Origin of the sequence: Paenibacillus sp. 2KB_22 (assembly GCF_052115745.1) — a bacterium.
Classification (GTDB): domain Bacteria; phylum Bacillota; class Bacilli; order Paenibacillales; family Paenibacillaceae; genus Paenibacillus.
This window is the reverse complement of sequence record NZ_JBFRHG010000002.1, coordinates 980258-1095600: the sequence shown is the minus strand read 5'-3', so window position 1 is coordinate 1095600 and position 115343 is coordinate 980258. Positions and strand designations below refer to the sequence as shown.

110 protein-coding genes and 1 tRNA gene (2 of these 111 running past the window's edge) are annotated in these 115343 nt (G+C 46.7%); 88 read left to right on the top strand and 23 right to left on the bottom strand.

What is annotated here, in order from left to right:
* From ung to AB4111_RS15865, 4 genes are all read left to right on the top strand, one after another.
* Positions 1-147: the final stretch of a uracil-DNA glycosylase gene (gene ung / locus AB4111_RS15880; RefSeq protein ID WP_433745353.1), read on the top strand. It extends 522 nt beyond the left edge of the window; 147 of the gene's 669 nt are visible here — the last part of the coding sequence; its start codon lies beyond the left edge, outside the window; its stop codon occupies positions 145-147.
* Positions 148-166: 19 nt separating this feature from the next.
* A complete protein-coding gene (locus AB4111_RS15875) occupies positions 167-586 on the top strand; it encodes a hypothetical protein (protein ID WP_315937091.1) in 420 nt (139 codons plus the stop codon).
* 424 nt (positions 587-1010) lie between these two features.
* The gene (locus tag AB4111_RS15870; protein WP_091014155.1) at positions 1011-1595 is read left to right on the top strand and encodes a TIGR00730 family Rossman fold protein; all 585 of its coding nucleotides are present in this window, start codon (positions 1011-1013) and stop codon (positions 1593-1595) included.
* A gap of 119 nt (positions 1596-1714) precedes the next feature.
* A complete protein-coding gene (locus AB4111_RS15865; protein WP_255319930.1) occupies positions 1715-1843 on the top strand; it encodes a hypothetical protein in 129 nt (42 codons plus the stop codon).
* Positions 1844-2060: 217 nt separating this feature from the next.
* Here the strand turns inward: AB4111_RS15865 and AB4111_RS15860 are convergent, their stop codons facing one another.
* A complete protein-coding gene (locus AB4111_RS15860; RefSeq protein ID WP_442032312.1) occupies positions 2061-2327 on the bottom strand; it encodes a hypothetical protein in 267 nt (88 codons plus the stop codon).
* 231 nt (positions 2328-2558) lie between these two features.
* Between AB4111_RS15860 and AB4111_RS15855 the strand changes: the two genes are divergently transcribed.
* The 10 genes from AB4111_RS15855 (at position 2559) to AB4111_RS15810 (ending at position 11477) form a co-directional block, all read left to right on the top strand.
* Complete coding sequence (locus AB4111_RS15855; protein WP_442032311.1) at positions 2559-3296, top strand: glycerophosphodiester phosphodiesterase; 738 nt, start codon at positions 2559-2561, stop codon at positions 3294-3296.
* 272 nt (positions 3297-3568) lie between these two features.
* Positions 3569-4624 carry a FecCD family ABC transporter permease gene (locus AB4111_RS15850; protein WP_442032310.1) on the top strand — a complete coding sequence of 352 codons (1056 nt, stop codon included), beginning with the start codon at positions 3569-3571 and terminating at the stop codon, positions 4622-4624.
* A 2-nt stretch (positions 4625-4626) separates the two neighbouring features.
* The gene (locus AB4111_RS15845; RefSeq protein WP_315937086.1) at positions 4627-5658 is read left to right on the top strand and encodes a FecCD family ABC transporter permease; all 1032 of its coding nucleotides are present in this window, start codon (positions 4627-4629) and stop codon (positions 5656-5658) included.
* A gap of 44 nt (positions 5659-5702) precedes the next feature.
* A complete protein-coding gene (locus AB4111_RS15840; protein ID WP_442032309.1) occupies positions 5703-7418 on the top strand; it encodes an ABC transporter ATP-binding protein in 1716 nt (571 codons plus the stop codon).
* A 236-nt stretch (positions 7419-7654) separates the two neighbouring features.
* On the top strand, positions 7655-7984 hold the full coding sequence (locus AB4111_RS15835; RefSeq protein WP_442032308.1) for a hypothetical protein: 330 nt from the start codon (positions 7655-7657) through the stop codon (positions 7982-7984).
* Between the two features lie 66 nt (positions 7985-8050).
* Entirely contained in the window at positions 8051-8620 is a 570-nt protein-coding gene (locus AB4111_RS15830; protein ID WP_442032307.1) for a DUF3221 domain-containing protein, read from the top strand.
* A gap of 43 nt (positions 8621-8663) precedes the next feature.
* Positions 8664-9056, top strand: coding sequence for a DUF5071 domain-containing protein (locus tag AB4111_RS15825; protein WP_442032306.1), 393 nt, complete (start codon positions 8664-8666; stop codon positions 9054-9056).
* Positions 9057-9480: 424 nt separating this feature from the next.
* Positions 9481-10566, top strand: coding sequence for a DUF3626 domain-containing protein (locus tag AB4111_RS15820; protein WP_442032305.1), 1086 nt, complete (start codon positions 9481-9483; stop codon positions 10564-10566).
* Between the two features lie 298 nt (positions 10567-10864).
* Positions 10865-11044: a ribbon-helix-helix domain-containing protein gene (locus AB4111_RS15815; RefSeq protein ID WP_017687382.1), complete on the top strand. Its 180-nt coding sequence runs from the start codon at positions 10865-10867 to the stop codon at positions 11042-11044.
* 139 nt (positions 11045-11183) lie between these two features.
* Complete coding sequence (locus AB4111_RS15810) at positions 11184-11477, top strand: DUF6809 family protein (RefSeq protein WP_442032304.1); 294 nt, start codon at positions 11184-11186, stop codon at positions 11475-11477.
* Positions 11478-11698: 221 nt separating this feature from the next.
* On the opposite strand, the gene AB4111_RS15805 is transcribed toward AB4111_RS15810, so the two are convergent.
* The gene (locus AB4111_RS15805) at positions 11699-12601 is read right to left on the bottom strand and encodes a manganese catalase family protein (protein WP_442032303.1); all 903 of its coding nucleotides are present in this window, start codon (positions 12599-12601) and stop codon (positions 11699-11701) included.
* Between the two features lie 254 nt (positions 12602-12855).
* Between AB4111_RS15805 and AB4111_RS15800 the strand changes: the two genes are divergently transcribed.
* The 4 genes from AB4111_RS15800 (at position 12856) to AB4111_RS15785 (ending at position 14222) form a co-directional block, all read left to right on the top strand.
* Positions 12856-13164, top strand: coding sequence for a hypothetical protein (locus tag AB4111_RS15800; RefSeq protein ID WP_442032302.1), 309 nt, complete (start codon positions 12856-12858; stop codon positions 13162-13164).
* 56 nt (positions 13165-13220) lie between these two features.
* Positions 13221-13541: a DUF3889 domain-containing protein gene (locus tag AB4111_RS15795; protein ID WP_253439185.1), complete on the top strand. Its 321-nt coding sequence runs from the start codon at positions 13221-13223 to the stop codon at positions 13539-13541.
* A 194-nt stretch (positions 13542-13735) separates the two neighbouring features.
* Positions 13736-13957: a hypothetical protein gene (locus tag AB4111_RS15790; protein ID WP_017687387.1), complete on the top strand. Its 222-nt coding sequence runs from the start codon at positions 13736-13738 to the stop codon at positions 13955-13957.
* Entirely contained in the window at positions 13941-14222 is a 282-nt protein-coding gene (locus AB4111_RS15785) for a hypothetical protein (protein WP_047843713.1), read from the top strand. Before AB4111_RS15790 ends, AB4111_RS15785 begins: the two co-directional genes overlap by 17 nt.
* Positions 14223-14644: 422 nt before the next feature.
* On the opposite strand, the gene AB4111_RS15780 is transcribed toward AB4111_RS15785, so the two are convergent.
* The 3 genes from AB4111_RS15780 to AB4111_RS15770 all read right to left on the bottom strand — a co-directional run bounded on the left by AB4111_RS15780 (position 14645) and on the right by AB4111_RS15770 (position 15933).
* A complete protein-coding gene (locus AB4111_RS15780) occupies positions 14645-14881 on the bottom strand; it encodes a DUF3892 domain-containing protein (RefSeq protein ID WP_253439183.1) in 237 nt (78 codons plus the stop codon).
* Between the two features lie 112 nt (positions 14882-14993).
* The gene (locus AB4111_RS15775) at positions 14994-15437 is read right to left on the bottom strand and encodes a GNAT family N-acetyltransferase (protein WP_442032776.1); all 444 of its coding nucleotides are present in this window, start codon (positions 15435-15437) and stop codon (positions 14994-14996) included.
* A gap of 238 nt (positions 15438-15675) precedes the next feature.
* Positions 15676-15933 (bottom strand): hypothetical protein, encoded by a 258-nt coding sequence (locus AB4111_RS15770; RefSeq protein WP_442032301.1) that lies wholly within the window; start codon positions 15931-15933, stop codon positions 15676-15678.
* A gap of 144 nt (positions 15934-16077) precedes the next feature.
* On the opposite strand from AB4111_RS15770, the gene AB4111_RS15765 reads away from it, so the two are divergent.
* The 5 genes from AB4111_RS15765 (at position 16078) to AB4111_RS15745 (ending at position 20749) form a co-directional block, all read left to right on the top strand.
* Positions 16078-16150, top strand: a tRNA-Val gene (locus AB4111_RS15765).
* Positions 16151-16336: 186 nt separating this feature from the next.
* Positions 16337-18550, top strand: a complete 2214-nt coding sequence (locus AB4111_RS15760; RefSeq protein WP_442032300.1) for a M1 family metallopeptidase — start codon at positions 16337-16339, stop codon at positions 18548-18550.
* Positions 18551-18799: 249 nt separating this feature from the next.
* Positions 18800-19075, top strand: coding sequence for a hypothetical protein (locus AB4111_RS15755; RefSeq protein ID WP_442032299.1), 276 nt, complete (start codon positions 18800-18802; stop codon positions 19073-19075).
* The gene (locus tag AB4111_RS15750) at positions 19062-20060 is read left to right on the top strand and encodes a hypothetical protein (RefSeq protein WP_442032298.1); all 999 of its coding nucleotides are present in this window, start codon (positions 19062-19064) and stop codon (positions 20058-20060) included. The genes AB4111_RS15755 and AB4111_RS15750 overlap by 14 nt, the downstream gene beginning before the upstream one ends.
* Positions 20061-20062: 2 nt before the next feature.
* Positions 20063-20749, top strand: coding sequence for a hypothetical protein (locus AB4111_RS15745; protein ID WP_442032297.1), 687 nt, complete (start codon positions 20063-20065; stop codon positions 20747-20749).
* Between the two features lie 216 nt (positions 20750-20965).
* Here AB4111_RS15745 and AB4111_RS15740 read toward each other — a convergent pair whose 3' ends face one another.
* Positions 20966-22129, bottom strand: a complete 1164-nt coding sequence (locus AB4111_RS15740) for a chromate transporter (RefSeq protein ID WP_442032775.1) — start codon at positions 22127-22129, stop codon at positions 20966-20968.
* A gap of 304 nt (positions 22130-22433) precedes the next feature.
* Between AB4111_RS15740 and AB4111_RS15735 the strand changes: the two genes are divergently transcribed.
* From AB4111_RS15735 to AB4111_RS15710, 6 genes are all read left to right on the top strand, one after another.
* Positions 22434-22853, top strand: a complete 420-nt coding sequence (locus tag AB4111_RS15735) for an organic hydroperoxide resistance protein (RefSeq protein ID WP_124116066.1) — start codon at positions 22434-22436, stop codon at positions 22851-22853.
* Between the two features lie 175 nt (positions 22854-23028).
* The gene (locus AB4111_RS15730; RefSeq protein ID WP_442032296.1) at positions 23029-23595 is read left to right on the top strand and encodes a YdhK family protein; all 567 of its coding nucleotides are present in this window, start codon (positions 23029-23031) and stop codon (positions 23593-23595) included.
* Positions 23596-23706: 111 nt separating this feature from the next.
* Positions 23707-23886: a hypothetical protein gene (locus tag AB4111_RS15725; protein WP_036614724.1), complete on the top strand. Its 180-nt coding sequence runs from the start codon at positions 23707-23709 to the stop codon at positions 23884-23886.
* Positions 23887-23960: 74 nt separating this feature from the next.
* Positions 23961-24161 carry a hypothetical protein gene (locus tag AB4111_RS15720; RefSeq protein WP_253439158.1) on the top strand — a complete coding sequence of 67 codons (201 nt, stop codon included), beginning with the start codon at positions 23961-23963 and terminating at the stop codon, positions 24159-24161.
* A 199-nt stretch (positions 24162-24360) separates the two neighbouring features.
* Positions 24361-24915: a copper amine oxidase N-terminal domain-containing protein gene (locus AB4111_RS15715; protein ID WP_253439155.1), complete on the top strand. Its 555-nt coding sequence runs from the start codon at positions 24361-24363 to the stop codon at positions 24913-24915.
* 97 nt (positions 24916-25012) lie between these two features.
* Complete coding sequence (locus AB4111_RS15710) at positions 25013-25330, top strand: DUF1292 domain-containing protein (RefSeq protein ID WP_036614722.1); 318 nt, start codon at positions 25013-25015, stop codon at positions 25328-25330.
* 219 nt (positions 25331-25549) lie between these two features.
* On the opposite strand, the gene AB4111_RS15705 is transcribed toward AB4111_RS15710, so the two are convergent.
* Positions 25550-27025 (bottom strand): aminotransferase class I/II-fold pyridoxal phosphate-dependent enzyme, encoded by a 1476-nt coding sequence (locus tag AB4111_RS15705; RefSeq protein WP_253442690.1) that lies wholly within the window; start codon positions 27023-27025, stop codon positions 25550-25552.
* 176 nt (positions 27026-27201) lie between these two features.
* On the opposite strand from AB4111_RS15705, the gene AB4111_RS15700 reads away from it, so the two are divergent.
* Together AB4111_RS15700 and AB4111_RS15695 are read left to right on the top strand one after the other, a co-directional pair.
* Positions 27202-28497 carry an MFS transporter gene (locus AB4111_RS15700; RefSeq protein WP_442032295.1) on the top strand — a complete coding sequence of 432 codons (1296 nt, stop codon included), beginning with the start codon at positions 27202-27204 and terminating at the stop codon, positions 28495-28497.
* A gap of 295 nt (positions 28498-28792) precedes the next feature.
* Positions 28793-29392, top strand: a complete 600-nt coding sequence (locus AB4111_RS15695; RefSeq protein WP_442032294.1) for a hypothetical protein — start codon at positions 28793-28795, stop codon at positions 29390-29392.
* 106 nt (positions 29393-29498) lie between these two features.
* Here the strand turns inward: AB4111_RS15695 and AB4111_RS15690 are convergent, their stop codons facing one another.
* Positions 29499-30104 carry a suppressor of fused domain protein gene (locus AB4111_RS15690; RefSeq protein WP_442032293.1) on the bottom strand — a complete coding sequence of 202 codons (606 nt, stop codon included), beginning with the start codon at positions 30102-30104 and terminating at the stop codon, positions 29499-29501.
* Positions 30105-30366: 262 nt separating this feature from the next.
* Between AB4111_RS15690 and gndA the strand changes: the two genes are divergently transcribed.
* Positions 30367-31776: an NADP-dependent phosphogluconate dehydrogenase gene (gene gndA / locus AB4111_RS15685; protein WP_124116071.1), complete on the top strand. Its 1410-nt coding sequence runs from the start codon at positions 30367-30369 to the stop codon at positions 31774-31776.
* A 376-nt stretch (positions 31777-32152) separates the two neighbouring features.
* Complete coding sequence (locus AB4111_RS15680) at positions 32153-32662, top strand: shikimate kinase (protein ID WP_442032292.1); 510 nt, start codon at positions 32153-32155, stop codon at positions 32660-32662.
* 130 nt (positions 32663-32792) lie between these two features.
* On the opposite strand, the gene AB4111_RS15675 is transcribed toward AB4111_RS15680, so the two are convergent.
* The gene (locus tag AB4111_RS15675) at positions 32793-33098 is read right to left on the bottom strand and encodes a rhodanese-like domain-containing protein (protein WP_017687407.1); all 306 of its coding nucleotides are present in this window, start codon (positions 33096-33098) and stop codon (positions 32793-32795) included.
* A gap of 106 nt (positions 33099-33204) precedes the next feature.
* On the opposite strand from AB4111_RS15675, the gene aroA reads away from it, so the two are divergent.
* The 4 genes from aroA to ptsP all read left to right on the top strand — a co-directional run bounded on the left by aroA (position 33205) and on the right by ptsP (position 38829).
* Positions 33205-34500, top strand: a complete 1296-nt coding sequence (aroA, locus tag AB4111_RS15670) for a 3-phosphoshikimate 1-carboxyvinyltransferase (protein ID WP_442032291.1) — start codon at positions 33205-33207, stop codon at positions 34498-34500.
* A 59-nt stretch (positions 34501-34559) separates the two neighbouring features.
* Entirely contained in the window at positions 34560-34994 is a 435-nt protein-coding gene (locus AB4111_RS15665; protein ID WP_124116073.1) for a CoA-binding protein, read from the top strand.
* 197 nt (positions 34995-35191) lie between these two features.
* Positions 35192-37072 (top strand): glucose PTS transporter subunit IIA, encoded by a 1881-nt coding sequence (locus AB4111_RS15660; protein WP_442032290.1) that lies wholly within the window; start codon positions 35192-35194, stop codon positions 37070-37072.
* A complete protein-coding gene (ptsP, locus tag AB4111_RS15655) occupies positions 37069-38829 on the top strand; it encodes a phosphoenolpyruvate--protein phosphotransferase (protein ID WP_253439131.1) in 1761 nt (586 codons plus the stop codon). Before AB4111_RS15660 ends, ptsP begins: the two co-directional genes overlap by 4 nt.
* Before the next feature lie 120 nt (positions 38830-38949).
* On the opposite strand, the gene AB4111_RS15650 is transcribed toward ptsP, so the two are convergent.
* On the bottom strand, positions 38950-39474 hold the full coding sequence (locus AB4111_RS15650; RefSeq protein ID WP_442032289.1) for a type 1 glutamine amidotransferase domain-containing protein: 525 nt from the start codon (positions 39472-39474) through the stop codon (positions 38950-38952).
* Positions 39475-39750: 276 nt separating this feature from the next.
* Here AB4111_RS15650 and AB4111_RS15645 point away from each other — a divergent pair, with 276 nt between their 5' ends.
* From AB4111_RS15645 to AB4111_RS15630, 4 genes are all read left to right on the top strand, one after another.
* Positions 39751-40164 (top strand): hypothetical protein, encoded by a 414-nt coding sequence (locus AB4111_RS15645; protein ID WP_442032288.1) that lies wholly within the window; start codon positions 39751-39753, stop codon positions 40162-40164.
* A gap of 122 nt (positions 40165-40286) precedes the next feature.
* Positions 40287-40634 (top strand): bacillithiol system redox-active protein YtxJ, encoded by a 348-nt coding sequence (gene ytxJ / locus AB4111_RS15640; RefSeq protein ID WP_442032287.1) that lies wholly within the window; start codon positions 40287-40289, stop codon positions 40632-40634.
* A 92-nt stretch (positions 40635-40726) separates the two neighbouring features.
* The gene (gene ccpA, locus AB4111_RS15635; protein WP_036614690.1) at positions 40727-41740 is read left to right on the top strand and encodes a catabolite control protein A; all 1014 of its coding nucleotides are present in this window, start codon (positions 40727-40729) and stop codon (positions 41738-41740) included.
* Between the two features lie 120 nt (positions 41741-41860).
* Entirely contained in the window at positions 41861-42556 is a 696-nt protein-coding gene (locus AB4111_RS15630; RefSeq protein WP_442032286.1) for a 5'-methylthioadenosine/adenosylhomocysteine nucleosidase, read from the top strand.
* A gap of 109 nt (positions 42557-42665) precedes the next feature.
* On the opposite strand, the gene AB4111_RS15625 is transcribed toward AB4111_RS15630, so the two are convergent.
* Positions 42666-43298, bottom strand: coding sequence for a GNAT family N-acetyltransferase (locus AB4111_RS15625; protein WP_442032285.1), 633 nt, complete (start codon positions 43296-43298; stop codon positions 42666-42668).
* Between the two features lie 455 nt (positions 43299-43753).
* Between AB4111_RS15625 and acsA the strand changes: the two genes are divergently transcribed.
* A complete protein-coding gene (gene acsA, locus AB4111_RS15620; protein WP_442032284.1) occupies positions 43754-45478 on the top strand; it encodes an acetate--CoA ligase in 1725 nt (574 codons plus the stop codon).
* Positions 45479-45653: 175 nt separating this feature from the next.
* Here acsA and AB4111_RS15615 read toward each other — a convergent pair whose 3' ends face one another.
* From AB4111_RS15615 to rpsD, 3 genes are all read right to left on the bottom strand, one after another.
* Positions 45654-48752 carry a transglycosylase domain-containing protein gene (locus tag AB4111_RS15615; protein ID WP_442032283.1) on the bottom strand — a complete coding sequence of 1033 codons (3099 nt, stop codon included), beginning with the start codon at positions 48750-48752 and terminating at the stop codon, positions 45654-45656.
* Between the two features lie 229 nt (positions 48753-48981).
* Positions 48982-51087, bottom strand: a complete 2106-nt coding sequence (locus tag AB4111_RS15610) for a methyl-accepting chemotaxis protein (protein ID WP_442032282.1) — start codon at positions 51085-51087, stop codon at positions 48982-48984.
* A 187-nt stretch (positions 51088-51274) separates the two neighbouring features.
* A complete protein-coding gene (rpsD, locus tag AB4111_RS15605; protein ID WP_062835377.1) occupies positions 51275-51874 on the bottom strand; it encodes a 30S ribosomal protein S4 in 600 nt (199 codons plus the stop codon).
* 465 nt (positions 51875-52339) lie between these two features.
* Between rpsD and AB4111_RS15600 the strand changes: the two genes are divergently transcribed.
* The 5 genes from AB4111_RS15600 (at position 52340) to AB4111_RS15580 (ending at position 57411) form a co-directional block, all read left to right on the top strand.
* A complete protein-coding gene (locus AB4111_RS15600) occupies positions 52340-54331 on the top strand; it encodes a sensor domain-containing diguanylate cyclase (RefSeq protein WP_442032281.1) in 1992 nt (663 codons plus the stop codon).
* Positions 54332-54432: 101 nt separating this feature from the next.
* The gene (locus tag AB4111_RS15595; protein ID WP_442032280.1) at positions 54433-55323 is read left to right on the top strand and encodes a hypothetical protein; all 891 of its coding nucleotides are present in this window, start codon (positions 54433-54435) and stop codon (positions 55321-55323) included.
* A gap of 111 nt (positions 55324-55434) precedes the next feature.
* Positions 55435-56550, top strand: a complete 1116-nt coding sequence (locus AB4111_RS15590) for an aminopeptidase (RefSeq protein WP_442032279.1) — start codon at positions 55435-55437, stop codon at positions 56548-56550.
* A 96-nt stretch (positions 56551-56646) separates the two neighbouring features.
* On the top strand, positions 56647-56892 hold the full coding sequence (locus AB4111_RS15585; RefSeq protein WP_036614658.1) for an HPr family phosphocarrier protein: 246 nt from the start codon (positions 56647-56649) through the stop codon (positions 56890-56892).
* Between the two features lie 225 nt (positions 56893-57117).
* A complete protein-coding gene (locus tag AB4111_RS15580) occupies positions 57118-57411 on the top strand; it encodes a YlaN family protein (RefSeq protein WP_017687426.1) in 294 nt (97 codons plus the stop codon).
* A 184-nt stretch (positions 57412-57595) separates the two neighbouring features.
* Here the strand turns inward: AB4111_RS15580 and cax are convergent, their stop codons facing one another.
* On the bottom strand, positions 57596-58666 hold the full coding sequence (cax, locus tag AB4111_RS15575; protein ID WP_253439098.1) for a calcium/proton exchanger: 1071 nt from the start codon (positions 58664-58666) through the stop codon (positions 57596-57598).
* Between the two features lie 183 nt (positions 58667-58849).
* Here cax and AB4111_RS15570 point away from each other — a divergent pair, with 183 nt between their 5' ends.
* Entirely contained in the window at positions 58850-59212 is a 363-nt protein-coding gene (locus AB4111_RS15570) for an Asp23/Gls24 family envelope stress response protein (RefSeq protein ID WP_017687428.1), read from the top strand.
* Positions 59213-59339: 127 nt separating this feature from the next.
* On the opposite strand, the gene ftsW is transcribed toward AB4111_RS15570, so the two are convergent.
* On the bottom strand, positions 59340-60629 hold the full coding sequence (ftsW, locus tag AB4111_RS15565; RefSeq protein WP_442032278.1) for a putative lipid II flippase FtsW: 1290 nt from the start codon (positions 60627-60629) through the stop codon (positions 59340-59342).
* 13 nt (positions 60630-60642) lie between these two features.
* Positions 60643-60990: a YugN family protein gene (locus AB4111_RS15560; protein ID WP_105410384.1), complete on the bottom strand. Its 348-nt coding sequence runs from the start codon at positions 60988-60990 to the stop codon at positions 60643-60645.
* A gap of 210 nt (positions 60991-61200) precedes the next feature.
* Here AB4111_RS15560 and AB4111_RS15555 point away from each other — a divergent pair, with 210 nt between their 5' ends.
* The 8 genes from AB4111_RS15555 to AB4111_RS15520 all read left to right on the top strand — a co-directional run bounded on the left by AB4111_RS15555 (position 61201) and on the right by AB4111_RS15520 (position 69492).
* Positions 61201-62370, top strand: coding sequence for a M20 family metallopeptidase (locus AB4111_RS15555; protein ID WP_339307023.1), 1170 nt, complete (start codon positions 61201-61203; stop codon positions 62368-62370).
* Between the two features lie 190 nt (positions 62371-62560).
* Positions 62561-64255, top strand: coding sequence for a DNA repair helicase XPB (locus tag AB4111_RS15550; protein WP_442032277.1), 1695 nt, complete (start codon positions 62561-62563; stop codon positions 64253-64255).
* A 36-nt stretch (positions 64256-64291) separates the two neighbouring features.
* Complete coding sequence (locus tag AB4111_RS15545; protein ID WP_442032276.1) at positions 64292-66013, top strand: helicase-associated domain-containing protein; 1722 nt, start codon at positions 64292-64294, stop codon at positions 66011-66013.
* 152 nt (positions 66014-66165) lie between these two features.
* Positions 66166-66603, top strand: a complete 438-nt coding sequence (locus AB4111_RS15540) for a YlbF family regulator (RefSeq protein ID WP_253439084.1) — start codon at positions 66166-66168, stop codon at positions 66601-66603.
* 30 nt (positions 66604-66633) lie between these two features.
* Positions 66634-66897 carry a YlbG family protein gene (locus AB4111_RS15535; protein WP_095290540.1) on the top strand — a complete coding sequence of 88 codons (264 nt, stop codon included), beginning with the start codon at positions 66634-66636 and terminating at the stop codon, positions 66895-66897.
* A gap of 165 nt (positions 66898-67062) precedes the next feature.
* Positions 67063-67500: a hypothetical protein gene (locus AB4111_RS15530; protein WP_017687436.1), complete on the top strand. Its 438-nt coding sequence runs from the start codon at positions 67063-67065 to the stop codon at positions 67498-67500.
* A 128-nt stretch (positions 67501-67628) separates the two neighbouring features.
* Positions 67629-68552 (top strand): selenium metabolism-associated LysR family transcriptional regulator, encoded by a 924-nt coding sequence (locus AB4111_RS15525; protein ID WP_433745231.1) that lies wholly within the window; start codon positions 67629-67631, stop codon positions 68550-68552.
* Between the two features lie 67 nt (positions 68553-68619).
* Complete coding sequence (locus AB4111_RS15520; RefSeq protein WP_442032275.1) at positions 68620-69492, top strand: PHP domain-containing protein; 873 nt, start codon at positions 68620-68622, stop codon at positions 69490-69492.
* Between the two features lie 141 nt (positions 69493-69633).
* Here AB4111_RS15520 and AB4111_RS15515 read toward each other — a convergent pair whose 3' ends face one another.
* Positions 69634-70080, bottom strand: a complete 447-nt coding sequence (locus tag AB4111_RS15515; protein WP_442032274.1) for a GNAT family N-acetyltransferase — start codon at positions 70078-70080, stop codon at positions 69634-69636.
* Positions 70081-70437: 357 nt separating this feature from the next.
* On the bottom strand, positions 70438-72210 hold the full coding sequence (locus AB4111_RS15510) for an Rqc2 family fibronectin-binding protein (protein ID WP_442032273.1): 1773 nt from the start codon (positions 72208-72210) through the stop codon (positions 70438-70440).
* 356 nt (positions 72211-72566) lie between these two features.
* Between AB4111_RS15510 and AB4111_RS15505 the strand changes: the two genes are divergently transcribed.
* The 19 genes from AB4111_RS15505 to spoVM all read left to right on the top strand — a co-directional run bounded on the left by AB4111_RS15505 (position 72567) and on the right by spoVM (position 94128).
* Positions 72567-75425 carry a cation-translocating P-type ATPase gene (locus tag AB4111_RS15505; RefSeq protein ID WP_442032272.1) on the top strand — a complete coding sequence of 953 codons (2859 nt, stop codon included), beginning with the start codon at positions 72567-72569 and terminating at the stop codon, positions 75423-75425.
* 183 nt (positions 75426-75608) lie between these two features.
* On the top strand, positions 75609-76442 hold the full coding sequence (dapF, locus tag AB4111_RS15500; protein WP_076251213.1) for a diaminopimelate epimerase: 834 nt from the start codon (positions 75609-75611) through the stop codon (positions 76440-76442).
* Positions 76443-76654: 212 nt separating this feature from the next.
* Positions 76655-78544 (top strand): bifunctional homocysteine S-methyltransferase/methylenetetrahydrofolate reductase, encoded by a 1890-nt coding sequence (locus AB4111_RS15495; protein ID WP_442032271.1) that lies wholly within the window; start codon positions 76655-76657, stop codon positions 78542-78544.
* Between the two features lie 19 nt (positions 78545-78563).
* A complete protein-coding gene (locus AB4111_RS15490) occupies positions 78564-79463 on the top strand; it encodes a YicC/YloC family endoribonuclease (RefSeq protein ID WP_442032270.1) in 900 nt (299 codons plus the stop codon).
* Positions 79464-79514: 51 nt separating this feature from the next.
* Positions 79515-79775: an extracellular matrix/biofilm regulator RemA gene (gene remA / locus AB4111_RS15485; protein WP_006209218.1), complete on the top strand. Its 261-nt coding sequence runs from the start codon at positions 79515-79517 to the stop codon at positions 79773-79775.
* A gap of 13 nt (positions 79776-79788) precedes the next feature.
* Positions 79789-80361 (top strand): guanylate kinase, encoded by a 573-nt coding sequence (gene gmk / locus AB4111_RS15480; RefSeq protein WP_017687445.1) that lies wholly within the window; start codon positions 79789-79791, stop codon positions 80359-80361.
* A gap of 156 nt (positions 80362-80517) precedes the next feature.
* Positions 80518-80730: a DNA-directed RNA polymerase subunit omega gene (gene rpoZ, locus AB4111_RS15475; RefSeq protein ID WP_036614619.1), complete on the top strand. Its 213-nt coding sequence runs from the start codon at positions 80518-80520 to the stop codon at positions 80728-80730.
* A gap of 139 nt (positions 80731-80869) precedes the next feature.
* Positions 80870-82105, top strand: coding sequence for a bifunctional phosphopantothenoylcysteine decarboxylase/phosphopantothenate--cysteine ligase CoaBC (coaBC, locus tag AB4111_RS15470; protein WP_442032269.1), 1236 nt, complete (start codon positions 80870-80872; stop codon positions 82103-82105).
* Positions 82106-82108: 3 nt separating this feature from the next.
* Positions 82109-84658, top strand: coding sequence for a primosomal protein N' (gene priA / locus AB4111_RS15465; RefSeq protein WP_442032268.1), 2550 nt, complete (start codon positions 82109-82111; stop codon positions 84656-84658).
* A 117-nt stretch (positions 84659-84775) separates the two neighbouring features.
* The gene (gene def, locus AB4111_RS15460; RefSeq protein ID WP_442032267.1) at positions 84776-85264 is read left to right on the top strand and encodes a peptide deformylase; all 489 of its coding nucleotides are present in this window, start codon (positions 84776-84778) and stop codon (positions 85262-85264) included.
* Positions 85265-85276: 12 nt separating this feature from the next.
* Positions 85277-86230 carry a methionyl-tRNA formyltransferase gene (gene fmt / locus AB4111_RS15455; protein ID WP_442032266.1) on the top strand — a complete coding sequence of 318 codons (954 nt, stop codon included), beginning with the start codon at positions 85277-85279 and terminating at the stop codon, positions 86228-86230.
* Complete coding sequence (rsmB, locus tag AB4111_RS15450; RefSeq protein ID WP_442032265.1) at positions 86227-87705, top strand: 16S rRNA (cytosine(967)-C(5))-methyltransferase RsmB; 1479 nt, start codon at positions 86227-86229, stop codon at positions 87703-87705. The genes fmt and rsmB overlap by 4 nt, the downstream gene beginning before the upstream one ends.
* A gap of 254 nt (positions 87706-87959) precedes the next feature.
* Positions 87960-89000 carry a 23S rRNA (adenine(2503)-C(2))-methyltransferase RlmN gene (gene rlmN, locus AB4111_RS15445; RefSeq protein WP_036614609.1) on the top strand — a complete coding sequence of 347 codons (1041 nt, stop codon included), beginning with the start codon at positions 87960-87962 and terminating at the stop codon, positions 88998-89000.
* Positions 89001-89007: 7 nt separating this feature from the next.
* A complete protein-coding gene (locus AB4111_RS15440; RefSeq protein WP_442032264.1) occupies positions 89008-89784 on the top strand; it encodes a Stp1/IreP family PP2C-type Ser/Thr phosphatase in 777 nt (258 codons plus the stop codon).
* On the top strand, positions 89781-91994 hold the full coding sequence (pknB, locus tag AB4111_RS15435; protein WP_442032263.1) for a Stk1 family PASTA domain-containing Ser/Thr kinase: 2214 nt from the start codon (positions 89781-89783) through the stop codon (positions 91992-91994). The genes AB4111_RS15440 and pknB overlap by 4 nt, the downstream gene beginning before the upstream one ends.
* Before the next feature lie 61 nt (positions 91995-92055).
* A complete protein-coding gene (gene rsgA / locus AB4111_RS15430) occupies positions 92056-92964 on the top strand; it encodes a ribosome small subunit-dependent GTPase A (protein ID WP_339235672.1) in 909 nt (302 codons plus the stop codon).
* A gap of 1 nt (position 92965) precedes the next feature.
* Positions 92966-93625 carry a ribulose-phosphate 3-epimerase gene (gene rpe / locus AB4111_RS15425; protein WP_253439046.1) on the top strand — a complete coding sequence of 220 codons (660 nt, stop codon included), beginning with the start codon at positions 92966-92968 and terminating at the stop codon, positions 93623-93625.
* A gap of 3 nt (positions 93626-93628) precedes the next feature.
* The gene (locus AB4111_RS15420) at positions 93629-93880 is read left to right on the top strand and encodes a hypothetical protein (protein WP_105410212.1); all 252 of its coding nucleotides are present in this window, start codon (positions 93629-93631) and stop codon (positions 93878-93880) included.
* 167 nt (positions 93881-94047) lie between these two features.
* Positions 94048-94128 (top strand): stage V sporulation protein SpoVM, encoded by an 81-nt coding sequence (gene spoVM / locus AB4111_RS15415; RefSeq protein WP_019424875.1) that lies wholly within the window; start codon positions 94048-94050, stop codon positions 94126-94128.
* 194 nt (positions 94129-94322) lie between these two features.
* Here spoVM and rpmB read toward each other — a convergent pair whose 3' ends face one another.
* Positions 94323-94511: a 50S ribosomal protein L28 gene (gene rpmB, locus AB4111_RS15410; protein ID WP_017687459.1), complete on the bottom strand. Its 189-nt coding sequence runs from the start codon at positions 94509-94511 to the stop codon at positions 94323-94325.
* Positions 94512-95147: 636 nt separating this feature from the next.
* Here rpmB and AB4111_RS15405 point away from each other — a divergent pair.
* From AB4111_RS15405 to glsA, 9 genes are all read left to right on the top strand, one after another.
* Positions 95148-96959 (top strand): DAK2 domain-containing protein, encoded by a 1812-nt coding sequence (locus AB4111_RS15405; protein WP_253439043.1) that lies wholly within the window; start codon positions 95148-95150, stop codon positions 96957-96959.
* A gap of 77 nt (positions 96960-97036) precedes the next feature.
* Positions 97037-97900: a DegV family protein gene (locus tag AB4111_RS15400; protein WP_253439040.1), complete on the top strand. Its 864-nt coding sequence runs from the start codon at positions 97037-97039 to the stop codon at positions 97898-97900.
* A 10-nt stretch (positions 97901-97910) separates the two neighbouring features.
* Positions 97911-99956 (top strand): ATP-dependent DNA helicase RecG, encoded by a 2046-nt coding sequence (recG, locus tag AB4111_RS15395; protein WP_442032262.1) that lies wholly within the window; start codon positions 97911-97913, stop codon positions 99954-99956.
* Positions 99957-100070: 114 nt separating this feature from the next.
* On the top strand, positions 100071-100358 hold the full coding sequence (locus AB4111_RS15390) for a stage VI sporulation protein F (RefSeq protein WP_278299015.1): 288 nt from the start codon (positions 100071-100073) through the stop codon (positions 100356-100358).
* Positions 100359-101292: 934 nt separating this feature from the next.
* Complete coding sequence (locus tag AB4111_RS15385; protein ID WP_253442686.1) at positions 101293-102945, top strand: sensor histidine kinase; 1653 nt, start codon at positions 101293-101295, stop codon at positions 102943-102945.
* Positions 102946-102955: 10 nt separating this feature from the next.
* Entirely contained in the window at positions 102956-103750 is a 795-nt protein-coding gene (locus AB4111_RS15380) for a LytR/AlgR family response regulator transcription factor (RefSeq protein ID WP_442032261.1), read from the top strand.
* Between the two features lie 180 nt (positions 103751-103930).
* Entirely contained in the window at positions 103931-105166 is a 1236-nt protein-coding gene (locus AB4111_RS15375; RefSeq protein WP_442032774.1) for an L-lactate MFS transporter, read from the top strand.
* 262 nt (positions 105167-105428) lie between these two features.
* Entirely contained in the window at positions 105429-105911 is a 483-nt protein-coding gene (locus AB4111_RS15370) for a GNAT family N-acetyltransferase (RefSeq protein ID WP_442032260.1), read from the top strand.
* Between the two features lie 142 nt (positions 105912-106053).
* Positions 106054-106995: a glutaminase A gene (gene glsA, locus AB4111_RS15365; RefSeq protein WP_442032259.1), complete on the top strand. Its 942-nt coding sequence runs from the start codon at positions 106054-106056 to the stop codon at positions 106993-106995.
* A 224-nt stretch (positions 106996-107219) separates the two neighbouring features.
* Here glsA and AB4111_RS15360 read toward each other — a convergent pair whose 3' ends face one another.
* The 3 genes from AB4111_RS15360 to AB4111_RS15350 all read right to left on the bottom strand — a co-directional run bounded on the left by AB4111_RS15360 (position 107220) and on the right by AB4111_RS15350 (position 109483).
* On the bottom strand, positions 107220-107561 hold the full coding sequence (locus AB4111_RS15360) for a YolD-like family protein (RefSeq protein WP_442032258.1): 342 nt from the start codon (positions 107559-107561) through the stop codon (positions 107220-107222).
* A complete protein-coding gene (locus AB4111_RS15355) occupies positions 107558-108802 on the bottom strand; it encodes a DNA polymerase IV (RefSeq protein ID WP_442032257.1) in 1245 nt (414 codons plus the stop codon). The genes AB4111_RS15360 and AB4111_RS15355 overlap by 4 nt, the downstream gene beginning before the upstream one ends.
* A 474-nt stretch (positions 108803-109276) precedes the next feature.
* Complete coding sequence (locus AB4111_RS15350) at positions 109277-109483, bottom strand: hypothetical protein (protein WP_442032256.1); 207 nt, start codon at positions 109481-109483, stop codon at positions 109277-109279.
* A gap of 171 nt (positions 109484-109654) precedes the next feature.
* Between AB4111_RS15350 and AB4111_RS15345 the strand changes: the two genes are divergently transcribed.
* The 4 genes from AB4111_RS15345 to AB4111_RS15330 form a co-directional block, all read left to right on the top strand.
* A complete protein-coding gene (locus AB4111_RS15345; RefSeq protein ID WP_442032255.1) occupies positions 109655-111880 on the top strand; it encodes a hypothetical protein in 2226 nt (741 codons plus the stop codon).
* Between the two features lie 26 nt (positions 111881-111906).
* Positions 111907-113115 carry a HEAT repeat domain-containing protein gene (locus tag AB4111_RS15340; protein WP_442032254.1) on the top strand — a complete coding sequence of 403 codons (1209 nt, stop codon included), beginning with the start codon at positions 111907-111909 and terminating at the stop codon, positions 113113-113115.
* Positions 113116-113137: 22 nt separating this feature from the next.
* A complete protein-coding gene (locus AB4111_RS15335; RefSeq protein WP_442032253.1) occupies positions 113138-114538 on the top strand; it encodes a glycosyltransferase family 2 protein in 1401 nt (466 codons plus the stop codon).
* 69 nt (positions 114539-114607) lie between these two features.
* Positions 114608-115343, top strand: partial view of a response regulator transcription factor gene (locus AB4111_RS15330; protein ID WP_442032252.1) — the 5' portion only. The gene runs 68 nt beyond the window's last position; 736 of the gene's 804 nt are visible here — the first part of the coding sequence; it begins with the start codon at positions 114608-114610; the stop codon falls past the right edge of the window.

Here is a 115343-nt window from a genome sequence, read left to right as displayed (position 1 = left end):
GACAAGCACCTGGTACTGGAGTCTACACATCCCAGTCCGCTGGCTGCACATCGTGGATTCCTCGGCAGTCGTCCCTTTTCCAAAGCCAATGATTTCTTGACCTCCAAAGGTATTGAACCGATCGATTGGAAGATACCTGAAAACTAGACAGATGGAGGTGAGAACATTGCGACATTGGATAGGACGAAAAGTAGCGGTATATCGTGCAACAGGCATACGGGAGCCATTGAAGGGAACGCTGGTCGAGTGGGATGAAGAAGCGGAATGTGTACGGATCGGACCGAAACGGATCAAGGTATCGTTTGACAATATCGCAATGATCAGACCTCTTCCCGAAGAGAGTCTTCCCTTAAAGAAAGCACGTTCTGAGGTGCACAAGGTTGGATATGTGATGAAAAAGGCAATTCAGTTCGAAAATGCGATCTATTTCAAGTCACAGGTTATGATCTGGCGCCGGGCCAAAATTGTAGCGTTATGCACGACGATTCTGCGTCATGACGAGGATCAGGTTGAACTTGCAGATGGTCGGGTTCTTCGTAAAGACAAGCATATGTTTGTCGTACGTTCACGCCGTGGGATACGTTAGATATACGAAGATTTAATACTCATTTCATGCAAAAATCATACGGATTTAATGTTTGGTCTGTATATTAGGTAGTAACAACCCCTTCTAAATTGATGTGTATTGAAATGGGAGCCCGGCCGGCTGCAAACGGTCGGGTATTTTTTTGTCCATGGGTTCTGTTAACCTGTTGTACATACCCATAACATTCATGATATATATTATTAAAATAGATAAATTGAACTAAACATTTACACGAGAAACGTAGAGGGCAGAAATAACCTGAAGAAGTGGAGCGTTCGCCTTTATCCCAAGATATTCACCTTTGTAAAATTGAATCAAAAAATCTGGGGATAACAGCGATCGGAAGGTTGTTCTGTCATCGAAGTGGCAAGTGTAAATATTCTTTAGTTCAATCTAAAAAGATCATGAGAAGGAGTGAAACCCAATGAAACGTATAGCTGTTTTTGCAGGCTCCAATCCGGGAAATCACCCCGATTATACAGAGAAGGCTGTTCAACTGGGCAAACAGATTGCCGATAGTGGTTATGCACTGGTCTATGGTGGTTCTTGTATGGGCTTGATGGGTGCAGTAGCCGATGCTGCTCTTGAGCAAGGTGGAGAAGTAATTGGCGTTATGCCTACCGGATTATTCCGGGGTGAGGTTGTTCATGGAGGGCTCACACAACTGATTGAAGTGGGAACCATGCATGAACGGAAGGCTACGATGGCTGAATTATCCGATGGATTCATTGCGCTTCCCGGAGGTATGGGTACATTTGAAGAACTATTCGAGGTACTGTGCTGGGCACAGATCGGCATTCATCGTAAGCCTGTTGGCTTATTGAATGTTAACGGATATTATGGACCGCTGATGAAGATGGTAGAACATAGTGTACAGGAGGGATTCTCGAACACATCGCATCTCAGTCTGTGGAGTCTGGAATCTGATCCCGCTGAACTGATCAAGCAAATGTCATCCTATATTCCTGCAGAGTTAACTCAGAAGTGGTCACAACTTAACGGGAAATGAGTGTATAAGAAGAGTGCCTGTACCCAATCGTTCCTCGGGAGAATTTTCGATCTGCCCAAGCAAGTTGCGCTATCGGACATAGTCTATAGTGTACTTTGATGAAGAGGGGAGTGTCACTGATGAGCGAACTCAAAGGTACAGGTTACGGGTATTGCGGAGGCTTCGGTGGTGGAGCATGGACATCGACAGGTGCAATTCTTGTATTGTTCATTCTGTTGGTTATTATCTCACGCACATTCATTCTGTAATTCGGTCAATACCCTGGGACGGGGATGACGTTGCAGAGGCAGCGCCCGAATAAAAAATGACCTTTCCAAAGAGACGCCGGTATATGCCGGCGTTTCAGGGGAACGGTTTTTTGACGTTTCCAGAATACGTTAAGTAATTGAAAAAGCAAAAACCTGCCCCTGAATAAGGTCAGAAGCAGGAGAGAGCCTCCTGAGCCATTAGCTGCGCAACAAGCAGTTACACCACAACAGCAGTTTGATCCGGAACACTTAACGATTTCCAGGCGATATATAGCCCGATGGCGGCTGCAATTAAGGAGAGTATTGCTGCAACAATAGCCAGCTGATCCAGTGTCCTGGATGAAGTGGAGTTAAAAGAACGTTGATTAGCCGTCTTGCCGGATTTATTTTTGATATGGACAGATGATCTGGAAAGCCTGGAAGCCGACTGTAACTGGGAGGTGTGAGCACGCGTAGGTATCGATTTTTTCTTTGAGGGATTCAATAGTCAACCTCCTTATAACGGAGTTCAGTGCTTCCATCGTTCATACTATGTTATGTCGATTTTCAGATTGAGTTCGCAAAAATGAGTGAATCCCCAGCCCGTTAGATGTTGGGCCTGGTCGCTAGTATTAGCGAAGCAGGCAACCCATTATACGCTCCGTTAATACAGGTCTAACAAACCGTGTTTATAGTGTTAATCATAGAGTGAAGCTTGAACACAGGAGGTGCTGGAATGAGGAACGTGGAGATTATTGCCCATCGCGGTGCATCTGCCGTATGCCCGGAGAACACGATGAGTGCTTTTGAACGGAGTCTGGAGCTTGGAGCAACAGGTATTGAAACCGATGTGCAGATGACGAGTGATGGCAGACTGGTTCTGATTCATGATGAGACGTTAATCCGAACTGGTGGCGCAGAAGGCTGGGTTAAGGATACAACTTACGATCAATTGCGCACACGGGATGCCGGGTCCTGGTTCCATGCTGATTTTACCGGGGAACGTATTCCTTCTCTGGAGGAGTTATTCAGGCTGGTACAGGGGAAAGGAACATTACTTAATCTGGAATTAAAAAATGGTATTGTGAGTTATAAGGGGATGGAAGAGAAGGTTATACAGGCGATCCGGGACTGGAATCTGGAGCAACAGGTTGTGCTGTCCAGCTTCAATCATGCTTCGCTCGTGAGATGTAAACGCCTTGCCCCGGAGATCCGTACTGCACTTCTATATATGGAAAAATTGTACCGTCCCTATGATTATGCCGCCAAACTCGAAGCTTCCGGCCTTCATCCCTATAAGATGGCAGTCACACAAGAAGATATTGCTGCTGCACTGGCACATGGCATTGTTACCTATCCATTTACGGTGAATGATCCTGCCGAGATGCAGGCCATGATTGACATGGGTGTGCAAGGAATCATTACCGATGTTCCGGATGTCCTGGCATCCATAATTGCGGTACCTGCCCGTTGAACAAGTCTGTATTATATATGTTCTACATAGGCAATGATAAGGCTGTGTTCGAGCTTTTTGGCTCCTGCACGGCCTTTTTGCGTGTGAAATTGTGTGCAAATCTTCATATATGCAATAAACATGTCCTATTTGTCCATTGCCAGAGTCTATGGATTCACTTACAATGGTCTATGGGAATGAGAATCAATATCATTAAAGTTTGGTATTTATAGAGAGGTGATTGTTATGTACATAGGCTTGAGCAACTCCACTCATAACGAGGGTGGGCGCGTATGAGTTCACAAGCTTCACCAGAAAAACATAATCCGGATTCACCCACAGCGAAGATACACACTCGTCCGTGGGCAGCCACCCTTATTCTTACAGGAGGAGTTTTGCTACTCGCTCTGGGTATGGCGTTGTCCATTTCTTTTGGCGCTGCTGATATTAAGCTTAGTGTAGTCTGGAAGGCCATCTTTGATTTCAATCCTGAGCTGACTCCACATCAGATCATATGGGAGATTCGGTTACCACGTATCCTTGGAGGAGCAATGGTAGGTGCATGTTTCGCTGTAGCTGGTGCGATCATGCAGGGCATGACTCGTAACCCGCTGGCCGATTCAGGTCTGCTTGGGCTAAATGCGGGAGCTGGATTTGCGCTTGCAGTTTGTTTTGCTTTCTTCCCTGGCTTGCCATTTATGTACATCATTATGTATTCCTTCCTTGGGGCAGGGCTTGGTGTCCTGTTGGTGTATGGTTTTGGTGCAGCTTCCAGATCGGGTCTAACACCACTACGCCTTGTACTTGCAGGTGCGGCTGTATCAGCGATGTTGTCGGCACTCAGTGAAGGGATTGCATTGTATTTCAGAATTGGACAAGATCTGGCTTTCTGGACAGCCGGTGGTGTAGCCGGAACGAAGTGGTCTCAACTTGAGGTCATGTTCCCATGGGTACTCGCGGCACTAATCGCAGGTCTTCTTATCTCCCGTTCCATTACTCTGCTTAGTCTCGGAGAAGATATTGCGGTGGGCTTGGGGCAACGTACGGGGCTGATCAAACTTATAGGCCTGATTGTCGTACTGATTCTTGCGGGTACGGCTGTGTCTGTGGTGGGTGCGGTCGGTTTTGTCGGACTCATTATTCCCCATCTTACGCGGAAGCTGGTTGGGGTCGATTATCGCTGGATTATTCCGTGTTCCGCTGTGATGGGTAGTTTGTTGCTCGTATTTGCGGATCTGGCTGCACGTATGATTAACCCGCCGTACGAGACGCCAATTGGCGCATTGGTTGCCCTCATCGGGGTACCATTCTTCCTATATCTGGCACGTAAAGAAAGGAGGACTCTGTAACGATGGAATCCTCAACAATAGTTGGAGCAGAGCGCAAGAAGAGAACCAAAAGTACGATTGTTCTCATTGTACTTGCCCTATTAATTATTACGGCTTTTGTAGTGAGTATGAATACGGGCTTTACCAAGCTTTCGCCGCTTGAAGTGATGCGTACCCTGTTTGGTGGAGGCACGCCGAAACAGGAACTGATCCTGTTTGAATTCCGCCTGCCACGTATTGTGATTTCGGTGCTGGTCGGAGCCGGACTTGCGTTATCTGGTTGTATTTTGCAGGGGGTATCTCGGAATGCGCTGGCAGATCCGGGGATCCTCGGAATTAATGCAGGTGCCGGTCTGGTCGTCATGTTATTTGTTTCCTTTTTCCCGACAACGACAGCAGCGCCGGTATTTCTTTTGCCGATTCTGGCCCTGATCGGTTCTGGTTTTGCTGCATTTCTGATCTACATTCTCTCTTACAAAAAAGGAGAGGGCATCCTGCCTACGCGTATGTTGCTTACGGGGATCGGGGTAGCGGCGGGAATCAGTTCTGCCATGATCGTGCTTACCTTACGGCTTAGTCCGGAAAAGTATCAATTTGTAGCAACCTGGATGGCAGGCAGCATCTGGGGTTCAAACTGGAAATTTGTAACGGCATTACTACCGTTTCTTATCATTCTTGTACCGCTTGTTCTGTATAAGGCACGTGTACTGAACGTGCTGAACCTGGGTGACCAGACTGCAAGCGGACTCGGGACTCCGGTTGAGCGTGAGCGACTGATATTACTTGCGGCTGCTGTAGGTCTAGCCGGCTCATGTGTATCTGTGAGTGGGGGGATCGGTTTTGTGGGTCTGATCGGGCCTCATTTGGCACGTCGTCTGGTGGGTCCAAAACATCAATTCCTGTTACCTGCATCTGCCCTGATCGGTTCATTGCTCGTACTGGTTGCAGATACCCTGGGTCGGGTTATCTTGCAGCCTTCGGAAATTCCTGCAGGTATTCTGGTTGCCATTATTGGTGCGCCATACTTCCTGTATCTCTTAAGCAAGACGAAATAGAACGTAATCATTGTTGTGTGATTGCATAAGGAGGACTTCAGTCCATGCTTCGCCGTTTCTTTGCCTATTACAGGCCTTACAAAAAGCTCTTTATTCTTGACTTTAGCTGTGCGATTCTGGTCGCGCTGCTGGAACTGGCTTTTCCACTGGCGGTCAACCGAGTAGTTGATGATCTGCTGCCAGGTGGACGCTGGGACTGGATTCTATGGGCGTGTCTGGCATTGCTCGGCATCTACTTCCTGAATTCCTTTCTGAACTTCGTAGTTACCTATTGGGGACACAAGCTGGGCATTAACATTGAGACGGATATGCGTAAAAGTCTGTTTAATCATGTGCAGAAGTTATCGTTCCGTTTCTTTGATAATACCAAGACAGGACACCTCGTATCCCGCATGACTAACGATCTGATGGATATTGGTGAGATTGCCCATCATGGTCCAGAGGATGTATTTATTGCGGTCATGACGCTGATTGGTGCATTCAGCATCATGATGAGCATTAACGGAAATCTGGCGGTGTTGACCTTTATCATCGTGCCGCTGATTATTTATCTCTCGCTCTACTTTGGCAGCAAGATGTCCAAGGCATTCAGCCGAATGTTCGGAGATATTGCGGACTTCAATGCTCGCGTAGAGAACAATATTACAGGTATCCGTGTTGTCCAGGCTTTTGCTAATGAAGAGCATGAAAAAGCACAATTTGCTGTGAACAACGGTCGTTTCCGTCAAACCAAACTGATCGCATACAAAATCATGGCCTGGAACTCCTCTGTCAGTTATATGCTGATGAAGCTGGTATCCCTCTTTGTTCTGGTATGCGGAACATGGTTTGTCATTCAAGGCAGTATGACCTACGGTCAGTTCATTGCATTTATCATGCTGTCCAATGTGTTCCTGACACCAATTCAGAAGATCAACTCGGTTATTGAGACGTATCCCAAAGGGATTGCAGGCTTCAAACGTTATACGGAGCTGCTCGATATGGAACCGGATGTGGAAGATCGCCCAGGGGCCGTTGCGGTATCCCATTTGCGTGGAGATATTCGTTATGAGCAAGTGACCTTTGGATATTCGGATCAGGAGCCTGTTCTCAAAGGTATCGATCTGAACGTGCAAGCAGGCGAAACCGTCGCTCTTGTCGGTCCATCCGGCGCGGGTAAAACAACATTGTGCAGTCTTCTGCCACGATTCTATGATGTGCTGGAAGGTCGCATCACGATCGATGGACAGGAGATTCAGAATATGACGCTGGATTCCTTGCGAAGTCATATTGGTATTGTACAACAGGATGTATTCCTCTTCGATGGAACCATTCGCGAGAATATTGCTTACGGCAAGCTGGATGCATCCGAAGAAGAAATCTGGATGGCTGCCAGACGTGCACAGATGGAATCTTTGATTCAATCGATGCCAGAAGGACTGGATACGTTAATTGGTGAACGCGGCGTGAAACTGTCCGGTGGACAGAAACAGCGTTTGTCCATTGCCCGTATGTTCCTGAAAAACCCGCCAATTCTGATCCTGGACGAAGCAACATCCGCACTGGATACAGAAACGGAAGCGGCGATTCAGCAATCCCTTGCTGAGCTGTCCGAGGGCCGGACCACTCTGGTCATCGCTCACCGATTGGCTACAATCAAAAATGCAGACCGCATTATTGTCGTTGCTGAACAAGGCATTACGGAGCAGGGAAGTCATGAAGAATTACTCGCAGCAGGTGGGGTGTACAGCCGCCTTCACTATGCGCAGTTTGGCGCGTAACTTATCCTATCCTATGTGGATGTAACAATGTAAATATGAGAAGTAACGCCATCGTTCTTGACTTGGAAGGAGTCAGGACGTTGGCGTTTTTTTCTTTTTTATGATCAAGTGTGGGTCAGGGGTACTGTGCTCTTATCTGCCTGTGATCATGGATGTGGAAACGGGTAATATAGTAAAGAGAACGCTTAACGTATAAGATATATTCATCATCTTGCTAGATGTAGGAGGTACACGATATGCAGTTAAACGATATGCTGAAGATTCTTATAACCTGTCTATTATTTATTCTGATCTGGTGGCTTCTGTCTCAAGGGATTCGCAAACTTTCCAGTACTCGTGCGGGGTCCGGTTTCCAACGCTGGGGTGGGTGGTCCATTGGACTTTTCATGGTTGGCGCCGTGCCACTCGGTTTTTCGCTATACACAGAGATCTTTGATGAACGCCTGGATGCCAACATCGGGTTAGGACTCGCCATGTTATTTGTCTGGGCCTACTGTGCTGTCTTGTTATGCGCGGCGTTGGTGGTCTGGGGAAGGTACGTGTATAAAAGGGATATGAGAAAGTGAATGCAACAATAATCTGACCGGGTACGTTAAATCTAGAAAGAGGTGTTATTAAAGGGGGATTTACATGTGACCCATCTTCGTCGAGTCCTTATATTACTCTCTATTCTGTTCGTATGTCTTACGGGATGTTCAGGACATATCGAGTGCAACTCTGTGCAGTCTCAAGCAAATGCACCTAGTGAAGATGGATTTACTGGTTATGTAGTTGATCGTAAAGACGATTCCATTCTTGTGGTTGATCCTGCCTACCGAGATAACAGTTCCAATAGAGGAGCCGATCGATATTATCCGGCAAAATGGTTCTCCAATGCGCCTGAGCCGCAGATCGGCTCCTATGTTGAAATCTGGACAGATGGAAGACCGGAAAATCAGCCTTATCCCGGGCAGGCCAGAGCAGATAAGATAGCGGTATCTTGTCCAAATACTCCAGATGGGGCTCATCTAAGTGAGGCGGACGCAATTCGGGGTGGACTATACACAACAGATGGAGAAAAGGTACGTATTCCTGTGATAGAGTATGTACAATTTGATCAGGATACAGGAACGTGGGTTATTCGCATCAAAGATGCGATGTCAACGATGAATAATCAAGATGAGATTGAAGTGAAGGTAAAAGATGTAGAGCCGGTTGAGTAATGGGGGAGCGTAAAAGTATTCATATGGGATGGAGAGAAATTAAATGGATATTAGGGAGTGTCTTCCCCGCGACAAACATGATTTTGAAGCGGTGCGCAAGTTAAGCGAATTCAGTAATGGAGAGTTAAATGGCATTATACCGGAGCTTATGGAGTGGTTGCAAGATGGGAACTGGCCCGTTTCCAAGCCGGTAGAGGATCTGCTATTGAGACTGGGGGAGGACTTAATTCCTCATATTAAGGATGTATTGCAAACCCAAGATTCCACGTGGGAATATTTCATTTTGGTCGGATTAATTGATCGATTGCCTGTATCTCATCTGAGGATGCTACGGAACGACTTAGTAAGGATATTAGAGTCCCCTACACCAAGTGAGGTACTTGAGGAGTTGGATGAGGTTATCGTGGAGCTTTTGAAAAAGATGAAGGGAGACTAACGAGAGGTAAGTGGAGATGGAAGTTTGGATACATACATAGGAACTGGTAATTAACTTTCTAAGAAAGACTGAAATATTGAATATGGAGTTATAAACATGCTGAAATACCAACTTCTTTTCCCTACCTGTTTGAGTTCGGAAATATACTGTTTGGAAATTGTACAAGAGTTAATTGACTTATTTGATATTTCAGAGAAAGAAGCTTTCTTAGAATTAATTCTTTTTGGGAAGGCAATGATTTTTTATCAGAAGAGGACCTGATTTTTCATGAGCCCCCTGAATATTGGGCAAAAAAAATTTATTATGAGAAATCAAATTGGTGGAATTTCCCTGAGAACGAACTAATCCCAAGAAAAATAGATTGATATGATAAGCAGGGAAACCGCCATTATGATTTTAGAAAATGGGAAAGGACACATCTGCCATGGAATTATCAAGGTCTCAGCAATTTGCTCAAGAGCATGTAACCAATTATGCAAGAAGCCGCAAAAATGAGGCGGAGCAAACCATTAGGGAAATTCTTCGTATGTCCAATATCGAGCTGAAGACATTTGAAGATGCTATCGCCAAACTAAAATCTCATGCAAGGATCGCGTTACACTTTCACCCAGATCGATTAGATCCGTCTATGAAAAGCGTTGCTGAAGCACTACTTGAGCAGGGCGTTTATAAAAGTCAGTTTGAGACTTTCTTATCGAATGGAAGTGTATCCGCATTTTCAGGCGGTGAACGTGACGTTTGGGAAAATAAAATGTTTGGCGGAGCGTACCAAATCAACGGTTCAACCAATAGCGAACGGCCCAAATATGGGGCACTCCATGTCATGTTACATCCTGATGGACCTGCTCCTCGTTTTGGATCATGTTATTTCCTTTTATCTACTGAGGTCTCTCAACGTTGCACGTATACCTATTTGGATTCTCACCAAGACCCCGAGGAAAAGGGAACGTATGAGGAATTTGACCTTATTTTGGCTGCTCTCATGAGGGATGTATTCTATAGTGGTTTTGCAATAGGTGAAAGATATCTAACAGTCCAAAAGTTAATCGGCCATATGCTTGTCAATTTTGAGAAACCCTTCCAAAATCCATTCAGCCAAGAGCCAAACCGAAATCTGGACCATTATATCGAAGCTCAGGTTCATGGTGATATTTCCCTTGAAAAAGATGTAAAGATGCTTGTTGCCGACCCATCATTTAAAGGCACACATACAGGAAGAATCTTAGAGCAGATATGTTTAAAGTATTCCATTGATCTCCACTGGCACATGGGCTTTACACTATTAGTTGATGACGTTCCTATGGATTTTCGTGGTCCTTCGATGCCTTCACTAGCCAAAAGAATTGCCAAAAGTGATTTTATTGATGCAAATATCATTGGTTCTGCAGCTATGGACTTGAAACGAAACCCAAGCCATTGGAGCGATAGAGGAACCTACAAAGAAGTTCTACAAGAGTTGAAATTACTCTGGCATGTCTTAGTGAGATATGGAAAACCAATGAACAAGTAAAACGGTTTTCGAGATAAAAATATTGAATATGTAGTGATAACAATGCTAAAATACCAACTTCTTTTCCCTACCTGTCTGCGTATCTCCTGAATTTTAATTTATTACTCAGTAATAGTACTCTAACAACCTTGAGCGCCTAGCCGTTCAAGGTTGTCTTTTTATCATTCAAACAGATTACTGACTATACATTTATCTATGAATCTGCTGTCACAAAAACGAACGTATGTTTTATAATTACATTGACTTTTTGTCCTGGCAATAATATATTGTTGTCAGGACAAAAAAAGAGGTGAAGCAAATGTCCGCCAAAAAGATGGGGCGGCCTAAGTCTGACAAACCCAAAAGCAGAACGATTGAGATACGTGTTGATGAGGAAATTATGAACAAGCTCGATATTTCGGCAGAAAAGCTGAATACGAATCGATCAGACATCGTTCGCAAAGGGATTGAGAAGATTTACGACGAGCTCCAAAAATAAAAAGGAAGCAGCGCTAGTCCCACGAAGAACACGCTGCTTCCTACCCCGCAATCACTTGAATGAGCGACTGCATAAATATCCTACCATGTGCAGAACGTTCATTCAAGTGAGGTGCGAATTGATATACAGGAGGATGCACATGAATTCGATATTAGAAGCATTATATAATGGACGACTTCGACCGGATGAGATGATGATGCCGACACATCCTGAATACCAAGCGTTAGGGCGGCAGATTGCAGCTCTGACAGAGCAGTGGAAGAATCGATTGAGCGAAAACGAATTCCGTGAGCTTGAACAGTTATTTGACTTGTGTGGCAGATGTGAGGGCATGCATACTGAAGCAGCGTTTGCACAAGGTTTTCGTCTGGGTGCCAACATGCTAATTGAAGTCATGAGTCAGTGTGAGGAATCGGTGTTGGAGTTTAGCTAAGTTTAACGATGTGAGCAGAGATCCGGTTTACTTTTACAGCTAAATTTTCAGGAAATGAAGTTCATACAACATACTCATTTTGCAACATAAAATTGTATCATACATTTAATATAACAAAGCCCTCCAATCCTCTCTGCATTCAGCAGTAGGGTTCGAGGGCTTCACTTAAGCATGGAGTTAACAATATATATAGGGAAAGAACCTGTCAAACAAATGGTTCCTTAATCCGTAATATTCCCCGCCATCTTCAGACGGCGAGCAATTTCCTTGAAGTCTTCTTGCGAAATGCCTGGGGCGAATTCTTCTTCCACCGCAGGAGCTTCCGGAATCGGGAAACCTTCTGGTATACCCTGGATTACTTCCAGAGGTTGTCCATCTTCGGGGTGAGTTCCTTTCCAGATCTGACCAATGGCGTTGAAGTCTTTATCACTATAGGTGTACAGCTTGGTGTGTACCCCTTTTTCTTCATATTTACGAGTCTCATTGAAAGCTTTGTTGTTCAGTGAAGGAATAGGAACGAGTTTGGTTACATTGACGCCAGTTGCGATCTCAAGTGCTTTTGCATATGCAACGACATGCACGCCGCCACGTACCAGCAGGAAACCAACCACTTCGCGGGCTGCGGGGTGATCTGTCATCTCATATACCTTCATTTTATGCGTACGCGCTCCACATTCGAGGAAAAAGTTGTGCAACAGATCTTCGACCAGATTTCCGCTGTTGAAGACGTTTGCTCCCGTCCATGGATTACCCATAGAGTCAAAAGGCATTGCGCCTTGTGCACCTGCCAGATAGTGATAAGACAGACGAGCATCTTTCACGGAACCTAGCGGCGTATCGTCGGGTTCTTTGTACTCGGTTGATCCTCTAAGACATTTGTTAATCCCGTGAGACACCAGCTCAACATGTCCCAATTCTTCGGCCGTAATACTCATGACCAGGTCATAGAAGGGCTTCAACTTTTCTTTAGAGCGAAAATTAAACGATTGATAGAGGTAGTTGTTCAACGTTGACATTTCTCCGAATTTGCCGCCGAGCAGTTCCTGTATGGCTGCCGCTGCATTCGGATCGGGCTTCTCGACATTGGGAATCTCAATCAGAATTTCATCCAAGCGTTTGAACATTCGGGTGTAACCTCCTCAAAGTGGTATTGCAGAACATGTAGAAATGTTAGCCATAAAGTCAGGCTGTCATGGCCTATTACACGGTTATTCCCTTTTTTAAACATAAAATCAACCAAATGGGGCTTAAGTATTGCATCACATGCTGCATATCTTCTCCCTTTTGTTATTTCCAATACGGTGAATTTTATGTATAATCTAACCTTTAAATGGGTCTTCTAGATACAAGAGAATTAAGGTACATAAAGGAGTTAAAGATGAACAAACGTTGGGTGAAAATAGTGTGGATTCCGATGTTTCTGATGATGCTGATGTACATAAGCAGCGAGTCTGTCACAGCATACGCCGGTACGAACGAGGTTCAGGTGGATGAAGATACGAGGCAGTTACTTGAGAAGAAATACGGGTTGGAGCCCCCTGAGGAGCCGAAGACACAACAACCCTTTTTCTCGGGTGACTGGGGAATGAGTTTCCGGACAGAGCCACCTGATTCGTTGGACCGGCTTGTTCATGTGGTTCCTTTCTCCCTACGGCCACTGGCCTGGATCTTTCGTTTATTCGTGTAAAATGAAACCCGGACGGGCAATATAACAGAAACATATTGTCCCAAGGAGTGAGTGAAATGAGAATGCTCATCGTTACCGTCATGTCGGTAGTCTTGAGTTTGGCCGGAATGACATCAGGAACAGGTGCCTCTATCCCTGATTATGCGAAGTGGGGAATTATAGCGGTCAAAGAAACACAGACCAAATATAATGTGGATATTTTGGACTATAAGCACATCGGTCGTACCTCTCTAACAGCGGATCAGTCACGGGAACAGTTCAAGTTATGGGTTCGTGCCAAAGACGGCAAGCAATTCGCGGTCTATGTGAATGTTGATTTTAATCCATCTACACAGCAATTAAAGAAAGTACAATTTTCGGAATCGGATCGACACTGATCCGTTACTGAACCAGGTATTACGAGTCATATTGTCATATCATCAGTGCTATTAGAGGAACCAGACTCCCTTGATCATTAAGGTGAAATTCTGGTTTTTTTATTTTGCAAAATCCTTTTTTTACTATTGAATAAAGAACTTATGTTCGCATATAATATGAAATACAAACAAACGTTCTTATCGGAGGGATGATTATGCTAGGGAAATATATTGGCCAGATGGTGGAGCTTGTCTACATGGATCGTGCAGGGCAGATTACGCAGCGACAGATTCGAATTAACAGTGTACGTGGCGGGATGATTAGAGCATCAGCGGGAAAAGAAGGCTCACCCCGAACATTTCTGGAGCAAGGTATTCTGGCATGGCGTCCTGTTACGGATCTGAATGGGGAGGTAAAGTATGCTGAACGACTTTGAACGCAAGATTTTGCGTATTATGGTGAACTATGCAGGACAACGGCGCAGGTTGCCGCGTATGGATGAACTGGAGAACAAGACGGGACGAAGCAGAGCTTACATTCATGAGTCATTGCTGGAGCTAGAACGCACCGGGCACATCGCGTGGGAGAATCGGTCTACTCTCGAAGGTATACAGATTTTGCAGGCATGGGAACAGGTGCAACAGCCGATTCGCAAAAGCCAGCCTTCCGGGGACTCCGTAAAATATTTTACGGACTATTAAGGTGTCTTTTCAAACTCAAGCAAGCTTTACGATGATGGCTGTCAGCATCAAAACAGTCTTGAATCCAAGTTGGCTGGTCCTGGCGAATGAATAGATGATTTTCTAAGGAACACAGTACGTCTTAATTTAGCCTTCCGCTCTTCTAGTTAAATTGTAAGGAACATCAGCCACGTTATCTCCCGAAATCCCCTGACAAAAACGCTATAAAAGACTAAACATTCTTATATAGCGTGTCTCAGATTCTTTAGATTTCTAAGGGGGCTTCAAATCCTTGAATAAAACGCCTCAGATTCGTTACCTCTCGGGGCCTGAAGTTCGGCTTTCAGTAGGTTTGAAGACACCCTTTAGTGAACATAAGAAAACGCCAACCCGGATAACCGGATCGGCGCTTCTGTGTAACACGTACGAACTGTGCATCTATTTTAGAAATGGGGAAGTTGGTCCAAGTTGTTGGTTGGGTCACCGTCGGCATCGCCGCGAATATACATTTCGCCATCTTTGCCTTTAAATACATTCACGCCGGCAATAGCGCCAGCCTTTACTTCTGCAAGTGCTTGTTGGTAATCCAGTACACGTCCTGCTGAAGTCTGAAAGGCTGTCAGGTCACCGTCGCCATTTTTCTGTACGGCTGTGAAACTCTCGCGTGTCGATTGATCCATGATGTCACACTCTCCTTATATGACGAGATAGGAATCTGTTTACCTGATTAGCCTATCCGAATTCATGGGAAGTATGCATCATATGCTGATCAGACTTGCCAATGCCGAAGTTTTACAGACTCTTTTTCATACGAACATGCAGAATATCTGCATCATAAAAAGGTTCTTCCGAAATTACTTCATAGCCCAGTTTCTCATAGAATTTCTGCGCCTGACATTGAGCATCCAGTACGGAATAGGATAAGCCGAGTTCACGTGCTAGTTCCTCCATCGCGAGCAGAAGCACGCGTCCATAACCGAATGAACGATGAGACTCAAGCACCGCGATCCGCTGCATTTTGGCCGTATCCTTGCTGTAATAGATCAGACGTCCTGTAGCTACAGCTTGCCCATCCGTACTTAACAATACATGATGCACATCCGGACTGATGACATCATATTGATCAATCTCAATCTCGGCAGGCACCTGTTGCTCGATCACAAAAACGTGATTGCGAATACCCAGGGCTTGTTCCAATTGTTCTTGCGTCGTTACATAACTAATCTCAGCTGCCAATTCCATTCCTTCTTTCTGCTCTTGCGCGACATATCAGACTGAATTATACAAAAAAATGTTTTTCCTGTATAGTGAAGTCTGGAACATATTGGGAGAGGAGGGGGTAGTGATGGGCATGACAGGCATCATGGTCATTACATTGTTAATGTCGGCGGGAATGATTACTCTGTTGTATTACGTTACGAAGAAAGCATACTCGCGCAAGTGGGATGAAGATGAATAATTCACCTGTTAAGCTTTACGGCAAAACTTCACTGCTTCCTCGCGGAGAATATACATCTTGAATTACCGATTTGGAGTACACGTCCAGCCAGACGGGCAGAGATTCAACATTTTCATTGGGTTGTTTTAACTGTTGGAATTGAACCGTATGTTCATCCCGCTCCAAGCCGCAACCAGCAACGGTTGTCATGAGAATCATAAGCCCAGCGAAGAGAAAGAAGCATTTGGTAAATGTATGTGTATTGGATTTTGACCGTTTTGTTAAGTTTCGCATAGGGAATTCACCTCGTTGTAGAAATGGTAATCTTTCCTTTATTGTGCACCATTTCGGGTGAATTATAACCAAATAAATCATTGACAATGAACACGGTTACTTGATATGATACTGTTACTTGATTGGGAAATAATTATATATCATGATCTGTTAGCTCAGCTGGGAGAGCACTATCTTGACAGGGTAGGGGTCAGTGGTTCGAGCCCACTACAGATCATACACGGGAAGCCTTGCGATGTAAGGCTTCTTTTCTTTTTTCACATACAAACATGAATACGTTTCCGAGTGCTTCATTTTCTCTCCTATTTTTAAACAAAACTTAAATAAAACATAAATTCAGCGTAAGGTTCGTCTTCTATACTTGGTTCTGAGATCAACAGACACTTCTTAGAGGAGAGAACTTATGAATTATTCAAGTCTAGTTACATCAAAGTTAGCGAGAGTAGGAATCGCGGGTACACTGGCCTTAATACTGACAACAAGCCCACTTGCCAACATGGGGGTTGTTGCCGCGGAAGCAGTCCCATCACTTGTATCTACGAATATGCATAACACACAGAAAGACTCCCTGGAGCATGCCCCAATTCAATACCAGATCCAAGCTCGGCTGAATGAGAAGGATATGACGATCCAGGGGAGCGAGAAGGTTACGTATCACAACACAAGCAAGGATACACTTCAGCAGCTGGTCCTGCATACATATGCTGATGCGAACCTGTCCAAGTCTACACAGGCGAGCATGTACCAACAGAACAATGAACAGATTAGTGAAGATCATCCGGAGAAAAAACCGGAGGACTTTCTGGGTGGCATCGATATTCAGGCTGTAACAGCAGGTAGTCAATCGCTGGATTTCCATAAGGAAAACCAAGCGTTGACCGTGCATTTGAAAGAACCCGTTAAACCAGGCGAATCTGTAGTATTCCAACTAGAATTTCATCTGAATATACCTTATGGCTCACAGCGAGTTTCCTATTACAAGGACATTATCAATGGTGCACACTGGTTCCCGGTAATGTCTGTATACGATGAGGTCAAGCATCAGTGGAACAAGGCACCGTATAGTCGAACATTCGAGAGCGATTATTACACCTCGTCGGACTTTGAAGTTCAATTTAATGTGCCTGAGGAGTATCAGGTAGCCATGCCTGGCTCTATCACCACTCAAGATAGTACAGAACATGGACGTAAGATTGTGTCTGCCGTAGCCGAGAATACGAGAGAGTTTGTTTTCTTTGCCAGTCCTAATCTTCAAGTGGAGCGCGCTACCCATAACGGTCTGACGGTGGAATACTATTATTTCAACAATGATCCATCCAAGAAAAAGATGGTTGACCGGTACATTAATCAGGCATTCAAGGTCATTGATTTTTATAGTGAGAAATACGGCAAGTATCCTTATCCAGAGTTCCGAATTGTCGAGACGTATGTACAAGGCGTTGCCGTGGAGTATGCGAGACTCATTCAGATGGGACAGATTCAAACGGGTAAGGTTCCAGAAGAAGATACAACATTTGTTCATGAGATAGCACATCAGTGGTTCCATGCATTGATCGGTAATAACTCGGAGACAGAATCCTTCCTGGATGAAGGCTTTGCCGATTTCTCCATGGTGTATTTTGCTGAGAAACAGGGAGATAAGCTAAATGGTTTCAGATCTATACAATTTGATATTGGGCCTGTAGATATGACAATTGCGGCAACAAACGATGAAGTCGGGGAAATGGCTAGTCTGCTGTATTATCAGAAGGGGCGACAAGCGATCTATCAGCTATACCGTTCCGTCGGTGAAGAGGAATTTGACGAATTGATGAGAACATATTTCAAACGCTACGTATATCAAAATGCAACAATAGAGGGGCTTCTTCAGATCATTGAAGATGTGCTTGGTAAGGAAGTGCGCACAGAAATGCAAACAGCCCTATATCAGCCTGATTTTGTCTTAAAGCCGGAATTCCAATTATCCAAAGAAGAGACCGCTGCATATGTGCATGATATCTTACAAGCGCAATATCAGGCTGTCATGGGTATGATCCCTAATCTGCCTTATGAAGTGATGAATCGATTGATGGACAAAGTCCTTCAAGGCGAGGAATTAACCATTGTGCTCAGTGATCAGGTGAGTAAACTTGCAGCCAAACAGCAGGAAGATATCGTTCATCAGTTGACCGGATTCCTTGATATGAGCGGGATAAGATACGACGTTGTACGGGATCGCAAGGAACTGAAGCAAAAAATGAAAAAAGAGATCGGCAACAGCAACCTTATTGTCATTGGCAATGCCAATTCAAACGGATTGGTACAAGCTTTAAAATTCAACATTATCGATCGGACCAAACAGACAGGTTTTCCTTGGAAGAATACCATGAATCAACCTCTCGCCGCTGGTGCATACGTGATCAAACATCCCTATAACCAGAATCGATTGATGCTTCATTATTTCTGGAATGAGGATCATCTGAGTGATGCAACATTGGAAGCTTATAAGCCGAAAATACAGGAGTCTATCGGATTCAGTAACGACTTTTACCAGTTCTATGTATTGAATAACCAAGGCAAGGAGCAATCCGATAAAAAAGTAGCCAATCCCTTATCTTCACTTTTTGCAGAGGAATAAGCAATGGGTTTTAGAAATATGAGGATATTATCTCTTGCGAAACCACAAGAAAACTTGCTTAAGAAAACAAAACATCTATAGTGCAGGTTCTTTCTTCAAACAGGTTAGCCAATTCTTATTGGTTAGCCTGTTTAGTCTTGTTATGAAAACCAGACTTAGAATAATAGGCTGCAAGATGGGCATAATGCTTTAACAGAAAGGTAACTTCATGAATATACTTATCGGGAGAAAACAATAGGAGGGATTAATATGAAGGATCAACATTATCCGGGCGTACCAATGAAAGGGACAATGGCTGATTGCAACGGTAAAGGAAATAAAGGAATGATTAAAATGAAAGCGTATTCATATAGTGCTAGAATTATTCGCCCTATCATTCGTGTTACTCGAGAGTCAGCTTCGAATGAGGGTAATGTTGTTAATATTTCAATCCTATTAAAGGACACTTCGGATGGTTTATATTCACGACCGGTAAATGGTAATACCCTGCTCACGAAGGAGTTGAGTTCTCATGTCTATGACTGAAAATATTGCTCAGGCAGCACTCGATGCAGCGATGAAGGCCAACAGGGCCATTGCGCCTTATGATTATTGCGATGCAGAATCCAGACGGATGTACACGCCTCAATTTGATAAAAAAATGGACAATCCTATATATACCGCTGCAATGGCGGGTTTGCAATCGATCTATTGGTTTCGGGCGATCAAAGTGAAGGGGCTTATCCCTGATGCGAAAGCAGATTATTATGCTACGTATTCTACCAACCATAATCGTATAGGTGGAATTGGACTTGCGTATTCCAACAGCCCGACAGGACCATGGACCAAACACGGACAGGTGTACCTTGATACTGTGGTTGGGAATTCGACGGAAACGCCATTTGTGATCTGGAACGATGAAGAACAATTATTCTTCATGTATTATCAACAAAACGGACTTGGGATCAATCAATCGACGGCACTTGCAACCTCTGTAGACATGATTAACTGGACAAGAGTGGGTTTGATTTTGGACAAACCTCCCGGGTTCCCAGGTGATGGTCATACCGGTTACTTCTCGTGTTTTAGAAATGGTGGCAAATGGATCGGTTTCTCGGTAATGGGCGGCGGTGACTTTGGCCGTAAATGTATCTGGCATTCTCATGACGGACGTAGCTGGTTAGCTGATCCAAGACCATTAATGGGCGGTAATGATGCGACTTTATCAGCGGAAGAAAATATTTCGAGACCCAATGCCGGTGTATTTATGTACAAAGGGAGCATGTGGTGGCTGGGCATGTTATCGGCTTATGCTTCAGGTGGGGTTACGACTGTAGCTCGGCCTGCCATTGCCAAGATCAGCGCAGACTTCCGTCAACTGTTGGACAAACCTTCAGATATATATTTTCCGGCATTGAATTGGGAAACGACCAACATGCAATCCTTGATGGTGTCCGTTATGGACGGTGTAGTGTACGTGTATTACAATACCGATCATAATATCGGTGTAGCCTATTCGGTGGGGGTGTAGAGATGATTATACGTGATGCAGCGGGTCAGATTGTGCCCTTTGGAAAGGTCCACAAACAGCTTGTAGCCGATTTTCTATACGGAACGTTACCGGATTGGGTGGAGGTGGTGGGCACCCCTACGTTTGAGCCTTTGCCCGATAGAGGTACCATAACAGTTACAACACCAGCCACGGCAGGAGCGACGGCAGAGTTGAAAATGAAACATCTGATTGACAGCTCGAAAGTAACAGCAATTGCAATCACTTTGGAAGCGCTACAATTAAACGGGAATATTGGAATATCAGTTCAGGTTGGCATTAAATCCAAGGATAGTAAGGCCGGCATCACCTTTTTTCATAACGTTAATCAGAAGTATGGTATGGTCCGAGCCTATAAAGCAGATGGAACGTACACGGATTTTAAGCAAAACATGGTTTTCTTCACCACCCAAGGTGTGGCGGGAGATGAGGCGCAGAATCGAAAGAACCTGACGGTGCTGCTCTGCACCGGGTTACAGTTCTCGGCGGGGTTCGAAAGACCTTCCGTGTGGCTTGGTGCGGATGATCAGTATGGAGGTGTTGCTGCTGACCTGAGTGGTGGGTTGTTCCAACATGGAGAATTGCAATGTCTGTTGAAACTCACCACAAGCAAGGCTGAGGCCAAGTATTTCAAATGTGCACAGATGAAAGTGGATATCTGGAGTAACTAATCCAATTGGGGAGAAGTCTGAAGACGAACAAGGAGCGTGATTGGAAGGGAGTAGCAACATACTACGCCAAGCTGGGATTTGCGAAACTTGAATTGGAATGACAAAGAGAAAAAATAGATGATTTGCATGGATCGGTCAATAACTTACTGGCAGTAATAGGGTACCTAAACACGGACGCTTTGAAAAAGAAGTGCAGTGTTTGGGTACCTTTTTTATTTAGAGAAGGTTCATCATTGTACCGCCTGCTGCACCAGCAACGACAACGATCCACGGTGGCACTTTCCAAAAAACGAGCATTAAAAACAACATGCATACCAGTGCAAAATCAACAGGAGTCAGGATCGCAGTTGTCCAAAGCGGATCGTACAACGACGCCAACAAAATACCTACAACGGCTGCATTAATTCCGAGTAATGCTCCTTGAGTTTTCGAGCTTTTGCATAAAGAATTCCAGAAGGGCAATGCGCCTACGATCAGAAGGAAAGCTGGCAAAAAGATAGCGATCGTTGCAACCAAAGCTCCTGGAATGCCACGCATCATCGCTCCTAAATAACCGGCAAAGGTGAACAAGGGTCCGGGTACAGCTTGTGCTGCTCCATATCCCGCCAAAAAATCGGACTTGTTGATCATACCGGCAGGGACGAATTCACGTTCAAGTAACGGAAGTACAACATGCCCTCCGCCAAATACGAGTGATCCTGAACGGTAGAAGCTATCAAAGAATAACAGCCACCCTGAACGATCAAAGGGTGTGAGTAACGGGAGAAGAATCAGGATTCCAAAGAACGTAGCCAAACAGACGATTGCCAAGTTACGATTCACAGGGACAGACAAGTCTACTGTTTTAAACTCGGTCATTTTACTAAAATGAACCATCCCTATCACGCCTGCAATAACAATAAAAAGGATTGGAGTGAACGCAGTCTGCCACACAAGAGTCGCCGCTGCAGTAAAGATAGCGATGGTTGCCCTATAGCGGTCAGGAGTTAGTTTTTGCCCCATGCCCAATATCGCCTGAGCGACAATAGCTACAGCAACAATTTTCAGACCGTGAATCCAGCCAGTACTGCTGATATCAAATCCTTGCAGAAGAAAAGCGAACAAGACTAACGCAATGACAGAAGGAAGTGTAAAACCAAGCCAAGCCATCAGTCCCCCCAGCAATCCGCCTCGGATGATACCAATTCCAATCCCGACTTGACTGCTGGCAGGTCCAGGCAAAAATTGACATAGCGCAACTAAATCTGCATAGCTTCGTTCATCCATCCATTTTCTACGGCGAACATATTCTTCATGGAAATAACCAAGATGAGCGATGGGTCCTCCAAATGAAGTCAGGCCGAGTTTGGTGGATACAGCCAACACTTCATAGAGTGTCATGGATTTATGTTTGGGCTTGTCCGGGGATAGAAATGAATTATTCTCCAAACGTGTTATTCCTCCTTAAGTTCGACTTAGGCAATCTGATGGATGACAGTTAAGAAAGGGCACATCTCCTCTACTGATGACTACAATTATAATCCTCATCATCGCTATTCATTTAAACGCAGCATTAAACTGTATTATTTTTTAATAATAACTATTTACATACACAATTAAATTGTGTAAAATGTAATTGTTAGCGATACAAGAGAAATCGAAATTTAGTCAAAATAAATCTAATTAACTAAAGGAGTTTTCACAAATGAAAACATTATATGAAACAACAGTCATCAATACAGGTGGACGTCAAGGAATCGTACAATCCCCGGATAACGTGTTTATGTTGGATGTTGCGGCACCGCCTGAACTCGGAGGACAAGTGACGACAGCTACGAATCCGGAGCAGTTGTTTGCAGCAGGGTATAGTGCATGTTTTAACTCCGCACTGGAGTTTCAATTGAAGAAACACAAAGTTGAAATTGAAAGAAGTACTGTAGCTGCAACCGTCATGTTGGTGACGGATCCTGAGGATAACGGTGTGAAGCTTCAAGTCGATTTGGAAGTTAAAATTCTTGGTCTGGATGAGGAGACAGCACAGAAGTTTGTGAAACTTGCTCATGACTACTGCCCATATTCCAAAGGAATTAAAGGGAACGTGAATGTTAACGTGGAACTGGCGTAAGGCGTAATCACAGAAATGATTTGTTCTTGATAAGAAGCTTCCGAGAAATCGGAGGCTTTTTTGTATTATTTTGCTCCGTTGTAAGATGCGCCTTGCCCAGAAAAAAATAATAATGATTGTAATATACCTATAGGGGGTATAATGAAGATATAAATAGATTAAAGGAGTGCAAAACATGAAAAAGTACTTACTGACTATATCGACTATATTGATCGCAAGCAGTTTGATTTTGGGTGGATGTGGCAAGGAGACTCGGCAGACTATTGAAAGTAACGATGACAGTCATACAGCCACCGCAGGTGAGATGCACCATTCTGAATCGGGAGAGCTACCGGAAGGACTGCGGGAGAAAAGCAATCCCACCTTTCCAATAGGAAGCCAGGCGATGATGAGTGCTGATCACATGTCGGGCATGAAGGGTGCGAAAGCAAAGATCGTTGGAGCATATGAGACCACGGTATATGCAGTGACGTATCCCCCAACCACAGGTGGAGATCCCGTGCAGAATCATAAATGGGTTATTCATGAGGAAATACAGGATCATACGGATCAATCGTATGCGGTAGGTTCTAAGGTGCTGTTGAGCGCTGATCACATGAAAGGAATGAAGGGCGCCAAGGCCACAATTGAGTCTGCTGAACAGACAACGGTATATATGGTAGATTACACCCCGACAACAGGGGGAGATTCGATAAAAAACCACAAATGGGTCACAGAAGAAGAACTATCTGCTATCCAATAGAACCATTTGCATCAAACAGCCCTTTTGATACAGAAAAATCAAATTCATACTCAATTATGGGTTATAATGGTATTAAGATTAAACAAAACTGCTGAAAGGGGGAATGAACTTATGATGGATTTTAGCAAACCACCCCATGGTTCTGAGACGGATACACACCGTCAGCGTCATCAGGAGAATGAACAGAAATACCTATCCGGAGGCAAGGGCATTTGGTATGAAATCAGCAACTGGCTCATTCTCGGAGGCATCCTCCTGGTCATATTTTTATTATTTAAATACGTTTTTTAAATAGGCACACAACTGGGCAAATCCCCATATGATGCATTACATCAGTAAGCACTTGGGGAAATGGGGAATCCGGGATGGCAAAAGCAAAGGGAAAGAAAGCTCCCGCATTAAAGAGTGACAAAATTCGGGTGTCCATGAAGTTGGTCACTTCCGATGTATGCGAGAGATGTAAAACACCATGTACACGAGGCATGGATTACGCAGCGCGGATGCGAATTGATGGGGCTATAGGCAAGGGCGTTCCCTGTATCCTGACCCGCCATACTTCATCATAACTCTTCGTATAATTCCGTAATTATAACAATAATAGAACAGAGGCATCCTTTAATGAGGAGTGCCTCTATTTGTGCATTCCAAGGGGTGGAAAAAATTCTGGATAAAAAATGAAAAATGATGAAAAACAGCGCAACTTTGTGGATGAATCTACAGTATAAATGTACAACAGCTAGCAGCAGGGGAGGGAATATTGACGGGATGAAATGGAAACGAGTATTGCTTTGTGTCACGGTATTCTCCTTGCTCGGCGGGTCTCTATTGTTTGCAGATTCGGTGAACGAGAAGATTCGTGTTCTCATTAACGGCAAGGAAGCAGCTGATGGAGGTTATCTCATTGATGGAACGACCTATGTACCTGTAAGGGAAGCCGGAGGCGTCGTCAAGTGGGATAGCAGTAACAAGAGAGTAACGGTGATCAAACCGAATGTACATATTTTTCTCTTCAAGGGAGACACTGTATTTGGCAACGTTAACGTAGGGAAGTTGAAATTCAATGTATTTTCACAAGTGGACAGTCTGACAGCAGATGTAGCTGCGGTGAAAGTAACGATTACCAATCCAAGCGGTCAGGTGAAGGATATCCAGTCACAGGAGCTTACGACACAGAAGGATAACTTCTGGTTCCGCACTTACGATTTTACGTACGATTTCAGTCGTGCCGGCAAGTATCAAGTCGGCTTTCATATTAAAGAAAATGCAAACAGCAGCTACGTCCTGGTAGCGGAGAAAATCATTACAGCGCTGAATGATTGAAGCGGAAATAACCCTGTGAGTTAAATTGACCTGGGTCATTGAACATGTTACGATATGCAAGGTTACACAATTTCTATTTATAAAGCGAGGTATTTCAATGAGCGATCACACACATGAACACGGCGATGGCTGCGGATGCGGGCAAGACCACGACCACGACCACGAGCATGAAGAAGTCCTTCTCACATTAACAGACGAGAACGGCCAAGACGTGGAGATGGTTTTGGTGGAGACGTTTGACGTGGAGAAGCATGTTTATGCGCTCCTGCTGGAACGTAACAATCCTGAAGCTGACGGCATCATCCTGCGTATGGAAGAAGAAGACGAGGAAATGGTGCTCTACAATATTGAAGACGAAGAAGAGTGGAACCGCGTTGAAGCGGCTTACAACGAACTCGTTGCATCACAAGAATAGTCATTCTTTTGGAACATAACACGAAGGCTCCTTGATTTCAGGGGGCCTTTTGTTCGTTCTTAAGAGGTGGACGAGCATATGTATGATCGGTTTGAACGACGAAATAGACGGGAAAATGCAAACTCACTTGTCCGATAAAATGAATTGTCCGACAAAATAAAAAAAGACCAAGCGTAAGGCTTGGCCCTTCAAGTTTATCCCTGCTCAGCGCTAGGGGTTTTAGAAAATGGCATCGGCTTCCACGATCACTTTAACGTTGGTTACGCTGCGATCTTCGGGTCCTTTGACAGGCAATCCAACTTCGACATGATCGATGATGTAGTCAATGTTCTCTTGGGTAATAACCTCACCCGGTAACAGGATCGGAATTCCTGGCGGATAGACATAGATGAATTCTGAGATAATACGTCCTGCGGATTCCTTAAACGGAATCACTTCGGTATCACCGTAGAATGCATCACGTGGAGTCAACATCAACTGTGGAATATCCGGAACTTTGACTACCAGTTCATGGGCCGGGTTCACTTGATAATAGGTACGGGAGAGATCCTGCAAAGCGTTCAGCAAGATATCCACGCTGTCGTCCGTATCTCCTGGCGTGATGAGACACAGAATATTATACATATCACTAAGTTCGACCTCGATGTTGTAATGCTCACGCAGCCAGTTCTCTGTCTCATACCCTGTAATGCCCAGATGACGAACATGGATGGTTACTTTGGTTGGGTCGTAATTGAAGGTTGCTTCTGTACCCAGCAGCTCTTTACCGAAGCAATACAGTCCATCCATATCGTTAATCGAACGTCTGGCAAAATCGGCCAGATCAATCGCCTTCTGTGCAATCTCACGACCGTGGAGTGCCAGGTTACGTCTGGATGTGTCAAGTGAAGCAAGCAAAATGTATGAAGTTGATGTTGAGGTGAGCAGACTCAGGATCGTCTGTACACGCTGTGGATTCACGAATCCATTCTTCGTGTTCAGGTTGAGTACGGAACTCTGTGTCATGGAGCCACCAAGCTTGTGAACACTGGTTGCAGCCATATCGGCACCTGCTGCCATCGCAGACAATGGCAGATCCTCATGGAAATGAATGAGTACGCCATGTGCTTCATCAACAAGCACAGGGACTTGATAGCTGTGTGCCAGCTCAACAATCTCTTTCAGATCAGTAACCACACCGTAATAGGTCGGGTTAATGACAAGCAATGCCTTGGCATCCGGATGACGCTCAAGTGCACGACGGATGGACTGTGTAGTCACTCCATGGTCAATACCAAGATTGGCATCTTGTGAAGGAGAAACAAATACGGGTTTGGCGCCTGAGAAAATAATGGCGGACAGAACCGATTTATGCACATTGCGGGGTACAATAATTTTGTCACCCGGTGAGCATACAGACAGAATCATGGTCATAATGGCACTGCTTGTGCCTTGTACACTAAAATAGGTATAATCGGCTCCGAAGGCATCTGCTGCCAAAATCTGTGCTTCCTGAATGACACCGGTTGGCTGATGCAGGTCATCCAGCGGTGCGATGTTAATCAAATCTATGGAGAAGGCATTATCGCCAATAAATTCACGGAATTCGGTATCCGCTCCCAATCCTTTTTTATGGCCCGGAATATGAAACTGTACCGGATTGAGTGCCGCATGATTTTTTAAAGCGGTAAACAGCGGCGTACGGTGGTGATTCATTATTGCTGTCACAACCCTTCCTAATAAAATTGGTAAACAAAGATGAGTATAGCAAATTAAGAACCGAATGCAACAGTATAATCGACAATTTTTTAAATTGCCGAGATTTGGGCACATTCCCCACGGTTACACTAAGGATAGGGAATAGGCAAATGAACGCCGAAAGGGGAAAAAGAATGCAAACTGATACAAAACCAGCCAAAATTTTGCGATCACCATTTTTTATCGCGATGTGGCTGACACTTTTTCTAGTTGAAATTATCAAAGGAGCCCTGTTGGTAGCCGTTTTGCCCGTGTATATGGACAATATTCTGGGTCTGTCTGCAGGCGTCATTGGTGTGGCGTTTGCTCTTCAATATCTGGGAGATAATCTGTTCCGGGCGCCTTCCGGCTGGGCAGCAGAACGGATCGGGTTCCGCGCAACGATGGTCACAGCACTAATCTGTACCTTAATCGCTGTTATTATGATCCTTTTTCTCAAAAGTGCCGTTGGACTGGCCATGGCCTGTCTAATTCTTGGCATCGGTACGTCACCGCTATGGCCTTGCGCCATGACAGGGGTGACTGCGATGTCAGGCCCACAGAACAAGAATGGTACAGCAATGGGGGCGCTGGAGATGGCCGCTCTGGGCGGTACAGGCCTTGGACCAGTCGGCATGAACTGGTTGCTGGAGCGTACGCATCATGATTATCGCACCATATTTCTTGTGTTGATGGGTTGTGCCATTCTCGTTATTCTGGTGGCCATGATTCTTCCTGGACGTGTCATTATCGAAGGAGAGGAGCATGCCGAGCAAGCGGCGAAGAATCTAGATGTGAAATATCCAGCCAAACCGAACTTGCTCACGCCATTCATTCGGCTGCAAAAGAGTGTGAAGGGCACACTGCAGCGGGTTCGCAGCACGCTTAATGTTAATCCGCTGGTGTATCCTGCCTTGTTTATGCAGTCATTTGTCATTGGGCTGCTGAGTCCAGTAATCACGCTATATACCCGCACAGACCTGCATATCTCACCCAACCTGTATAGTTTGTTGTTGATTGCGGGGGGTGGAATAACCGTTATTGCCTTACTGCCTGTAGGTAAAATGGTAGACAGGTTTGGTACGAAACCGTTCCTGAACGTTGGTTTTTTGATGGCGTCAGCAAGTCTGTTCGCATTTTCCTCCATAACATCCATTCCGGTAGTGTTTGGTGTTGTTATGCTGGTGGGCGTCAGTTATGCCATGATTCTGCCCGCCTGGAATGCTTTTGTAGCCACACTGATTCCCAAAGGGGAGCGCGGAGCGATCTGGGGATTCTTCCTCACTTTGCAGGGATCAGGCATGGTTGTAGGTCCAATTGTTTCTGGATTGTTGTGGGACCACGTTAGCCATCCAGCTCCATTCATTGGCAGTGCCATCGTCATGGCAGGACTTGCCGTAGTACACTTTGTGTTATCCCGTAATCCGTTTCGCACCGCTCCAGCCAAATAAGATAGAAAAAAGGGAGTTCCATCAACCGTAATGGTTATGGAGCTCCCTTTTTGATGTGGTGGTTTATCCATCTCGCCATAGAAGTTAACAGCATTTGGAATGTTATAACATGAAAATCGGGGGCTTGCCCCTGTGCGCTTGCGGAAAGCTGTAATGCTGCGGTCCTTTCGGTGAAAAATAGTCAAATAACCAAGTACCCTTACATAAAATGAAGTATAAAATAGGGTAAGCCGATTGAGTAGAAGCGATTGAAGACGAGGGCCGGAGCAGATCCGGTACAGATGGAGGGAGTGCCGTGAATAAGAGTTATGAAGTTGAATATTGCAATCTGGAGCTGCGGTTCAACCGTCGGCATATCCAAAATTTGATCAGAGACCTTATTCGTGAGGGATATTCACTATATTGGAGCGAGGACGAATCCTTTTTTATACTGTCAGTCCGGACCGGCCGCAAGCTGGTAAAGCTCCGCTTTCAACAGACACGCACGGGGAACTATAAGATGACAGGGGACTACATCATTAAGGACGCAAAGCTTGCAGAATGGCTGGAGAAGCTGATTGGAGATACACGCGGGCATGCAGTTGTGAAGCGGTTTAAGGATCAGCAGATGACTGTTGAGAACATTTTATTCGGTGAAGTGATTCGGCTCGTGGAAGTTTCCGGTTTCAAACAGCGTGTGATATTTCAAAAGGAACCTGCGCCGACGGCGGAAGAGATGGAAGAAATGTTCCTCTCGCGTGAAGGCGAGGAAAGACTCATGTTGTTGCGCATGGAAGTGGACGATGAACTGGAGCGCCTCTACACTGCCATACAGATGGATCATGTAGACAAAGCAAATGCTTGTCGTGAAGTCTTAAAACAACTGTCCGGACATCTGTTAATGTTGGAAGGTTGAGGAACAGTTAACGCTTGAAGGTGAATGAAAACTGCTCTCGAAAAATAACATCAACTCATATCAAAACCCTGGCGCAAGCCAGGGCTTTATTTGTATGTAGAGGGCATTATGGACGACATGGATCAATGATAGAGTATTCCGAGCTTTCGATGAAGGCATCGAATTCATCCAATCCCGCGGATAGCAGCAGATTGGCTTCATACGAGGTGATGGGGATGGCCCATAGTAACGGAATCGTTTCATGGCCTACGTGTATCTGTTCCAAGGATTCGCTTTCACCTCGCAATTCATCGAGGAGAAAGGCAGTTACAGTCCAACTGGAGGGTGCTAATTCGCTCGGTGTCATTACACGCGGAACCGTTGAATCCGGTACATTTTCGATGTGATGGGAGATCAGATCGGCCATATAGGTGTTCACACGCTCCACATTCTCACCACCGAGGTTGGATTGCAGCGCGAGCATCCACTCCGAAGCGACCTTCTCCCCTGAAGGACGACATGCCTGAGACAATCCGACCGTTGCGAATCTGGCGATGTCTGCATGCGCGGTGGGAGGGAAATAATAAATTTCGATATGAATGCCTCGGTTCGGCTTCGAAAGAACGGTTCTGCGCTCTGGCATACCCCATTCATTGATATAAGCCCCCAACAAAAAGGTTCTGCGAATATCCATTGAAAATTGTTCTTGCTTTGAAAGCTGTTCCCATGCCACGTGTTATGCTCCTCCTTTTTGAGTCCAGGTTCAATGGATATGATTATACCATCAGATGTACAATATTGGATTACTTTGGTATGAGACAGAGCGATCCCCGCTGTATTTATGAAAATACGATGAACACCTCAGCAGATTGGGGTGTTTTCTCATTGGATAGCTGTGCACCGGGGTTCACTTCTATACATAAAACCGTTAAAATGGGAGTATTGTTGAGAATTTATTTCAATAAAATTAATTGGAGCAAAGGATGGAGGACCAGATGACAAAACAACAAATTGGCGTAATTGGCCTGGCTGTCATGGGCAAAAATTTGGCCCTTAACATTGAAAGCAAAGGTTTCTCAGTATCGGTGTATAACCGTTCCCCGGAGAAAACCAATGATCTTCTGAAAGAAGCTGAAGGTAAAAACCTGACAGGCTCATTCTCCATTGAAGAGTTCGTAGCATCTTTGGAATCCCCGCGCAAAATTTTGATCATGGTACAAGCCGGCAAAGCGACCGACGCTACCATTGAACAACTGCTTCCTCACCTGGATGAGGGTGATATCATCATCGATGGAGGGAACGCATACTTCCCTGACACGCAACGTCGCAGCAAAGAGTTGGAAGACAAAGGCATTCGCTTCATCGGTACAGGTGTATCCGGTGGTGAAGAAGGCGCACTGAAAGGCCCTTCCATCATGCCTGGTGGACAGGAAAGTGCTTATAAACTGGTTGAACCGATCCTGACGGCGATCTCGGCCAAAGTCGGTGACGATCCATGTTGTACATATATTGGACCTGATGGTGCCGGACACTATGTGAAAATGGTGCATAACGGTATTGAGTACGGAGATATGCAGTTGATTGGTGAAGCGTATCACTTGCTCAAATCCGTATTGAACGTTTCCGTTGAAGAGCTTCATGCGATCTTTACGGAATGGAATCAAGGAGAGCTGGATAGTTATCTGATCGAAATCACAGCTGATATCTTCTCCAAATATGATCCAGAAACAGGCAAACCAATGGTTGACGTTATTCTGGACGCAGCTGGACAAAAAGGAACAGGTAAATGGACAAGCCAAAGTGCGCTGGATCTCGGCGTTCCATTGTCCATGATTACAGAATCCGTATTCTCCCGGTTCCTGTCTGCGATGAAAGACGAGCGTGTAGCAGCTAGCAAAATCCTGAGTGGACCAGCGACTGAAGCATTCTCTGGCGACAAAAAAGCGTTCATTGAGAGCGTGCGTAAAGCCCTCTTCGCAAGTAAAATCGTATCCTACGCACAAGGATTTGCACAGATGCGTGCTGCTTCCGACGAGTATGGCTGGGATCTGAAATACGGCAACATCGCCATGATCTTCCGCGGTGGCTGTATCATCCGTTCGCAGTTCCTGCAAAACATCAAGGAAGCTTATGATAAGGACGCAGCTCTGAAAAACTTGCTCTTGGATCCTTACTTCCAAAACATCGTTGAGTCTTATCAAGGCGCATGGCGTGAAGTTGTAGCGGCTGCTGTAAAACAAGGTGTTCCAGTACCTGGTTTCTCCAGTGCATTGTCTTACTACGACAGCTACCGTACAGAGCGTTTGCCAGCAAACTTGCTGCAAGCACAACGTGACTACTTCGGTGCTCACACGTTCAAACGTGTGGACAAAGAAGGCAGCTTCCACCACAACTGGATGGAGTAGTACCACCTATACGAATCGATGAGATTTGGGTTGAGCGCCTTAAAGTGGCAGATTTGCCCTGCTAAGAGGCTTAAAAGAGGTTTGGCGTTCCGGTGATTGCCGGTTAACGCTAGGCCTCTTTTTTTACCGTAAATAAGCTTATTGGGGCTCGTCAGGTTGCTGAAGAGTTACGGATTGAAAAGTTTGGGGGCTCAAAACTGTTTGAGGTTGAGATCTTACGTAGGCTTAGATGCTGGGAGTTACTTGATCTGTCTTGGAAGTACCTACGGATGGTCGAAAGGAAGTCGGTTGGGAGATGGTCTTTCCCAGTCCGCAGGGCTGTGTTATGATAGGACAAAAGTGCTCACGAATTGCTTGAATTAAAGGAGTGTACACCTTGAGCAAGTCTAACAATATTATTCTCATCGGTATGATGGGAACCGGCAAATCAACCGTCGCTGATATGCTCGCACGTGAGCTTGGTTACCGATTGATTGATGTGGACGCCGCGGTGGAAAAAGAGGAAGGCTGTACGATTCCGGAACTGTTCATCGGCAAGGGAGAGACGTATTTCCGTGATGCCGAGAGCCGTGTGTTGTGTTCGGTACTGGAGAAAAAGTCACAGGTCATAGCGACCGGAGGTGGCGTGGTGTTGCGTTCAGATAATTGTGACGTGATGTTGGAAAATGGTTGGGTTGTTGCTCTGACTGCTGATCCGGCAGTGATTGTGGAACGTGTTAGCGGCTGTGACAATCGTCCCCTTCTTGCAGGCAATACAGAGGAACGCATCAAGGCCATTATGGAAGAACGGAAAGACGCATACCGGTTCGCACATTATACGGTGGATACAACCGAGTTATCCGCTGCTGAAGTGACTTGTTTAATTTTAGCGCATTACCGCGTCTAAGCTTGTTATCATCGAAGTTTGATGGATGAAAGATGGTGGCAGATATAACAAAACGGGCCATTTTGGCCCGTTTCTAAGAGTGGAGTAGAAGTTAAAGGTTACAAATGATTTCGCTTCTCTCCGGGTTACTCTAGTCTTCCTGTTGCCACTGAAGCATACCGCCGACCATGTTCGTACAGCCTTCATATCCCAGTTGCTGCAGATATTCGCATGCACGCTCACTGCGGTAACCGCTACGACAGATGATCACGATCTCGCCTGATTTCTCAATCTCAGACAGTCGGTCCGGAATCTGTCCAAGCGGGATATGCTTGGCTCCTTCGATCATGCCTTGCGCGACTTCATCGTCCTCGCGGACGTCTATCATCTGCAGCTTCTCTCCCGCCTGTAAACGGCGGCGAAGCTCAGACGTTTCAATTTCAGCTATTTGTGTCATATTCAGGTCCTCTTTTCTGTATGGACTTAACGCCTATAATGATACCCAAGCGATGCATGGAATGTCAATTTGGCCACAATATAATCAATGAAGGAGAATTTCATCCATGGACGTTATTGTTAAACCAACCCCCACTCTGAACGGGGAAATCGGGGCTCTGTCCTCCAAAAACTACACTACCCGCTATTTGCTGGCTGCTGCGCTGGCCGAAGGCACAAGTACCATTCATTTCCCGGCACACAGTGAAGACAGTGACGCCATGCGCAGATGTATTCGTGATCTTGGGGCAGTACTTGAAGAAGACGACAGCAAGATTGTGATCAAGGGCTTCGGCAGTCATCCCCGTGATGTGCGTGAGTTGAATGTGGGGAATGCGGGTGCTGTACTTCGTTTCCTGATGGGAGTTACAGCGCTCTGCCCTGACGTTACATTTGTAAATACGTACCCGGATTCGCTGGGCAAACGTCCGCATGATGACCTGATCGATGCGCTTGGCCAACTGGGTGTAGAAGTACAGCACGAACAAGGACGCTTGCCGATTACCATCAAAGGTGGCAATGCCAAGGGTGGACACATTCGTGTATCCGGCTCCGTCAGCTCCCAATATCTGAGCGCATTGTTGTTTGTTACGCCTTTGCTTGCAGAAGACAGCACCATTGAAGTGCTGAATGACCTGAAGTCCAAGGTCGTTATCGGACAGACGCTGGAAGTGCTGGAGCAGGCAGGCATCGTTATCCATGCAAGTGATGATTACATGTCCTTCCATGTACCAGGTGGACAGGCATACCAGCCAACGACTTATACGGTACAAGGGGATTATCCTGGATCAGCAGCGGTTCTTGCAGCAGCAGCGGTTACACAGTCTGATGTGAAAATTCTGCGCCTGATGGAGCAGAGCAAACAGGGCGAACGTGCCATCGTTGACGTTCTGCGCATGATGGAAGTGCCGTTGACACATGAGAATGATGTCGTACACGTTCAAGGTAATGGCAGACTGAAAGCGATCGAATTCGACGGGGATGCCGCAACGGACGCCGTTTTGGCTATGGTAGCCGCAGCTGTGTTTGCGGAAGGCACGTCTCGGTTCTATAATGTAGAGAACCTGCGTTACAAGGAATGTGACCGAATCACCGATTACTTGAACGAACTGCGGAAGGCAGGAGCGAACGTCGAAGAGCGTCAAGCTGAGATTATCGTACACGGACGTCCGGAAGGTGTTGAAGGCGGCGTTGAGATTAACGCTCACTTCGATCATCGCGTTATTATGGCGCTTACAGTCGTTGGTCTGCGTTCCAAGGAACCGCTTCGTATTCGTGATGCACACCATGTAGCCAAGTCTTATCCGCAATATTTCGATCATTTGCAGGCGCTTGGCGCCTCGGTTCAATGGGTAAAAGAGTAAATAACTGAGAATCAGTCTTTTGAACACGCACTTTAATCAGAAAAGGATGGTGCTTGAACATGGAATTTAACAATCCTACTCGTGAAGAAATTGGACAAATTTTGCGCAAGGCAGGCAACATCGCAGTCGTCGGTTTATCAGACAAATCGGATCGCACTTCCTATATGGTGGCCGAAGCCATGCAAAGCAGAGGCTATCGCATCATTCCGGTTAATCCACAGGTGCAAGGTGAAATCCTTGGAGAGACGGTATATGCTACGCTTGCAGATATTCCAGAGCCAGTAGACATCGTCAATGTGTTTCGTCGCGATGAGTTCTGCGCGGATGTAGCACGTGACGCCGCTGCCATCAAAGCAAATGTCCTGTGGCTTCAGCTTGGCATCCATAGTGATGAGGCGGTTCAGATTGCGGCAGAGAACGGCATGACAGCGGTAACGAATCGTTGTATCAAGGTAGAGGATTCCATCGTTCTGCGCGGCGCTGGACGCGGCTGAGAGGCCCGTTCACCTGAGATCGATTGATCTCCTGATTTGACCAATTGAATGATTGCAGGATAGATCCCGTTAACTTTGAAGTTGACGGGATTTTTTCTGTTCTATTTTTGCTTTATAAAATGACCAATGGGTTACTGTTTTGCTTTGACAAAACGTTGCGCAAAGCTTACCATCTAGGATAGAAAGGAGAGGTCGCCATGAATTGGCTCGGATCCTTGCAGCAGCTCGGAAGAGCGGTAATGCTGCCTACAATGGTCCTGCCCGCCGCCGCAATTTTGCTCAGTGTTGGCAGTCTGCCTTGGGACGCCTGGGGATTAAGTGTTGTCGGTGAAGTGTCTACCGTGGCCGGACACGGCATTTTTTATTTCTTGCCGTATTTGTTCGCTGTCGGTGTTGCACTGGGACTCTCCAACCAGGCCGGACAAGCGGGACTCGCCGCGCTGGCTGGTATCGTGATATATGATCAGGTGACTCGCAACTTCAGTGATGGCACTGTTCAGCCTGCTTCCTTAATCGGAATCATACTCGGCGCGCTTGCCGGTGGGATGCATAATCGGTTTAAAAGCATTAAACTACCTGAAATTTTGCAATTTTTCGGGGGTTCAAGGTTTGTTTTGCTCATAGTCGGACTCTGTTCGGCATTGTTCTCCTGCTTTATGTTATGGCTCGCTCCGATTTTACAGCATGGATTGAACGCCATTGCCACGTGGGAATACAGTCTCGGCGGTTTTGGATTGTTCATCTATGGGGTGTTATACAGGGTGCTGGTCGCTTTTGGACTTCATCATCTGCTTAACAATGTATTTTGGTTCCAGTTAGGAACGTTCGAAACGCCTGATGGTAACATTGTGCAAGGGGATTTGCCCCGATTTTTTGCAGGAGACTCCACCGCAGGATTCTTTATGGCGGGTTTGTTTCCCATCATGATGTTTGCCATTCCGGCGATAGCCTTTGCTATTATTCAGGAAGCCAGGGAAGATCTGAAACCGAAAATCAAGAAAACTTTTCTGACATCGGCACTCGTTTGTTTTCTAACCGGGGTATCGGAACAGATTGAGTTTGCTTTTTTGTTCGCAGCACCTTATCTGTTCATCGTGCATGCAGTGATGTCCGGCGTTGCCATGTGGATCAGTTACTGGCTCGATATCCGGCATGGATTTTCATACTCCGCAGGTATTATTGATTACATACTCAATTTCCATCTATCGGAGAATGCTTGGAAGCTCATTCCGATTGGCATACTATATGGGCTGGTTTATTACTTCCTGTTCCGATGGGCGATTCGTACGTTCAAGATTCCAACGCCAGGACGTGAAGAGGGCTCCATGCTGGAAGATTGGGTAGGTAACATTCCTTATCAGGCACCTTTAATCCTTGAAGCATTGGGTGGAAAGAGTAACATTGTACAGGTTGAAGCGTGTATTACACGTCTTCGCCTGACCGTGCATGATGACCGCCTGATCGACACGGGTGCCATGAAGAGTATGGGGTCCGCCGGACTGATCAAGCTGGGTGGCGGTAACGTACAGGTGGTATTCGGTACCTATTCAGAATTGATTCGGGAAGAGATCGCGAAACTGCTGGAAAGAGATCTGCAACAGGTTCTGTTCTGTGCTCCCGTTCAGGGAAAAATGTTACCCATTGAAGAGGTGCCGGATCAGATCTTTGCAGCCAAGCTTGTTGGGGATGGAGTAGCTTTTGTTCCAGAACGCGGAGAGTTGGTATCCCCGGTGTATGGAACAATTATGCACTTGTACCCGACCATGCATGCTTTGGGGATTTCCACTCGGGAGGGACTTGAGGTGTTACTGCATATCGGCATCGATACCTCTCAGTTGAAAGGCCATTTTGAAGCTTTTGTTCAGGAGGGCGATACGGTGGAGCCAGGGCAGTTGTTGATCAAGTTTGATCTTGCGGTACTTCGCGAGCAAGCGGCGTCACTGACAACCCCAATGGTAATTACGAATCCCGATCGAGTAAAATCATGGAGCTTTGCTCCATTTAAGCAAGTTAAGAAAGGTCAGGCATCCGTCATGTCCGTGGTGCTCTATGACAGGAACGTTGGAGGGGTAGAATGAAGATACAAGGCATCAACGGAGCTGCAGGCATAGCCATCGGCAAAGCATTTGTCCTGCCCAGTTGGGAATGGGATCTGCCGGATCAGAAGATGGATTCGGTAGATCTCGCCCAAGAGTTCGAACGGCTGTATGAGGGCATACGGACATCAAAGGATGAGATCGAATATATCAAAAATGAGTTCAAGGAAGTTGTTGGTCCGGAGGAGTCCAGTATTTTTGATGCACATCTGGCAATCCTCGAAGATCCGGTATTCATGAACGAAATTCGCGGCATAATCGAGCGTCAGTACAAGGCGGCAGAAGTGGCAGTCAAAGAAGCCATAGACCACTTTGTCACAATGTTTGACTTGCTGGAAGACGAGTATATGAAGGAGCGGGCCATTGACATCAAGGATGTGGGTAATCGTCTGCTCAAGCATCTGCTTGGTGCACCGGAGATTACACTCCCTTCAGATACCCAGCCTTATGTACTTGTTGCCAAAGAACTATCGCCATCTCAATTAGCGCATCTGAATCCCAGCCATGTCCTAGGCATTGTAACCTTGATTGGCGGGAAGACATCACATTCTGCAATAATGGCTCGCGCGCTTGGCATTCCTCTCGTTTCCGGTCTGGAAGCGAGTCTTGGCATGCCGGTAGAGACTGGTGATATGCTTGTGGTGGATGGTGATAACGGCTTGGTATTTACCGACCCGGATCGCAAGACAATTGAACGGTATACCATGCTTCGCAGCAAACAGCTGAAGAAAAAAGAACAACTTCAGGTGCTTGCTACGGTGGATGCTGTAACCAAAGACGGGGCCGTATTACACCTCGCTTCCAATATCAGTTCGGTGAAAGAACTGGATCTGGCTTTGAAACATGGAGCCAAGGGTGTAGGATTGTTCCGGACAGAGTTCTTGTATATGGACCGGGCTACATTCCCTGGTGAGCAGGAGCAGTATGAGGTGTACCGCCTTGTGGCAGAGAAGACGGCAGGTCAATCCGTTGTCATTCGTACACTGGATATCGGTGGTGACAAGCAACTGGATTACTTTGAATTGCCGGAGGAAGACAATCCGTTTCTGGGTTATCGTGCCATTCGGATTAGTCTGGACCGTAAGGACCTGTTCAAAACACAGCTTACAGCCATTCTCCGTGCCAGCGCTGCCGGCAATGTCAAAATCATGTACCCGATGATCTCTTCGGTGGAAGAGCTTCAACAAGCCAATGAGATTCTTCGTGAGGCGATGTCCGATCTGGACGAGCGGGGATTATCATACGACCCTCACATTCAGGTGGGGATTATGATTGAAGTTCCTGCTGCGGTGATGATTGCTGATCTGCTGGCGGAGGAAGCGGATTTCTTCAGTATAGGAACGAACGATCTGGTTCAATATGTGCTGGCAGTAGATCGAATGAATGAGCAGATCGCTCATATGTATCACCCTTATCATCCTGCTGTTCTGCGGATGCTTCGTGCCACAGCCGATGCGGCGCATACGGCCGGAATTGATGTCAGTGTGTGCGGGGAGATGGCAGGGGACGAGCGTGCCATTCCACTTTGGCTGGAGCTTGGCATTCGCCACTTGAGTATGTCCCCGCAATCCCTGTTACGTGTGAAGCACAGAGTGTTGAACACAACAGCATCGGACGCCAAAGAAGAAGCCCGAAAGTGCTTCGCCCTGCGGACCAGCGGAGATATTGAGGAGCGACTGCAAGTTTTTAATGACTCCACGGGAAGTCCAGACGAACAAAGTGGTTCGAATGCATCCTGAATGGGATAAATGGATATAAATACCTTTAAGTTAATATATTTACATTTGTGATAATTAATTATTGGAAAACTTGTTATATAAAATAACCCCACTGTGCATGAGAGCACAATGGGGTTATTTTTACTTGTCAGCGAGTGCATCACAGAATGCCTTGCCATAAGGGGGAAGGTCGGGCGGACGACGTGCCGAGATGATATGTCCATCAACAACAACCGCTTCATCTTTCCAGATTGCACCTGCATTTTCCATGTCATCCCGAATGCCTGGTGTAGAGGTTACCGTAACCCCTTCCAGAATTTTGGCAGAGATCAGCACCCAGCCCGCATGACAGATCTGTCCAATCGGTTTTCGGTCTGCATTCATTTCCTTCACAAGTTCCAGTACTTTGGGATAACGACGCAGCTTATCTGGCGCCCAGCCGCCTGGCACGAGAATGCCATCGTAATCTGAACTGTCCAGTTCATCAAAACTATATTCGGCTTCAGCAGGCACACCATATTTGCCAATATAGGTTTTTCCTTTTTTCTCTCCAGCAAGATGCACTTCTGCACCTTCTTCACGAACACGATGCACAGGGTACCACAATTCCAAATCCTCGAATTCTTCATCGACCAGAGCGATGACTTTTTTACCGGTTAATCTCATGTTCATCTCTCCTTTTTGCGTTAATTAGGACTGTTGCGTCTTTAATTGTAACAGATTCTCCTAGGGACTTCATGGTTGTGCATAAGCAGTCTGGAGGAAGCGATTACAAGTCAGTAATTACCTGCATTCGACAACCTTCATCTGGAGGGAGTGGTAATTTGTGCAACCTTTCTTTTGGAGCAGGATTTGAGCCGAAATAGGTCGAATGGTACTTATATAGAGTAAAGAACGAATGAGGTGATGGGTGTGCGCAAGTCGTGCAGATGTGGACATGTTATGGAGTTGGAATTAAGAACCGTGGTATACGCCAAAAAAGTGGAGATTCGAAACGTACCCGTATTTGCGTGTACAGATTGTGTATCATACGAAGTGCTTCCGCCAGTCAAGCCGGACTTAACAGAATGTATAAGTACGTTGGGTGAACAGCCCGTGAAGCAAGACGTATCTTTTGGTGAACGTAATGAACTGGCAGACCTGTTTCATGAGCAACTGCTGGCCTGGCCGGATGCGACCGATCGGGAGATGCAATATCGGATGCAGCAAGCGGTGGAGGAACGTATTAATCTGTTGCTGGACATCATGGGTTACGCAACGAAGTCTGGAGATGCAGTTTGGATAGAGACTACGGAGCGCAGGTTAAGTCAGTTATCCGGATTTGTGTGGCAGGAGTATTTCTCGAATGCTGTCTAATTTTGACGTGCAAAATGCTTGTTTTCATGAAAATTGGCTTTTTCGCGCACTTTTTGTTAAGATATCGAAGAGTGAAAACGCTCAACATAGCGGTATTCCTGGTAAAGGGGGATGTATATCTAATGGCTGACATGACTAAAATGACAAGTATTGAACAGCTAAACTCCGCAGTGGAGGCTACCGAGGATCAACCCTTGCTTCTGTTTAAGCACAGCACGCGCTGTCCGATCAGCTCGAACGCATATCAGGAGATGAACGATTATTTGCTTAACAATGCCAATGAACAAGTGAAATATGGCATCATCTATGTTGTGGAAGATCGCCCAGTATCGAATGAACTAGCAAATAAGCTGGGTGTTAAGCACGAATCTCCACAGGCGATCCTGATTAAAAAGGGAATTCCTGTATGGCATACTTCCCATTCAGATATTACTAGAGCTACACTTACGAAAGTTTTGAGTGAGTCCTAAAGCCTATTTTAATTGATTAATGCAAAAATTTGTCGTAATATAAATCTTAATGAAAATGGTATGAAAATTTACTGGTAATGGAGAGAAGTACTGTGACGGTAACCATTTATGATGTGGCACGTGAAGCTGGAGTGTCTATGGCAACGGTATCACGGGTAGTTAATAATAACCCTAATGTTAAACCGCAAACGCGGAAAAAAGTATATGAAGCCATCGAACGGTTGGGATATCGTCCGAATGCGGTAGCCAGAGGTCTGGCAAGCAAGAAGACAACCACGGTCGGGGTCGTTATTCCGGATATTTCGAACTCAACCTTCGCGGAGATTGCCCGCGGAATTGAAGATATTGCGAATATGTATCACTACAATATTATTTTGTGTAATGCAGATAAGAAGAAAGAAAAAGAAATTCGTGTAATTAACACGTTGCTCGAAAAACAAGTAGACGGATTGCTCTTCATGGGCGGAACAGTAACGGACGAACACATTCAGGCGTTCCAGTCTGCGGCTGTGCCGATCGTACTTTGTGCAACGAGTGATGAGAAGGGCACATTCCCTTCGGTGGATATTGACCATGAAGCGGCTGCGTTTGATGCGGTAAACACCCTGATTCGTCATGGACACAAGGAAATTGCGATGATCAGTGGTACACTGCAAGATCCGGCGAATGGATATGCCCGTTTCCAAGGATACAAAAAAGCACTGGAAGCAGCGGGTATTGAATACCAAGAGGATCTTGTTCGAATTGGTAACTATCGGTATGAATCCGGTGTGGAAGCAATGAAATATTTCCTTGGACTCAAGAAAAAACCATCAGCTATCTTCGCTGCAACAGATGAAATGGCCATTGGTGCCATTCACAGCATTCAGGATGACGGTCTGAAAGTACCGGATGACTTCTCCATTATTAGTGTGGATAACATCCGTATGGCTTCCATGGTGCGTCCTCAGTTGACGACAGTGGCACAGCCAATGTACGATCTTGGCGCAGTTGCGATGCGTTTGCTGACCAAGCTGATGAAGAAGGAAAATGTGGAGAATCCACGGGTTATTTTGCCGCATGAAACGATTCTTCGTCTGTCTGTAAGTCATGCAGATGTAGTGTAATCGGGATTATATACAGGACAGAGAGAAGTCGTTCTCTCTACATAGTGGATATGCGAAAGCTCCGGAGACGGAGCTTTTGTGCTGAATGAGGTTAAAAGTGAAAACAGGAGGTATCAGAAGATGCATGAAACGATTGGTATTATCGGAGCGATGGATGAGGAAGTAGAGCTTTTGCTGGCAGGTATGAAGCAGCTTGAGACGGTCAAACAAACCGGGATTACATACGTTGCAGGTGAGTGGCTGGGCAAGCAAATTGTCGTGTGCAAATCCGGCGTAGGAAAAGTAAATGCAGCGGTTACGACACAGATCTTGATTGATCGTTTTCAGGTTAATCGCATTATCTTTACAGGTGTAGCGGGTGCGGTTAACCCAGAACTGAACATTGGAGATATGGTTATATCGTCTGTATGTGTGCAGCACGACATGGATGTAACGCCACTGGGGTTCGAACGCGGGGTTATTCCTTACCAGGAGACATCTGCATTCCCTGCCGAGGCTTCGCTTATTACACTGGCTGAAGAAGCGTGTAAAGCTCTGGGAGCCCATTATTTGATTGGTAAAGTATTATCAGGAGACCAATTTATTGCGAATAAAGATACCGTTAACATGTTATATACCGAAATGGACGGTGCATGTGCTGAGATGGAAGGGGCAGCTGTAGCCCAGGTTTGTTACATGAATCGTGTACCATTTGTTGTCCTGCGGGGGATGTCAGATAAAGCGGATGGTTCGGCGCATGTCAATTTTGCTGAATTTACCGTGGAATCTTCCCAGCGTTCACACCGTATTGTGGAACATATGTTAGAAAATATGTAATGGCAGCACCAAGAAAACCGCCTTTCGATTAGCTGTTCCATGAAGTATGGAGCAACGCTGCGAGAGGCGGTTTTTGTTATGTATATCGTTTTTCGAACAGATCATCGAATTAATACATGAACCGATGGCGGAAGCGTACACGATCAAACTGTTCTTCCGATGTGATGGGCACCTGACTTCCGATACGCACCATCAAACAGTTCGCAGGATGTGAACATATTTCAGGGTCGTCCGTTGCATACCAAGTCATGTCAATCGTTTGCATCAGCCTCTCCATCATTTTGCGATAATCCCATACGTTTAGTCCGCTGCCCTTCAGATCCCAATGCCAATAATATTCTGTGGTGAAAATAATGTAATTCTCCATGTATTTATCTTCCAGAGCCGTAAGCAACATTTCACGTCCAATGCCAAGCGAGCGATAGTCGTCCGCAACCTCGATTGCTCCAAGCTCAATCAGATCAGTCATGTTGCCCTCGGACCAGCGTTCACAATCATCCGCATAGTGAAAGGTTACATATCCGATAATCGTTTCATTTTCGTGTGCAATGATAATTCGACCTTCAGGCAATGCTGCGATCTCGGCCAGAGCTTCCTGCTGCTCCGTTGGGCGGCGAAAAGCATCCAGATCCGAATGGAAGGCAAGACGGGTTATCTCCTCGGCCTGCACGGGTCCTTCAACAGTAATTCGGTGGCCGGACTTGAAGATGGAACGCATATGATGTTCTTTGATATGTTCCATGGTTCATGCTCCTCTCTCTCCTACTTATAGAGGTTGTTCACAAAGGAACGCTTTTGATTACGAAGGATGACTATCGGCATCATCAGCATCGAATATGGCATTCACCCGAAATGTCCGTTGCTCACGTAGTTTTCCCTACGCTCCGCTACTCCATTTCTAGCTTCATCCCATCTTCTTGGTACTGAAAATCGATCTTCTTGAACACATATTTATAGCAAAAATCCAAAAAATTGAAAAGCCATAGACGACAATTGAAAAGATTTGCTATAATTGCGTAGACAAAAAATGTTCACAATTCAATACAGTATGGTTAACATCTGTTTGGCCGAGCAAGTACATGATGAGAAGTTCTCTCTACTAATGTAAGCGCTAACTGGAAGTTCAGTCAACACAAAGGCAATGAGAATTAACCCCTAACGGGAATCGAAATGTCGAGTTGAAGGAGGCTGGCAAGCATGAGTCAAGCACATGGTGAGATGCTGCAAACGGTTGTGTCTGAATCTAATCTGGGCGATTACACGGAGGCGAGAAGCCGGTTCGATTGGGAATCGGTGGAACGGCACTTTACGTGGCACGCCAGCGGAAAAGTAAACATGGCGCATGAAGCGATTGATCGTCATGTACTGGAAGGAAGGGGCGGTAAAACCGCTTTATTGTATAGCGATGCTTCACGTGAAGAGGCCTATACTTTTGCTGACTTGAGTGAACAGTCGAGTCGGTTCGGAAACGTTCTCCGCAAATATGGCATAGCCAAAGGAGAGCGGGTGTTTATTTTTATGCCTCGAAGTCCTGAACTGTATTTCAGTCTTCTGGGTATATTGAAAGCTGGAGCCATCGCGGGCCCTTTATTCGAAGCTTTTATGGAAACGGCAGTGAAGGATCGGCTGGAGGATAGCGGAGCAGTAGCACTCGTCACAACTCCGGAATTACTGAAACGCATCAAACGTTCCGAGTTGCCCGAACTCAAACATATATTCATTGTGGGTGGGGGCGTGCAGACGGAAGAAGGACTCATCGATTTTGATGCAGAGATGTCTGCCGCTTCGGATGAGATGGAAGTAGAGTGGTTGAATCGTGACGATGGTTTGCTCATTCATTATACCTCAGGCTCTACCGGTAAACCCAAAGGGGTGTACCATGTTCAAAATGCGATGATTCAGCACTATTATACAGGTAAGGTTGTTCTGGATTTACGTGAGGATGATGTGTACTGGTGCACTGCTGACCCTGGTTGGGTGACAGGCACTTCTTACGGTATCTTTGCTCCATGGCTCAACGGAGTGACCAATGTGATACGTGGTGGTCGTTTCAGTCCTCAAGATTGGTACAGCACAATCCAGAAGAACAAAGTCACGATCTGGTACAGTGCACCAACGGCCTTCCGTATGCTGATGGGAGCTGGAGAAGAGACCATTGCCCAGTTTGATCTGAGCAGTCTGCGTCATGTCATGTCTGTCGGTGAACCGCTCAATCCGGAGGTTGTTCGTTGGGGATGGAAAGCCTATGGTCAGCGAATTCATGATACATGGTGGATGACGGAAACAGGTGCACAGTTGATCTGTAACTATCCCGGAATGCCGATCAAGCCTGGCTCCATGGGACGTCCGTTGCCTGGCATTGAAGCTGCCATTATTGATGATCGCGGGCAGGAATTGCCGCCGTACAGTATGGGTAATCTGGCCATACGGGCACCTTGGCCATCCATGATGGCGAAGATCTGGAATAACCCTGCGAAATACGAGGAGTATTTCAGGCTTACGGGCTGGTATGTATCCGGTGACTCTGCTTATATGGATGAAGAAGGATATTTCTGGTTCCAGGGACGGATTGATGATGTGATTAATTCGTCAGGCGAGCGCATTGGACCCTTTGAGGTGGAGAGTAAGCTCGTGGAGCATCCTGCGGTAGCAGAGGCGGGTGTAATCGGTAAGCCGGATGTGACACGTGGAGAGATCATCAAGGCCTTTGTGGCGCTTCGTGAAGGATATGAGGCGACACCGGAACTGAAAGAAGAGATTTATCGTTTTGTCAAAGAGGGCTTGTCTGCCCATGCTGCTCCACGTGAGATCGAGTTTAAGGATAAACTGCCTAAGACACGTTCTGGCAAAATCATGCGCCGTGTGCTGAAAGCCTGGGAGCTTGATCTTCCAGCAGGAGATCTATCCACCATTGAAGACTAACGTTAATACTCTACGAAGCCAAATCCGGTGACTCTACCATTAGAATCGGTTGTAAAAGCCTGCTTTATGCCATTAGCATAAAGCAGGCTTCTTTAGCTGCTACAAGTGCAAATAAAAAGCCGCACCCTCAGATACGGTCTGAGGATGCGGCTTGTTTTGGATCGCTATGCCTGAATCAGGGTTGAAAATGTACGGCCGCGGAAGGTTCGGATTCACCCGCACTGTTGCTTGCAGATACCTTGAACCATCCACTGGTAGATGCGGGTACGCCATAATCCATGGTATTTCCCGCTGTCGTTCCAATTTTGGTGTATGGAGCCGAGCCTGTTTCACTGTAAAATACAGCATAACTATCTGCGTCTGGAGTTGACGCCCATTGAATGCGCAGTCCTTGAGAGAGGGCAGATACGCTGACTTGACCCGGTGTGCCTGGGGCTGTCGTTGTCGTATTATCGGTCTGTGTTTCTCCCGGAGTAACAACTGTACCTGGAACTTCAATCGGCTCATTAATCTCTTCTTCCACAGGAGGAGCTACACTTCCAGCACTATTTACGGTTGCGCTAGGAGAAGACTCTCTGCCAGCAACATCCACTGCGGTTACATAGAAGGCGAAGTTGCCGCCTTGAGCTGCATATGCAGAGAATGATCTGGATTCACCGGTAAGGACAACCTGACCTTGGTTCTGGAATCCTCCACCGTTTACAGAACGATACAGACGATAACCCACGACATCATTTTCAGGTGTGGCATTGAATGTAATGACAGCTCTGTCACCCGAGGTTGAGATTCGTACGTTACCTGGTGCATCAGGAGTTTTGCCATTATCTGTTCTTGGATCAATCTGTGTTGGCATGTCTGCATCAGCATCTTCAGGAAGGTAATAAGCAAGTGACTCATGTCGACTCATACGTGAGAATGCATTTTGCAATTCTTTGATGAGATCCGAGATTGGCTTTTTACGCTTGATTACTGTTTTTTCCTTCAACATGTCCGAAGGTGTTCCATCACGCGGAATATAGTTTACACCATTGTAAGTGATGTATTTGGCTTTGGCGACACCATCATCGCTATCCTTCGGAACAAACTTGCTGTTGAAAATATCCGTAACAAATTTGTCAGTCATGGATGTTGGCAACTTACCGCTGTAAGCCGATACCGTGCGCGTTTCGATGCCAGATGGTTTTTTGAACGAATCCGTGACGAACAGATCTTTTTGCGTATCGATCACTTCATTCAGGATTTTCGACCACAGTTGCTGCGCACGTTTTCGCTGTGATTTGCTTTCCAGCGTATTCACCGGCTGTTTGTATCCAACCCACACGCCAAGTGTGACATCTGGTGTATAGCCTTCAAACCAGACATCTGCATAGTTTTGAGTGGAACCCGTTTTACCTACAATTGGCACACTCTTCGAATATTTGTAATTCTCACGTACTTTATCTGCCGTTCCCTCTGTAATAACGGTCCGCAGCATATCGGTCATCAGGTATGCTGTCTGCTCCGAGAAGGCCTGGACAGGTTCAGTATCGTGTTTGTAGACGATGTTGCCTTTGGAATCTACAATTTTGCTAATCATGTAGGAATCATTATATACACCATTATTGGCGATGGCACCATAGGCACTGGTCAGTTCTTCAACGGTTACACCGTATTGGAGACCTCCGAGAACACCGGTCTGAGCCTGATAGTCTTCCTTCTGAATAGTGGTGATTCCTAATTTCTTGGCGAAAGCCCACGCTTTGTCGATCCCGACTTCTTCATTGAACAATTTTAAAGCCGGTATATTAAGTGAGTAATTCAGTGCTCTGCGGGCCGTAACAAGTCCTTGGTAACGGTTGTTAGCGTTCTTTGCAATGTGGTACCCGCTCGGTCCACTTTTCAAAATGATCGGTGAGTCATCAATAATTGAAGCAGGCTGAACAAGACCTTCATCTAGCGCAGGAAGATAAGCGGCTATTGGTTTCATCGTTGAACCTGGCTGACGTATCATCTGCGTTGCGTAGTTCATCTGTTCATCCTGGAAATCGCGTCCCTCAATCATGCCAAGAATAGCACCGGTTTTGTGATTAATCAGCATGGCAGCAGTTTGTTCTTTTCCTTTGACAGGATCATCTGCTGAGAAGTTGCTGTCATCTTCCGCAATGGTACGCATCGTTTTGTAGATACTTTTGTTGATGGTCGTGTAAATGCGATATCCACCTGTCCGCAGTTGCGTCTGAGCTTCCTCTAATAACGCGCTGCTTTCCTTCTGAGGTGTGTCTGCATCCGTACCTTTGTCTGTAGATTCAGCTGTGTCGGAATTCAACTGTTTCATCAAAATCTGTGCAGCTTGTCGTTCCGTTTCCATCATAAGATATGGATAAGTATTGTAAGCCTTGATGGTCTTCGGAGCGAGTGAGCTTTTGATATCAAAAGCAAGAGCTTCATCATACTGGGATTGATTGATTTTACCCAGTTCAAGCATACGACGTAATACCAGATGCTGACGATTGATTGCGCGGTCAAAATTTTCCTCTACAAAATCACCTTTACCGTTAAAAGCGGAGTAAGAGGAGGGGAGTTGTGGCAATCCAGCAAGATAAGCCGCCTGAGCAATGTTGATTTTTTCTAGATCGTTAATATTGAACAATCCTTTGGCGGCGGCTTTGATTCCGTAAACGTTGTATCCGCTGGAACCATTACCAAAAGGAACTTTGTTCAGATAGGCTGTCATGATCTCGTCCTTGGTAAGGAAACGTTCGAGTCGGAGTGAGAGCAAGATTTCTTTCACTTTTCGATCTTCCGTGCGATCCAGATTCAAAAACACACGACGCGCTAATTGCTGAGTCAGTGTACTACCGCCGGTTTGTACTGATTCTTTCAGCACTTTTTGTTTCACGGCACGTAGTGTTCCGCTCATGTCTACACCTTTATGTTCGTAAAAATGATTGTCTTCAATCGAAATGACTGCATCAATAACCTTTTGTGGGATCTGGTCCGTAGTGACCGGACGCCTGTCTTCTTCCGTACGTAATTGACCGATCGGACTGCCGTCGGCAAAGTAAGCAAAGCCTGTGATGGAGTTTTCGCTGACTTTTTGTTCAATCAGGGCCCTTGAACGGACAGGCTCGTCTTTCACAATGGAACTGACGTATCCCATCAAAGCACCGCCTACAAATAGTGCCCCCATAAATCCAAGGACAACCATCCAACTGACGAAACTTCCCAGTCTGCGGGCAAAGCTACGCTTGCGTACAGGCTGTTCATCGGGCTTTTTCTTATTAACATCAACCATTCAGTGTCTTCCTCCTTTTAACAGCACTTATTATAGCATAAAAAGGCGGGTTTGCATGCCTGAGAAATACAAGTAATGGTCGAAATTTGCCATTCTGCCATGCATTATGCTATATATCATGCGATATTGAAGCACATTTCATGAGTTGTAAGCCAAAATAAGCAGGCCACCTCCATGCTGAGGTGCATAGGGTGGCCTGAATGATGTGTCGTTTGGGAGGTCTTCTTTATCAGGTTTTGAAACGTTGAATCAGTTCTAATAGTTCTTGGGTAAGATTAGCCAGAGAAGCAGATGCCGCCGTAATCTCTTCCATGGATGCGAGTTGTTCTTCAGAGGCAGAAGCAACACGAGTTGCATGATCTGCTGTCTCATGACCAATGGTTTTGAGTTGCACTAACGTGGCATCAACCTGCTGTGATCCAGCTGACATCTGCTGCGCAATGGCTGAGACATGCTCAATCTGCTCATTAACATCTGAAATCTGTGATGAAATGGAGAGGAATAGTTCACCACTTTCATTAATGACTTCTGCGATGTGACTAACTTCGGAGTTCCCTTGTTCCATATTTTCAACGAGAGAAAGGACCTCTTGCTGAACGCTATGAATCAACGCTGCAATCTGCGCTGCTGATATTCTGGATTGTTCAGCCAGATTACGAATCTCGGAAGCAACAACACCAAAGCCGCGCCCGTGTTCACCTGCTCGTGATGCTTCAATGGAAGCATTAAGGGCAAGCAGATTGGTTTGACGGCTAACTTCCGTGATCATGCCTGTAATATGGCCAATCTCTTCAGAACGTTGACGGAAATTCTCCAGTGCGGTCATGGATGTCTGCACAGAAGAGGTGGCACTATCGACCATACGCATAGCGGACTGAATCTTATCGGTTCCGACAGTTGTTCGCTCAGCCACAGCTCGCGATGAATCCGATACATCGGAGGCGGCCTTTGCAATTCTTCCGATCCCTGCAGATATTTCATTCATGGAACGGGAGGACTCTTGCAGCTCCTGCACCTGTTTACCTGCTTTATCTGCAACTTCGACTCCTGTTAATGCAATCAGTTCGGCTGCTTTACCTGTTTCTTCGGCACCTGCGGTCAATTGTTGAGAAGTGGAGCCGACAGATAAAGCATGTTCGGATATAACCGATATGGTATGTCGCAGTGTATCCATCATCTGATTCATATGACCCGCCATGACGCCAAATTCATCTTTGGATCGTACAGGTAACTTTTGTGTCAAATCCCCGCCAGCGAGCTGTCCAGCGACAATATTGACTTGATTCAACTGCCTTACAATGGAGACGATAGTGTAGGTAACCACACCTGCAAGCAGAAGTACTGCCAGTGCCGCAATCAGTATGGACCAGTTCAAGCTGTCATAGAAAGGTTGAAGGATATGGCTCTTTGGCAGCGCCGACACAAGGTACCAGCTTGAATCCGTTCCTTGTAACCTGGCGGGCTCGGCAATAAACAGTTCTTCCCCTACTTCAGGGTCTGTAGCGTAAAACTGGGACTCGCCAGATTGTATACGCTGAATGACCGTCTTCATATCAGATGGAATTACGGCTCCTTCATTAGCCAGTTCCGGTTTTGAGCCATGTGCAGCAATCTGTCCTTCGCTAGTAATAAGCATGGCATACCCTTGATCCGGATTAAGTGATGCTATATTTTGCTGAAAACGATTAATGGTAAAGTCGGCCCCCACAATGCCCAGAAAATTTTTGTTTTCATCTAATAGAGGGAGGACAATCGAAACGAGTAGTGTTTCTTTTCCGCCAACCGTGTAGGTAACAGGCTCGGACCAATAGATGGATTTGGTTTTCTTGGGCAGCTGATAATACGTACTGGTTTCACTGTTTCCCTCATAGGTAGTGAGCGGCTCGAAATGCAGAGAGTTACCGTCCCGTATGGCGTATGGAACAAATCGACCCGTAGCATCATCATAATCATTTTTATTGACGTGACTCGCATCGTTTCCATCAAAGGCATTCGGTTCCCAGCCCGTATAAAAGCCAAAAACTTTCTCATCCTTTTTCAGATACTGTTCAAGAAGCCTAACAACTTCCTCGCGATTGAGTGAGCCGTTCTTAGCGGCATCCAATAACGTGATACTCATGGTGTCCAATGTGTTTTTGACCTGATTCATGTCTGTCATGAACTCGTTCGTAGCACGATTTGCTGCTTGTCCCGCAACAGTTTCGCCGTACTGCAGGCTTTTGTCGTAAATCGATTTGGTGTTAAATGCAATCAGGGCTCCAATACAGCAGAGTAATACGATCCCGAGTAAAAGCCCCAGTTTAACAGCGAGCTTGCGATTGCGAAAAAAATACATGTGTAATCCCCCTCGATGTAACTCTTGTGATGATCGTATGGATGTGTGCTTCTCCTAAAGGGAGTCTATATTTTATATCGTTAATTAAGGTCTTATAATGAAGATAAATAGAAAAAAGCATAGAAAAACAGCTGCCGAGAAAATCTCGACAGCTGTTTGGATTGAAACTTTAATGTGATTGCAACGATTAACGGTTGTAGAACTCGACGATTTGTTTTTCATCGATGTCTTGGGACAATTCAGCACGCTCAGGCAAGCGGATGAATTTACCTTCTACAGCTGCTTCGTTGTATTCAACGTATGCTGGAAGATGCGAACGGCCTTCCAAAGCTTCTTTAACGGAAGAAAGAGCGCGGCTCTTCTCACGCAAGCCGATTACATCGCCAGTGCTTACTTGGTAAGAAGCGATATCGACTTTTTTGCCGTTTACAGTTACGTGACCGTGTGCTACCAACTGACGCGCTCCAGCGCGGGAGTTAGCAAACCCAAGGCGGTAAACGAGGTTGTCAAGGCGGCACTCAAGCAAGAACATGAAGTTCTCACCGGCAATACCTTGCATTTTTTGAGCTTTAGAGAACAGTGTGCGGAATTGCTTCTCGCCCAAACCGTACATGTGGCGCAATTTTTGTTTTTCTTGCAATTGCATACCGTAGTTGCTCATTTTTCTGCGTTGGTTAGCTCCGTGCTGACCTGGAGGGAAAGGGCGTTTCAATTCTTTGCCTGTTCCGCTAAGGGAAATGCCGAGGCGACGGCTCAATTTAAATTTAGGACCAGTGTAACGTGCCATGTTTAAAGTAGCTCCTTTTTAGTTAAAGTTCATATTAGGGCTCTGTTTGCGCTCCAATTTGTTGATGCGGGCTTGGCCTCGCATAGAACGATCAGGAAAGTTCAGCCGCTGTCCTGAAAGCAACAAAAAGAATGAGGGTGACACAACCGGTAATGCCCAAATTTAAAGACCCATTAGTAGTCTTCATCAACAATTTATATTACAGTTTAAGAGAACCAAAGTCAAGCGTAGAATAAAAGCAAAAAAACGTCTAAATTTGTCGATAGGTCATTGGGCCTAAAATAATGGGACAATTTTCTGAAATATGGATGCAAAAAAGCTTTAAACAGAGTAAAATAGATTGTATCTTAACTTTAAATCATCTTTATGTAATAAGGTTATCGCAACGAATTTGCAGGTTTGCGATAACGTCTGCAGATTAATGCATCCTGGTGGATGCAAAAACGGTGCAAAGGAGCGCCTGACATGTTAGAACATCTAAGAAGTTTACCTGCCAGCTTGAATTCACGAAGTTCGGGCGATTCCGCATCTGTTGCCGCTCCTCGTTCTCATGAAGAGCATGTGTTGTGGATGCAAAAAATGGATATCACACCTTTTGATTTTTCATATTTGGGCAGCTTGCTAGAGCAGGCATACAGTGACTGGAACTCCAAATTAGATTCAGGCCTGGACAGGAGATCAACCTTTTACAGCGTATGGAACACGGAAGGCGATTGTGTAGGGTACGATCGTAATCATGATGCTGATCCAGGCTTGGATGCACGCAGGCTTGTATTGGAATGTTTGGATAAGAGACAGGCCCTGTCTCTCAGAGGGACTAGCGACCGTGGAGAATATCTCCTGATAACACACCCTTTATTCTCCAGAACGAACAAGGATATGTTTGCCGTATTCACTGCTGTGATCTATGAATCCAATCGATATGAAACGTCTGAAGCTGTGGTTCGATCTGAGGCATTGCATTACCACACCTGCTTTTACCGAAGATTTGAATACATATTTATGACGGACCTGTTACATGCTCATGAACAAACAGCGCGTGAGGAACACCGGAGGTCTATCCTCTTTCAGATTGTTCAGCGAATGCATGACAAAATGGATGTCGACGCCATATTGGATGAGGTATTTGACAGTATGGACTATTTGTACCCGGCCACGTATATCAAACTGTATATGTCTCAGGATCAGAGCAACTTTAATCCGCGGATTCAACCACTGCTTGTCCACGAACGAGGAGACGATATATGTGTGCGTTCGTTTATGGAAGGCAAGCTGATCGTTGCTCGTTCAGATGAGGGCGAGAATCGCATCGTAGAGGTAGGTCTTCCTTTGAAAGGAAAACAAGGCATATACGGTGTATTCCATATCGAAATGAATGAAGAGCTCATGGAAGAATCGGATCTGCAGTTGATTACGATGATGGTAGACACCGCAGGCACGGCCTTTGAGAACGCCAAATTGCATGAACAATCCAATATGTTGATTCAGGAACTTCGTCTAATCAATGATCTAACACAGCGCTTGAACAAGAGCCTGCATCTTTCGGAGATCTATCAATTATCCGAGCAAGAGTTAAAGGAAATATTTCAGGCTGAAACGTGTTGTATTCTTCAACTCAATGATAGTACGAATGACTTTGAAGTCATGTCATCTAACGTGAAAGATGTCTTTCACCAATCATTCTCTGTAGACTACGGTATCGCAGGCTTGGTGTATCGAACAGAGGAACCGCTTATTATATCCAATTATGCGCAGTATGATAAAGTATCCTCTTTTTTCATGGAAGATACGGGATCCGTGTCACTGATTGCATCACCGATCAGAGTAAATGGTGAAGTGAAGGGTGCCATTTTGCTCGGACATAGTAGAGAGCATTATTTTTCATATGATAACTATCGGCTCTTGCAGATGTTATCCATTCATATCGGGCTTGCCCTGTCGAATGCCACGCTGCATGCCGAGGTTCGGCGCTTGGCTAATCTGGATATGTTGACAGGTCTGTACGTGAGGCATTATCTGGATAGTGTCATTCACGAGAGACAGGCTCATGAATTCTGTGGCTCCCTCATTGTGGTGGATATTGATCAGTTCAAACAGGTGAATGATACATTCGGACACCAGACGGGGGATCAAGTATTGAAGCAAGTGAGTGAGATCGTCACCAGCTCTGTTCGCCCGGAAGATGTCTGTGCCAGATGGGGTGGAGAAGAACTGGCGATCTATATGCCACAGGTGAGTGTAAGGCAGGCGCTAGATTATGCGGAAGTGATTCGAAAGAGGGTTGCAGAAGAGACCAGACCACTCGTCACGGTATCCAGTGGCATCGCAGAGTGGAATTGGATGGATGAGAAGGTTAGTGTAGAGTCCTTGTTTTATCGGGCTGATATGGCTTTGTACAGCGCGAAGAATGGTGGTCGGAACAGAATTGTTGTAGAGGAACAGGATATAACGCGTTAAGAGAGAACAATTCCAATTGCGGAGTCGTTCTCTTTTTTTATGTATTAGAGATCAAGTTGTGTTATAGAAGGAAGTATAAGCGTATACGGGCGGGGCAATCTATGGAGAAAGTTCATGGAAGGGTGAAGATAGACATGCTTAACCGCCATTCAGTACGTACATTATGGTTATTAGTGAGCATCTTGATGATTGGTGTCCCGGGTTGTGGATTCATCCAGCGAGATCGAACGCCTGAAGAGGTTTTTTCCCTGGCTTTATCGGGGATAGCGGGAAAAGAAACATTGAGTTTTGAAGGAGAGGCAGGACTTCGACGGGAGAACAGTGGACTGTTCGAGAATCAGTTCAAATTCGAAGGAAAGCTGGAGAATCATGACCGTCTGACCCTTCAGACCCGATTACCTGGAGAAGTAACTGCTGCGGGCACAGGCATTCATACGACTGCCGTAAATAATAATGGACAGCCCAGTGGGTTTAGCGCCTCTTTCGAGCGGAAACAAGGGCAATGGATGGCATTGACAGCGCAGCATGAGCCGCTACGTGGTTCTCTTTCCCGCTTTAATCCAATTGCGCAAATGGAAAATATTGATAAGATGAACAAAACCATTCAATCCGAGTATGGGGCCGGTCGTCGAACCAGAACATTACGAATTGAACTTGCACCGGAAGATGCCAAAACATGGGCTGTAGCCCAGCTAAACGACGAAATGAACGCCATTCGGGCAGAATATATGCATAAGGCAGCTACGGTGAAAGGAGCGCGTAAAGAGAAGCTTGAGAAGGATCTGGACAAAGTTTGGAAACAGGGTGAAATAACGATGCAACAGATGATGGAACAAGCTAACGTACAGACGGTATATCATCTCACCGTAGATCGGAAGAGCAGTCTGCCTCTTCGTTTATCCTCTGAAAGTCAGGTGAGTTACACGGACAACAACCGTAAAAGTAACAAAGAAGCCCTTGTCACCGATGTAAACTTCAAGTCATATCAATAAACGAAGTGAGGGACTGCCTGCTGACGGGATGACTGTTCGCGTGCTACAATAGTATCGTAATTTACCGTTGTTCAATTCAAGCATGGCAGAAGACAGGAGGATTTTACCAAGATGAAAGACCCAAGAATTCAAAAGCTTGCAGCAAGCCTGGTGGGCTATTCTGTAGATGTGCAGCCTGGTGAAAATGTATTGGTTGAGATGATTGGATCAGAACGTGATCTGATTAACGCCATTATTGAAGAGGTAGGCAAAAAAGGTGGTAACGTCTTTGTACAGTTGACCGATAAGACCGTACAGCGTGCTATGCTGAAAAATGCGACCGAAGAAATGATGAAAACATGGGCAGAGATTGATCTGAACCGTATGAAGCAGATGGATTGTTATATCGGTATTCGTGCGGGAGAAAATGTGAATGATCTGTCCGATGTGCCGGAAGAAAAAATGAAAATGTACAATTCATTATACTCCCACCCGGTACATAGTGAACAACGTGTCAAACATACGAAATGGGTTGTGCTTCGTTACCCTAACGCAAGTATGGCGCAACTCGCCAATACGAGTACAGAAGCGTTTGAAGATTTCTACTTCGACGTATGTAACCTGGATTACGCCAAAATGGACAAAGCGCAGGACTCGCTCGCTAACCTGATGAAGCGGACGGACAAAGTTCGTATCACCGGACCGGAAACAGATCTGAGCTTCTCCATCAAAGATATCGGTGCAGAGAAATGTTCTGGGCAAAAGAATATTCCGGATGGCGAAGTGTACAGCGCCCCTGTGCGTGATTCCGTGAACGGAACGATTAGTTATAACACACCAACGCTGTATAACGGAGTGACATTTGAAAATATCAAGTTCACATTCGAGAATGGAAAAATCATTGAAGCGACAAGCAACGATACAGAGCGTTTGAATGAAATCCTGAATTCGGATGAGGGTGCTCGTCATATCGGTGAATTCGCGATTGGATTTAACCCGCACATTCTGCATCCGATGAAAGATATTCTGTTCGATGAAAAAATCGCAGGCAGCTTACACTTTACACCAGGTCAGGCTTACGAAGAAACAGACAATGGCAATCGCTCGTCCATCCACTGGGATCTGGTGTTGATCCAGCGTCCGGATTATGGCGGCGGGGAGATTTATTTTGACGATGTGCTGATTCGTAAAGACGGTATCTTTGTTATTCCTGAGCTGGAATGCCTGAATCCGGACCGTTTGAATTAGGAACAGGATTTTGCTGTTGCTAGGAAAGCGGATTCACGGTATCATGTAGTGGTAATTAATAGATGATACCAATCGTAAAAAGACGGAGGGATTCCTATGTCGAGTAATAACGCGGCTGTAGTGGAAATTGCTCAAACAGCAGGCAAGTTTACTTCTTCAATCGTGCTTCATTCGGAGAACAAGTATATCGATGTGAAAAGTATTCTCGGATTGTTTACAACGCTGATCAGCACGCACAGCTATGAACTGCATGTTCATGGTCCAGATGCAGTTGAAGCAAAAGCAGCCATGTCAGAAGTATTTGCCAAGCATGGACTAAATGTAAGTATCGCATCTGAGTAATAGCTATCAAGAAGCACCTTTGCCTTTTTTGGCAGGGGTGTTTTTTGGCATGGAATGACCCAAATACTCATCTGGACGGGATTGGAACAGGAGGATTAAGCTTCAACAGAAGGCTTAACTTTGCGTTCTTATTTTGGTCAGGTTCTTGTATTAGCTCTTCATTTCGTCTAATATTAGAGGTAGAACGTCTTTACGCGATTTTTGGGACATAGGGGGGAAAAATGCATGACTTCATCTGATCTGCAGGACCAGCTGAATTTGAAAGCGATCAGTCTTCTTCAAGAAGATGCAGATAAAATACAGAAGCTTATTGAAGTACAGATGGAGAATCTGGCTACCCGCTACTGCCCTCTCTATGAGGAAGTATTGGATACACAGATGTATGGGTTCTCCAAGGAAGTTGATTTTGCTGTTCGTGCAGGGCTCCTTCCAGAAGGTGCAGGTAAGCAGCTGGTTAGCGCGCTTGAGCGGAATTTGGCAATTCTATATGAAGCCTTGAACAAGAAGAATGAGCAATAGCCTGCAAATGCGCGGGTCAGAATAGAAGGCATGCAGGCGTTTATGCATGCTTTTTTTGTGCGTCTGAACAGAATGGGGATGCAAACCAGCCGGAGGGCGTATACAAGCAAAGAGACAGCTCCAAATGTACATTGGGCCGCCTCTTGTGGCTTGTTTATTTTAATGATGGATGCGTGAGGCCTGGTTACACCAGGAAGAAGGATACACCGAGTATGATATACACCACGAGCAGGAGTAAACCTTCATACCAATTCGTTGAACCATCTTGGGTAATGGACTTGGCAATAAATACGGATACGCCGATGGCGACCAGTTCAATTGTTGTAAATACGATATCCATGGTTCTGCCTGTGAAGTAGCTGACAAAAATCAGTACAGGAGCTACGAAAAGTGCGATCTGTAAGCTGCTGCCGACCGCAATCTCGACGGCGGCTCCAATTTTATTTTTCATGGCAAGCATGATGGCTGCACTGTGTTCGGCCGCATTACCGATGATGGCCACAAGGAATGCACCGACAAACAGTTCGCTAAGTCCAAATTCCGAAGTGAAGACTTCGAGCGTGCCCACCAGCCATTCACTGACGAAGGCAACCATGACCGTTGCGAGCACCAGGTAGAGAATAGATTTTTTCTTGGACCATGCCGGAGCATGTTCATGCGGGAGCTCTTCATCGCGATCCTCAGTGACGTCTGCAAGGTAGTTCTTATGCGTCACCATGGAGAATAATAACCAGGCAATATATGCGAGAATGAGCAATCCGGCTACGATGAGACTAAGTGTATTGGTGTCTTTCTGTGTAATGGAATGTGTATTGAGAAAGACTGCCGGAATAAACAGGGCAATGATGGCAACAATCATCAGGGATCCATTCAGACCTGCGAGAGAAACATTATAATTCTGAATTTTGAACTTGAGTCCCCCGGCAAAAATACTTAACCCAAGCACTAACAGCAGATTTCCGATGATGGATCCTGTCAGACTTGCTTTGACCATGTCGAACAGTCCCTCTTTAACGAGGAAAATGGCAATAATCAATTCGGCGGCATTGCCGAAGGTCGCGTTCAAGAATCCACCCAGCCGCTGTCCGGCATAGTGGGCAACATTTTCGGTGGCTTTGCCTAAAAAACCGGCCACAAAAATAACCGAAATGGCTGATATCACGAACTGTAGAATCGAATCCCATTTCAAGAAGTGGGCGATGGCACTGAGTGCAAAGAACGCAATCAGCAAAATGGATGAAATCCGGTTTCTCACAACAAACACCTCGGTTATAAATTATTTTGTTTTGAATTGCATTGTAAATCGCTTATGAGATTATTTTCATATTTCAATATAACCAAATGGTGGTAGGTTGTAAACGCATCTTTTTGAGTTTAATTTGCTTTTTGGGGTGGAAAGGATTTAAAATACGAGTAACGAAGTGAAGGAGGATGTGGCATGGCAGAACAACTTCAACTGGAGAGCGGAAACATCCGGATTGCCGATGACGTGGTTGCGAAAATTGCCGGAATGGCTGCAATGGAAACGCCCGGAATTGCCGCAATGTCTGGAGGTTTGTCAGAGGGCTGGGCGAAGCGACTCAGCGGTAAAAACGTACAGAAAGGCGTGAGCGTTGAGGTCGGCCAGCTGGAAGCAGCCATTGACCTGCGCATCATCGTCCTGTACGAAACCCCGATTCATGAAGTTTCCCGTATGCTTCAGCAGAATGTAAGAGAAGCGGTAGAGACCATGACCGGATTACGCGTGGTTGAAGTCAATGTAAAGGTAGAAGGCGTATCTTTCAAAGGCGACGATCTGTAGACATCGCAATCCGCAATGGAGGACAGGGCTACATTGACCTGTTCTTCATCTTGATAGACAGAACTGTAACGAGTACACAAAAAGGCTGCGCATCCATTAGGTGCGCAGCTTTTTTGTGTACTGTTTTTTATCGAATCCGACGGATGGACTCCCGCGAACGAAGAGCAGGAGAGGTACGAGTCTGTGTCTGTACAGTCACGGATTTGGTTTTCTCTTCCTTGATCACGTCCAGATTGTTGGTGCGCGAGATACTGAGCAGAATGCCCATGGCAACCATCATCACAAAGAGTGAGGTACCCCCATAACTGATAAACGGAAGCGTAACGCCCGTCACCGGAATGGTCTGAGTTACACCACCGATGTTGATAAATGCCTGAATCGCGATTAGTCCCATGATGCCTATGCCGACCAATGTTCCGAATGGATCGGGACAGCGTAGAGAGACAATAATTCCTCGCCAGATGAAGTACAGGTAAACGAGCAGGAATAATGTACTTCCGATGAACCCAAGTTCTTCACCAATCACGGAGAAAATAAAGTCATTATACGCATTTGGCAGATAGTGCAGTTTCATCGTACCTTGTCCAATCCCGGAACCTGTCATGCCGCCATCACCAATGGCAACAAGGGAACGGTAGAGGTTAAGACTTCCACCATTAATATCGGATAATGGATCCAGAAAAGCTTGGATACGTCCGATCTTGTAGTTCTGCTCCGCAGTGACTGCTGTTGTAGCGGTCGTCGTGTCGGAGGGAGACATGGAAGAAAATAGGGAATTCGCTCCGAACGCCAGTGCTCCACCGAGTGCAACCAAGAGAATCGAACCCAGAATATGTTTCATACTGGCTCCACCGGCATAGATCAAGAGACCACAAGTGGATACTAGAATGAAGGTGGTACCAAAGTCTGGTTGCAGCATGATCAGTCCTGCGATGAATCCAACGATGAACAAGACGGGAAAATACCCTGTCTTGAAAACTCTGAATTTCTCACCTTTTTTGGTGATCAGAGCAGAGAGATATAGAATGATAGCAATTTTTGCGAACTCTGCAGGCTGAAGACTGAAGCCGAAAATGTGAATCCAGCTTCGTGCACCGTTCAATACTGCGCCTGAGATCAAAACAATCACCAGCATGACCGTAGTGATCAGGAAAAAGGGTGCATAGAGCTTTTTGTACTTGTTGAAGCGGATATTCATGGCAAAGAACATGCCAAATAGACCGATAATCGCCCACATAAGTTGTTTTTTCGTGAAGTAAAGGGCATCATTGTTAAATCTGTCGCTTGCGATTGCAATGCTGGAACTGGAGCTGAATACCATCACCAGTCCGAAGCCCACCAACAATAAAGTGAGGATTAGCAGTTGAAAATCCGGCGTGCCTCTCTTCGTTTTCGTTTGGGCCGTTTGTTGTTTCATCGTTTGGCCCAGCCTATGCTTCCAGCAGTTCTTTAAGCTGCTGTAATTTTTGGGCTGCCAGCTTCACGACTGGTTGCGGAACGGAAGAGTCATAGTCCAGGCCGTGAGGGAAGGTGGCTTTGCCGAGGTACACTGCTTCAACAGCAAGAACGGTATCCGGTTTTTCCAATTTGCCTTCCACTGCGCGGGTATTAATGCGTACAAAGTATTCTGATTTGGTTTGTTCATCTTCAATTTTGTAGTCGTATGTAGCACGGTAATATTCCCATTGCCACCGGACAAATCCGACTTTCTCGGCGCTCTCATCCAGGTATGCCAAGTCGCTCTTCAAGCCATCCAAGCCTGTATTCTCAAAAATCATAAGCGTTTGATCCTCCTCATAAGCTTCCGAGTATAATTCCTCGAGTATTTCTCTAGTTCATGATAGTATGTTTCCCCTTCCCGTGCAAGCTTTCCAAGGGCGTTTCGTATCGGTTTTCTTCCAATTCTGCTACAATATACAGCAATAGGTTTGAAGAGGAAGGTTCGGGCTTGATATAAGTCCCGTTCAAGATTGAAAGGGTGGAGAGACATGACTAATAATATATGGTGGGAAGATCTGCAGATCCACATGGTGGAATGGCGGCGTCACCTTCATCGCAATCCAGAGGTTTCCTTTCATGAGGAGAAGACATCCTCTTTTGTAGCGGATATGTTGGAGAGCTTTGGCGTTGAAGTGAGGCGTCATGTTGGTGGTCATGGGGTCATTGGTACAATCCGTGGGGATAAGCCGGGTCCTGTCGTTATGCTGCGAGCTGATATGGACGCACTGCCAATTCAGGATGAGAAGAATATCGAGTATGCTTCACAACAAGCAGGAGCGATGCATGCATGCGGCCATGATGGTCATATCTCCATCTTGCTCGGTACGGCATTGTATTTCAGCCGTCACAAGCAGGAGATCCGAGGCGAGATTCGCTTTTTGTTCCAGCCAGCAGAAGAACTGCTTCCGGGTGGTGCAGTCCAGGTCATTGCGGATGGTGCGCTTGAAGGCGTGGATGTTATATACGGAATTCATCTGTGGACCCCGCTGCCTGTAGGTGTTGTTGCCAGTAAAGCAGGGCCAATGATGGCTGCGGCGGACGATTTTTACATTGAGATCAAAGGTAAAGGCGGACATGGCGGGATGCCGCAATCCACGATAGATAGTCTAATCGCGGGTTCTGCGCTTGTGATGCAGCTTCAGACCGTTGTCAGTCGTTCGGTGGATCCATTACAACCGGCGGTGCTGACCATTGGCACAATGCAGGCGGGATCGGCTCAAAATGTAATTGCAGAGCAATGCAAAATGAGCGGTACGGTAAGAACGTTTGATGAAGAGACCCGAAACGTGATGAAAGAGCGTGTGCTTACCATGGTAGACCAGACAGGGGCAGCCTATGGGGCAGAGACGCAAGTGAAATATATTATGGGATATCCACCTGTGGTGAACGATGAACAGGAGACAGCACGTTTCTTCAGGGAAGCTACAGAATTATTTGGGGCAGAACGAGTGCAAGCCTCCCCGATGCTGATGCCAGCGGAAGATTTTGCGTATTATCTGCAGAAGGTTCCAGGGTGCTTTATGTTTGTTGGAGCAGGAAACCCAGATAAAAATGCGATCTATCCGCATCATCATCCGATGTTTGATTTTGATGAAGACGCGATGCAGACTGCCGTGAGATTATTCATCGCCATGGCTAAGGGTTACACAGCCGAATGACTTTAGATGCAGTTGGGCATCCTGTTCATACCGAGGTATGGGCAGGATGTTTTTTATGGATTTTTATTGAGGTTGTCAAAAAGTCCACTTTTCGGTACTGAAAACTAGACTTTTTGAACTCGGAATTATACAGGTTCATTTTCGGAAGCTGCCGGAACTGGACTTTTTTTGTGATAGGAGGAAGGATCGAATGGAAGAAACAGAACATATGGGTAGAACGGATGCTTGTATTGTTCAGCGAGATTTTACAGTTTTGCTGGAAGTTGGCCACCCTGGATTCGAAAGGGCAAGAGAGCAGCTTGGGATGTATTCAGAACTGGTCAAGACACCGGCAGCATTTCATACCTACCGAATCACTCCGCTGTCGCTCTGGAATGCAGCTGCGCTGGGATGGAATTCAGATCAGGTTATCGCAAGTCTGGAGCTGGTATCGCGCTGGAACGTGCCTGCTGCACTGATACAGGATGTTCGGAGAATCATGGATCAGTATGGCAAATTAAAGCTGCATTCCGAAGCAGATCATACCAGAATGCGCCTTTACAGTGAGGATGAGCGGTTGCTGGATGAATTAAGTGGAATGAAAACGATAGCTGCCTTTCGTATGGAACGCAAGGACGCGCATCAACTTATGCTCCCAGGAGAACAGCGAGGGTTATTAAAAAGGGAATTAACACGATTGGGTTACCCCGTACTTGATTACGTGGGGTATAGGGAGGGAACCAAGCTTTCATTTGAATGGCGAAAAAATGATCCAGGAACTCACTCTGAGCGATTTGCGCTGCGTTCTTACCAGAGAGAGGCCGTGGATGCATTCGAAGGCAGTGAGGGCATGGGAGGAAGTGGTTTACTCGTACTTCCTTGCGGGGCAGGCAAAACGGTCATTGGCATGGCCGTGCTGGAGAGGCTTCAATGTGAATGCCTTATTTTGACGTCCAATACAACGTCTGTGCGACAGTGGATTCAGGAAATTCAAGACAAAACCACGATTACCAGCGAACAGATTGGTGAGTATTCAGGTCAGAAAAAACAGGTGAAACCTGTGACTGTAGCTACATATCAGATTCTTACACACCGGAAATCAAAAGATGCTGATTTTACCCATATCAAACTGCTCAGTGAGCGGCAATGGGGGCTGATCATATATGATGAAGTGCATTTGCTTCCAGCGCCGGTGTTTCGTGCAACTGCGGATATTCAAGCTACGCGAAGACTGGGATTAACGGCCACGTTGGTTCGAGAGGATGGCTGTGAACAGGATGTATTTTCACTGATTGGTCCGAAGCTCTATGATATGCCGTGGAAACAACTGGAGCAGCAAGGGTGGATTGCTGATGTACAATGCCAAGAGATACGTATCCCGTTCTCCCCGGAATTAAGATCGAATTATCTGCAAGCTGAGGTTAAGCATCAATTTCGATTGGCTGCCGAGAATCCGGCGAAGGTACCTGTAGTTAAGCGTTTGCTGGAACGTCATCGGGATTTACCTGCGCTTGTGATTGGACAATATCTGGATCAACTAGAGTTGATTGCCCGGGAAATTGAAGCACCTCTGATCTCGGGAACCATGTCGCAGCAGGAGCGAATCAAATGGTTTGCCGCTTTTCGACGTGGAGAGATTAAAACGATTGTTGTATCCAAGGTTGCCAATTTTGCTGTAGATCTGCCCGATGCTGCTGTTGCGCTTGAAATATCCGGAAGTTTCGGTTCAAGGCAGGAAGAAGCACAGCGGTTGGGACGAATTCTGAGACCGAAAGCAGGGGAAAATAAAGCCTATTTCTATGCGCTGGTATCAGAGGATAGCAAGGAACAGGATTTTGCATTAAACCGTCAGATGTTCTTGGTGGAACAGGGATATGAATATGCCATCGTTCATGAGAACGAATAGTTCATTTATACTCGCGAAAAGAGGAGGGAATGGGATATGTCTTCATCTGGACCAACAAATGAACCTGTGGTACTGAACCTTAATTCATGGTCAAAGCTTACTTGGGTGGAACAAAAAGTGCTTGGTGCAATTTTTCACAAACATGCTGGTCAGCCTTTTTCCTCCCTCCTGCCGCGAGAACAATGGGCCATCGAAGGACTAAGTGTCGCAGAAGCCAAATCTTCATTCACCAACCTTCGGCAGCAAAAATGGATCGAATCTGTGCATAAGAGTTGGGGGGAGCGATTATTCTATATTCCAGTTTCGCTGATGGAGACATTGACTATTGCTTATGCGCAAAGAGTGGGCATAACCGTCAAACAGGATACAAATCTTGCTCATGTTCTACAGGAGGGAAAGTCGGATGTTGCTGCAGAGTTACTTCATCTGATCGCTTGGATCGGAAGAGAAGGACTTCCTTTGACAGGTAAAGACACTATACATAAGAAAAGTATTCAAAAATTAAGTGTGATCACGGTGTTATCTTCGACAGATTTTGATGGTTTGGGTATCCGATATGAACATTCGGAATTGTATCCGACCCACGTTGCCATTCTCCTTGATCTACTTCTCAGTCTGAATCTGGTTCAGAAGTCAGATGGCCGAATCCAGATTCAAGATCATCAATTACAAAAATGGTTGAAGCTATCGTGGAGACAGATGCATCGGGAAATATATCAAGCGTGTATGGAAAGATACGGAGAAGTTGAACCCGCGTTACAGCATTTCCGTTATCAATTGGCAGTGCTTGCTCCAGAAAAGAACATATGGTGCCGTATAGCGAATTCGGAGTTGAAACCACGGGTCATGGGCTGGCTCTGCGCACTGGCTGGATGGGGTTATGGTGAAGTTGGAGAGGATCAGTCGGGAGATCTGGCATTCCGTTGGCTGATCGACCCGCAGAGCCTAATATATCGAGAACGAGAGATGGTAAGTGAGACGGAACCGTGTGGATTTTACATGCAGCCTGATTTCGAAATGTTGGTGCCACCGGAAGCAAGGCCCGATGTGATCTGGATGCTGGAGCAATGCGCAGAACGGGTGACGCGTGATCGAATGTCCATCTACCGCATCACAAGAGAACGATTCGTTTCGGCCATAGCCAGAGGGTATATATTTCATGAAATGATGGAGTTTCTGGATCAATATGCCCTGACAGGCATACCGGAGAATGTACGTATTGCGTTGGAAGATTGGGGAAGGGAGACGGATACTGCACCGTTGACTGTAGAACGGAAGATGGAGGTAACGGAGGCAAGTACAGGTTCCGAAGATGATCCGAAGTTATTAGAAAAAGATGTGTTGACCGGTGTATATTCTGCTTCTTTCTACACACCCGAGAATCAAGGTCTGGTTGATGTCCCTGCATTTATGCATGGGTTGGAGCGTGATCATTCGGTGATTGAGAAGAAGTTCTCTCTGCTCGGGTTGGAGGAGATACCGGAGACCTGGTACAAGGAGTGGCGTCGATATCATAGTTCAACCGCACGACAGATTGCTGCCAAAGCCATTGAGTGGCAGACCAAGCTGGGAATACAGCAGGAAAATCGTACGCAATACCTCATTCCAGATCAGGTAGAGGGTCATGAACAATGGACTTTAAGCGGTTGGTGCATGCTGGATTCAAATGAACATACATCAGAGACGGAATGGCGTACATTCTCCCCGTCGGAGTGGGATACAATGCGTCTTATCCTGCCAGATGATGTCATAACGTGACTATTTTACGTGAATATCAGGTTGAAAGGCGAATTTTCGAGCTCTCCCTATTTCTAATTGCAGGAAAAACTCTTCTTAACTATTCATGGATATGCTATGATGAGGTAGTCTACGTTAAGTAGAACTTTATATATAGATAGGATGAATATTTCATGAGCGTAGCGGAAATGAACACGGTCGATATGGCCCAAGTGTTAACGGGCGCATATGAACTGGGCGACATGATTAACCAATCTGCCGAAGTATCGGATTATTTATATTGGAAGCAGCAAGTCGAGACTTCCCCTGAGATTCAGATGGGGATTCGGAAGCTGAATGCCAAGAAGGAATTGTTTGAAGAAACACAGCGTTTCGGTCATTTTCACCCGGATTACCATGCAGCGAAAGACCAGGTGAAGGCTCTGGAACAGGAGTTGGAAAATTTCGAGGCGGTGGCCCGATTCAAACAGGCAGAGAAGTCCCTGGATGATATGTTATTCCAGATGTCAGAGACCATTGCATTCGCAGTGTCAACGACCATTAAGGTACCGAGCAATGATCCGAATCCGAAGGGCGGCTGCGGTAGTGGCGGCAAGTGTGGTTGCAGTTAAGTAATCATTATAGAAGGGCGGGGAACGATGATGTTTGCGGAAAGGACAGGATTCATTATTTGGGTCAGTGATTTGAAGGCTGCCCGTAATCTCGAAAAATATGGCACCGTGCATTATATCTCCCGCCGTATGCATTATGTGGTCATGTATGTTAATGCAGAACGGGCAGAAGATACGATGAAAAATGTGAAGCGACTTTCCTATGTGCGCAAGATCGAACGCTCGTATCGTAATGAGATCAAAACCGAGTATGCCAGCAAAACCATGGACAAAACGAGCTTTTACGGAATATAGACGAGAAACTGGAGGGACCCCTTGGGGTCGCTCTTTTCTTAAATTATGCACAAATGGACTTTAGTGAAAAAAAGTTACACTTACGCCTTGAGGTTGCGGGACTAATGTTGTAATATATTTGGTAATAAATAGATAGAAAGTCCTATCTGGTGGAGAGTGATTCCCATGCGTGATAAGGTGATGCAACGTTGGAGCACCTACGAGCCGTTTTTCGTGGCTCTTGGAGACAAGAAAGTGGCCGACATCGTCATTACCCATCATGCCAAGATGCGGTATGCAGACCGTATTGAGCCTGCACGTAGTGATGATGACCATATTGCGGCGTGGTTATGGGAGTGTCTGAAGCAGGACCGTATAACACCATACTACCGTAATGAACAGGACGTCTACCTGATTGATGAGGATCTGGTGGTGGTCGCCGAATTTTCCGAACTCGAAGGAGAATATGATATTGCGGGCAACCCGCTGCACAAAATGATTGTAGTTACGTTTCTGGGACGAATGTCGGAGACCATTGAATTAAGGGACCTGAAGTCATATTATTCATGGTTAAGACATTCAAGAAGAATGACACTGGTCAAAAATAGCCGTAAGCATAAGTAAGCCTGAGTAGATTGAATTGAAATCATAGATTCAAGTATTATCGCATGCAGACAAGCTGCATGCTTTTTTTGTTGCCAAGCGGGAAATCGGCTACAATATAAAGAGTGTAATCGAAGAGGGGCGAAGATATGAATTTTCACCAGTTGCATATTTTTTATACGGTAGCAGAGAAGGGGAGTTTCTCGGCTGCTGCACAAGCATTACATATGACTCAACCGGCAGTGACGATGCAGATTCAATCATTGGAGGACTATTTTGGAACCAAGTTACTGCATCGTTCCACCAAAAAAATAGAATTATCCGAGGCTGGCCGGACGTTATTACCTCATGCGAAACGGAGTGTAGAGCTGGTCAGACAAACGGATGAAGCGATGTCAGCGTTTACCCAGATGTTACAGGGCAGACTCCAGCTGGGAGCCAGTTTAACGATCGGGGAATATGTGCTTCCACGCATGCTCGGACCATTTGCACTTCAATATCCGGATATTTCAATCGTCATGAAAGTGATGAATACAACGCAAATTATGGATGATATATTAAAGCACCAGCTTAATTTTGGTCTGATTGAAGCGCCAGTGCACCACCCGGACATGATTGTAGAGCCTGTCATGCAGGATGAGCTGAAACTGATTGTACCTGCCGGGCATGATCTGGCTAAGCGTAGCAAAGTGAATATTGAGGATGTCATGAATTATCCCTTTGTGCTGCGTGAGAAGGGCTCAGGTACTCGTCAGGTGATGGAAGACCAATTGCAAAAGAAAAAGATTGATCCACAGGATATGAATGTTGTGATGGAACTAGGCAGCACAGGAGCGGTAAAATCAGCCGTGGAGGCAGGGGTAGGCATTACGATGTTATCACCTTCTTCGGTGCAGCATGAACTGGCTCTGGGACTTGTTCATATTGTGGATATCCGAGGACTCGAATTCAAACGGCAGTTCTATGCCATCCATCTAAAATCGTCCTTGTTGCCCCTGTCGGCAGTCGCTTTCCTGAACTATCTGCGTCAACAGGAGCAACCTGAGCCGGAACACAAGACGGGAAAGGCGTAATCGTTGGGGAAATCAATGATAGATAAGATTTAATCATAATCGATTTTACACAAAGGAGCTGTTGTTCATGGATCAGCGCCAAGGACGCTGTGATCTTCATACGCATAGTCAGGCATCAGATGGAATGCAGCCACCTGCTGATAATGTGAAGCTTGCCAAACAAAAAGGGCTATCTGCGGTTGCTCTAACAGACCATGATACAGTAGCCGGTGTAGCGGAAGCACAGCAAGCGGGAAAAGAGTACGATATTGATGTTGTTGCCGGAGTGGAGATCAGCACTCGGGCTGGAGGCAAAGATATTCATGTGCTCGGGTATTATGTGAATACGGAGGATGAGCAATTCCTGCAACGGTTGCGCGAATTACGAGAAGCGCGAGATGAGCGGAATCATCTGATTATCGCGAAGCTTCAGGAACTCGGGCTTGGTATAAGCTGGCAGGAAGTATTGGATGAGCTGGGACGGCCACTAGAGCTTGACGAGAGTATCGGCAGACCTCATATGGCTGATGTGTTGGTGAAGAAGGGATATGCTGTCGACATGCGGGATGCATTCGATCGATATCTCGCTGAAGGCAAGCCTGGTTTTGTATCTGTACCCCGCGTTGCGCCGAAGGATGCGTGCGAGTGGATCAGAGCCGCGGGTGGAGCCGCCGTGATTGCCCATCCAGGCCTCTATGAAGATGATGAATTGGTACGACGTATCATTGAGGACTGCCGTCCAGATGGACTCGAAGTGTTTCACTCGGACCATGAACCGGAAGATGAGCGCAGATACGCCGAGATGGCTAAAGGTTATGGGTTAATCGAGACTGGCGGATCAGATTATCATGGGGAAAGGCAAGGTGTCGTTTTCCACGGAGATCTGGGTAGCAAGACCGTAACGGTTAATGTGTTGGAAAGGCTGAAGGCAGCTGCCTCAGCAAAAGGGAGTATAAGCTAAACGTGGTAACGCTCCTTATGACTATAATGAATTCTGCCGTTAGTGGGGTACATTTTAGGGACGTTTGAGAATCAAAGGACATGGATCATGCTAGGGATAAACCTGCATGTATTCATGTCCTTTTTTTGTGTCAAAAAGAGTCTATGTAATCGAATAGTTGACCCAAGCGCCGCGTGTAGCTCCAAGACGCTCGAATAATTGCTGTGCTCGTTCATTAGTCACGGCTGTGATCCAGGACATATAAGCACACCCATGTTCACGCGTATATTGCTGGCAGTGTGCAAATAATTTGGCTTCTGCTTCGCCTTCTCTGAATGTTTCCGTAACAAACAGGTCATTCATGATGGCGACACGCTCTGCTTTCATCGTGCTGTAAGTAAAGAACAGGGTGGAAAATCCGATAAGCTTCCCGTCTTGTTCTGCCACGAATTGAGCACCGATCTGCTGATTAAGCAAGTTGTTGATCAAAAGCTGGATGGATTGATCACCGGGCCAGGGATTATTGTAGAACCCCACCACATAGTCATGCATTAATGCAGTCAGTGATTGTAGATCATCAGGTTGAGTTTCTCTGATATGTATGGTCATGGCACACTTCCTTAACAGTAGTTTTATTCGTGAGAATTGAATTATTATACATATAAATGAATTTAAATTCAATTAAAATGATAAAAAAGTTTAATCTCACATATCATTCAAACGAGTAAGGCATCCACAAAAAAACCTGAACCGTTAATTGGTCAGGGGTTTTTTGTGGTTGCTGCTACATCTCTGAACTAATTATTTACACGATAACGAGCTACCTCGGAAGTATAAGCGTGCGCCTTTATCACCGGATTTTCCCTTGAGAAATGGGATCGAAAAAATCTGGGGATAACACCGATTGGAAGGTTGTTCTGTCATCGTAGTGTCAGTGTAAATAATCTTTAATTTACTTATATAGCCTTATCCATTTTTAATGGTGGATGGCAGACTCTTGATTAATTCATCATTTGGCGTGACAAACAAGGTCTTCTGATGATCATAGATGACAAAACCAGGCTTCGCACCACTTGGTTTGCGTACATGACGGATAAACGTATAATCGACAGGCACACTGCTGGACTCCTTGGCTTGGCTGAAATAGGCAGCAAGCTGTGCTGCTTCTTCCAATGTAGCTTCACCAAAGTCCGTACTGCGAATAACGACATGTGAACCTGGAATGTCTTTGGTATGCAGCCAGGTGTCGTTGGAAGAAGCGAGACGATTCGTCACATACTCGTTCTGCAGGTTGTTTTTGCCCACAAGAATGTCAATTCCCTCAGAGGAGGTAAACTGGTGTACGGTCGGACGGTCACTTTTCTTCTTCTTTTTACCCTTTTTATTGCGATCACGAAGGTATCCTTGCTGCACAAGCTCGTCCCGTATTTCCTCAATATCGTTCATGGATGCAATGGATAGCTGCTGTAACAGGTTATCCAGATAGTCAATTTCGTCTTTGGTTTTGCCGAGCTGCTCATGAATGACAGCCAGACTGTTCTTGTATTTGTTATACCGCTTGAAATAACGTTGTGCGTTGTCAGACGGTGTGAGCAGCGGATCAAGCTGAATGGTAATGTTGGCTTGGTCTTCATCGTAGAAGTTCACAAGCTCCACACTCTTGTCCCCTTTGTGGACCTGATGCAGGGAGGCAAACAGCAACTCACCCCATAGTCTGAACTTGTCTGCATCATCGGCTTCCAGCAGATCCTTGTTCAGATTGTCCAGCTTTTTGATATTCTTGCTTCGCTCATTCTGCAGAAAACGGAGCAGATCACTTACTCTCTGTTTAACCGTGTCCCGTTCAGCCTTGTCTCCGTAATAATCTTCCATGCACTTGCTCATTGTGTCATACGTTTTCTCCAAGTCTTGAATGCTCTCAAGATGAACGGCAGAGAAAATCATTTTGCCTTTGGCGTTCATTCCGGTTACAGGCGTGTAGAGATGATCTCTGACAGGACCCATCACGGCTTCAAAAGCGTTCCAGAGTGCATCAACCTCAACTCGGCTCTCACCCTCAACCACAGCCGGAGTGCTCCCTGTGCCTTCAGCAGCAATCCCACGGGCAGCAATCTCTCCTGCAATTAACGGGCTAAGACCGCTAAAGGAGTTCACAAGCCAGCGTGATGCCTCTTCTTCAACGGCATGGTAGCTGTCCTCGAATACTGTACGGCTCACTTCGAGCGGATTACTCTTATGTTGCTCAGGTGGGGCAGTATACGCGAATCCGGGCATGATTACCCGGTAGCTGCTGATGGACGGAGTCACATGATGAATGCCATCCAGAATCGTTCCTGTAACGGGATCAAGCAAAATAATGTTACTGTGACGTCCCATTAATTCGATGATGATCCGTTTAACCGAAACATCCCCGAGTTCGTCGCGCTGGCGCACATCGATGTGGATGATACGTTCCATGCCAATCTGACGGATCTCCTCAATGATTGCACCTTCACAGTGCTTGCGGAGCAGCATGCAGAACATGGGTGCTTCCGTAGGATTAAGGAATGTTTTTTCCGTAAAATGCACACGGGGATATGTTGGGCTTGCCGAAACAAGCAATTTACTATTACCGCGCTGAGCACGCAGTGTGAGAACTACGTCATGACCATTCGGCTGATGGATTTTGCTAATACGTCCACCAATGCAGCCTTGCAGTTCATGAACAATGGCCCGTGTTACGATGCCGTCCAATGCCATTTTTTCCACTTCCTCTCTCTATCGAGCACCTGCATTTATCATGCGCAATGCTTCATCTATATAACTGAAACGTGCAACCAGATATGTAAAAAAACAAGGACTGGATGCAGATTCTTCGTTGCTTGCCTGTTGAACGCTGGAATCGGTACTGCGCAGAACATCGCAGACTTTTATTTTAGCCTATTCTGTCCATCAGGGAAAGGATTCACCTTCCGGGTGCTAATCACAGACCTGTCCGAATACATATAGAGCAGGTAGTTTGTCCGGCATAGTGTACAGCCTGTCGACCAGCACGCCGGTGAAGCATGTGAGCTTATTTAGCAGATGAAATACAGACTGGGAGGGAAACTTGAAGCATGGAACATACCAAGTGGCATCAACTTAGTGATGAAGAGCTTCGTAACACTCTTGGCGTCAGCCCGCAGGAAGGATTGACGGATGAAGCTGTAGCAGAGAAGAGGAAAGTGGTCGGTTCGAATGAGCTGAGTGAGGGGAAACGTATATCTCCGATTACATTGCTCTTGAATCAGTTCAAGGATTTTATGGTGCTGGTGTTGATGGGAGCAACGTTGGTATCCGGATTACTGGGTGAGTATCTGGATGCGGTAACGATTGTGGCCATTATCGTACTGAATGCCATTCTGGGGTTTGTACAGGAATTCCGGGCTGAACGATCACTTCGTGCATTAAAACAGTTGTCTGCACCTCTTGCTAAAGTGCTTCGTTCAGGCCAAGAAGTACACCTTGCAGCCAAACAACTTGTCCCTGGGGATATTGTCATGGTGGAGAGTGGGGACCGCATACCCGCTGATGTGCGTTGGCTGCAAACAAACAGTCTGGATGTGGAGGAGTCGGCCCTAACCGGGGAATCGGTTCCGGTAAGCAAACATTGCCTTCCGATTGCCGATGAGGACGTTCCACTTGGTGATCAGAAGAATATTGGTTTTATGGGCACCATGGTCACTCGTGGTACAGCCAAAGGTGTGGTTATCCGTACGGGGATGGAGACGGAGATGGGCAAAATCGCCGATCTGATCCAGAATACGGAGGAGCAGGAAACACCCTTACAGCACAGGCTGGAACAACTGGGCAAAATTCTGATTTTTGTCGCATTGGGATTAACTATTATGGTTGTCGTCGCCGGCATATTGCACGGACAACCAGCCGTTGGCATGTTCCTGGCAGGGGTCAGCCTTGCTGTGGCTGCCATACCGGAGGGTCTGCCGGCCATTGTAACCATTGCACTTGCACTAGGCGTGCAGCGTATGATCAAGCGTAAAGCCATTGTACGCAAACTACCTTCTGTCGAAACCCTTGGCTGTGCATCCGTAATCTGTTCGGACAAGACAGGCACGCTCACCCAGAACAAGATGACGGTAACGGATGTATGGCTGGAGGGACGCAGCATCAAGGTTACCGGGGATGGTTATGCACCTGAAGGGCAGATGCTGGAGAACGGCCGAATGGTGGAACTAAAAAGTGACCAGTCGCTACGCAGAATGCTTCAGATCAGCGCGCTTTGCAACAATGCGAGTATTGTGGAGACCATTGCAAGCGAGGCGGGAAGCAAGAAAAAGGGCAAGGATAACAAAAAGGACGGCAAGAAAAATACCAAAAAAGATGATTTCAAAGAAGAAACGGTTAAGCGAGAAAATGTATTCTGGGAGTTAAAGGGAGATCCGACGGAGGGGGCGCTCGTCACACTGTCCTCCAAAATGGGGCTTACCCCTGCTGGCCTCAAAGAATTGTATGCCCGCGAGCAGGAGTTTCCGTTTGACTCGGAGCGTAAACGCATGTCGGTCCTGGTTCATCATCAGGGAGGCCGAATGATCTACACCAAAGGTGCGCCGGATGTGTTGATCGGACACTGCAGTTATATTTTGTGGGAAGGTAAAGTCGTACCTTTCACTGGAACGCTGCGGCAGAAAGTGATGGCAGCCAATGAAAGCATGGCCGGAGCAGCACTGCGTGTCCTCGGAATGGCCTATCGTGAAGTGCGGCCGGAAGAAAAAGTGGCTGACGAACACGCCGCCGAGAGTCAGCTTGTATTTGTAGGGCTTACAGGTATGATTGATCCGCCGCGTCGTGAAGTGCGAGATGCAATTGCAACATGCCGCAAGGCGGGGATACGAACTGTCATGATCACAGGTGATCATGGTACAACGGCAGAAGCCATTGCTCATCAACTCGGGATTCTTCCACGCGGTGGTGCTTCTCTAAGTGGTCAGCAGCTGGCAGGCATGACGGATGAGCAGCTGGATAAACAGGTAGAGGGCATCTATGTATTCTCAAGAGTGTCTCCTGAACATAAGCTTCGCATCGTGAAATCATTGCAGCGCAAAGGACATGTCGTTGCCATGACGGGTGATGGAGTGAACGACGCTCCGGCTATTAAAGCGGCTGACATTGGAATCGCGATGGGCATTACAGGAACGGATGTCACGAAGGAAGCTTCGGCGCTTATCCTGAGTGATGATAACTTCTCGACGATTGTGGCTGCCATTGAAGAAGGTCGTAACATTTATGAAAACATTCGCAAGTTTATCCGTTATTTGCTGGCATCGAACGTGGGTGAGATTTTGACAATGTTCTTTGCAATGATGATGGGCTTGCCACTGCCACTTGTACCTATTCAGATTCTGTGGGTTAACCTGGTGACGGATGGTTTGCCTGCAATGGCGCTAGGGGTAGATCAGCCGGAAAAGGATCTGATGGAACACAAACCCCGTGGTGCCAAGGAAAATATTTTTGCCCGCCGACTGGGTTGGAAAATTGTCAGCCGGGGTGTGTTGATTGGGTTATGTACACTCGGAGCGTTCTGGCTTACCCTTCAGGCTGCACCGGATAATCCGGGTCAACTGATCAAGGCACAGTCTGTGGCTTTTGCTACACTCGTCTTGGCGCAGCTCATTCACGTCTTTGACTGCCGCAGTTCGCGGTCGATCTTCCACCGGAATCCATTGCAGAACAAATATCTGGTTCTTGCTGTAATTTCATCGGTTGTACTGATGCTGGTTGTGATGTACGTTGAACCGTTGCAGCCGATCTTCAAAACCGTACCGCTGGGCTTGCGTGAGTGGGCGATCTGTATCGTTGCTGCAGGCATTCCAACGTTCCTTATGGGCGCGGGCAGCGTGTGGGGTGGTCGTCGTAACCGCCGCCGTATGGGTGGTTCTGGCCGCTTCGTACCGAAAAGTACAAAGTTTTCAGCATAAAATCAATACCTTTTCCTTACCTATTTCGTTATGCTATCCTCAAAATGATTCGAAGCGGCAGCTTTGGCATTTTGCAGGATAGCTTTTTTTGTGTAAATATTGAATATGAATTTCTATGGTAATCCTGTAGAAGAGCAAGAATATAGCTTTGGCAGCAGACTGCCAAAAGGAGTGGGCAAGATGATGGAATTTACGAAAATGCATGGACTTGGTAACGATTTTATCGTTGTATTTGGTGAAAAGGAGCTTCCGGCAGATGCTGCAGAATTGGCTGTGAAATGGTGCAACCGTTTCTTCGGCATCGGTGCGGACGGCTTGGTCTATATACTGCCTTCGGAAAAGGCGGACTTTCAGATGCGCATCATGAATTCGGATGGTTCGGAAGCAGAGCAGTGCGGTAATGCCATTCGCTGTGTATCCAAATATGTATACGATCATGGCCATGTTAGCCAGGAGCAGATTACCATTGAAACCATTGGTGCAGGGGTACAACCTGTGAGTCTCAACATTCGTGATGGTAAAGTAGAAACGGTTCGTGTGGATATGGGTGAGCCGATCCTGAACGGTCTTCAAGTGCCTACAACGGTGGATGCCAATCCAGTGGTTGATCACTACATTGAAGCGAACGGACATGCGTTCAAATTCACTGCCGTATCCATGGGTAACCCACATGCCGTTATCTATGTTGATGATGCTGTCAATTTTGATCTCACCACTTGGGGGCCACTTCTTGAAGTACATCCCATGTTCCCCAAAAAAATCAATGTTGAATTCGCAACGGTTCGTGACCGTGGATATGTGGACATGCGTGTATGGGAACGCGGAGCGGGTCCAACACTTGCTTGTGGAACTGGAGCTTGTGCAACACTGGTATCCTCTGTTCTGAATGGACATACAGATCGTACAGCTGTTATAAGCCTCAAGGGTGGGGATCTCCACATTGAGTGGAATGAAGCTGACAATCATGTGTACATGACTGGACCGGCTGAAGTTGTTTTTAAGGGAATTACATCATAATAAGAGAACGGTGTAACCCAAGAGGCCTGCGGGCCTCTTTTTTTGTTAAAGGACAGTGCGTGTCTCCTGTACAGAGACATATTGGGTGTTATGTGGAAAGAAAGTCCTTATGAGCTGGATATTCAACAAAAACCTGTGTTTTTCTTCGTTTTTTAGCGTTTTTTGTGTTACATTAGTATGAAAATGATCACAGCTAGGCGGGGGGAAAAGGGATGAAGGCGGATTTGCGCAAAGTTATGCAGGAACGAGTTCTCATTGGAGATGGGGCCATGGGAACGTATCTGTACCAAATGGGATTCCCGGTAGGGATTTCATATGAAGAGCTAAACTTGATTTCACCTGAAGTGGTGGCGGAAGTACATCGCCGTTATCGGGACGCAGGTACAGAGATATTTGAAACGAATACGTACTCTGCCAACTATGACAAGTTGTCCAAGTTTGGTTTGGAGTCCAAGGTGGAGGATGTGAACCGGACCGGCGTTCGTATTGCCAAAGAAGTGGCTGGAGCTAACGGTTATGTTCTTGGTGCAGTAGGCTCTATTCGCGGCGGCAAGCGGACAAACGTCTCCACAAGTGAACTGAAACGCTTTTATCAACAACAGATCTTTGCACTGCTTGATGAAGGCGTGGATGGTATTCTGCTTGAGACCTTCTATGATATCGAGGAAATGGATATTGCCCTTTTGCAAGCGCGCAAGCTAAGTGATCTACCCGTGATTGGACAGTTCGCGGTAGAGGATGTAGGACACACACTGGACGGATATACAATGCCCGAAGCATTCCGGATCATGCGGGAGCAGGGTGCGGACGTGATCGGTTTTAACTGTCGCTCAGGTCCAAACGGAATTATGCGTGCCATGGAAACTGTCTCCGGACGTATTGGTATTCCAATGTCTGTCTATCCGAATGCGGGTGCAGCAGATTATGTGGATGGTCAGTTCCGTTATGGTGCGACTCCGGAGTACTTTGGTCAGACGGCAGTGCAATTTGCGGAACTCGGTGCTCGTATTATCGGCGGTTGCTGTGGTACAACGCCTGATCATATTACCGCCATGAAAGAGGCGCTTGCAGATTACGTACCTTTGCCTATTTTGGAGCCTGATCCGTCAGAATCCAAACCGCGTATTGTGCTGCATGAACATGTGGATGAGCGCTCCGGACGTGGAGGACAGCCTACGATTGTTGATCTGGTCAAGCAGCGTCACACGGTCATTGTTGAACTTGACCCGCCGCGTGACTTGGACATTGCCAAGTTCATGAAAGGTGCCGAGACACTAAAAGCAGCAGGTGCAGATGCTCTGACACTGGCGGATAATTCTTTAGCGGTTACACGAATGAGTAACATGGCACTGGGTCACCTCGTTCAGGATCGCACGGGCCTCCGTCCATTGGTGCATATAGCCTGCCGTGACCGGAATCTGATTGGAACGCAGTCCCACATGATGGGGTTTGATGCTCTGGGCATTAATCATGTACTCGCTGTCACAGGTGATCCTGCAAGATTTGGCGATCTGCCTGGTTCAAGCTCGGTATACGATCTGACCTCTTTTGAAATCATACGCATGATCAAACAGTTGAACGATGGGGTGGCCTTCTCGGGTAAACCGCTGAAGCAAAAAGCTGGCTTTGTCATCGGAGCGGCATTTAATCCCAATGTGAAATATTTGGATAAAGCTGTACAACGTCTGGAGAAGAAAATTGCCTCTGGTGCAGATTACATCATGACACAACCTGTCTATGACCCGGAGTTGATTGTGGCAATGCACGAAGCGACCAAACACCTGGATGTGCCTATTTTTGTAGGTGTAATGCCACTGGCAAGTGGACGGAATGCAGAATATCTGCACAACGAAGTTCCCGGAATTCAGCTTTCGGATGAAGTGCGTTCCCGTATGTCAGGTCTGGAAGGCGAAGAGGGCCGTGCGATGGGAGTAAAAATTGCCAAGGAACTGCTGGACGTAGCAACAGCACATTTCAAAGGCATCTATCTTATGACACCGTTTATGTTCTACGGCATGACGGCCGAACTGACTCAATACGTATGGGAGAAGTCGGAGCATCAATGTCCTACTTGTTTCAACCCTAATAATCAATTACAATAGTAAAACGGATGTGATGCCGATGTCATTCAGTATGACCGGATACGGTCAATCCGCCTTTCATTTTGGCGGCTATAAGGTACAATTAGAGATCAAATCTGTTAATCATCGTTATTGCGAAGTGATGATGCGTCTGCCAAGAGAGTGGACGTATTATGAAGACGGTTTGAGGAAAATCGTACAGAGTCGTTTGAAACGTGGGCGGATTGATGTTTATGTAATGAAAGAAAAAGAGGAAGACCAGGCTCTTCCCGCTGTTCTGAATGAACAGACGGTCAGGGCCTATCTGCAGGCTGCAGAGCAACTGGAGACCCAATATGGAATGCAAGGCAAACCAAGTATTGTGGATATGCTTGGGCTGCCGGACGTCATGGTTCATTCGGATGGGACAAGTTCCATTCCCGAAGAGCAGAAGGACGAATGGGAGCGAGTTCTGCAGGAAGGATTGAAAGAGGCTCTGTCCAGCCTTGAACAGATGCGCGCTCGCGAGGGTCTTCATCTGGCCAGTGATCTGGAACGGCGTATTACCCGTCTGGAGTCACTGCATACCGAGATGCTTGATCTTGCACCGACTGTGGTAAGTGATTATCGCAACAAGCTAAGACAGAGGCTTACGGAAATGCAGGAAGAAGGCTCTTTCCCTTTTGATGAGCATAAATTGGGTATGGAAATTGCAATGTTTGCCGATCGTTCTAACATAGAAGAGGAGCTTACGCGTCTACTGAGTCACTTTGGACAGAGCAGGGAACTGCTGAAAAGTGATGAGCCTGTAGGTCGTAAGTTGGACTTTCTAATTCAAGAGATGAATCGGGAAGTCAATACGATTGGATCAAAAGCCAACCATTTGGCTCTGGTGAATCGTGTTGTCGAGATGAAGGCGGAGCTGGAGAAGATTCGTGAGCAATCTGCGAATATCGAATGAACGGCCAAATTTCGGCAAAAGAGTCGCATGTATAGGGGGAAGAACCTGATTATGGCAATCAAACTCATTAACATTGGATTCGGTAACATCGTATCGGCGAACCGGATTATATCCATCGTGAGTCCGGAATCGGCGCCGATCAAGAGAATTATACAAGAGGCAAGAGATCGTCACATGCTGATTGATGCAACGTACGGAAGACGTACTCGTGCCGTAATTATTACGGATAGCGATCATGTCATTTTGTCTGCAGTTCAGCCTGAGACGGTCGCCCATCGTCTTTCTTCGAAAGATGATGATAACGACGAATAAAATGGAGTGTAATATGTCTAAAGGATTACTGGTAGTGTTGTCCGGCCCATCTGGGGTCGGGAAGGGTACTGTATGCAGCGCTTTGCGCAAACGGGTGCCGGAATTGATCTATTCCGTATCGGCGACAACCCGTCAGCCTCGTCTGGGTGAAGAACATGGTGTGAACTATTTCTTCAGAAGTCATGAAGAGTTCCAGAACATGATTGCTGAAGATCAATTGTTGGAACATGCGGAGTATGTCGGTAATTATTACGGAACACCGCGTGATTTTGTAGAGAAAACGATTAACGAAGGCCGTGACATCATTCTGGAGATTGAGGTTCAAGGCGCGTTAAAAGTGAAAGAGAAATTCCCGGAAGGCATCTTTGTTTTCCTGCTTCCTCCTTCATTGGACGAGCTGAAAGATCGCATTCAGGGCCGTGGTACCGAGAGCCAAGCGACCATTGATCACCGGATGTCCGTGGCGGTTGATGAGATCAGTCTGCTGGAGCAGTATGATTATGCTGTTGTTAATGATGAAATTGATTTGGCGTGCAAGAGAATAGAAAGCATCATAATCGCCGAACATTGTAAGATCAATAAATAATCCCTTTTGCCGCTGCAGAATGCGATATAAGTGGGGCAGTTGTCATATCATGTACTGAAGCACCCCTTCTGGGAATGCTAGGTGAGAAGACATGTCACACAAGTTCTGTCAGGCGGCAACTTGCGATTATACTAATGCGAAGAGGTGTTTGTTAATATGCTGTATCCTTCTATTGATGAAATGATGAACAAAGTCGACAGCAAGTATTCCCTTGTTGTTGCTGCTTCCCGCCGGGCTAGACAGCTACGTGAAGGTGAAAAAACGGATTTAAGAGGTGCGAGATCCCATAAACAAGTTGGCGTTGCACTGGAAGAAATCTATGGAGACCTGCTCGTTGTCATCAAAGGACAGGACGAAGAAGAAGAGTAAGCCGCCTGCGGCTGCTCTTCAACTGCATACGGCGTAAGCCGGATTAATTGACAACCGCGAGGTTGTTATTTTTTTACGAATAAGCATATTTCAATGAACTCATTGTTTAGACGTCGTATAAATATCGGGGGAAATAAACATGTTGAACGGTAAAAAAATCGTGCTTGGTGTAACAGGCGGCATAGCCGCTTACAAAGCAGCAACATTATGCAGCAGACTGGTGCAAAAGGGAGCGGATGTTCATGTCATTATGACAGCTTCCGCTACACAGTTTATTACCGAATTAACGCTGCAAACGTTAACCCGAAACACCGTATATACTGATACATTTGATGAGCGTGAGCCAGCAGTCGTATCTCATATTCATCTGGCTGATCTGGCTGATCTTGTTCTGGTTGCCCCGGCTACCGCCAATGTGATTGCCAAGATGGCATATGGCATGGCAGATGATATGCTCTCAACGACTCTTCTTGCCACCACAGCCCCTGTCATGATTGCTCCAGCTATGAATGTACATATGTATGATCATCCAGCTGTAAAGCATAATATGAACCTGCTTGTTGAACGGGGCGCCATGATGATTGAACCGGGTGAAGGTCTGCTTGCGTGTGGATATGTAGGCAAGGGACGTCTGGAAGAACCGGAGAGCATTGTGGATGTGGTGGAACGTTTCTTTGAAGAGCGCGAATCTGCAGACCGTACAAGGAAGGAACAAGCTTCCCTATTACAAGGCAAGAAGGTTGTTGTTACGGCTGGAGGTACGATTGAGCGCATTGACCCAGTACGATACATTACGAACGATTCGTCTGGCAAAATGGGATTTGCCATAGCTGCAGCTGCGCGTGATCTGGGGGCCAATGTGAAATTGGTCATGGGCAATACACAAGCCAAGCCACCGGAGAACGTTGAATTGATCCCTGTGCAGTCAGCACAGGATATGTATGAAGCCGTAACACGCGAGTGGGACGATGCTGATATCGTGGTTAAGGCGGCGGCTGTTGCCGATTATCGCCTTAAGGAAGTTTACACCGAGAAGATCAAGAAGAAAGGCGACACGTTGTCGCTCGAACTTGTTAAAAATATAGATATTCTTGAAACGCTGGGCAAACAGAAAACCCATCAGTTTTTGATTGGTTTTGCTGCGGAGACTCAGTCCGTTGAGATGTATGCACGTGAGAAATTGGAACGGAAAAACTGTGATCTGATCGTAGCCAATGACGTAACCCAAACGGGTGCAGGATTTGGAACAGACACCAATGCGGTACATATCTATGACCGGGAAGGTTTGGTGGAGGAGCTTCCAGTGATGGCCAAGGACGATGTGGCTCATCGGTTGCTCCGGATTGCGGCGGAGCGCATTGCCGGGAGGAATTAGGATATGGAGATTGCCAAGGTCATTGTTGATGTTCCCGTGAAGGATACAGACCGACCGTTTGATTACCTGGTACCTGAATCGATGAGGGAATGGATCGAGATTGGCAGCCGGGTGGGTGTACCTTTTGGACATCGGACGGTGCAGGGATTCGTGATTGATCTTGTGCCGCGTACCGGAGAGGAAACATTCAAGCTCAAGCAGATTCAGGAGTTATTGGATATTGTCCCCCCATTGTCAAAGGATTTGGTTGAATTGGCCGAATGGATGAGTGGGCGTTATGCCAGTAACCGGATTCTGTCATTGCAGGTCATGGTGCCGACCGCATTGAAAGGGAAAGCAGAGCGATACATCTCGCTGGGAGATGCACTTGATGGACAGATGGCGGTTGCACAACCGGATGATGAGGTGTTATTTGTTTGGGGAGAAGAGTCTACGACCGAGAAAGTGCAGCAGGATATCATCCGTTTTGTCAAAAGTCGGGGTCAGGTCCCGCTGCAACAACTGAGTCGAAAATATCCTAATCATGCTGCACTAATTAAGAAATTATTGCTTGGTGGCGTGCTGCTGGAGAGTCAGGCTATCAAGGACAAGTTGAATAAAAAAACGATGAAGTCCGTTGATCTGGCTGTAGATATTGCTGCTGCTCAGGAAGCACTTGCTTCATTCCCGGCGAAAGCACAGCGGCAGAAGGAGATTCTGGCTTTTTTGCTGGAAATGAAAGAACTGCTGCCCATGCCGATGAAAGAAGTGTTATCCACACTGCAGGTTTCGGCGGCGACAATTAAGGGACTTGAGGAAAAGGGATTAATCGTCACCGAGGACGTTGAGGTCTTTCGTGACCCTTATCAGGGCAGGAAGTTCCAAGCAACGGAACCGCTGCTTCTGACCGATGAGCAAAAGCGTGTTTACGACAGTATCAATGGCCGATTGCAGGAACAACGCCACGGGGTATTCTTGTTACATGGTGTCACAGGCAGCGGCAAGACGGAAGTCTACCTTCAAACCATTCAACAATGCATCGAGCAGGATCGGCAGGCCATCGTACTGGTGCCCGAGATTGCATTGACACCACAGATGGTGGAACGTTTTAAAGGGCGATTCGGCGACCAGGTTGCGGTCATGCACAGTCGTCTGTCTGGCGGTGAACGTTATGATGAATGGCGCAAGATTCGTGAAGGTCAGGTGAAGGTTGCGATTGGGGCGCGTTCAGCCGTATTTGCTCCATTCAGTCGGCTTGGGTTGATCATTATGGATGAGGAGCACGAGACTTCCTACAAACAGGAGGAAACTCCGAAATATCATGCCCGGGATGTAGCGGTTAAAAGAGCACAGCAGCACCAGGCCGTGGTTGTACTTGGTTCAGCGACACCTTCGCTGGAAAGTTACTATGCGGCACGCTCGCAGAGCAACGATAATTTTGCACCACTCTTGCTGGAGATGCCAACACGGGCACTGGGTAACAAGCTACCCGAGGTGCTTATCGTTGACATGCGCGAAGAGTTGAAGGATGGTAACCGCTCCATGTTCAGCAGAGCTTTGCACAAAGGGCTGGAGGAGCGCTTGGAGCGTGGTGAACAGACGGTGCTTCTGCTGAATCGCCGTGGATATTCGACCTTTGTCATGTGCCGCAGTTGCGGATATGTAGCAGGTTGTCCGGAATGTGATATTTCATTGACGTACCATCAGCGCTCCAATAATCTCCGTTGTCATTACTGCGGGTATGCGGAAGCGGCTCCGGAAGTATGCCCGGATTGTGGAAGTGAGCATATTCGATACTTTGGTACAGGTACACAAAGGGTCGAAGAAGAGCTTGCGAAGCTCTTTCCGGGTATTCGGGTCATACGGATGGATGTGGATACAACAACGGAAAAAGGGGCTCACGAGAAGCTGCTGAAACAGTTTCGTGAGAAAAAGGCTGACGTATTGCTTGGCACCCAGATGGTTGCGAAGGGACTCGATTTCCCTGATGTGACTCTGGTTGGCGTGATAACAGCGGATTCAGCATTGAATTTGCCTGATTTTCGTGCTGCCGAAAAAACGTTTCAGTTATTAACACAGGTAGCTGGCCGAGCTGGTCGGCACCAATTGCCTGGTGAGGTGTTTGTTCAGTCCTATACGCCGGAGCACTACTCTATTGGCCATGCGAGTAAGCATGACTATGTGTCGTTTGTACGTGAGGAACTGCTGCATCGTCGCAATTTACAATATCCGCCATACTGTCGCCTCATTCTGGTGACCTTTTCGCATGAGCAGCTTCCGGTATTGATTCGTCTTGCCGAGAACTACACGCGGATACTGAAAGAGAAGGCTAATGCGGCCGGATGGCTCGGCAGTCTGGATCGATTCAGTAATGAGGCCTTTGATGTATTAGGGCCGGTAGCGTCCCCGATTCCTCGGATCAAGAATAGATACAGATTCCAATGTATGATAAAATGGCGGGGGGATGTAGACGCCATAGGACTCGCTCTGGCAACGGCCCGGCGTATGGACGATGACGTTCAGGCGCAAAAATTGCTTATTAGTCTGGATGTAGACCCGCAAATGTTAATGTAAGCATTTTGCAGCAATGCGGATGTAAACAAGCGGTATAAACATAGATTAAAATGAATACCCCAAAAATACAGAATATCGTCCTGAAATTATGATGAGGATTAGGAAGGTGCTTACAACATGTCGATTCGCATTATCGTGCAAGAACCAGATGAGGTGCTCCACAAGAGAGCCAAAGAAGTAACCAAAATTACACCGAATGTACAAAAGTTGCTGGATGATATGGCGGATACTATGTACGATGCGGAGGGTGTAGGTCTAGCTGCGCCGCAAGTTGGTATTTTGAAACGTCTGATTGTTATCGATGCAGGTGATGAGCAAGGGCTGATCAAGATGATTAACCCGGAGATCATTGCAAGTGAGGGAGAGCAATTCGGACCGGAAGGTTGTCTGAGTATCCCTGGAATTAATGGTGATGTTCGCCGTTTTGAGACCGTTACGGTTAAAGGTCTGGATCGTGAAGGCAAAGAGTTGATTATTACGGGTAGTGGCTTGCTGTCCCGTGCATTCCAACATGAAATTGATCATCTGGATGGTGTACTCTTTACGGATGTCGCCGAGAAAGTGTACGAAATTGCAGCCGAACAAACGGGACCGCGTCGTAATTAAGGAGTGATCGATTTGAATATTGTTTTTATGGGAACACCTGAATTTGCAGTTCCTTCTCTAGATATGCTGATTGCAGAGGGATACGATGTGGTGGGTGTGGTGACTCAGCCTGATAAACCGCAGGGACGCAAAAAAGTACTTACGCCAACACCGGTTAAGGCCGCGGCAGAACGCCACGGTCTGCCTGTGTTTCAACCCGTTAAACTGCGTGATCCGGAAGCGGTAGCCCGCTTGGCTGAATGGAAGCCGGACCTGATCGTGACTGCCGCTTTTGGTCAGATTCTGCCCAAAGCCGTGCTGGATATGCCTGTTCGCGGTTGTGTGAACGTGCATGGCTCTCTTTTGCCGAAATATCGGGGAGGAGCTCCAATCCAACGTTCCATTATTAACGGGGAATCCGTGACAGGAGTCACATTGATGTATATGGCTGAAGGCCTGGATACCGGAGATATGATCTCGCGTGTGGAACTGCCAATTACGGATGAAGATACATCAGGATCGATGTTTGATAAATTAAGTGAGGCTGGTTCCAAACTGCTTCAGGCAGAAATGCCACGATTGATTGCAGGCGAGACAACGGCCGTCCCGCAGGATGATGCCGAGGCTTCGTATGCTCGCAATCTGACTCGGGATGACGAGAAGATGGACTGGAGTCGTACTTCACGTGAATTGTTCAATCAGATCCGCGGCCTTGTGCCGTTTTCGGGTGCATTTACGATGTGGGAAGATCAGGTCTTCAAAGTCTGGGCTGCGGCTAAACCCGTTCAGGCGGATCTGGAAACTTCTTCGGATGCTGGACAAGCAGAGCCGGGAACGGTGCTGCAATTGAACAAGGTCGGGATTGAAGTTCGTACAGGCAATGGTTCTCTCTGGTTGACTGAGGTGCAGCCTGCAGGCAAAAAGGTGATGAAGGCCGCTGACTTTGCCCGTGGCGGTACATTGAAACCTGGAACGGTGCTGCGATGAGTGGTAACACACCGGGTCGTTCGTCGGGAAAAGGTCATAAAGCTAATGGAAATCCATCTGGGCGCGAAGGAAACCGCCATCCGAATTCGGGAAAGTCGGGTGGTGCATCTCGCTCCCAGAAACCCAAAACATCTGCTCGTGCATTGGCAGTCAAGGTTCTGAGTGCTGTTGAGCAAGATGGGGCATACAGTAATCTGGAGTTGAACCGTCGTCTGAAAGAGGCTGAGCTGAGCCCTGCGGATGCTGGACTAGCTACCGAATTGGTGTATGGAACAATCGCTAGATTGAATACACTTGACTATTATCTGGAACGTTACGTCGCCAAAGGAGTATCGAAACTGCAACCATGGGTTCGCAGTCTGCTGCGGATCAGCGTATATCAGATGATATACCTGGATCGTATTCCGGAGCATGCCGTGGTGAGCGAAGCGGTTAATCTGGCGAAGAAACTGGGCCATCAGGGAATCTCGGGAATGGTGAATGGTGTACTGCGCAATATGATTCGCAATCGGGATGAACTTCGTATTCCAGAACATCTGCCTGTTGCCGAACGTATTTCACTGGAGCATTCCCACCCGTTATGGATGGTTGAACGCTGGATCGCCCATTATGGCGAGGAGACAGCGGAAGCCATCTGTCGTGCGAACAATGAGCCTCCAGCAGTGAGTGTCCGAGTCAATACAACAATGACCACGCGGGAGAAACTGATGCATGAGATGGCAAGCACAGGTGCAGTCGTTGAAGCTTCTCAGTTGAGTTCCGATGGAATTCTTGTACGCAGTGGTGGGAATATGGCACTAACGTCCTGGTATCGGGACGGCTTGTTCTCTGTACAGGACGAAAGTTCCATGCTCGTAGCTGAAGCAGTTGCGCCTGAAGAAGAACAGCTTGTATTGGATTGCTGCGCAGCTCCAGGTGGTAAAACAGCTCACATGGCTGAGAAAATGCACGATCGTGGTCGTATTGTCGCTAACGATGTACATGCTCATAAGCGCCAGTTGATCCTGGATCAGGCGGAGCGTCTCGGTCTGAGCTGCATTGATGCTGTAACTGGAGATGCTCTTGATCTGAACGAGCGGTATCCGGAAGCTTCGTTTGATCGCATTTTGCTGGATGCGCCATGTTCCGGCCTGGGTGTTATTCGACGGAAACCCGATGTGAAATGGACCAAATCCGTAGAAGATATTGAAGATATCGCAGGCTTGCAGCGTGAACTGCTTGATCGTGTTGCACCGTTGTTAAAACCAGGTGGCATTTTGGTTTATAGCACATGTACGATTGAGCCTGCTGAGAATGAAGATATGGTTGCAGACTTCTTGAATCGACATCCGGAATATAGTCCAGCAGAAGCATCCGTCTGGTCTGAATCGGAGATAGCGAACTTGAAGGTTGTGAACGGAGGCATTCAGATTTTGCCACAATACGCTCACAGTGACGGATTTTTCATCGCACGGTTGACAAAAATAGCGGAATAACAGTTTAATAGAGCACGGAAGCATGACCGCCGAGGGGAACTTCGGCGGATTTCTTTGTGATGGGACTTCAGCATAATGGTCAGAGAAAAGTGATGACAGGGTGCGATGGCGGCATTGAGGTGTTATAATGCATGAAGTACAGATATCAAGGGTATACATGGATGTAACGTGGTCTTTGTGATAGAATAGGACGAATGGAACGAAAAGAAGCAAGCCAAACGAAAAGAAAAGAAGGAATAGGTGTTGACAACAAAATGAAACCTTTTATATATGATTATTCTCTGGAACAATTGCAGCAATGGGCTGTGGAGAACGGGGAGCCGGCGTTTCGCGGTGGTCAAATCTTTGACTGGATTTATGTAAAACGCGTGAATGATTTCAGTGAAATGACGAATCTGTCCAAGCCATTGCGTGAAAAACTGACAGAGCAATTTGAATTCGTAACGCTTAAGGAAATTACAAAATTTGAATCCAAGGATGGAACGGTTAAATTCCTCTTTGGTCTTCATGATGATCATGCCATTGAGACCGTAATTATGAAGCATAACTACGGGAACAGCATCTGTGTAACCACACAAGTTGGGTGTCGTATTGGTTGTACGTTCTGTGCATCTACATTGGGTGGACTCAAACGTAACCTTACGGCTGGGGAGATTGTTGCCCAGGTTGTACAGGCTCAGAAAATTTTGGATGAACGCGGCGAGCGTGTCAGCAGCATTGTAATCATGGGTTCGGGCGAACCTTTCGAAAACTATGAAGCAACGATGACTTTCCTGCGCATTATGATCCATGAAAAAGGACTGAACATTGGTCAGCGGCACATCACGGTATCAACGAGCGGAATTGTTCCGAACATCTACAAGTTTGCGGATGAAGATACACAGATCAACCTCGCCATTTCGATCCATGCACCGAATGATGCACTGCGTTCGAAATTGATGCCGGTTAACCGTCGTTTTCCTTTTGAAGATGTAATGGAGTCCCTTCGTTATTATCTGGCCAAAACAGGTCGGAGAATTACGTTTGAGTATGCACTGATTGGTGGAGTAAACGATCAGCCAGAGCATGCAGCAGAACTGGCAAGTGTGCTTAAAAACATGTTGTGCCACGTGAACTTGATTCCGGTTAACCATGTACCTGAACGCAAGTACGTAAGAACATCGAGAAGCGACATTTTCAATTTTCAGAAGATTCTCTCGGAACAGGGTGTTAATGTAACCATTCGTCGTGAACAGGGACATGATATTGCTGCCGCTTGCGGTCAGCTTCGTGCAAAGCATATGGAGTTGAGGTGAGAACGTTTTGATCAAAACAGTTCATGTGAGCCATATCGGACGAGTGCGTTCGGTGAATGAAGATTCAGCCTGGATTCGTAATCTCGATACAGGATATATTCTGGGTATTGTTGCCGATGGCATGGGTGGACATCTTGCAGGGGATACGGCAAGCCGCCTGGCAGTGGAGACGTTGGTACAAGATTTGGGAACACTGGAACCAGGTCTTTCGCATGCGTCTCTGTCTGCAGCTCTAAGCGATGCTATTTTGCATGCCAACGAAGTTATCTTCCGCACGGCATCCACAGATGACAAGTATCACAACATGGGAACAACCGTGGTTGCGGCATTATTGAACGATACGGAAGGTGTTATTGGACACATCGGTGATAGCAGAGCCTACAAAATTGCGAACAAAGCTGTGATCCAGCTAACCGAGGACCATACACTGGTGAATGAATTGTTCAAAAACGGTCAGATCAGCAAAGAGGATGTGTCCCATCATCCACGTCGCAACGTACTGACTCGTGCGCTTGGAACAGATGCCGAGGTGAAGGTAGACCTGGATACCGTCAAGTTGGAGGAAGGCGAAGTTCTTCTCCTGTGCAGTGATGGTCTCAGTAACCTGGTCAGCAATGAGCAGATTATTCAGGTTGCCGGCAATCTGGAACTGGCATTGGAAGATCGTGCAGACCGACTGCTTCAGTTGGCTTTACTTGCTGGGGGAGATGACAACATCACGGTTGCCTTGTTCGAGTTGCAGAAGGATGGTTCCGTGAATACGGAAACGGGGTGTGAGTCATGATTGGGCACCAGCTAGGCGGACGCTATGAAGTGATTGAGCGTGTCGGCGGTGGCGGCATGGCTCTTGTGTACAAAGCCCAGGATCTTCTGTTGAACCGGAATGTAGCGATTAAAGTTCTAAGACAACAGTTTGTGCATGACGAAGAGTTTATTCGCCGTTTCCGCAGGGAAGCACAATCGGCAGCATCACTGTCTCATCCGAATGTAGTTAGCATTTATGACGTGGGGCAGGAAGATGACGTTCATTATATTGTCATGGAGTATGTGGAAGGCAAAAACCTGAATGAAATTATTAAAGAGCGTGCCCCTCTGCAGGTGGACGAATCCGTGCGAATTGCTTCACAGATTGCAGATGCTCTTGATCACGCACATCATAATCAAATCATTCATCGGGATATCAAACCGCATAATATATTAATTGGCCGGAATGGCCGCGTGAAGGTAACGGACTTCGGGATCGCCCGTGCAGTTACATCTACAACGATTACGCAGACGGGTTCCGTAGTTGGTTCTGTACATTACTTCTCACCGGAACATGCCAAAGGCATCGTTACTGGTGAGAAATCGGACTTATATTCTCTTGGGATCGTACTTTACCAAATGCTTACTGGGCAACTTCCGTTTCTAGGTGAAAGTCCAATCAGTGTTGCATTGAAGCATTTGCAGGAAGAGTTCGATGAACCACGCAAATTCAATCCGTTGATTCCGCAAAGTGTGGAAAATGTCATCTTGAAATCCATGCGTAAAAATCCGCAGGAACGTTATCAGTCGGCCAAGGAAATGCAGACCGATCTGGAAACTTGCCTGATGCCGGAGAGACGTAATGAAACGAAGATTGATTTTCCGGATGAGGATGATATAGACCAGACCCGTGTTATGCCAGCCATCAAGCCTGAACCGCGCGGAGTTACATCGACAGGTGCGGTGCCAGTGATGGGGTCTGACGAAGAGACAGGCAAGGGTAAAGCGAAAGCTAAGAACTGGAAGAAACCAGCACTACTCATTTCATTAACCGTTCTTATTCTAATCGCCATGGTGGGCGTTGTATGGTATGTCAAGGGTATGCTGGTTGTACCTGAAGTTACCGTGCCTAACGTGATCACCCAGACGGAAGAAAAGGCTCGCGAAATGCTTGAGGAGAAAGGACTCGTCGTCAGTGATGAGGTCATCCGTCTCTATCAGGAAGGGGTCGAACCTGGTATTGTCTTTGACCAGAGCAGAAAAGAAGGCGATGTCGTCAAAGAAGGTTCTGAGGTCCAGATCAGTGTAGGTGCAAAAAAAGAACTGGTGAAGATGATTGATGTCAAACAGGAGACTTATGATGAGGCTGTCAAGAAGCTGACTGCGCTTGGCATCAAGGAAGATCAGATTCAGCGGAAAGATGACTTCTCCAATGATGTGACTTCAGGTTCTGTTATTTCCCAGACTCCTGGCGTCAATGAGGAATTCGATCCAGAGGCCGTTCAGATTGAGTTAACCGTAAGTAAAGGTCCCGAAACGGTCAAAATGCCTGATCTGAAAAATAATACCCGCAGTGAAGCCGAAGAAAAACTGAAATCTGCTGGACTTGTGCTTGCTCAGGTGCAGGAAGAACTCAGTTATACGGTGGAAAAAGGAAAAGTGACGCAGCAATGGCCTGTGGAAGCGGGCGCAGACGTACGTCCTGGCGATAAGATTACAATCTTTATTAGTTCAGGGTATCCACCTGAAGCGCTGCAATATGATTTTGATATCATTGTATCACCCAAAGAAGAGGGCAAAAACAGTAAAATCCGTATCACATATGAAGACGCACGCGGCAAGAATCAGGAATGGGGAACACGCACCGTGAACTCAACCCAGACCTTGACCATTCCGCTTGTGCTGGCTCCAAATGAAAATGGGGCTGTGTCCGTATATCGTGATGGGCAGTTCCTGGATACGTATCTTGTCTCTTACAGTGAAGCCAAAAACGGAACAGTAAATGTACCTTCCATTGACCCGGAACCAAGCACGGAGACGCCGCCAGAAAATGAGCCTGATCCAGGTCAAGGCAGTGTTGATGAGGGCAGTGGTGACCCCAATCAGGAAGGTGAGCCTGAGTCCACACCGGCAGACGGTGAAGGTGACAGCGTAGATGAAGACACTTCTGCCATGAATAAGGGTAAGGAGCACGGCAAGGAAAAAGAGAAGAAGAAAAAGGAAGTCATTAACGCATCAAGCCGTCCATAAGGGCGGCTTATGCTGGCGTCTGGATTAAATGTACCACCATCAAAAGGAGGGCGACGGAGCTATGCCAGAAGGTATCATCGTTAAAGCGCTAAGCGGTTACTATTATGTCATGCCAGTGGAAGACAACGGGGTTCCTTCGGTTGAAGGTTCCGCCGTTCAATGTCGAGCCAGAGGTATCTTCAGAAAACGGGGAACATCACCGCTTGTAGGTGACCGCGTCAGCTACATGTTGACTGAGAACGGTGAAGGAACGGTTGATGAAATCCGGAAGCGTGAGACGGAACTCATCCGTCCTCCAGTGGCCAACGTAAGTTTGGCTGTTCTGTTATTCTCGGTGAAAGAACCGGATATGAATCTGAATCTGTTGGACAAGTTCCTTGTTCACATCGAGCAGGCTGGTCTGGATGCTCTGATTGTGCTGACCAAACAGGATTTGGCTGATCCAGCCAAAGACACTGTTGCTGAAGTGAAAGCATTGTATGAACAGGTTGGTTATGAAGTGATTTCCACAAGTTCACGTACCGGTGAAGGCAGTGAACTGCTCAGAGATCGCCTCGCTGGCAAGATTAGCGTATTCTCTGGTCAATCCGGTGTAGGCAAGTCGTCTATGTTAAATGCATTGATGCCCGGCCTAACGCTGGAGACGAGTGCGATCAGCATGCGTCTTGGACGAGGGAAACACACCACCAGGCACGTAGAACTCATCCCCTTGGATAATGGTGGGTTTGTGGCGGATACGCCAGGGTTCAGCCAACTGGACTTTCTGGAGATCGGTGTGGAGGAACTCTCCACGTGTTTCCGGGAATTCGCCCAGTTTGCAGATCAGTGCAAGTTCCGTGGTTGTACCCATACCCATGAACCAGGTTGTCGTGTGCTTGCGGCCAAGGAGGAAGGTCTAATCTCCGAAAGTCGATATCAGCACTATGTACAATTCCTGACCGAAATGAAAGATAAGAAGCGGAGGTATTAACATGATTAAAATTGCCCCATCGATATTATCAGCTGATTTTGCCCAACTTGGTGCGGAAGTTGCCGAAGCCCAAGCTGCAGGAGGAGACTGGATTCATGTTGACGTTATGGACGGTCACTTTGTCCCTAATATTACGCTTGGACCTGCGATTGTAAAGGCGATTGCACCACATACAAGCTTGCCGCTCGATGTGCACTTGATGATTGAGAATCCTGAACGTTATGTTGAGGAATTTGCCAAAGCCGGTGCAGCAGTAATTACCGTGCATGCTGAGGCTTGTGTGCATCTGCACCGGGTTATTCATCTGATCAAGGAGCAGGGAGTGAAGGCAGGAGTTGCCCTTAATCCGGGAACGCCAGCGTCTGCCATTCTTGAAGTTCTGGATGATGTGGACATGGTTCTTGTGATGACGGTAAATCCTGGATTTGGCGGACAGGCTTTCATCTCAGGTACCATGAACAAAATCAAGCAAATTCGTACCTGGTTGAATGAAAAGGGACGTCATGATGTACATATCGAAGTGGATGGCGGAATTGCTGCCGACACAGCCCCGCTTGTGGTTGAAGCTGGAGCGGATGTACTCGTTGCCGGAAGTGCCGTATTCGGACGTGAAGATCGTGCTGCTGCGATTACTGAAATTCGCCGTAGCTACGGAGGCTGATTGATGACTCTTAAGGAGACGCTGTGGACGATGGCTGCAAGTCTCGTAACGGGACTTGTGCTTGCTCTGTTTGCGGTTATTCAATCCCCGTATAATGCCATTACGTCATTGATCGGGGTGGGCGTTGTCATTATGTATTTCCGCAAATTTGATCGTACGGGACATCGGGTTACTTTTGTTATCTTCGGCATACTGTATTATCTAATGAGTGTTTTCATGATCGCTGCCTATCAATATATTCCTACCCAAACGTAAATGACCTGATCTTCGGGCTTGTCATTGTGGAATAGGGATCGATGGTTCCGCATAAATATGGTTACATGAGCAGGTTTCTCATGTAGCCTTTTTTGTCGTGTTTGAGGTAAAGAAGGCCTGAAGCATAGGATACGGCGGACGCATGAGCATGATGGGGAGGGTGAATTATGAAATTTTACACATTCAAACTGCCGAAGTTTTTGGGAGGGTTTGTAAAGGCGATTCTTAATACGTTTCAAAAGAACTGATCCGATTGATAAGGTAACAGGGAATACCGCCGCTTTGGCTCAGGCTAATCTGGAATTCGTACCTGCGAAGCGCCATGCGGCGGCCATTCACATGTTCATGAGTGTATTCAAGAATCCCTTTTTTGAATACCAAAAAAGCACCTGCAAGGAACAAGGTGCTTTTTGCTTACCCGATTTATAGTAGCTTTGCGTGATTATACGCGAGTCACTTTACCGGCTTTCAGTGCACGGGTGCTTACGTATACACGTTTTGGTTTGCCGTCAACGAGAATGCGGACCTTCTGAACGTTTACGCCCCAAGTACGACGGTTACGGTTGTTAGCGTGGGATACGTGGTTACCGGTGCCCGGTTTCTTACCTGTCACATAACATTTGCGAGACATAGATTACACCTCCTATCCTAAAATAACCAGTTGCCTTCAGAAACGAAAAGTCATTCCATAAGGACTAAATTGTTCTTCCTGATCATAAAGATCAGGTTTCAGTAGCTAATGGCGTTGTTTAAGCCGGCATGACCGGATCATTTCCATTACTTAACCTGCATAAAACAATACTTGAATATAATATCATAATCAAAAAAGCTTCGTCAACTGATCCAAAAACTTTATTTATTTCTCCTGTCTAATATAGTACAATGTTGAGTAGTCCATAATACAGTGGTGAACAGGCTGTTGCCGCGAGGAAGTCGGAGAATACACCGTACCTAGAGGTCGGTGGTCTGCTTTTTGGCAACGCTGTGAGCTGCGGCATTCCATCATTGGCACCAGTCTCCACGCGGCATTCATGCCGGCTCTTGATACCGGTGCATATCCGTATGCCCCGAAGTTAGGGGTGCAGAGAGTGCAGGATATTGGTAGCCCGGCCGCCCAGACCGTTAATCCGGCTGACATGTTGTATTGTATGCCTGTGCCGGACAAGGTATGGACGAAGAATAACGCAGTCCGCGTTAGCGCATGAACAGACCAGACACATCTTGGTGCAAGTTGTTCGTGTATCAAGCTAGGAAGGGGAATTCTCACTTGAGTATACGTTCTTTAAATGGAACAGATTTCACCGCAATGGTACTTGCCGGAGCGGAACAACTTGGACAGCATGCAGAGCACGTCAATTCCCTGAATGTTTTCCCTGTACCGGATGGTGACACGGGAACGAACATGAATTTGACAATGAGTGCAGGAGTTGCAGAGATTAAAAGAAAAAGTTCTGCCTCCATCGGAGAAGCTGCCGGTATTCTATCAAAAGGCCTGCTTATGGGCGCACGGGGGAATTCAGGAGTTATTCTGTCGCAATTGTTCCGTGGATTTAGTCGTTCAGCTGCTCCCTATGAGGAACTGAATACGCTCCAATTTGCAGCAGCCCTGCAGAACGGTGTTGACGCAGCTTACAAAGCAGTCGTAAAACCCGTTGAAGGGACCATTCTTACCGTAGCCAAGGAAGCGGCGAAACATGCCAATTACTACGCAAGACGGACGAATGATATTACTGAATTAATGAATGAAGTTTTGTTAAAAGCAAAAGAAGCACTGGCCATGACTCCGGAATTACTTCCTGTACTGAAACAGGTTGGTGTTGTGGATTCAGGTGGTCAGGGGCTTGTATATATCTACGAGGGCTTTATGGAAGTATTGCTGCAAAGTGACGGTGTGAATCGTACTTCGCTGAACAAAGAAGTAACCCCATCCGTGGCAGCATCTGCTTTGAAACCGGCTGCACCGGCAGAAGTGGATATCAAGAAGCCTGCACATCAGCAGGTGATTGCGCCGGAGATGCCATTGTCTGCTCAGGCGAGATTGGAAACGGAGGATATTGAATTCCTGTATGATATGGAATTCTTCATTAATCGCGAGCTTGGAGAGAACGCGGGAGTGGCATTTGATGATGAGGCATTCCGGAAAGCGTTGTCAGTTAACGGGGATTCGATCATTATCATTGCCGATGATGAAGTCATCAAAGTTCATGTCCATTCCAAGACTCCAGGCGATGTGTTGAATCTGGCACTGCATTATGGTGAGATTACACAGATTCATATTCTCAATATGCGTGAACAGCATCGGGATCTCCTGACAGCAGGCATGGATATTGCTCCATCACCTGAATTGTTTGCAGAGATTCCACCTGAGGCAGCACGAAGTATGGAAGAGGCTGTGCTTCCTGCAGATGAGATGGCACCGTATGGTTTTATTGCGGTATCCTCCGGTGACGGTATTGCAGAGATTTTCCAAAGTCTTGGCGTCGATGTTGTTCTGTCCGGTGGACAGACGATGAATCCGAGCACTGAGGATTTTGTCAAAGCCGTTCGCTCCATTGCTGCGGAGCAGGTATTCATACTCCCGAATAACTCGAATATTGTACTGGCTGCGGAGCAGGCACGTGAGTTGCTTGAAGATGAGCGCCGAATTACGGTTATTCCAAGCAAGACCATTCCACAGGGAATGGCTGCTGCTTTTGCTTTCCAGGAAGATGAGTCTGCGGAAACGAACCGTGACCAAATGTTGGAGGCCATCAGCCGGGTACAGTCCGGTCAAGTGACTCATGCGGTTCGTGATACGCAATATGATGAATTGGATATCAAGGCGGGACACTATATTGGTATTCATAACTCCAAAATTGTAGCGACGGATGAAGTCATGCTTCAAGCATGTGAAGGTCTGCTTAAACAGATGATGGAGAGCGGAGATGAAGTGGTGACGATCCTTGAAGGGGACGAAGCTGACCCTGAGGTTACTGCTGCCCTCGCTGCATGGCTTGAAGTAGAGTATCCTGATGCTGAGGTAGAGGTACATCGTGGAGGACAGCCTGTGTATTATTATTTGTTCTCCGTAGAGTCCTAATAAAGGTTGTTCAAAAAAGTCTCTTGTTGAGTTTTTGAACAGGTACCAATAGCACTCTGGCGAAGAGGAGGAGAGTCATGAGCCACAAGGTTGCGATAGTAACAGACAGTACGGCGGATATTCCAGAAGAACTCATTCGCAAATACGGAATTCACATTGTTCCGTTGCGCGTTCTGTTCGGTGAAGAGACTTATGCAGATGGCGTTGATCTGACTTCGGAACAGTTCTACGAAAAATTGAAGAAGGTTTCTGTGTTGCCTACAACTTCACAGCCTTCTCCAACTGATTTCATGAATGTATATCAATCACTTCTGGATGAGAACCCGGAACGCCCGATTGTATCCATCCACCTGTCATCCGGCATGAGTGGTACCTACCAATCGGCCATGCTTGGCAAGTCTTTGCTGGAGCGTGAGGGTGACATCACCGTGTTTGATTCGAAGTCAGCTTCGTATGGGTACGGTCTAATGGTAGTACAGGCTGCTGAACTTGCCGAACAGGGGAAGTCAGCAGTCGAAATCGCTGCTGCCATTGAAGGGATGCAAAAATCTCGTAAATTGTTCTTTCTCGTGGATACTCTTGAGTATCTGCAAAAGGGCGGTCGGATTGGCAAAGCTTCAGCCATCTTGGGAACGTTGCTTAATATTAAGCCGATCCTGTCTATTGATGAAGAAGGCGTTATCTACGCAGTTGAGAAAGTCAGAGGTCACAAAAAAGCAATGGCACGCATTATTGAGCTGTTCCAGAAGGATCTTGCAGGAAAACGGGTAAATCTGGCGGTAGGTCATACCGCTGACCCGGGATCAGCGATCGCTTGTGCAGAGCAGCTGAGTGGTCATTTTACACTGAATGAAGTGATCTATACCAATATTGGAGCCGTAATAGGCAGTCATGTTGGACCTGGTGTCATTGCGATCTTTATGTGGCCTGTTCCGGAATGAGGGATTAGACATGAAATTGGAAGAAATATCAGTTAAGCAAATTAACGGCGTGAGTGCTCTCAAAGAGGGAGAGCTTCACGCCTTTGGCATCTCTACTGTTAAAGACCTGCTTGAATACTATCCGTTCCGTTATGAGGACTATCGTCTGCGTTCGCTTAGTGAAGTGAAGGATGGAGACAAGATTACGGTCCAGGGACAGGTGATGGGTATTCCTGTATTACAACGATACGGCAAAAAGTCCCGTCTCACCTGTAAGATCATGACGGAAGAGTGGATGATTACAGCTACATGGTTCAATCGCCATTTCCTCAAAGAACAGCTTACGCCCAATCGTGAGATTGTGATTACGGGGAAGTGGGAACAAAAACGCATGCAGATGACAGTTACCGATTCGGAGTTTCCCGATAAAGGCGATGGGCGTTCAGGTACACTGCAACCTGTATATTCGGTAACCGGCAAGCTGACGCAACAATGGATGCGCAAAACGATTAATCAGGGATTGATTCAGTTCGGGGATATGATTCCCGAGATTCTGCCCCAGTCCTTGATGAGGAAATACAGCTTGATGCCGCGTAAGCAGGCGATTGCGGGAATTCATCGTCCACAGGACAACCGGGAAGGTCAACAGGCCAGACAGCGGATGGTGTATGAAGAACTGTTTCTGTTCCAGCTGAAAATGCAGGCGTATCGTGCGTTGAACCGGAATCGTATGGATGGTGTGGTGCACACCACGGACAATACAACGATTCGTGAGTTTGTACGCAGTTTACCATTTGAACTGACAGACGCTCAGAAAAAGGTGGAGCTTGAAATTCTGCATGATATGCGTTCGCCTTATGCAATGAATCGGTTATTGCAGGGTGATGTAGGATCGGGTAAAACGGTTATTGCGGCAATTGCGCTATACACGACTGTTCGATCCGGTTTCCAAGGGGCTCTGATGGTGCCTACGGAGATTCTGGCGGAGCAGCATATGCGTTCACTGCAAAAGCTGTTTGAACCGTTTGGGGTAACTGTAGGGCTGTTAACGGGCAGTGTAAATGGACGTAAGCGTAAAGATCTGATCGCCTCGTTGCAAATGGGCATGATTGATATCGTGGTGGGTACACACGCCCTGATTCAGGAAGATGTTTTCTTCCGTGATCTGGGTCTTGTGGTGACGGACGAGCAGCATCGCTTCGGTGTGAATCAGCGCAGCGTTTTACGACGCAAAGGATATAACCCGGATGTGTTAACGATGACGGCTACGCCAATTCCACGGACACTTGCGATTACGGCTTTTGGGGATATTGAGGTATCCACGATCTCAGAACGTCCGAAAGGACGGATTCCGATCTCCACGTATTGGGTCAAGCACGATATGATGGAGCGGGTACTCGGGTTTATCTCCAGAGAAGTGGATCAGGGGCGTCAGGCTTATCTGATCTGTCCGCTCATAGAGGAGTCGGAGAAGCTGGATGTGCAGAATGCGATTGATCTGCATGTGCAGATGCAGCAGAATTTTCCGAAATATCGTGTAGGTTTGCTGCATGGACGGATGACGGCTGCGGAGAAAGAAGAGATGATGCGTGACTTCTATAGCAATGATATTCAGCTGCTGGTCTCCACCACCGTTGTGGAGGTCGGGGTCGATGTGCCCAATGCCACGTTAATGGTCATTATGGACGCGGACCGATTCGGTCTGTCCCAGCTGCATCAGCTTCGTGGGCGGGTTGGTCGTGGTGCCCATGCGTCCTATTGTGTACTCATTGCTGATCCCAAGACTGAGGTTGGACAGGAACGCATGAAGGTCATGACGGAAACGGAGGATGGATTCGAGGTATCTCGTCGGGACCTCGATCTCCGTGGTCCGGGTGATTTCTTTGGTACCAAACAGAGCGGATTGCCCGAGTTCCGTCTTGCTGATATGGTTGCCGATTTTGCTGTGCTGGAACAAGCCCGAGATGATGTATCCCAGTTGATTGCGGAAGTGAATTTCTGGACGTCTGTGGACTATGCACCTTTGCGTGATTTCCTGCAGCAACAGCAAGTATTCAAGGGCGATCTGATTGACTAAAGCTTGCCTTGATAGCTGGTTTTTCATATTACCATTGTAAAAATAGACAAGTGTACAAGCCCTCCCGACATATGAATAAGAAGTGAGTTCATTCTTTGGGAGGTGCTATACGTTTTGGGTTATCAACAATATGGAATTAGTCCGCAGCTGGTGGAGCGGATCAAACTAAAGATGAAAAATCCCGCTGTCAAAGAGCGTATCAAAAAGTTGATTGATGGAGTGACCAAGTCTGATCTGCAAGATAAGGCCAAAGTCAGAAGGCTTGTCAAGTCTTCAGCAGTCATTATGAATGAGAATTTTTCTGCGGCGCAGGAGGAGCAGTTTGTTGCGTTTGTACTCGCGCAGAAGATTGATCCGAACAATACGTTTCATTTGATTAAGCTGTGGGGGATGTTTAGGTAGGGATTCGATGTAATGTTGGGTTAACTAAAGAGAGTTGTTTACACGGGGGCACTACGATGACAGAATAACCTTCCGAGCGCTGTTATCCCCAGATTTTCTGATTGACCCTTTCCAAGGGTAAAATCCGGGGATAAAGGCGCACGCTTCGCTTCTTTAGGTTATTTCTGTCCTCTCCGTTGTTGTGTAAACGAAAGTACTTTAGAAAAACCAAATTACATGAATGATTTTTTGGTAATTTAGGAAGGGGTGTTCCACTAGTCATGTATGACATGATGGAACGCCCTTTTTTTGTGGTGGAGAGCAGTTGGGATGATGGAGGTTTTAGTTGGGCATTAAATGGAATGATTATGTAATTTTATCTGCTGCACTCTTACTTTGATCAGGAAAAGAGCTGATGATGATTAAAGTTATGATTAAAACTACAATGATAATGCTATTGGAAGGCAATTCTTTCAGGATGTAGTCTTGCACAAGTAAGACCAGGATAGAAATAAATAAAATCATTTGCAGGACAAGTCTTGTTGAGCGATCAGGATCATTCGATCGTCTGGAGACACCATATAGGATAAGCCATATTAGACTAAAAAGTAGAAGTGAACCTAGGAGTATAATGGCAAGCATGCTTAAACACCTTTCTGTAATTAATTTTTGACCAATTGGAATAACATGACAAGTCATTAATTATATCATAGGAATTTCTGTATTTGTTGATTTTATGGAAATATGAGGTGATGGTTGATCTTCACATATTCCCTTTTTTGATTGTCACAGGATGTACTTTGCTTTCCTCCAGGGGGAGGGGTAAACTGTTGCATACAAGTTAGTTGTGTGAATCAGACTTAATTTATAGATGTTGTGGCGGATTGGCATTACAATGAGACATGCCTTTTATTTTCAGACAGATGTGGAGGAAGTACGATTGGAAATGTTTACGATGCTGCTGGGTTTATTTGAACGGGCGGCGCTGTTGATTATATTTTTATTCTTTCTGTCGAGGGTGCCTAGATTCAGGCAGATTCTGCAAAAGGGGAAATTAAGGTGGCAGGAGTCTATTGCAGTTACCTTGTTGTTCTGTGCTTTTGCCATTTTTGGGACATATACGGGCATTAATGTTGAAGGTTCACTGGTGAATGTCCGCATTATAGCGGTGCTATCGGGTGGTATTTTGTTCGGGGCGCCTGTGGGCATTATTACGGGGATTGTGTCCGGGGTCCATCGGTATTTGATCGATATGGATGGAGTCACAGCCATACCGTGTCTGATCACAAGTATTCTGGCAGGTCTGGTCTCCGGATATATACATAAGTATACGCCTAAGCCCAAGCGATGGATTATTGGTATTGGTGCAGGTATGATCTGTGAAGCGCTCACGATGTTACTGATTCTGCTATTTTCCTATCCCGATCCTCTGGGTGCAGATATTGTTTCGAAGATTGCGCTGCCTATGATTCTGGGTGAAGTCAACATAGGGCTGATTGTGCTCCTAGTACAGAGTGTTGAAGGGGAAAAGGAAATGATTGCAGCTCGTCAGGCGAAACTGGCGCTGGAGATTGCCAACAAGACCTTGCCGTACTTCCGTTCCATTGACGAGGATTCTCTGCGCAAAATCTGCCGTATTATTCAGGAGGATATTCAGGCTGATGCCGTTGCGATTACGGATACCCGGAATGTGCTAGCATATGTAGGGTTTGGTGAGGAACGATATCATATTGGCAATGAAATTATAAGTGAGATGACCAAGAAGACGATATCCAGCGGGGAGATAACAATCAGTAATGATGTCATTGATGAAAAAACACCGGATATCCACTCGCTTTTAATTATTCCGCTCAAAGAACGAGGAGACATTACAGGTGCGCTCAAAATCTATTATCGCAAAGCATATAAAATTACGTATCCTTTGCAAACGATGGCTGTAGGTCTGTCGCAGATCATCTCGACCCAGATGGAGGTATCGCGGGTAGAGGAGATCAAGGCTGCTGCCAACAAAGCAGAGCTGCGCGCATTACAGACGACAATTCATCCTCATTTTCTGTTTAATGCGCTAAATGCGATTGCTTCGTCCATCCGAACCAAACCGGATCGTGCGCGTGAACTGATTGTGAATCTATCCGGGTACATGCGCTACAATCTGGAGCTGTCGGATGAGTTAATTGATATTCATAAGGAACTGGAGCAGGTCCGTAATTATGTAGAGATTGAGAAAGCTCGCTTCGGCAGCCGACTGAATGTGATCTATGAGATTGATGAGGTCGCGGTGCATATTCCGAGTCTTGTCATCCAGCCGCTCGTCGAAAATGCAATTATTCATGGCATCCTCAAGGTTAAAGGACCGGGTACTGTTCGAATTCGGGTACAGGATTATCCTGAGTTTGTGCGCATTAGTGTCAGCGATACAGGGGCAGGTATCAGTGCAGATATTATTGAACGGGTCTACCATGATCGTATGCCTGGTAACCAGATCGGGCTGTATAATGTGCATCGCCGGGTCAAGCTTATATACGGACAAGGTGTAACCATTACCAGGCTGGAACAAGGAACAGATATTTTATTTGATGTGCCCAAAGGAGATGTCGTAACAAGGTGATGATGGATCGATGAGAGCTCTTATTGTGGAAGACGAGATTCTGGCAAGCGAGGAATTGAATTACTTAATCCAGGAACATAGCCAGATTGAGGTGGTGGATCGCCTTGAAGATGGCCTAGATGTACTGAAATTTTTGCAGGAACAAGAAGTGGACGTCATTTTCCTCGATATCAATATTCCCTCGCTGGACGGTATGATGCTGGCCCATCACATTGGGAAATTTGCAACAAAGCCCTATATTGTTTTTACTACGGCGTACAAGGAACATGCAGCAGAAGCCTTTGAATTGGAGGCTTTCGATTATATTTTGAAGCCTTATGACGAGAAGAGAATCGCTGCGATGCTCCATAAGCTGGAGATGGCTTTCAAACGTGACCATACGCCTATGGAGCAACATGCTGAGGATGGACCAACCCCCACGGCGGACGGATCTGCTGCGCAGGGTGAACTGGTACGAGATATGAATTCCCATACGGACAGAAGAATTAATCTGCTGCGGAATGACAATATTATTGTTACGGATACGGCAGATATCTACTATGCGGAAGCGCAAGAGAAAGTGACGAAGGTATATACCAAAAATGGGGAGTTCACCATGCCAGTGAGTATATCGGATTTTCACAGCCGGCTGCCACTGGATACGTTCTTTCGCTGCCACCGTTCGTACGTTGTAAATCTGTCGCAAATCCGTGAAATTGTGCCTTGGTTCAATAATACGTATCTGCTTCGCCTGCGTGATCTGGAAGCTGAAGTACCCGTAAGTCGCGGGAAAGTCAAAGAGTTCAGGCAACTCATGCGCATCTAGAAGCATTTCATTCCGCATCTGATGCAACTCATGCTCAAAACGGTGTAATGAATCCCCTTTCATGTATGATTAGCTTGTGAACGCATTCATGTATATGACATCGGCAAAGGGGAGATCACGATGAAAGCAGCTATTTCATCCGCTTCATCAGTACCTACATCAACAATTACACCTACAAAAATGAACCGCTGGCTTATTGTTTTGGGGACTATTATTGTCCAAATGGGTCTTGGAACCATCTATACGTGGAGTTTATTTAATCAACCGCTGTCTGATCGTTTCGGATGGGACGTCAGCTCGGTCGCGATAACTTTTTCAATTACCAGTTTTGCTTTGGCATTTGCCACATTGTTTGCAGGTCGGTTGCAGGAACGTTGGGGTCTTCAGCGTCTGATCCGTGTAGCCGGGGTTGTGCTAGGACTGGGGCTTATTCTGAGTTCCCAAGTCACTTCGTTAACACTGCTGTACATTTTGGCTGGATTTGTCGTTGGTTTTGCAGATGGTACGGCGTACATTACGTCGTTGTCTAATCTGATCAAATGGTTCCCGGAGCGTAAAGGTCTGATCTCGGGGATCTCGGTAGGTGCCTTCGGTACCGGTAGTCTATTATTCAAATATGTGAACTCGGCATTGATCGGCGCCGTTGGTCCTGCTCAGGCATTTATGTACTGGGGCATTATCGTTCTTGTTCTGGTGGTTGCGGGATCATTCCTGATCCGTGAAGCTGTTGTTCGTGAACAGGCTCCGGCAAGCAAGGAAGGATCAAAACAAGTCGTAGCACGTCATGACTACACGGTGAAAGAGATGCTGCGTACAAAAGAAGCGTATATGCTGTTTGTTATCTTCTTCACGGCGTGTATGAGTGGTCTGTATCTGATCGGTATTGTCAAAGATATCGGTGTACAGCTTGCAGGTCTTGATGTAGCTACAGCTGCCAACGCAGTGGCCATGGTTGCGATCTTTAACACGGCAGGGCGGATTATTCTTGGTGCACTGTCAGATAAAGTAGGACGAATGAAAGTCATCGCTGGTGCGCTGCTGGTGACAGCCGTAGCTGTCATGACACTTAGTCTGGTTCCACTGACCTTCGGGATCTTCTTCGCCTGTGTGGCTGCCGTTGCATTCTGCTTCGGTGGTAACATTACGGTATTCCCGGCGATTGTGGCTGATTACTTCGGACTGAAAAATCAGAGCAAAAACTATGGCGTGATCTATCAGGGATTTGGATTTGGTGCTTTGGCAGGATCATTCATCAGCGCCCTGCTGGGCGGATTCCATCTAACTTTCATCGTGATTGCCGTACTCTGTGCTATCTCATTGTTGCTCGCACTGATTATTACCCCTCCAGGTCAAGGTCGTCGTGCACGTCAACGTGACAAACAGATGAACCTTAACCCGTCATCACGGGCAAGCTAACAACATGTATTGGAAGTACAGAACAGAGAATATTTCTTGATCTTAAAAAGCAAATTAAAGACAAAGTAAACAGAGCGGTCTCAAATGAGGCCGCTTTTTGGTATCTACTGTTGCCAAATTGCTGGCCAGCCTGTTAGCCTAATGGACCATCTGGCTACTGTAAGGGTGGTGCCCTGTGTGCATTCCATCATTCGCTTCTGTTATACTCTAGGTGAATTCAACAACAGCAAGACCAAGTTATGTACCCCAGAGGAGGCATATCATGAAATTCATTAAATACACACAACCTGATTTTGATGATTATTATGCATTGGTTTCCAATACGGAAGTGATGAAACAGATTACAGAACGGGCAATACCGGAGCAAGAGGCGAGAACACAATTCGAATCCATGCTGGAGTTTAATGAACGTTCCACATGTGGACATTACCGAGTATTCAGTGAAGAAGGTGCGGGAGTAGCCTATGCCAAACTGATTCCAGATCAGACAGACCCGAATCGGGCTGAAATAGGTTATATGATTCTGCCCGAACATTGGGGAAAAGGCCAAGGCACATCCATTGCGTCACGGTTGATTATCCAGGCACAAGCTGCAGGGATTGGATCGCTCTATGCAGTTATCGATCCGTCTAATGCAGCTTCCCGCCAGATTTTAACCAGACAGAACTTTGTATCCACCTGGACAGGTGATTACGATGGTCTTCCTGGTGAGATATTGGAGTTAGATCTTCAAATGAAGCGGTAAAGTAACTGTTCTGCGGGTAATCAGATATATGAGGCATCTTGCATGAGATGAATGGAGCTCATTACTCATTAATTATTTGGGCCCACCCATGCACATTTCATGCAAGAGGCTTGCTTATATAGAGATGTGGAGGAGATGACATATGAGCAATACAACCATGGAGCGTCTGAATGATTTACTGCCGGAGTGGCTGGAGACCAGTCGGTTGCACACGGGGCAAGGTAAAGTCGCTTCTTATATCCCGGAGCTTGTCAAAGCTTCTCAGGATGAGCTGGGTATACATATCATGGACGCTGAAGGCAATCATGTGTCGGCGGGGGATTGCGGTGTGCCATTTACAATGCAAAGTATCTCCAAAGTATTCACCCTAATTCTGGCCTTGATGGATCATGGCGAAGAAGCAGTCTTCTTTAATGTAGGAAAAGAACCTACAGGCGATGATTACGACTCGATGATTAAGCTTGAGTTGGTTGAACCCGGAATTCCGTTCAATCCGTTGATCAATGCCGGCGCGATTACGGTGTCCTCCCTCGTTGGAGGAGATTGCAAAGAGGAGAAATCACGGCGCATCCTGGAGTTCTTCCGCAGGCTCGCGAATAATGATCAGTTGGGCTATAACGAAGATGTATTCCAGTCTGAGTCCGAGAGTGGTCACCTGAATCGTTCACTGGCGTATTTTTTGAAGCATAATGGTGTGATCAAGGATGACGTGGAAGATGTACTTGCCGTGTATTTCCGTCATTGTTCCATTGAAGTGACCTGTGCGGACTTGGCACGCATGGCGCTGGTTCTGGCTTATGATGGAACCGATCCGATTACGGGTGAAGAACTCATCCCTCGTCGGTATGTACAGATTGCGAAAACCTTCATGACGACCTGTGGGATGTATAATGCGTCAGGTGAATTCGCCATTGAAGTTGGCTTGCCCGCCAAAAGTGGGGTTTCCGGTGGGATACTAACTCTGGTACCAGGACAATTCGGTATTGGAGTGATTGGACCCGCTCTGAATCGCAAAGGTAACAGCCTTGCCGGCGTGCATCTGCTCGAGCGTCTGTCCAAGGAATTTGATTGGAGTTTTTTCTAAAAAGTTTTCGGAAAAAAGCCATACCCTTATATGTAGCCGATGAATCACGTATCCGATATTTTGCTTCTTTTGAACGAAGTGAATGGCCCGGGTATGTTTCGTCGGCTGCTTTTGGTATTCACCAGGATGTGTAGGAAGGCAGTCCTGCATGGTAACGACCATGCTGCATCTATCATGGAACATCCACAACATCGAGGTGGGTATATTCGCCTTCAGTGATTAATTCAGTCATTGGCTAGCGCCACATCTGTAATGAGGTTCATCTGAATATCCCGGGAACCGTCTTTCATCCGTAGTCTGAGGGTACGGGCAGGACGGTCCAGCCGAAGCACTTGACCGGTGTAACGGATATCGTCATGTTCGTGAAACAACGTAATAGTGACCTTATCTCCAAGCATCATCGAGTTGCTGAGTAACCGGGACATTTCTTCCGCCGCCTGGGCATCCAGAGATGGGCGGATACGAGGAGCAAGTTGTTCCTGATGAAGAATATAGGCTTCCCGGTGTTCGGGGAGCATCATGCGTGAGGACTCAAAGATACCGTTTTGCTGCAATTTTTTACTCATTTATAATGACCTCCAATTTTATGAGAACGTTCATGGGCTTGCGCGGACGAGCAGAGGGAGGATGCCCGCATAATGGCAGTATCTCCGTATCTGCGCTTAATATCATCCGTGGCACGTTCCAGTTCTCTTTTGCGTTCGCGGTCATCAAACCAGGACAGCTGAACTTCGGAATCGGGTACAAGTCCGGTCAGTGACACGCTGATGCGGCGGATGGGTAATCCGTCCCAATGGCGCAGGAACAGGGCTGCTGCCGCATCGTATACTTCATCCGTAATGTTGGTGGGTTCATTCACCTTTATCTGGCGGGAGAAACCGGTTGGCCGATCATAATCCTGTCCGCGACATGCAACCGAGACCACATGGCCCATAAGTGATTTGTCCCGGGAACGTCGACTGACGAGTTCCGCCAGTTCAAGCAGTACCACTTTGATATCTTCCCACGAGTCATAGTCCCGGGGCAGCGTCATCTGATGTCCGATTCCCTGCTGCTGATGAGCATATGTCCCGGGTTTGACCGGGGAATCATCCATACCGCGGGCGATACGCCATAGTACCTCACCATTCACACCCCAACGTTCTCTTAGTCGGGACAGTGGGGTCTGGGCCAGATCACCGATCGTATGCACCCCCATCTTGTAGAGATGCTGCGCCATGCGGGAACCGACCATGAACATATCTCGTACAGGCTTCTTCCAGATCGTTGAAGACAGATCTTTGCGAGGCAGCGTGCAGATGCCTCCTGGGACTTTTTTGGCATACAGGTCACAGGCCATCTTGCTAACGACCTTGGTATCACTGATGCCGATCCGAATGTACACACCCGTCTCCTCCATCACCCTGGATTGTATGCTGCGCGCAATCGTCTCGGGACTGCCGAACAGATCCAGGCTTCCGGTGACATCGAGAAACTGTTCGTCAATACTATACGGTTCCACCAAATCGGTGAAAGACTGAAGGATGCGCGTAATGTGTAGGGATACCCGAATGTACTCGGCCATCCGCGGGCGAACAACAACAACATCTGGACATTTGGCGAGCGCTTCGCCCAGTCGTTCTGCTGTTGTAATTCCATAGGACTTGGCGAGTGGACAGGCCGCAAGAATAATACCCGAACGGCGCGCCGGATCTCCCGCGACAACGAGGGGGCGGTCCTTGTATTCGGGATGTGCAGACTTCTCCACACTGGCGTAGAATGACTGGCAGTCAGCCAGCATGATGACACGTCTGTCTTGGCGGGACATAAGACTTCTCTCCTTATCCGTGATGCGGTACTCTGTTCAACATTGATTATCTTCATTTGAATATCGCTTTTTAACAGTTTATTTACAGTATGGAACAGGTGTTCTTGTTTTATAAGCATATCTGACAATCTAAAATGCGGCAACCGGAATTATTTTGCATATTGGACACAATTGCCCTAAGGCCATATTAGAGTCAGAAATTAGGAAATAAGATGTGCTTTTTTACATTTAATGTGAGAGATCCGTGACTTGAGGGTGATGACCGGGCGTTCATTTCGCTTTTTGTAAAAGGGTTATAAATGGGTACAGTCCTATAGAGGGGGACTGATGTCCTTTTTTGATTTTCTGCACTTTTCAGAAAACCTTGATGTGACGCGGAATATCGCTGATGCGTTATCAGACTATAGTATCAATTTTGTAATCTTTATGGTTAATACTGTAAAAATGGCCGCAACTTTAAAATATAACTCGCGTTTAATGGGGTATGCGTTCTAACGGCAAACGTTGCCTGTACCCGCGTTGCACATAACAATAAAGGTTCCAGAATTGCAAGATCAGCAGGTCTTCAATCCATGCGATTCCAGCAGATATTAGTGTTCGGGAATCAGATGTACCCTGAAGGCTTTCGGGTGCCCGTTGATGGCACTTTTTACGAATCATGGGCAGAATGTTCCATTTCATGTTTGCTTCCATCAGCCTAGTTACAAATGCAGAGTCTTAGCGCTATAGTGAGAACTACACCGCTGACATCTCTACCAAGCGGACATCCGAAGCGGAATGATTCGTAAACTTCATGTTGGACCATTCGATGTTGAAGCAGGATGATATTAGAGAGGTGAGCAATCTAACGACATGAGCAGACAAAGACGAAGACGCTGGTTATTAACGGTGTTGACAGGCGCAGTGGTGGTGAGCGGCGGGATATTTGCCGGATGGCATTATATGCAACCCAAGCTCGTTACGTACACAGCGGAGAACGGCACGGAGATGAAATTCAAAACTGATGGAGACCGGTTCATGGAATACGGGCCAGATGGAACGTGGAGGGAGATGTTCGTCAAAGGTGTCAATCTGGGCGCAACATCACCGGGACATTACCCGGGAGAATTTCCGCTGACCAAAGAGGATTATTTGCGGTGGTTCCAACAGATCGAGGATCTGGGAGCCAATGTTATTCGGGTATACACGGTTCACGAACCGATTTTCTACTCCGCATTGGTCGAATATAACCGCGGACGGGAGCAACCGTTATATTTTATACAAGGCATATGGTCACCTGAGGAAGAGCTGATTGAGAAGCAGGATGCCTACACCGCCCATATTGAGCAGACGTTCAAGCAGGAGATTGAAAAGGCAGTATCTGCTGTCTATGGCGATGCGGACATTCCGGCCAAGCAGGGAGAGTCCAGCGGCAAATACAAGACGAATGCAGGAAAATATCTGATGGCCTGGCATGTGGGTACGGAATGGGACCCGGCTATGGTTGACAACACAAACGAGAAACATGCGGACGTGCCGCAGTACAAGGGAGTTCATTTCTCGGCTACGCCAGAAGCGTCACCGTTCGAGAACTGGCTCGCAGAATTGCTGGATCATACGGCGGTCCTGGAGAAGAAGTATGGATGGGAGCATCCGATGACCTTCACCAACTGGGTAACGACCGATGTGTTGGATCATCCCGGCGAGCCGCTGTATGAAGAGGATCTCGTCAGTGTGGATGCCCGTCATATTCAGCCGGAGGGGTGGCAGGGAGGTTATTTTGCAGCCTACCATGTGTACCCGTATTACCCAGATCTGTTCCATATTGATAAAACGCTCCAAACAATCAAGGATGAGAACGGCGAGTACAACACGTACAAAAGTTATCTGCGCAAACTAAAAGCCGAGTTTTCCGATATGCCTGTAATGGTTACAGAGTATGGCGTACCTTCTTCTCTTGGTATTTCCCATCTGGGTATGGGAGGCCGGAATCAGGGTGGACATAACGAAGTAGAGCAGGGAGATATTGACGCGTCATTGACGCAGGATATCTATGATGAGGGATACTCGGGAGCCATTTTGTTCATGTGGCAGGATGAGTGGTTCAAAAAAACATGGAACACAATGCCACTGGAAATCCCGGCTGATCGCCGTGCATATTGGCTGAACGTGCTGACAAACGAGAAGATGTTTGGTCTGCTTGCCATGGACCCGGGTAAACAGGAACAGTTGACCATCGACGGATCACTGGATGACTGGGATGATCTGAAGGATGAAGAAGTCACGACCTGGCAGGGCCAGGTAGACGGCATTCAGGAAATGAAGATGACCCATGATGAAGCTTATCTGTATATTGGGTTGACCTTGAATCAACCTTTTGACCCGGATCAGACGGTGCTACGAATTGGGACTGATACACTTGCTGGAGGCAGTCAGCCTGACAAGTTACTCCCGGGCCGGACGCTCAGTGATGGTCTTGAGACGGTGATTACACTGGGGCAGGATGAAGAATCTCAGGTGGAGATTGCCCAGGATTATGACTTTAATCAGCGTCTGTACGGCAAGGAAGGATACGACATGCTGCCAGGTCAGCAGGCAGACTCCTCAGATCCGTTCCATCCATGGAATCTGGCAGTCAGCCTGAGGATGACACCGCCGGATACCCGATCTGCTCATCCATTCATGAATGAAAAGGTCGGAACATTGAAACGGGGAACGACGGCTCCCGGTCAGTCCGACACGGATTCATTAACGGCATGGCAGTATAACGGCAATCAGGTGGAGATGCGGATTCCCTGGATGCTACTGGGGTTCGGTGATCCGAGTTCGCTACAAGCGATCGACTATGGACCGCTCAAGAATGGACGTGAGTTCTCCACAGTTGCTGTGGAAGGTGTCACTCTCATTCCATGGTTAACGGACCGCGCCACGAAGAAAGTATCTTGGCCTGGGGGTGAACAGACAACCCTGGATCTGAAGACTTTGCCGGTATATAGCTGGCAGCCTTGGGAGCAGGTGCAGTATAGTGAACGGCTGAAGCTTAGCTACGAAAAAATGAAGAAGAGCTACGAGAAAATTCCTAGTTTTCAGATCGAATAAATGAGTATAAAGGAGGGCCTTTTCACATGTTTCCAAGTTTGGCTTTGGCCTATCTGTTTTTGTACATCTGTATCGCACTCGTTGTTGTAGGCGTCATCCTATTGTTTGCCATGAAAATGTCCCACAATGGCAAACGACGCAAGACGGCGTTCTATGAATTAAAACAGCGCGACTACTTCACTTATCTGCAAACGGCCTTAACCGAGAATAGTCCGCTCAGATTGCCACCAGGCAAGCTGGCTCCGCTGGAACGCAGAGTCATTCAGGACAGGCTGATTGAATGGATCGACCAGTTCAAAGGTGAGTATCGTGACAAATTAATCGCACTATGCCGTGAAGCAGGATTTGTAGAGCATGATCTGAAGGAATTAGGCCGACTGCGTTACGGTCGCCAGATTGATGCGGCTTATCGCTTGGGTGGCATGCGTTGTCCAGAAGCCGTTCCCGGCTTGATGGAATTGCTGAAGGATGAGAAGCCGGGGCCGATGGCTATTATGATTGGTCGTTCCATCGCAAGATGTACAATCCGGCAAGGGGAACTAAAAGACATGCTGGCGTTGCTGTTGAACAAAGGCAAGTCAATTCATCATCTTGCAGCAGATATCCTGCTTGAAACAAGTCTGGATACCAGCAGAATTCTAATCGAATTGCTGGAAGATCGGAATCCGGATTTTGTCAAAGTCGGACTCGTTGCGATGTGGGGACAGGCTGTGCCTGAAGTAATGCCTGCACTGGACAGACTCGTAGGAGCCGAACATCAGGATGTACGTGCCGAGGCGGTGAAGCTGTATCTCAGCGCAAGTCCGGCACTGCGGGATGAGACGATTTTGAAGCTGATTCAGGACACTGACCCGGAAGTTCGTACCGAAGTGGTGCAAGCGCTTGGTTCGAAGCATGCATCGGGTAGCATTCCATTGCTGCGCAAAGCGTTGCGGGATGAGGACTGGAGAGTTCGTTATAACAGTGCGGAGAGTCTGAGCAAGCTTGGCGAACCGGGATTTGAAGCGTTGTGTCAGGCTGCGGTACAAGGTACAGGTGCTGAACGCGAGATTGCGATGCAGCAGATCGAGAGTACCATGCAGCATACAAGAACTGATGACAGAGCTGTAGAGCAGATGATTGCTCATAACAAGAAAAGACTGCTGTACGATCGTTATTTTGGCCCTATACGAGAGAACAGAACCAGTAAGAAACGCACAGGTGTCGCTACGGTAGGAGGGGATTACACTGCTTAGGGATCTATTATTAATCTACGGCATGGTCGCAATCTACTATGTTGTTTTCGTCAATACGCTCTATTTTTCCATCCTGGCCTTATCGTTCCGTAACATCTGGACGATCTTCCGCCGGTCGCATTATTCCAAATACAATACCTTGTCAGGATCGGAACTGGTGCCTTCGGTTTCTCTGCTGGTACCGGCATACAACGAGGAACTGACGATTATTGAAAATGTGAACTGTCTGATGACGCTGAATTATCCAACGTATGAAGTCATTGTTGTGAATGATGGCTCCAGTGATGCCACACTGAAGATTTTATTGGATGAATATCGTCTGAAGCCGGTACCCAATACGAAGATTCGGGGCAAGATCGCCTGTCAGAAAATTCGCGGGATTTACCATAATCCGGAGTTCCCCGATCTGTATGTCATTGACAAGGAAAATGGCGGAAAGGCCGATTCCCTCAATGCCGGGATCAACTTGTCCCATTATCCGCTGATCTCTTCCATTGATGCCGATTCATTGCTGGAGAAGGATGCCCTGATCCGTATGGCACGCATGTATATGGAAAATCCAGAAGAGACAGTAGCCATCGGGGGAGATGTACGGATCGCCAATGGATGCAAAATCGAAAACGGGGCAGTGCAAGATGTATCGCTGCCGCGCAAGATCTGGCCCATGTTCCAGTCGATTGAATATCTCAAAGCCTTCCTGGGCGGACGGATTGGCTGGAGTCACATGAACGGTCTGATCATTGTCTCCGGTGCATTCGGTATGTTCCGTAAGGACGCTGTTATCGCCGTAGGTGGATATCGGGATGGTTATCCCGGGGAAGACATGAACATCATCATCAAGCTCCACCGGTATATGCTGGAAAACAAATTGAAGTACCGCGTTGCCTTCTGCCCTGAGGCGGTGTGCTGGACACAGGCACCGGATTCCTACCGGATCCTGTCCAGTCAGCGCAAGCGCTGGGGCCGCGGGAATCTGAAGAACATGCTGGAGAATCGAGGCATGCTGTTCAATCCCAAATATAAGGTTATGGGTATGGTGACCATGCCATATAACGTCCTTTTTGAAGCGCTCAACCCGTATTTCCGGATTACCGGACTTCTGGCTCTCGCTGGATATGTCCTTCTGGATATGACGCAATGGCCAATTCTGGTTCTGTTCGGACTATTGAACTTCGTGAGTGGTTATCTGTTGAGTGTAGGCGCACTTGTCCTGGAGGAGATTGCTTTCAAGCGTTACAACAAACTCTCCGATCTGGTCAAAATGCTGGTCTACTCTGCGCTCAAATTCGTGGGTTATCATCAGCTGGGCGTACTGTGGAGATTGCAGGGACATGTGCAGTTCATGCAAAACAACAACTCATGGGGTACCATGACACGCCAAAGCTGGTCCGAGGATGAGAAGAAACCAAGCGAAGCCGCTTAAGTACAGAGATCATGGCAATACAGTAACAGCAACCTGTATAGATAACCGAGGAGAAGGGTGGAAAAGAACATGCCAAATACGGCGACATTGCAGCGTGAGGCTGCCGTTAATGTGTACCGAAGTGTAGAACAGGGATTAAAGGAAACGGGTGCCGAAACATGCGGCTTAATGTTCATCCATTGTGCAGGAAACTCTCAACCTGAGCAGCAGGTCAGGACACATCTGGAGCAGACGAGCGGGACTGCCTTCCAGGTGTGGAAGGATGGGGCCACCCAGGCGATTGCCGTCCTGCTGCCAGGGTTGTCACTGGATGAGGTTCATTATGAAGGACTTCGGATCAAGCATGAGCTGCAAGAGACCGTCCCTGGTGCCGATCCACAGATCACACTGGCCAGTTTCGCAGAGGGAGAGCGGCCTTCGAAAGCAACCATTCAGCATATGGCTGAATCCTCGAAGCTCGTAGATTCGTCGGAGATTCATATCTACACGCTGGACAATACAGCGGACGAGCCGGAACGCATTCTGATTGTAGACAACGATCCTACGGTACGCGAATTCCTGCAGTTACGGTTGAAGATGCAGGGATACGAAACCTATGAGGCTGTTGATGGACTGGCTGCACTGGACTTGATCGAGAAAGTGACACCGGACTTGGTACTCACCGAGCTGAATCTGTATGGCATCGACGGTCTGCCGTTCATTCATCATATTCAGAAGCTGGAGATGGAGCAGCCACCCAAAATTGTCGTGTTGACCGAGCAACGTGTCGAGCAAACGATCAGTCAATGCTTCCGCAGCGGGGTCG

What these genes read in the sequence shown, in the direction of transcription:
- aroA (WP_442032291.1), top strand. Translation starts at nt 33,205, where the DNA reads ATGGACGTTATTGTTAAACCAACCCCCACTCTGAACGGGGAAATCGGG.
- spoVM (WP_019424875.1), top strand. Translation starts at nt 94,048, where the DNA reads ATGAAATTTTACACATTCAAACTGCCGAAGTTTTTGGGAGGGTTTGTA.
- AB4111_RS15625 (WP_442032285.1), bottom strand. Translation starts at nt 43,298, where the DNA reads ATGGAACATATCAAAGAACATCATATGCGTTCCATCTTCAAGTCCGGC.
- AB4111_RS15720 (WP_253439158.1), top strand. Translation starts at nt 23,961, where the DNA reads ATGGCAAAAGCAAAGGGAAAGAAAGCTCCCGCATTAAAGAGTGACAAA.
- AB4111_RS15530 (WP_017687436.1), top strand. Translation starts at nt 67,063, where the DNA reads ATGCGTGATAAGGTGATGCAACGTTGGAGCACCTACGAGCCGTTTTTC.
- AB4111_RS15400 (WP_253439040.1), top strand. Translation starts at nt 97,037, where the DNA reads ATGAGCCACAAGGTTGCGATAGTAACAGACAGTACGGCGGATATTCCA.
- AB4111_RS15645 (WP_442032288.1), top strand. Translation starts at nt 39,751, where the DNA reads ATGGAGTTGGAATTAAGAACCGTGGTATACGCCAAAAAAGTGGAGATT.
- AB4111_RS15745 (WP_442032297.1), top strand. Translation starts at nt 20,063, where the DNA reads ATGATTATACGTGATGCAGCGGGTCAGATTGTGCCCTTTGGAAAGGTC.
- AB4111_RS15580 (WP_017687426.1), top strand. Translation starts at nt 57,118, where the DNA reads ATGACTTCATCTGATCTGCAGGACCAGCTGAATTTGAAAGCGATCAGT.
- AB4111_RS15630 (WP_442032286.1), top strand. Translation starts at nt 41,861, where the DNA reads ATGCATGAAACGATTGGTATTATCGGAGCGATGGATGAGGAAGTAGAG.
- AB4111_RS15825 (WP_442032306.1), top strand. Translation starts at nt 8,664, where the DNA reads ATGGATATTAGGGAGTGTCTTCCCCGCGACAAACATGATTTTGAAGCG.
- AB4111_RS15545 (WP_442032276.1), top strand. Translation starts at nt 64,292, where the DNA reads ATGTCTTCATCTGGACCAACAAATGAACCTGTGGTACTGAACCTTAAT.
- pknB (WP_442032263.1), top strand. Translation starts at nt 89,781, where the DNA reads ATGATTGGGCACCAGCTAGGCGGACGCTATGAAGTGATTGAGCGTGTC.
- ftsW (WP_442032278.1), bottom strand. Translation starts at nt 60,629, where the DNA reads ATGAAACAACAAACGGCCCAAACGAAAACGAAGAGAGGCACGCCGGAT.
- rpmB (WP_017687459.1), bottom strand. Translation starts at nt 94,511, where the DNA reads ATGTCTCGCAAATGTTATGTGACAGGTAAGAAACCGGGCACCGGTAAC.
- AB4111_RS15490 (WP_442032270.1), top strand. Translation starts at nt 78,564, where the DNA reads ATGTCATTCAGTATGACCGGATACGGTCAATCCGCCTTTCATTTTGGC.
- AB4111_RS15510 (WP_442032273.1), bottom strand. Translation starts at nt 72,210, where the DNA reads ATGGCATTGGACGGCATCGTAACACGGGCCATTGTTCATGAACTGCAA.
- AB4111_RS15555 (WP_339307023.1), top strand. Translation starts at nt 61,201, where the DNA reads ATGACTAATAATATATGGTGGGAAGATCTGCAGATCCACATGGTGGAA.
- AB4111_RS15790 (WP_017687387.1), top strand. Translation starts at nt 13,736, where the DNA reads ATGCTAGGGAAATATATTGGCCAGATGGTGGAGCTTGTCTACATGGAT.
- def (WP_442032267.1), top strand. Translation starts at nt 84,776, where the DNA reads ATGTCGATTCGCATTATCGTGCAAGAACCAGATGAGGTGCTCCACAAG.
- AB4111_RS15660 (WP_442032290.1), top strand. Translation starts at nt 35,192, where the DNA reads ATGAATTGGCTCGGATCCTTGCAGCAGCTCGGAAGAGCGGTAATGCTG.
- AB4111_RS15570 (WP_017687428.1), top strand. Translation starts at nt 58,850, where the DNA reads ATGGCAGAACAACTTCAACTGGAGAGCGGAAACATCCGGATTGCCGAT.
- AB4111_RS15675 (WP_017687407.1), bottom strand. Translation starts at nt 33,098, where the DNA reads ATGACACAAATAGCTGAAATTGAAACGTCTGAGCTTCGCCGCCGTTTA.
- recG (WP_442032262.1), top strand. Translation starts at nt 97,911, where the DNA reads ATGAAATTGGAAGAAATATCAGTTAAGCAAATTAACGGCGTGAGTGCT.
- AB4111_RS15855 (WP_442032311.1), top strand. Translation starts at nt 2,559, where the DNA reads ATGAGGAACGTGGAGATTATTGCCCATCGCGGTGCATCTGCCGTATGC.
- AB4111_RS15735 (WP_124116066.1), top strand. Translation starts at nt 22,434, where the DNA reads ATGAAAACATTATATGAAACAACAGTCATCAATACAGGTGGACGTCAA.
- AB4111_RS15820 (WP_442032305.1), top strand. Translation starts at nt 9,481, where the DNA reads ATGGAATTATCAAGGTCTCAGCAATTTGCTCAAGAGCATGTAACCAAT.
- dapF (WP_076251213.1), top strand. Translation starts at nt 75,609, where the DNA reads ATGGAATTTACGAAAATGCATGGACTTGGTAACGATTTTATCGTTGTA.
- AB4111_RS15590 (WP_442032279.1), top strand. Translation starts at nt 55,435, where the DNA reads ATGAAAGACCCAAGAATTCAAAAGCTTGCAGCAAGCCTGGTGGGCTAT.
- AB4111_RS15515 (WP_442032274.1), bottom strand. Translation starts at nt 70,080, where the DNA reads ATGACCATACATATCAGAGAAACTCAACCTGATGATCTACAATCACTG.
- AB4111_RS15560 (WP_105410384.1), bottom strand. Translation starts at nt 60,990, where the DNA reads ATGATTTTTGAGAATACAGGCTTGGATGGCTTGAAGAGCGACTTGGCA.
- AB4111_RS15525 (WP_433745231.1), top strand. Translation starts at nt 67,629, where the DNA reads ATGAATTTTCACCAGTTGCATATTTTTTATACGGTAGCAGAGAAGGGG.
- AB4111_RS15805 (WP_442032303.1), bottom strand. Translation starts at nt 12,601, where the DNA reads ATGTTCAAACGCTTGGATGAAATTCTGATTGAGATTCCCAATGTCGAG.
- AB4111_RS15595 (WP_442032280.1), top strand. Translation starts at nt 54,433, where the DNA reads ATGGAGAAAGTTCATGGAAGGGTGAAGATAGACATGCTTAACCGCCAT.
- AB4111_RS15700 (WP_442032295.1), top strand. Translation starts at nt 27,202, where the DNA reads ATGCAAACTGATACAAAACCAGCCAAAATTTTGCGATCACCATTTTTT.
- AB4111_RS15760 (WP_442032300.1), top strand. Translation starts at nt 16,337, where the DNA reads ATGAATTATTCAAGTCTAGTTACATCAAAGTTAGCGAGAGTAGGAATC.
- AB4111_RS15520 (WP_442032275.1), top strand. Translation starts at nt 68,620, where the DNA reads ATGGATCAGCGCCAAGGACGCTGTGATCTTCATACGCATAGTCAGGCA.
- AB4111_RS15835 (WP_442032308.1), top strand. Translation starts at nt 7,655, where the DNA reads ATGCAGTTAAACGATATGCTGAAGATTCTTATAACCTGTCTATTATTT.
- ptsP (WP_253439131.1), top strand. Translation starts at nt 37,069, where the DNA reads ATGAAGATACAAGGCATCAACGGAGCTGCAGGCATAGCCATCGGCAAA.
- AB4111_RS15340 (WP_442032254.1), top strand. Translation starts at nt 111,907, where the DNA reads ATGTTTCCAAGTTTGGCTTTGGCCTATCTGTTTTTGTACATCTGTATC.
- AB4111_RS15380 (WP_442032261.1), top strand. Translation starts at nt 102,956, where the DNA reads ATGAGAGCTCTTATTGTGGAAGACGAGATTCTGGCAAGCGAGGAATTG.
- rsgA (WP_339235672.1), top strand. Translation starts at nt 92,056, where the DNA reads ATGCCAGAAGGTATCATCGTTAAAGCGCTAAGCGGTTACTATTATGTC.
- AB4111_RS15505 (WP_442032272.1), top strand. Translation starts at nt 72,567, where the DNA reads ATGGAACATACCAAGTGGCATCAACTTAGTGATGAAGAGCTTCGTAAC.
- priA (WP_442032268.1), top strand. Translation starts at nt 82,109, where the DNA reads ATGGAGATTGCCAAGGTCATTGTTGATGTTCCCGTGAAGGATACAGAC.
- rpoZ (WP_036614619.1), top strand. Translation starts at nt 80,518, where the DNA reads ATGCTGTATCCTTCTATTGATGAAATGATGAACAAAGTCGACAGCAAG.
- AB4111_RS15780 (WP_253439183.1), bottom strand. Translation starts at nt 14,881, where the DNA reads ATGGATCAATCGACACGCGAGAGTTTCACAGCCGTACAGAAAAATGGC.
- AB4111_RS15810 (WP_442032304.1), top strand. Translation starts at nt 11,184, where the DNA reads ATGAATTCGATATTAGAAGCATTATATAATGGACGACTTCGACCGGAT.
- AB4111_RS15770 (WP_442032301.1), bottom strand. Translation starts at nt 15,933, where the DNA reads ATGCGAAACTTAACAAAACGGTCAAAATCCAATACACATACATTTACC.
- AB4111_RS15495 (WP_442032271.1), top strand. Translation starts at nt 76,655, where the DNA reads ATGAAGGCGGATTTGCGCAAAGTTATGCAGGAACGAGTTCTCATTGGA.
- AB4111_RS15350 (WP_442032256.1), bottom strand. Translation starts at nt 109,483, where the DNA reads ATGAAATGGAACATTCTGCCCATGATTCGTAAAAAGTGCCATCAACGG.
- AB4111_RS15730 (WP_442032296.1), top strand. Translation starts at nt 23,029, where the DNA reads ATGAAAAAGTACTTACTGACTATATCGACTATATTGATCGCAAGCAGT.
- AB4111_RS15800 (WP_442032302.1), top strand. Translation starts at nt 12,856, where the DNA reads ATGAACAAACGTTGGGTGAAAATAGTGTGGATTCCGATGTTTCTGATG.
- AB4111_RS15705 (WP_253442690.1), bottom strand. Translation starts at nt 27,025, where the DNA reads ATGAATCACCACCGTACGCCGCTGTTTACCGCTTTAAAAAATCATGCG.
- AB4111_RS15420 (WP_105410212.1), top strand. Translation starts at nt 93,629, where the DNA reads ATGACTCTTAAGGAGACGCTGTGGACGATGGCTGCAAGTCTCGTAACG.
- AB4111_RS15845 (WP_315937086.1), top strand. Translation starts at nt 4,627, where the DNA reads ATGGAATCCTCAACAATAGTTGGAGCAGAGCGCAAGAAGAGAACCAAA.
- glsA (WP_442032259.1), top strand. Translation starts at nt 106,054, where the DNA reads ATGAGCAATACAACCATGGAGCGTCTGAATGATTTACTGCCGGAGTGG.
- AB4111_RS15795 (WP_253439185.1), top strand. Translation starts at nt 13,221, where the DNA reads ATGAGAATGCTCATCGTTACCGTCATGTCGGTAGTCTTGAGTTTGGCC.
- coaBC (WP_442032269.1), top strand. Translation starts at nt 80,870, where the DNA reads ATGTTGAACGGTAAAAAAATCGTGCTTGGTGTAACAGGCGGCATAGCC.
- AB4111_RS15360 (WP_442032258.1), bottom strand. Translation starts at nt 107,561, where the DNA reads ATGAGTAAAAAATTGCAGCAAAACGGTATCTTTGAGTCCTCACGCATG.
- AB4111_RS15715 (WP_253439155.1), top strand. Translation starts at nt 24,361, where the DNA reads ATGAAATGGAAACGAGTATTGCTTTGTGTCACGGTATTCTCCTTGCTC.
- AB4111_RS15750 (WP_442032298.1), top strand. Translation starts at nt 19,062, where the DNA reads ATGTCTATGACTGAAAATATTGCTCAGGCAGCACTCGATGCAGCGATG.
- AB4111_RS15540 (WP_253439084.1), top strand. Translation starts at nt 66,166, where the DNA reads ATGAGCGTAGCGGAAATGAACACGGTCGATATGGCCCAAGTGTTAACG.
- ytxJ (WP_442032287.1), top strand. Translation starts at nt 40,287, where the DNA reads ATGGCTGACATGACTAAAATGACAAGTATTGAACAGCTAAACTCCGCA.
- AB4111_RS15550 (WP_442032277.1), top strand. Translation starts at nt 62,561, where the DNA reads ATGGAAGAAACAGAACATATGGGTAGAACGGATGCTTGTATTGTTCAG.
- AB4111_RS15665 (WP_124116073.1), top strand. Translation starts at nt 34,560, where the DNA reads ATGGAATTTAACAATCCTACTCGTGAAGAAATTGGACAAATTTTGCGC.
- AB4111_RS15370 (WP_442032260.1), top strand. Translation starts at nt 105,429, where the DNA reads ATGAAATTCATTAAATACACACAACCTGATTTTGATGATTATTATGCA.
- AB4111_RS15335 (WP_442032253.1), top strand. Translation starts at nt 113,138, where the DNA reads ATGGTCGCAATCTACTATGTTGTTTTCGTCAATACGCTCTATTTTTCC.
- AB4111_RS15610 (WP_442032282.1), bottom strand. Translation starts at nt 51,087, where the DNA reads ATGTATTTTTTTCGCAATCGCAAGCTCGCTGTTAAACTGGGGCTTTTA.
- gndA (WP_124116071.1), top strand. Translation starts at nt 30,367, where the DNA reads ATGACAAAACAACAAATTGGCGTAATTGGCCTGGCTGTCATGGGCAAA.
- AB4111_RS15535 (WP_095290540.1), top strand. Translation starts at nt 66,634, where the DNA reads ATGTTTGCGGAAAGGACAGGATTCATTATTTGGGTCAGTGATTTGAAG.
- rsmB (WP_442032265.1), top strand. Translation starts at nt 86,227, where the DNA reads ATGAGTGGTAACACACCGGGTCGTTCGTCGGGAAAAGGTCATAAAGCT.
- acsA (WP_442032284.1), top strand. Translation starts at nt 43,754, where the DNA reads ATGAGTCAAGCACATGGTGAGATGCTGCAAACGGTTGTGTCTGAATCT.
- AB4111_RS15815 (WP_017687382.1), top strand. Translation starts at nt 10,865, where the DNA reads ATGTCCGCCAAAAAGATGGGGCGGCCTAAGTCTGACAAACCCAAAAGC.
- AB4111_RS15600 (WP_442032281.1), top strand. Translation starts at nt 52,340, where the DNA reads ATGTTAGAACATCTAAGAAGTTTACCTGCCAGCTTGAATTCACGAAGT.
- AB4111_RS15345 (WP_442032255.1), top strand. Translation starts at nt 109,655, where the DNA reads ATGAGCAGACAAAGACGAAGACGCTGGTTATTAACGGTGTTGACAGGC.
- AB4111_RS15840 (WP_442032309.1), top strand. Translation starts at nt 5,703, where the DNA reads ATGCTTCGCCGTTTCTTTGCCTATTACAGGCCTTACAAAAAGCTCTTT.
- AB4111_RS15870 (WP_091014155.1), top strand. Translation starts at nt 1,011, where the DNA reads ATGAAACGTATAGCTGTTTTTGCAGGCTCCAATCCGGGAAATCACCCC.
- AB4111_RS15650 (WP_442032289.1), bottom strand. Translation starts at nt 39,474, where the DNA reads ATGAGATTAACCGGTAAAAAAGTCATCGCTCTGGTCGATGAAGAATTC.
- AB4111_RS15355 (WP_442032257.1), bottom strand. Translation starts at nt 108,802, where the DNA reads ATGTCCCGCCAAGACAGACGTGTCATCATGCTGGCTGACTGCCAGTCA.
- AB4111_RS15785 (WP_047843713.1), top strand. Translation starts at nt 13,941, where the DNA reads ATGCTGAACGACTTTGAACGCAAGATTTTGCGTATTATGGTGAACTAT.
- AB4111_RS15385 (WP_253442686.1), top strand. Translation starts at nt 101,293, where the DNA reads ATGCTGCTGGGTTTATTTGAACGGGCGGCGCTGTTGATTATATTTTTA.
- AB4111_RS15865 (WP_255319930.1), top strand. Translation starts at nt 1,715, where the DNA reads ATGAGCGAACTCAAAGGTACAGGTTACGGGTATTGCGGAGGCTTCGGT.
- AB4111_RS15585 (WP_036614658.1), top strand. Translation starts at nt 56,647, where the DNA reads ATGTCGAGTAATAACGCGGCTGTAGTGGAAATTGCTCAAACAGCAGGC.
- AB4111_RS15375 (WP_442032774.1), top strand. Translation starts at nt 103,931, where the DNA reads ATGAACCGCTGGCTTATTGTTTTGGGGACTATTATTGTCCAAATGGGT.
- AB4111_RS15710 (WP_036614722.1), top strand. Translation starts at nt 25,013, where the DNA reads ATGAGCGATCACACACATGAACACGGCGATGGCTGCGGATGCGGGCAA.
- rpsD (WP_062835377.1), bottom strand. Translation starts at nt 51,874, where the DNA reads ATGGCACGTTACACTGGTCCTAAATTTAAATTGAGCCGTCGCCTCGGC.
- AB4111_RS15850 (WP_442032310.1), top strand. Translation starts at nt 3,569, where the DNA reads ATGAGTTCACAAGCTTCACCAGAAAAACATAATCCGGATTCACCCACA.
- AB4111_RS15725 (WP_036614724.1), top strand. Translation starts at nt 23,707, where the DNA reads ATGATGGATTTTAGCAAACCACCCCATGGTTCTGAGACGGATACACAC.
- AB4111_RS15615 (WP_442032283.1), bottom strand. Translation starts at nt 48,752, where the DNA reads ATGGTTGATGTTAATAAGAAAAAGCCCGATGAACAGCCTGTACGCAAG.
- AB4111_RS15740 (WP_442032775.1), bottom strand. Translation starts at nt 22,129, where the DNA reads ATGACACTCTATGAAGTGTTGGCTGTATCCACCAAACTCGGCCTGACT.
- remA (WP_006209218.1), top strand. Translation starts at nt 79,515, where the DNA reads ATGGCAATCAAACTCATTAACATTGGATTCGGTAACATCGTATCGGCG.
- rpe (WP_253439046.1), top strand. Translation starts at nt 92,966, where the DNA reads ATGATTAAAATTGCCCCATCGATATTATCAGCTGATTTTGCCCAACTT.
- rlmN (WP_036614609.1), top strand. Translation starts at nt 87,960, where the DNA reads ATGAAACCTTTTATATATGATTATTCTCTGGAACAATTGCAGCAATGG.
- AB4111_RS15755 (WP_442032299.1), top strand. Translation starts at nt 18,800, where the DNA reads ATGAAGGATCAACATTATCCGGGCGTACCAATGAAAGGGACAATGGCT.
- gmk (WP_017687445.1), top strand. Translation starts at nt 79,789, where the DNA reads ATGTCTAAAGGATTACTGGTAGTGTTGTCCGGCCCATCTGGGGTCGGG.